We start from the raw sequence: 106,659 nt of genomic DNA on the forward strand, positions 1-106,659 counted from the left end.
GATCCGTTCCAGCGATAGAGGTATAGATCAAAGTCGGTTCCATTGGGGCCTTGTAGGCTTGCTTTTATATTGCCTCCAGAATACTGAAACCAATTTCCATCTGGTTGAATATCGGCATCATTGGCACCGGATAAATTGCCTGTGTAGGTTTCGCCGTTTCCGCCACCTCCACCATTGCCATAAATGGCTGCAGCTGCTGCAATGTCACCCGAAGATAATACTGAGGTATTACCCATGGCGTTGGTATCTACACCACTGCGTGTTGGCCAAATGGTTACTGCGCCATTAATGCCAAAGGCTCTCGTGCCATAGTGCATGATAGAGTAGTAGTCGTACTGGCCATGATTGGTGCCGTCGCTGCTGCTGATCTTGTTAAAATTAAACGCCATACCACTCTGAATATTATTCCAGTAGATAGTGACGTAACTATCACGATCTGTTCGTGTTTGCTCGTGGAAAAAACCAACGGCATGCCCAAGCTCATGAACTGCTGCGCCTCTGCCGCATCCGTCTGCGAGAGTCACGGCTTGCGAGCCACCTTGTCGACCTACATAGGAGCTGCAACCTCCGCCGCCTTGAATCGTTAGGTAGTCCCTTTGACTCGTTCGACGCACAAAACGAACATTAGTTTTGCTATGCCAGTGGTTAAAAGCGTATTCCATATCTTGTCTGGCACGGCTACCCAAATTAGAAGCGAACACATAAGGCACGACACCATTCGGCCATTTGTATCCAGACGATGGATAACGAATTGCAGCTAAAGGACCCGTCTGTGTATCTTCTGAAAACTCTTGACCAGAGACGATGTTTAATCCGTATTTTTTCAAGTCTTCTGTTTTACCAAGAATCATATCGCCAGAATAAGCTAAACCATCGACATCAACGACCTGAATAATATCTCCGGTACTTGTCATTATATCTACCAATTCTCGTCCTTCACTACTGTAACCCCAGATAGGCTCGTTGGACTTTGACCTGTCTGGGGTTAAATTGTTGGCATAGTTGGACGACGGATAGAAAACAATGATAAGTATTAGAGAGAGTATTAATTTCGTATTCATAAAACCTCCAAATTGATACAAGTTATCATTTTTAATACGTCTTTTTTGTGTTAAAAAAGTAACACTAAGATTTAATAGAACTAAGTTAAGACAAATGCAATCTGCACTTTGGCAATACCTGAGATAGAAAGAATTATTTTTCTATCTCATTGGTTTTGCCGACAAGCTTACTTAACAAGAATTATCTTGGAGATATAAAGTCTTTTAAGGATGGTGGTTTTTTATCGGAATATGAATGCTGATATCGAATCTTATAAGAAGACGTTTAATGGTTTTCTGATAGATAAGTTGATGCTAAGGCAACGCTATCTGGATGACAATCATAAATAGCTTCATCAACAACCGTTTTTGGTAGTCCTGTTAACTCATGAAGTAACTTCAATAGATCGAAGCGGCATACGGAGCAGTGTGATAGCTCATAAAGTTGTATGAGTAAAACTTTTGAATCAGTATAGGCTTTTCTTTTTAGTACTTTAACCACGTCCGATATAAATCGGTGGGTTTCGTCTTCGTCATCTAAAAAGGGAATAATGGCTTCAAAAGTCTTTGGAGCATTTTCGACTCCATTTTGAATAAAGAGCGGTACTTTGTTTTTTAGAGTGTGAAGAGAAGCTTCCTCAAGATATTTTTTAATCTGTGGATGTTCCAATTGTGCAAGAGCTCTTATAGCAAAATGCACCATTCTTTCATTGTTATGCTCCAGTAAGGGAATCATATCTGATGGTGCTCCGGGATAGGGGGCTTTGAAAAATATTTTCAGGTAAGCCAACTGTGACTTTTCGTCCGTTTCACTTTTAAAGTCATTAGCAAGTTTTTGTAATACATCAAAAGAAAGAGACTTGCCAATACTAAGTGAGAGACTTTTACCCTGTGATAGGTGTTGGCTGATCATTTCGTAAGACCAGTTTATTAGGGCTCTTGGCTTTTGTTGTTTTTCCAGATGCTCTTTTACATTCGTTAGGTAGCGTTTTATAAATCGATCACTTTGTGCATGCCGTTCTAGATATTGCAAAGTATCTTCTTTCGTTGGTGATGTTTCGAATACAGAAATCAATGAATCATCTACCCAAAAGTCAGTATCTTGTTCGAGTAGCTGACCGAGAGTATTGGCACATATCTCTAATCCCTTTAAACCGTCGAGTATGACTAAAGCATCGGTCTCTAGAAATGAGAAGCTTGGGTCGGTAAGCGGTTTTGTGTAACGTTGATAGAGAGCATCCTTCGCGCGTTTATTACCGTTTTGGGCGAAGCAAGTGACCAGAGTAACTAACTGATGAGTATCCCAGTCGTCTTCCTGAGCCTGACTGAGCGCATCAATAACAGCTTCCTCGATAGCGTCAGAATCTTGCGCTAGCTGAATGACAGTTTTTAGATACTGACTTCTATCCGGTTCTGACTGTGGGTCATAGGCCTGATTGCTAAGACATGCCTCAAGGATGAGGTGATCAAGGTTGTGGTGGGAGTTCTTTTTGAGTATTCGAATGGCTTTGCCAGTGCCCATTTGGAGCGCACGTTCTAACGAGGGTGTATCGAACATAGATTCCTTTATGCTGTTAAAAATTGTCAGGCTGGTAGTGCCTCGTCATGAATTATATATGCAAGTTCAACTGGGTGGGAAGAAATAAAAAAGAGCGCCGTGGCGCTCTTAATTTTTGGTGGAGTAATTTCTTTTTATTATGTCCTCGGTTGGTCTGCACTCCTTGTGCGCTTTTCCGAAGTCTTTATGCACAGCTTTTGATAGACATTAGCACATCAAAAACTCACAATATCTAGTGCCGTTGTTTAGGTTTTGTGCAAAATACTGTGTTTCTAGTTGGGTTGCAAGGCATAGCCTTGTGAGTTGTCTGTGGATAACTTGTTAAATTAAAATTCATCTCAATAAGAGTCATCCACAGCTATTTTGAGTCTCTTCTTTATTATTTTTTGAGTTATTTAGGCCGTTTTTTATTCCAAAGTCCAGCCAGCTGGATATCGATAAAGTTTGAAAATGACAATAACACAAACAGGTTGATCAGTTTTACGTTACAATTATCTTCATCGAATAAGTATTAACAAAATGAGGTTTCCCGTGTCTGAATCCATTCTTATTAAACAGGCAACGTTAGTTAATGAAGGTCAGCAGAAAGTCGTCGATGTATTAATTAAAAATGGCCGCTTTGAGAAAATCGCCAGTGAAATTACGACGGGTGCCGATCGAGAAATTGATGCTGGTGGTTTGCACTTATTACCCGGCATGATTGATGATCAGGTGCATTTTCGCGAGCCGGGACTGACACATAAGGGTGACATTGCAACTGAGTCTCGCGCAGCCGTGGCCGGTGGTATCACCAGTTATATGGAAATGCCTAATGTAAACCCTGCTACCTTGACGCACGAAGCGCTGGAAGACAAATATACCCGCGCCTCAGGCAAGTCTTTAGCTAACTTCGCTTTTTATCTAGGTGCCAGTAACGACAATCTGGAGCAAATCAAATCTTTAGATCCTAATGCAGCCTGTGGCGTCAAAGTATTTATGGGTGCTTCAACAGGCAACATGCTGGTAGATGATACTCAGGTACTGGAAGGTATCTTTAGCTCTTCACCAGTACTCATTGCGACTCATTGTGAAGATACACCTATGATAGCAGAGAACGAAGAGAAAGCGCGCCAGCAATATGGTGAAGAGGTGCCTATTGGGATGCACCCCGATATTCGCTCACGAGAAGCTTGCTACAAATCTTCTGCTTTAGCCGTTGAACTAGCGCGTAAGTTCGGTACTCAATTGCATGTTTTGCACATCACAACGGCAGAAGAGCTGGACCATTTTACTAAGGGTGACTTAGAAGGCAAAAGCATTACTGGTGAGGCCTGTGTGCACCATCTGTTCTTTAACTCTGATGATTATGAACAGAGAGGTACGCTGATCAAGTGTAACCCATCTGTAAAACTGGCTAGTGACCAGCAAGCTATCTTGCAGGCCGTAAACGATGGTCGTATCGATATCATTGCTACGGATCACGCTCCTCATACCTGGGAAGAAAAACAGAATACTTATTTTAAAGCACCTGCGGGATTGCCGTTGGTTCAAGATGCTTTATTGAGTTTGTTAGAACATTATCATAACGAGACATTCTCTTTAGAGCTTATCGTTGCTAAAACGTCACACAATGTGGCACGTCGATATCAAGTCGCTGAGCGTGGTTATGTGCGCGAAGGTTATTGGGCTGACTGTGTTTTGGTAGACCTTAACGCCAAAACATTAGCAACCAAAGAACGTGTGATGTCGAAGTGCGGTTGGACGCCCTTCGAAGGCTATGAGTTCCGCTCTACCATCACTCACACTGTTATCAACGGTAACTTGATGTATGAAAAAGGTCAGATCATTACTGACATTAAAGGACAGCGTTTAGGCTTTAATCGCCGCTAGAATTTGTTGCTATTAATCTTTAGGGCTGCGTTTGCAGCCCTTTTAGTTGTAGTGTAATTAAAACTAAGGAAAAGGTGATGTACGATTTAGTTGAAGGAATTCAACACAAAGACAGTGGGAAGGTATTTCGAAAGCATTTAAAAAAGCTTATGCTAATTATTGTAGGGCTTGTCATAGTGATTCTTTTTCAGTTGGGGTTTTCTGATAATGAAGATGGCCTACAAGATGTTTTTGTGACTGCGGGCGCTCTCATCTTATTGTGGTGTGCAGATTTAATGAGGGGGCTTTGCGAATTGTCTGATATGGAAGCCGCCAAATCAAAAAAAGAAGAATAAAAACAGCCCCAAAGGCGAACCTTTGAGGCTGTAAGAGCGAGGGCTCGCTCCACCAAAAAGAGGTTATTTCTGACGTCTTTTGGTATGTCTTAACTCATAGTTGACGCCGCCCATCACTTGGCCTTTCTCATCGAATTGAGCGATTCCAACATGGAACTCCTGTTCAGGAACTTTAGGAGCACGGAAGTCCAGGTTGACTTTAAATTCCTCGCCTTTTTTGAAGAAGAGATTGAAGAGTCTGGCATCCGGTTGCAAGATCTGGAAGGCTCGCGTGCGTCGATCAAAACGTACGCCTTCGGCTTTTGAACCGCCTTGCATCCAGCGCTCTAATAACTCATCGGGTAAGCGTAAAGTGATTTCACCTTCTTCAACGAAAGGATGCCTCAAGCTGCGATCAAACACGGCAATGCCCAGTCGAGTATCGAGGTCGGAAATATTGCGCACGATCACCTGATTCGAAACACCATCGGGTAGCATCACAAGGTCGACTACGTTCATATTGCGCCAAACAATATTGTTGTTATTGCGTGTGTTAGTACCGATTGCCCAGGTACCAAAAACTTCTGGGAAGGTCATGGGATCTTGGTCTGATACCCAACGAGCGACAATACAATAGTGTCCTGTACCTGGTGGATTGAAAGGAGTGTTGTAAATAGCCGTTGATGAGGCAGCCTGATTAACTACTGGAATTTGAGCAAACTCGGTCCATTGCGAATCCCAGTCGAGTCCTGTAGAAGCATTGGCGTAATACAAATGAATACGTCCATTGGCCGGATTTGATGCTGCACCTGGGCCTGTATTTGCTAGTCTCACTCGCATAGTGTTAACTTGCCCAAATTCAGGGTTTTCATGGACTGTACAGTTATTGGTGTTGGTACAGACCCAAACGTCTGGGCTCAACCAGATATCGCCAGGAACAGGGTCCGGCTCTAGACCCACATCGGTTGTAAAGTCGCGCATGTAAGCGTCGGTCGCAGGCAAAGTCGGCGCGTTGCAGCCTGGGTATTCGTAAGAACCGATACGAAGCCCCCAGTTGGAACCACCTGCACCAGTAATATTTTTTGCATAGATACCAATGTACCAGAAGGTTTCACCATCGGGGTCAACGGTCATTCCCGTGTAGTCACCCCAGCGGTTCATGGCGAACGAATTGTAGGTTGCCTGTCCAGCCATCAAAGTGGTTTCTGCCTGCAAAGTATTGGCGGGATCACTAGACTCTCGGCCTGTGACAAAAGTGCCAGGAAAAGTTGAGGCGCTACCACGAGAATAACCCACACTCATATCGTCGCAGTGATTAACGGCGAGATCAGGATGGAAACGAAACTCTCCATTACTGCCGAAGGTACCTGAACCAGCTGGGCCTAAAGTAATGGTATTTAAATCAATTTGTGCCCAACGCACACAGTTAACAGTTCCCGTGCCTGGGTTACAAGCGACGGTATAGGTTGTCCAACCAAAACCATTACGATACTCAAAATCGAGTGGACGAGAATCTTGTAGATTGCCAAAATTGCCGCCACCACTTTGTGGTACTGAACCAGGCAAACCGACGGGGGCTAAGCTAAGAGAACCTTCGTTAGTAAAGGTGTTAGCACCGAAAGGATCGTCCCAGGAAAACACCGTGAGTGTGGTACTCAATGTGTTATTAGAAACCAAAATGTAGTGAGGATCGTTACTTGGCCAGGTACCCTGATTAAAGCCATGTAAGTTAATGGGCTGTGGTGTGAAGAATCCGGCCATAGGTCGTGAAACCATATTGGCGGGTAAGCCAGAGTACATTAAGATTTTGTTAAACGCCCAGACTCGACCGCCAACAAAACCGCCACCGCCAAACATGTTACCGCCCATATAGATAGCATCATCACCGATACCTGCATGTGGGTAATCCATAAAGGCGCCGCCAGCGAAGGTGTTGAATTCATATAAGAACCAGTTGCCTGTTGGATCATTGGTTTCGGATACGGCGACACAGTAATTTGAGATGGTTGAGAAGTTCGACTGATCGATACCAATGACAAAACGATCATGCTCTTCGTCATACAACACATTAGGATCAAAGTCGGTGGCGCCTGGACCGCAAGCCGTGCCATTAAAGAAAGTATTAAAACTGATGGGGCCGACGAGGGAAGTGCCTGTTTTATTGTAAATTTCTATGGAGACATTGGCGACGGCAATCAAATGATTAGGGCCTGCCGCCAGTTCGGGATCCGGTGGTGTAAATCCTCCGGTTTCATTTGCATCCATACTGTCAAAGTTAACCCCTGCATTGGGAGCAAAAGGCTGAGTTTTTTGATTGGCTTGTTGTACTGTCGGATCTGGCGGTAGATTTAAAGCTTGCTTGCGTAGCTGTGCCCGTTCTTGATCGGTGAGCATGTCGTCATCGAGGATGCGATCACCTTTTTTTCTGGGCTTTACCAGTGGGCTGTAGGGAGAGAGCTCACCTTTTTTGCGAGGTTTTAGTTGGCTCGCATTGATTTTTACGGGTTTGTAAAAACGACTAGAATCAAATTTGAATTCTGGATCGTAGGGCAAAGGCTGTTCGTTGCCAGCCGTTAGACCCGCTGGCATTTGGGAGGGCGGTGTTGACTCTGGTGCTAACGAACAGGCACAAAGCCCGAGAGTCAACAGCGCACTGACCGCTGTTTTCAGATAGACCATTTTCCTTTCTCCTTTAAGGATATGCATAAAGCTAAGTGATACTTCTGATGACAATGACATCTTTGGGGGCGATCTCACTGTGTTTGTTTCACGCCAATGGCACTACAGGATGGACTCTGGTAAAGCCTGGCTAAGTAAAGATGTTAACGAGATAGGCTCTTTATATTGATAAAATATGGGGGTACAAATAGGGACGCTATAGCAGAACAGGGATAAACTTTATTGGAGTTATAAATATCTTTTATAAAAACTGTGAGTTAAATAATTTTATCTCTTAGATTATTTCTGTTTGCATTTTTATTGTTTGAGTTTTCAGTTGCGATGGAGTAGTAGGAAATTCGCTCGAAGAAAGCAGAGATAATACTTGTGATGGAAAAGTGGAGTAAAAAGAATGAATCGATGGGGCTGATGAAAAAGTTAATAACTTATGATTCCAATGAGTCTATTGACTTTTTAAAAACTAACTCTCATACTCTCGGTTCATCTCATTACTTAATCGAGGATAGACCCATGAACAATTTGGATATTGTTGAGCATCACAAGGGCAGTGGTACTTCTTCGGTTATGACTTTCTTTACTCTCTCATAATTAAGAATACGACCAGAGCTTCTGGGTAATTCAACTCTCTTTCAAATAGTTTTTTTAGAAATTTTTGCAATTAAGTAACATCTATATTTCTGCCGTTAGTCGGTTGTTGGCTAGTTTCGTGTATTAAACGTGCCTTCAAGAGACATCGGAGATGTTCATATTGCGCCAAAGGAATAGAAACAAAATGACGACAAAGGTTAATGAACAAAAAGTTTCATGGTGGAAGCTTTTTAAACAAGCGGTATCGGGTAAGGGCCAACCGGACTATACAAAAGGGTCTATTGGACAGGCTGCTTTTCTATTGGCTGTGCCAATGGTGCTTGAGATGGCACTGGAATCGGTGTTTGCCGTTACCGATATTTTTTGGGTCTCTGGTTTAGGTGCTCATGCGGTATCTGTTGTTGGCTTAACAGAAGCCGTAATGACATTACTCTACGCCATTGCTATTGGTCTGAGCATGGGAACAACCGCCATGATTGCTCGGCGCATCGGTGAGAAAAATATCGTCGCTGCCAATCAGGTGGTCGCTCAGGCAATGTGGATAAGCGCCATGCTTTCCGTTGTGATTGCTGTACTCGGGATCATTTATGCCGAATCAATTTTGAGATTGATGGGGGCTGATGAAGCGGTTATCAAAGATGGAACTTTGTTTACTTCCATCATGTTAGGCGGATCGGCAACGATCGTATTCCTCTTTATCAATAACGCGATTTTTCGTGGAGCAGGGGATGCCAGTGTGGCAATGCGAGCATTGTGGCTCGCCAATGGTATTAATATTGTGTTAGACCCCTTATTGATATATGGCGTTGGACCTTTTCCAGAAATGGGCGTCACCGGAGCTGCGGTTGCGACCACCATTGGCCGAGGTATCGGTGTGATCTATCAGCTTTATCATTTGCAAAGCGTCAAGGGGCGAGTGCGTTTAGCCTTAGCTTACGCTCGTCCGGTTTGGCATTTAATGAAGCGCTTGTTGGTAGTGTCGGGAGGCGGCATTTTGCAGTTTCTTATTGCCACTGCCAGCTGGGTTGTGTTGGTGCGAATTGTCTCACTATACGGCAGCGAAGCGGTTGCGGGATACACCATTGGTATTCGCCTGATTATGTTTGCCATCTTGCCTGCCTGGGGAATGAGTAATGCGGTGGCGACTTTAGTCGGACAAAATCTGGGAGCAGGTCATCCAGACAGAGCAGAACAATCGGTTTGGACCATTGCCCGTTACAACGTGAGCTTTATGTTGCTGGTGGCCATTACCTTTATTGCTTTGGCTGAGCCTATCATTCGACTTTTCTCGAGTGACCCCATGGTGGTTCAATACGGTGTCGATTGCTTGCGTTATATTAGCTACGGTTATGGATTTTATGCCATTGGTATGATTATGGTGCAAGCGTTTAATGGCGCTGGCGACACCGTAACGCCAACCAAAATTAATTTCTTCTGTTATTGGTTGTTTCAACTACCTTTGGCTTACTTGTTAGCTCAGTGGATGCAACTGGGGCCAGAAGGCGTTTTCTTATCAGTTATGATTGCTGAATCGGTATTAGCGTTGGTAGGCGTTTGGGTATTCCGTAAAGGACACTGGAAACATCAATCCATTTAACGTTAAAAAAATATGACCTCAGATCTGTATTAGCGTGAGTTGAAAGTGAGCGTTATGATGCAGACTGAGGTTGTTTATTTTGGAATCTCTGCACGGAAGATAATCCCAAAGGGTAAGTTTTCCATTTGAGACTCTTCTTTTTCTAACCAAAAAATTATTTATTTCAATGAGCTGTGATGGGTAACGCATGGCTGCACTCATTTGTGCCATAAGCCATAATGTTATAGGCTGATAATACTGTTTTTCCAGGGAGAGCTTCTGTGATTTCTAATCGGTTTAAGTTTCTTATTATATGGGTGTTATTGATCTCGAGCCCTCTGTATGCAAAAGACGGTTTTTTTGATTCTAAAGGAACGAACATTCACTACGTTGATGAAGGCGCGGGGACACCCATTGTGCTTATTCATGGTTTTTCTATGGATCTGAAAATGTGGTATGACACGGGCATTATTCAAAAGCTTGCCAAAAATCATCGAGTGATAGCTCTGGACTGCCGAGGGCATGGAAAGAGCGACAAGCCTCAAAACCCAAGTGACTATGGACCTAAAGTGGGTGAAGATGTTGTACGTCTTCTTGATCATTTAAAAATAGAAAAAACTCACTTGGTGGGGTATTCGATGGGGGCATTTGTCGTTGGTCGATTGCTCGTATCTCACCCAGAGCGAGTGATGACTGCAACTCTAGGTTCTGGCTACTTTCCTGTTAAAAACAAGGAAGAAGAAGCTTATGCCGAAGAGATGGCTTTGACTATGGAAGAGCGAGCTCAAAAGAAAAATGAGCGCACAGAGTTGCTTGCATTAGCGGCCGTTGCTCGCGGTTGGAAGTATGATGCTGTGACAGACCAACAAGTTGCTGCGATAACAGTGCCTGTGCAAGCAGTGTTTGGTAGTGAAGAACGTAATGATTTTTTTGAGTCACAAAAGGCGCGTTTAGAATTACCAAAATCGTCGTTGCCGATTATTATTGTTGAGGGAGCCGATCACGATAGCGAAAAAGCGGCGGTTTTACGGCCAGAGTTTTTGCAAGCAGTAAAAAACATAATTCGACTCAAGGAATCATCAAAATAGAAAGAGTCGAAAAGCACTTAGTATTAGAAATTTGCCTCACCTACAGAGAGGGGAAGTGTTTTAGGTGAAATTTAAGTTTGATATTGAACAAGACCAGCTCAAGCGACCAGAGCCTGTCTGATTTGTTGGATTCTTTCTTTGGCTATGTCGACGAACTCAAAGCTTTGACTTGGGCCGACTTCTCCCAGAGATAATTTATGAAAAGCTGGGATCTCATTAATTCGTGGTAAGGTTTTCATTGCCGAAGTGCCGATATAACTGTGCAAACGAGCGAGCGTGATGAGGTCTGCCAGATCGGCCTCTCCTTCATGTACTCGCATCCAGTCTTCTCGACTACGTGCAACTTCTTGAATGTGTTTTCCTAACCCCCAGTGATGCAAGATGGCGACGCCAACCGTGGCAGAGTATTTGGCGATTAACCATTTTACCGCTTCATCATCTTTTAACAATTCAGGATACTTACTGGCTTTTTCTATAAGAGGCAGGGCGCCGATATCTTGAAACAGTGCGGCCATTAACGCTTCTTCGGTATCTAGATGAGAGCAACGCTCGGCCATGATGTGGGCCAAAGCGGCGGTCATGATGGTTTGCTTCCAGAGTTGTTCTAGCCAGCGTGCCATAAATCGATTTCTTGCGCTAAAAACGCTTCTTACGGCGTAGGTCATGGCGAGGTTTCGAGTTGTTTCCATACCAAGACGCCCAAGGGCCTGACCGACATTGCTGAGTGCGGAGGTGCGTCGATATAATGGGGAGTTGGCTATTCTGATGAGGTAACCGCAAAAAGCAGGGTCGACTTGAACAATTTGGCTGAGGCTTTCGATATCTTGGTCAGGATCGGCGGCGGCTTCTTTAACTTTTAGAGACACTCTTGGGAGTGCAGGTAATTGAACATTACCTGCAACCAAATCTCTATGTATTTGCAAAAGAAGCGTTTGTTTACTCATTCTAAAGCAGCTGACTCCTGTTCGGTGTCTTCGAATAAAACCACATGATCCGCATCCAGTCGAATGCCAACTTGATCACCCACCTCATGATCATGGTGACTTGGAAAGATCGATTTAATGGGGCTGCCATCGACCAGTTCCAGTGTGTAGAGAGTGACGGCGCCTTTAAAAGCTTTGTTTCGTACTGTGCCTTTTAGGCGGCTGCTTTGATCCGGGATAATATCATCGGGTCTTAGCAGAACTTGAACTTTATCTCCGCTGTTAAACTGGGCGCTTCGCGAACAGAAAAGATCGCCAGCTGCAGTGTGAACAAAACCACCATTGCCTACGGTGCCTGCAATAAACTTCCCCTCACCAATAAACTTTGCCACCGTTTTATTTTTGGGCTCGTGATACAGCGTGTAAGGTTGATCCCATTGACGCAAAACACCATCAGTCATTACGCCCACTGAATCACACATGGCGAAGGCTTCATCTTGATCATGAGTAACCAGCAACGCCGCCATATTTTGCGACTTTAATAATGAACGTACGTCCATGCCCAATTGCCGACGCAATTCGATATCTAAGCTGGAGAAGGGCTCATCCATCAGTAATAAGTCTGGTTTGGGAGCTAAGGCCCGAGCCAAAGATACTCGCTGTTGTTGCCCGCCTGATAATTCATGGGGGTATCGTTTAGCGTAGTCGGAAAGATTGATCATCTCCAGTTGGCGTTTTACTTCTTGATCGGCATGTTTATCAAGACCAAACGCAATGTTTTGCTCGACCGTTAAGTGAGGAAACAGCGCGTAATCTTGAAACACCATTCCAATGCGTCTTTTTTCGGGAGCCAGAATATGTTGAGGGCGAGAGATAATGCGATTGTGAAGCGTTATCTGGCCTTGAGAAATTGACTGAAACCCGGCTATGGCTCTGAGTGTTGTGGTTTTTCCACATCCACTTGGCCCCAGTAGGCAGCCGATTTCTCCTGCCTGAATCGAAAAACTTAAGTTAGAAACCACTGTTTGGTGGTTATGCTGGCATTCAATATTTTCAACGTTAAGTAAAGGATTCATACTTCTTAGGTAGTTATTTGGGCAGTTTGTCGGAAGTCGATACGGTCATTTTATGGCGAATGGTATTAATAAAGCTAGTTGTCATTGTACTATTTTAGTAAATTTATCGACGACTGGATTAACGGAACGTGTTAAATCTTAATAAGGAAAGCAGTTAAATATGAACATCAAGGTTTTGAGTTTGGTCATGATGGCATGGTGTTCGTCGTGCCTGGCTGGGGAGTTATATCAGTGGCGTGATGAGCAGGGGCGTCTGCATTATAGTGATAAGCCGCCACTAAATAAGAAAGTTCAAAAGGTTGAAGTCAAAGAAGTTCAAACCATGAACTGGAAGTCTTCGCCCGAATTAGAAAAATTGCCACGACAAAAAGCGGCTAAGGGGAAGTCTCAACGAACTAAAAAGAAGGTGCGTTGTGACCGATTAAAAAAGAAGACAGATTACTATGAGCGTAAGTCACGTCAAAATCTGGATTCTGATTATTACCGAAAGAAAAAGCGAGAATATCGTTGGCAAAAACAGAAAAGTTGCTAGAGTTAAAAAATCGAATGCATTAAAAAAGGCCCTTCAGGGCCTTTTTTAATCAGTGTACCAAGAATTAAGCGAAGTTTTTCGCAGCAAATTCCCAGTTAACCAACTTCCAGAATGCTTCCAGATACGCTGGACGTGCATTGCGGTAGTCGATGTAGTAAGCGTGTTCCCAAACATCAACAGTCATTAATGGCGTTAAGCCTTCTGTTAATGGGCAACCAGCATTGCTAGTGTTGAAGATTTCTAGCTTGCCGTCTTTGTTTTTAACTAACCAAGTCCAGCCTGAACCGAAGTTAGTCGCTGCAGATTGAGCAAACTGAGTTTTGAACTCTTCGAAGCTACCAAATGCTTCATTGATGGCACTTGCCAAATCGCCTGTTGGCTCGCCGCCGCCATTTGGACTCATGCTGTTCCAGTAGAAAGTATGGTTCCAAATCTGTGCTGCATTGTTAAACATGCCGCCAGAAGACTTCATTACCACTTCTTCAAGAGACATATCTGCAAATTCAGTCCCTTCGACAAGCTTGTTTAAGTTAACCACGTAGGTGTTGTGGTGTTTTCCGTAGTGGAACTCTAGCGTCTCTTCTGAGATGGTCGGTGCTAAAGCGTCTTTCGCATAAGGAAGTGGAGGTAATTCAAATGCCATGTGAGCAACTCCTTGTTATGAGTCGTAATGGATTAATAATTGAGCTGCTGACGAAGTGTGTGGGTTGCCAGCGCCAATGGTCGATCTTTCAGGGCCATTATTTTAGACACTCTTAGTGATTATTGTCAGTACTTTTTCGATATTAAGGCGCCATATTCATTAATCTTATGAGATAAAATGCCCTGCCTGTATAGAGTTTAGCCGTTATTTGTCAAAAATTGTCCAGCTAAAGCTGTTGCATTATCACCCTTTGGTCTGAATTAATAACATAAATGGCTGGCCTTAGTGGTATGGCTGTTTTAAGATCGGTGCCAATGTAGTTATATCGGTATTCAACAGAGGTTACTATGGAAACCATTGATCGTATTAAGCAGCAAATTAGCGAAAATGACATTTTAATTTATATGAAGGGCTCACCTAAATTGCCTATGTGTGGCTTTTCTGCACAGGCTGTTCAGGCTCTGATGTCTTGTGGTGAAGAGTTTGCTTATGTTGATATTTTGGAAAATCCAGACATCCGTTCTGAGTTACCAAAATACGCACAGTGGCCTACTTTCCCTCAGCTTTGGGTAAAAGGCGAGCTGATTGGTGGTTGTGACATTATTTTAGAAATGTTCCAGAAAGGCGAGTTACAGTCTTTGATCAAAGAATCTAAGGCGGAAGGTGCTGCTGAGTAAATCGCAGACTCCTAAAAAACAAAAAAAAGAGCGAAAAGGTGACTTTTCGCTCTTTTTTTGTGAGTGCTTTTCTTATGATTCGTGGCTGGCCATCGATTGTTGATAGTTTTGCAGACCAATCTTATCAATCAGTGACAATTGGGTTTCTAGCCAGTCAACATGCTCTTCTTCACTTTCTAGAATTCTTTCGAGTAGCTCGCGGCTCACATAATCACGAACCTTTTCACAATACTCGATACCGTCCCTCAGGTCAGGAATGGCATCTAACTCAAGTGCCAGATCACATTCCAGCATTTCTTTGGTGTTTTCACCGATTCTGAGTTTGCCGAGATCTTGTAAGTTCGGAAGGCCTTCGAGAAAAAGAATGCGTTCAGTGAGGTCATCAGCGTGCTTCATTTCGTCAATAGACTCGTGATACTCCTTTTCCGCCAGTTCTTTTAGACCCCAGTCTTTGAACATTTTCGCGTGAAGAAAATATTGGTTAATGGCAATCAGCTCATTACCCAATGCCTTATTGAGATATTGAATTACCTTTGGGTCACCTTTCATAGGATAGTCTCCGACTATGCTCGCAAGAATCTATCCATTGTAGGCGCAGGTAGGGGGACAATCAAGTCTAAGTGGTTGTTTTTATTGAGGAAGTGAGAACCTAGATAATAATGATTCTGATTCTCTAAGCGGCGTTAGTGACCGTTACGGTTTGAAGCGTTTGCTTAAGCAAGCTGCGAGCTTCTTTGCCACATTTTCCGCATTGGCTGGCGACACCCAACTCTTGATTTAGAGAGCGCATGCATCCTGCTCGTCCTTCAGAAACGGCTGTTTTAATTTGTGAATCTGTTACGCCACGGCACAAACAAACATACATAAACTTCTAAAGCTCCAACTGCGAAAAGAGTGTAACGATGAATTATTAGCCTATTATATGTGAATGATAATGATTGTCAATAACGTTATCGTATAAAAAGTTGAGATTAGGAACAAAAAGTTTCGCAATCCTAAATCGTTGTTGATTATAATTATCGCTCTAAAATAACATCCTCATATTGGAGAACAAAATGGGTGTATTAGTTGGACGTAAAGCTCCTGATTTCACAGCGGCTGCTGTATTAGGCAATGGCGAAATCGTTGATGGGTTTAATTTGGCAGAAGCGATTAACGGTAAGCCTGCTGTTATCTTCTTCTATCCTTTGGACTTCACTTTTGTATGTCCTTCTGAGCTGATCGCTTTTGATCACCGTCTAGAAGAATTCAAAAAGCGTGGCGTTGAAGTTATCGGTGTATCTATCGATTCTCAGTTCACTCACAATGCATGGCGTGAAACCCCTGTAGAGAAAGGCGGCATTGGTCCTGTTGGCTACACTTTGGTTGCTGACGTTAAGCACGAAATCTGCCAGGCTTATGATGTTGAGCATCCTGAAGCTGGTGTTGCTTTCCGTGGTTCATTCTTAATCGACAAAGATGGATTGGTTCGTCACCAGGTTGTTAACGATCTTCCATTAGGTCGTAACATCGACGAAATGTTGCGTATGGTTGATGCACTTCAGTTCAACGAAGAGCACGGCGAAGTTTGCCCAGCGGGTTGGACTCAAGGCGCTAAAGGTATGAATGCTTCTCCTGAAGGTGTTGCTGAGTACCTATCTGCTGAAGCTGACAAGCTGTAAGCTGCTTTATGTAAGTGCTGGTGCAAACCAGCACTTATTCCTTTCTATTGTTGTTTCAGAGTCTTGTTAAAGCTCAATTAACTCACTCTTCCTTTTGCTCTTCTTCGGTTTTTTCTTCTGCTTTTTCTTCAGGCAATGGCCAGCCACCGAGCTGCTGATATTTATTGATAATTTTGCAAAATAACTGAGCTGTTTGCTCCGTATCATAAAGTGCTGAGTGGGCCTTCTCATTTTCGAAAGGTTGTTTCGCTGCTTCGCACGCTTTTGCCAGCACTGTTTGCCCGAGTGCCATCGCACTCAAGGTAACTGTGTCAAAGGTTGAGAAGGGGTGCAGAGGGTTGCGTTTGATCTGACAGCGTTCTACTGCTGCGTTGATGAAGTTCAAATCAAAAGAAGCATTATGCCCGACCAAAATAGAGCGTTGGCATCCGGCTTTCTTTTGTGCTTTACGAATACCTTTAAAGAGTTCTGTCAGGGCTTCTCGTTCTGTAACGGCTTCACGGAACGGATGGAAGGGATCAATGCCAGTAATTTCTAACGCGGCAGCTTCGATATTTGCACCTTCAAATGGCTGAACATGAAAATGGAACGTTTCATCCATTGCAAGTAAGCCTTCGTCGTCCATTTTAAGGGTTATCGCTGCGACCTCCAGTAGCGCGTCGGTGTTGTGGTTAAACCCACCTGTTTCTACATCAATGACTACCGGAAAAAAACCTCGAAATCGCTTTGCAAGCATAAAACCCTACTTTAGATCATGGACACAAGCACGCATTATAAGGATAAATAGCTAAGGCCGACTAGCGATATTTCGGTTCTTGGCTGCCATTCTTTATAACTTGAGAGTGGGGCGGGGCTAATGGCTTTGCCCGTGTAAGTGCTAAATCCAGTGAAATTTGCTTAAGTCGGCTGTTTTGGCGCCGATATCAAAAAGAGTAGATAACAGGAAAGCGAGTTATGAAGTCTTTAATTTACAGTTTATTACTGGGGTGCCTTTGTATCAGCAGCAGTCGTGCTGATTTTAGAGCCTATGAGGCTGAGGTTGATGAATCGGTCTGGGATTATTCCGGGAATCCGGTTCGCTGTGAGTTAAAGCATAAAATTCCATTATTTGGTGAGGCGATATTTTACTCCAGTGCGGGTCGCTTACCTAATATGACCTTTATTCTTGATGGTAGTCGCAATCGAGTTGCCACAGATAAACCCATTCATATTCGTAGTTTGGCGCCAGATTGGTTGCCTGGTAAACGAGGCAACGAAATTGGCAAAGTGATGACCTTGCCGGGCGAAAAGACGCTTAATATTTTTGACGATGTTGCCTGGAAGTTATTAATCGCATTGGAGTCCGGCCGCATTCCTACCTTCTTTTATCGTGATTTATTAGATAACTCTGATCAGGTTTCTGTTGCCTTATCAAATATTCAATTTCGGAATGTCTACACCGACTTTTTGCAATGTGTTGATGATTTACTGCCCTATGGTTTTCGAGAGATCGAATACTCATTGGTGCATTTTCGATTTAATAGTTCGCGTTTAGGTGATGACGCCAAGAAAAAGCTGGATTGGCTCGCGGCGTATCTAAAATATGATGAACGTTATGATTCTGTGGTTATTGAAGGGCATACCGACAGTATTGCATTTCGTCGTTACAACAAAGCCCTGGGATTAAAGCGCGCCAAAATGGTTCGTGAATACCTGGTTAAACAGGGCGTTGACCGTAGCAAGGTTCGCGTGATTTCTCGCGGCGAGCGAAGACCTTTAGAAAGCAATGCAACGGAAGAAGGTCGTGCACTGAACCGCCGAGTGTTTATTACGGTAAGAGACTCATCATAAAGAAAGCCATCATAAAGAGACTATCAGTGAAAAATAACGAGCTCTAGACGCCGGCTTTTTTCAAATGCTTTTTGATGGCTTTGATGTAAACGGAGTCGGAGACTGGTCGTTGTTGTTTCTGACTTTGCCAGAGCATTTCTACTAGCACATCCATCATAAAATGTTCGGCTTCTTTTAAATCTCCTGACCAGGCTAATGCTTTTTCGTAAAGTGTGCGAATACCTTTAGGGCGATTAAGAGAAACTTGCTCGCGAAGCGTTAAATGAAGCGACATGTGTAAAAACGGATTGACTTGACCAAATTCAGGTAAATAGTCTTTATCAAGGTAGTTATCGGGATCGTTTAATAGTCCATGGTATTCTTTATGCTCAACAATCACCGCCGCTAACTCTTTTTCAAAAGGGTTGAGTGTTTGTTGTGTCGAGAGCTTTTGCCAGACGTCAAAATATTGTTGTCTTAACTCTGTGCGATCTTGATTGAACATTCAGGGCCTGTTGATTTTTCGTTGATGGTCATTCACTGCCAAAGTTCACCTTTTGTTTGGCAAGGTAGAATGAGTGATGGGTATTCACAAGCGACACTCTAACCTTGCAGAACAAAACATAGAACAGACTCTAGTCACTGGTTTTTTCTTTGAACTCACATAAGTCTTCGATAATACAGGCCCCACAGCGAGGTTTTCTGGCAACACAAGTGTAGCGACCATGAAGAATCAACCAATGGTGTGCATCTTTTAAATATTCCTTTGGAATAAATCGTACTAACTTATCTTCAACTTCTCTTACATCTTTGCCTGGCGCAATTTTGGTTCGATTCGATACTCGAAAAATATGGGTATCGACCGCCATGGTTAAGTGACCAAAAGCGGTATTGAGTACTACATTCGCCGTTTTTCTACCGACGCCAGGAAGCTTTTCTAATGCTTCGCGATTTTCTGGTACTTCAGAGCCATGTTGTTCAATAAGTATCTGGCAGGTTTTGATGACGTTCTTGGCTTTTGAATTAAATAATCCGATGGTTTTTATATATTCTTTTAGCCCTTCTTCACCTAAAGCAAAAATGGCTTCTGGCGTATTGGCAACCGGATACAGTTTGCGTGTGGCTTTATTAACGCCCACATCGGTTGCCTGAGCCGATAGAATCACCGCAATCAGCAGCTCGAAGGGGGTAGAGTATTCCAACTCTGTCGTTGGATTAGGATTATCTTCTTGCAGGCGCTGAAAAATTTCGCCTCGTTTGGTCTTGTTCATAACGACTAATCTTTTTTTATTGAGTGGCAAGCCATAGATTCGCAAGCTATGGCCTGATATTTATACCCAAAGTATTTCAAGGTGCAGGTAGGTTGCCAGCAAGCGAATCCCCTGAGCTTAGTTTTACTAAGTGACTGGGGTGAGTGCGCGCAGCGCTGCAACTTAAACAACATCGCTGCACCTTGAAAGGCGGCAGGTATATAAGGTTAGCGCGCTCGTTCCATCACGGTAACGCCATTTTTAACAACACCTACGCAAGGGTTTTGGCCGAAAGCGTAACTGAGTTCTGCTGGAGACTCTATGTCCCAAAACGCAAAGTCAGCAACTTTTCCGACTTCTAATGAACCATGTGTATCGGCAATACCGAGCGCTTTTGCTGCGTTAATGGTAATGCCTCTTAAGGCTTCTTCTGGTGTCATGCGGAAGAGTGTGCACGCCATATTGAGCATTAATAACAGGGATGTCCCTGGTGAGCTGCCGGGGTTAGCATCGGTAGCCAGGACCATGGGTACATCGTGTTGACGGAATAAGTCGATAGGTGGCAGCTGAGTTTCACGTAAGTAATAAAAAGCGCCCGGCAGCAATACCGCTGCAGTAGAACCTGCCGCTAATGCTTTGACACCTGCTTCGGTTACAAATTCCAGATGATCCGCTGATAAAGCGCCGAATTCCGCCGCTAACTCGGCACCTCGTTGATCAGAGAGTTGTTCTGCATGCAGCTTGACGTTGAGTCCTGCTTTTTCAGCATGTTGAAACAGCTTTTTAACCTGGCCATAGTTAAAACCAATGTTTTCGCAAAAGGCATCCACACAGCTGGCTAATCCTGATTCGGCGACGGCAGGCAACATCTCTTGGCAAATATGATCGATGTAGTCATCGGCGCGGCCAGCAAATTCGGGTGGAAGTGCATGAGCACCCAAAAAGGTTTTATGGATATTGGCTGGTACTGTTTGAGCAATGGTATCGGCAACCTGAAGCATTTTTAATTCGCTTTCAGTGGATAGACCATAGCCTGATTTGATCTCTAGCGTAGTGACACCCTCATCCAGCAGTGATTGCACACGCTTCATCGAAGAGTTAAGTAGCTGATCATGGCTGGCCGCACGGGTCGCTCTTACGGTGGATAAAATACCGCCGCCTTGTCGTGCAATTTCTTCGTAACTCACACCGGTTAAGCGTTGTTCGAATTCATTGGCGCGATTACCACCAAATACAATATGCGTATGACAGTCAATCAGTCCTGGTGTGATCCACCGTTGATTCATATCAGTATGGGCAACTTCGGCGGGCAGCTCATCTTTGGCCAGTTCGCCAATATAAGAGATGCGACCGTCTTTGACGGCGATGGCAGCGTTATTGATGACACCATAAGGGCCCGCTGATGAAAGAGTAACCAGGTTGGCGTTGTGCCAGATATGGTCAGCTGAATTAAGAGCAGTTTGGTCCGTGGGTTGTTGATTCATATTTCGTCTAAATGGATGCTTGCCAATTATTAGGTTAGGCATTATGTTAGCGCGACAGAAAAGCTGGGGAAAGACTGATATGAAATATTATGCTCAAGAAGCCTTATTAGCGGAAGGTTGGACCGCTGATGTAACAATCACTATTGCAGATGGAAAAGTGACAGCCATTACGCCTGGAAAAGAGGCGGGTGCGGTTGAGCTTAACGGGCCTCTTGTTCCTGGTATGACCAATTTACATTCCCATGCTTTTCAAAAAGCCTTTGCAGGACTCACGGAATATCGTGCTAATCCAGAAGATTCGTTCTGGAGCTGGCGCGATTCGATGTATCGTTTGTTACCTCAACTCACACCAGATGATATGCAGATCATTGCTCGCTACCTCTACATCGAGATGTTGCGTAGTGGTTATACGTCGGTGGTTGAATTTCATTATCTACACCATCAGCCTGATGGACAGCACTATGACGATGCGGCGGCTACATCCTGTGCTGTGATCGATGCGGCCCGTACCGTTGGACTCGCGACCACCCATTGCCCGGTGTTTTATTCTTACGCCAATTTTGGTGAGAAGCCCGCTGCTGGCGCACAAAAAGCCTTCTTCCATACGCCTGAGCAGTTTGTTCAACTCCTTGATAAGCTCCATCAGCAGTATGCTGATGACTCGTCGGTGAAGCTAGGTATTGCGCCGCATTCCTTGCGAGCTGTTTCTCAGGCTCAATTGAATGAGTTGGTGCCTTGGTGGCAACAACACGAAGCGCAGGGGCCATTTCATATTCATATTGCTGAACAGATGAAAGAGGTGAATGAATGCGTCGACTTTTACGGAGCCCGCCCTGTTGAGTGGCTCTATGATCAGGTTGATGTGAACGAACGTTGGTGTCTGGTTCACGCGACGCATTTGTCTGATCAAGAAGTTAAAACAATGGCTTTATCGAAAGCCATTGCCGGGATTTGTGCGACTACCGAAGCCAATCTGGGTGATGGTGTGTTCCGCGGTGTTGATTATCTTTCTTATGGCGGACGCTGGGGCATTGGCTCCGATAGCCACATTAGCGTTAATGCCTTTGAGGAGCTACGTCTTTACGAATACGGGCAACGCTATACTCATCAAAAACGTAACTTACTCTGTGATGAGCAGCGCCCTCATGTTGGTGACTATCTATGGACAGAGGCGGTTGCTGGTGGCGCCCAGGTGGCTAATCGAGGCCAAGGCTCTATTGCTGTAGGTGAAGATGCAAACTGGGTTGTACTGGACCGAGATGTGGCAGAGCTGAGTGCAGTGGCCAAGGAGTCGCTACTGGACGCCGCTATTTTTGCGGCTAACGAAAACCTTGTGCGTGATGTCATGGTGAATGGTACATGGCGTATCGAAAACAAACACCATGCAGAATGGGAACAAGCGCAAGAGGACTATCGCCAAATGCTCAAGCGTTTGGCTGCGAATGCCTAGGCTTATCGGCTTTACTTAAGAAAGATACAGGGCGACTTTTTTCCACAAGAGATTACGATTAACGGGCTTGGATAAATAGTCATCCATGCCCGCGTTGATGCAGCGTTCTCTATCATGGGAGAGCGCATTCGCAGTTAGCGCAATAATCGGAATGTGGGTCTGGCTTTCTTTTTCGTATTCTCGAATGTGTTGAGTGCACTCAAACCCATTCATCTCAGGCATCTGGCAATCCATGATGATGAGGTTGTAGTGGCCATTAATGTATTTCTCGACGGCGATTTTCCCATTAATGGCCGTATCAACTTCGATACCGACTTTGCTTAACAATCCTTGAGTGACCATCTGGTTTACGGGATTATCTTCGACTAACAATACACGGCCAGACATGGTTGTTGGAACTTCTTCGGTTTCGATGGCTTCTTTTTGTTGTGCTGTGCGTTGACGATAATCAAACTTGAAACTTAGATTAAACTGACTGCCTTTGCCCGGTTTACTGTGCACTTCAATGCGCCCACCCATTAACTCCGTGAGCTGTTTGCTGATGGCCAGGCCTAGGCCTGTTCCGCCAAACTTAATGTGAATTTTTTGATCCGCTTGCGAGAAAGAATCAAAGATATGCTGCAAATGGGATGATTCGATGCCAATGCCCGTATCGGATATAGCAATGTCGAAGCTTAATTGATCAGAGTCTTCGATCAATGACCAGCTGGCATTGATATCGATAAAACCTTCTTCAGTAAATTTGACGGCATTCGCTATTAAATTCAGCAAAACCTGACGTAGACGAGTCGAGTCAGTTTCGATCTCTATGTTTTCCGGCGAGCCATTAATAATCGTGTTGATTTCAATATTTTTTGTCATGCACTCGGCGATAAAAGGTGCGGTACAACGACGGATCAAACGGCTGGGGTCAAAGAAGGTTTTTTCGAGTTCTATTTTTCCATATTCGACTTTTGAGTAATCCAAAATATCGTTAATCAATTTTAATAAGTGTTCGGTAGAAGCTATGGCATTTTCGACATAATCCTGTTGTTCTGGGGTGAGTCGTGTTTCGTCCAACAGTTGAAGCATGCCGAGGCTGCCGTTCATGGGAGTGCGCAGCTCATGGCTCATATTGGCTAAAAAGTCGCTTTTGGCGCGACTGGCTGACTCTGCTTGAACTCGAGCTTGTTCTAACGCCATCGCATGCTCCAGTTCTTTACGCTTCGCTTGCTCAAGCGTTTTGGCCATGGCATTTAAGTTGGACTCCAGAATACCTAGCTCACCGCCAGACAGCTCTTTTACCCGTGAAGATAGGTGGCCACTTTTAAAACGTTTTACGGTTTTTGAAAGTGCTTTTATGGGGCGAGAAATACTGCCAGAAATAAAAAATGCTAACAACATTGAGCAAATCAAACCCGCTAGAGCGATTAGCATGCCGCCGATCAGTGCAGACTGTTGTGCCTCTTTAACATGAACGTCTGACAATCCTACTGTGATGGTGCCAATCGGCATGTTGGCTGACTCAGTGTCGGCCATTTGATCTAAAGTTAACTCGGGATCCGAATCGTCCAGCTCAGGACTGGGTGGCGAAATATTTGACGAGAAGATTTGGATATTGCCGATGCTTTTTCCATCCTGATAGTTACTTTTATTTTTTCGGAACAGCAATAATTCGTTATCGTTATCACGGACTTCGATAAAAGCTAAATCTTCTTGTTGCAGTAGTGGGGTCACAACGGTTTCAAGAGTTGTTGCGCTTTTTATATAGACTCCGTATTCCAGCGCGGGGGGGAGCTGACGAACCAGCAAGTTACCTTTGTCTGAGAGTTGTGTTTGCAGTTCTTCTAATTTATCGTGCAAAAAATAGGCTGTTAAAGTAAAAAACATTAACAATGAAGGCGCGATACCTAAGACCAGGGTTCGGGTTGTGATGGACCACTTATTCATACAGTTTATCCGCCCCTATAGAAAGTTCTAATCTCTGAATGGAGTTTGCAATTTGCTGATCGTTTTTAATCGACAGATTGAGCGAACGCGCGACATCATAGTTAATACTAACGGCAAAATCTTCAGTAAAAAAAGGCGCGTGCAGCTGTTGGTGCTCATTGAAGTAGCTCAATTCTTTGGTAATCTCGCTGAGCAGCTGGCTCATAGTGGTATAACTGCTGGCGACACTACCGGCTTTTACAAACTGGCGGTTAGAGCCAATTAAAAATTTTTGGTTGCGATAGAGAGACAGCAAAATAGATTTAATGGTTTGGCGATTATAAATCTGTGGATTATGTGTCGCGATAATGACATCGCTTTTATTAAGCAATCGCAACAAAGAGCGTGATAGCTTAGAGACATCTTCTACAATTTCGTACTCTAGAATAAGCTTCTGCTTTGTCGCTTGTGGTCGCAATAGGTTGAGCAGGTATTTTTCTTCTGGTGTGATAAGTAAACCAATACGCTGGCCTTTGGGCTGAACCTCTTTATAGAGCAGCATTTGGCGAATAATGGGGGAGTCATGGAAAATAGCACCCAGACGAATGGATTTGAGTGTTGGATATTCGCTCAGCAGTTGGCGGTACTCATAGTGAGTAATCAAAGCGGCAAGGATGGCTTCTCCTTCGCGAGGCTTTTTTAACACGGCTTCTAGAGAATCTCTGCCCAGTGTGATGGTGAGGGATGCGCGAGGACGTTTTTCGGTAAAGGCAATGGTGTTTACCTGACTGCCAGGAAAGGAGTCATCAATTTTTTGTTTTAGATACTGAGCAAAGCTTTTTGTGAGCTTTTTCTTTGCATCGGTGATGAGAGTGACGTTGAGTTTTTGTTCGGAATGACTATCCGGCTCGGCCGCCAAAGCAACGAAGCTAAGAAAAAACAGAAATACGCAGCTAAATGTTCTGACCATGAATAATCGCAATCATTGCCTTCCTGAGCATTCCCTCATCAAAGCCCTGAGGCTGACGAGACATTAATTTGAGCCAACCAGATAGTAGAATTAAAGTTAGTCTAACACATTGATACGCATCTGGCTGATTTCAAATTGAGTTGTCTTTATTGTGGGATCTGCCAATCAATTTCACTTTGATTATTGTTTTTAAGGGCCTGATTTGCAAGAGAAAAGTGCTTGCAGCCGAAAAAACCTCGATGAGCGGAGAGTGGTGAAGGATGAGGGGCCTTCAAAACCGTATGCTGTTGCTGATTAATCAGTGCGGATTTTTTCTGGGCGTGTGAACCCCAAAGCAAAAAGACCAGATGCTGAGGAGCGTTAGAAAGCTGTTCTATCACCTTGTCGGTAAATATCTCCCAGCCTTTACCTTGATGTGAGTTGGCCTGAGCGGCTTCTACGGTTAAAGCGCTGTTGAGCAGAATCACTCCCTGTTTCGCCCAATGGGTCAGATCGCCATGTTCTGGCATGGGGACTGCTAAGTCTTCGGCGACTTCTTTATAGATATTACGCAGAGATGGCGGCAGGCGAATGCCTTTGTTGACACTAAACGCCAGACCGTTCGCCTGATTTGGGCCATGGTAAGGATCTTGGCCCAAAATGACGACTTTTACATCAGAGTACTCGGTCCATTTGAGTGCCGAAAATATCTGGTTTTGCGGTGGATAAATGGTTTTGCCAAGGCTTCGCTCAGACTTTACAAATTCCATTATGTTGACAAAGTAGTCTTTGCTTTTTTCTTCGGCGAGTACGTCTGCCCATGAAAGAGGGCTTGGAGAATTCATTGCGATAGGTACTGGGTAGTTTTATTTGGGCGAAAATACTACCGTCAGAGCGTTGGCTACGCAATCTTTTATTTGGGGACAGTATAAGCTGAGATTTTTATTGATTGACGACTCGCGGCATTTCACTGGTCAAGTAATCATTAAATAACTCATCAGGATGTAGATCTTGCCGATCTGTTTCGAATGGACCTGACCAGTCTTCTGGAGGTGCCATTTCTACCGGGCCAAAAGAGTGCCAGGTATTGGTAGCGAGTTTTTCTATTTCGCCATCATAATGTTGAAACTCGACCAGATCGTCTTCTTCGTTAACGGCTATGACTTCAACTAACTCGCCGCGTTGATGTATTTTGTACCAGTGGCCTACTTCTATCGTATTCATAATGAACTTCCAGAGATTCCGTCCGTGTTATTTTGATGGGGTAAGATTATACCCAAAGCATTTCGAGGTGCAGGTAGGCGGCCAGCAAACGAATCCCCTGAGCTTAGATACACTAAGTGATTGGGATGAGTGCGCGCAGCCAACACCGCTGCATCTTGAAAGGCGACGGGTATATTAAAGCTATACCCTCTATTAATTATATAAGTTGTCCTTAAACTTGATCAGAACGTTCTTTTTTAAATAAATCGCTTCTTATAAGCTTGAGTAATCATGAGTTTGCCCCCAGATTGTGTGGGTTCAAAACATTTTGAGAAAGAATATGACTTTAAAAACTGGTGTAGCATTTATTTTGGCAGGATTGTCTGCCTGGGCGTACGGCGCAGACACGCGTTTTTCGGGTGTTGTGGGCGCTGAAGCTCGTATTTTTACTGAAAGTGCTTTACAGGGACAGAATGACTTTTCAGGTTCATTGATGATTGAGCCTGAGTGGTACGTGAGCTGGGATAATCAATCGTTTACTTTCAAGCCTTTTGCGCGTGTCGATTCCGAAGACGATGAGCGCAGCCATTTTGATATCCGTGAGCTTTACTGGCAGCACGTGAGTGATGCTGGGGAGTTGACCGTTGGTATTAACAAAGTTTATTGGGGCGTTGCAGAAACGCAGCATCTTGTGGATATCATCAATCAAACGGATCTGGTCGAAAACATTGATGGTGAAGATAAACTCGGTCAGCCGATGATACAGTGGTCGATGGAACGGGATTGGGGCCTTCTTGATTTATTTGTGCTTCCAGGTTTTCGTGAGCGAACTTTCCCTGGTGAAGATGGGCGCTTAAGATTGCTCGTTGATGTTGATAATGACAATGCGCTTTATGAATCTGATGATGGTGATAGTCATATCGATTTTGCTGCTCGTTGGTCGCAAACTCTGGGGGATTGGGATATCGGCTTGAGTTATTTTGATGGTACCAGCCGTGAGCCTCAATTTGTCACTCAAGTAAATAATAATGTGCCGGTGTTAGTTCCTTATTATCCGCAGATCTCTCAAATCGGTCTGGATCTTCAGGCAACGCTAGAAGATTGGTTATGGAAACTTGAAGTCATTGGCCGCGAAGGATTTGGTGAAGATTATATCGCTGCCGTTGGTGGGTTCGAATATTCTACTTATGGCGTATTTGATAGCGTTATGGATATTGGCTGGATCATTGAATATCAGTTTGATGACCGAGATGCTATCCCTGCCGGATTTGGGCAGATTGAAGTCAGCGATATCGTTTCTTTTGGTGCTCGCTTGGCATTTAATGATGAACAGTCCACTGAGTTTTTGTTGGGACTGGGTGTAGAAGTCGACAACGATGCTCAGTTTTTCTCAGTAGAAGGAAACCGACGTATTGGCGACGATATGAAGTTGAGTATTGAAGGACGCATCTTTACGGGCATTGATGATAACGATCCGCTGTCTACTTTCTTCTACTCTTATCGCAAAGATGACTTTATTCAGATCACTTTTGAAAAGTTCTATTAAAAGCTAAGGCCTGTACCAAAGTACTTCAAAAAAAATACCGTTGCCTTTTTGGGGAACGGTATTTTTTCTTTTCCTGTTCAAGGCGATTGTTTAGGCTCGGCGTTGCCAATGGTGCTGCCAACGATTTGCTTAAACAAATTGTCGTCAGATCCTAAAATTCTGGTATATATCTGCTGATAAGCGAGCACATTCTTTATGTAAGCTCGGGTTTCATGATAGGGAATGGTTTCAATCCACACATCCGTTGGGATTTCTTGATCAAGGGCAATCCACTTTTTGACGCGATGCTTACCTGCATTATAGGAGGCCGTTGCCAAAATATTGTTGCCTTCATGTTCGTCCAACAGTCGCTTTAAGTAACTTGTTCCCAGCTTAATATTTAACTCTGGGTTTAGTAACTGCCGTGTAGAGTGGAGTTTTACGCGCTCTTTTTTAGCAACATATCGAGCTGTTTGAGGCATCAGTTGCATCAATCCCAATGCACCCACCCGTGAGCGGGCATCAGGCATGAAGGCGCTCTCTCTGCGCGCAATCGCCAGACTCCAGGACATATCCAGCTGCTTTTGCTTAGAGGCATTTTTCATCAATTCTTGATAGGCAATTGGAAAGCGCATATCGACCGCATCAAACAATCGGGTTTCAGCCAGACTGATAATGGCTTGATTATGCCATCCCCATTCATGAGCGATGACGGCTAGATGCTTTTGCTCTTCAAATGAACGTTGGCGTTTAAATCGATACCATTCTCGGCGGGCATCAATTTTTCTATCGATCAAGTATAACTCTTTGGCTCTTTGTAATCCTTCGGATTGCTTTAGTGCAGTTAACAACAAAGGTTCAAAGTGAAATGTTTTGGATTCAAGGCTTGGTGCCTGATCAATGTGGGCGCTAGCCAGAAATCCATAATAGTTGCGCTTACGTGATAGTTGGTCAAAGGTGTTTTGTGTTAGCTGATTTTGTCCTAGTTGGGACTCGGAACGTCCGCGCCAATAAAGCCAGCTGGATTCATCGTCTTTAGGTGCTGGTGTGCGTTTTACCCAGTTATTAACCTGTTGCCAGTCGAGTTGACGCAGATCGTTAACTAACTTCCAACGAATAAGCTTGTCATCTTGTTCATGTGGGGGAATATTCTCAAGCCATTCTCCCGCTCTTTGATGGCCTGATGTGGCTAGTGAAAGAGCAAAGTGTCGCGCGATTATCTTTTTTTGCTCGTAAGTAAATTGAATTTTGCTTGATATTTTGTCGAGCAGCTTTAGCGCTCTGTCTTTGTCGCGCCATACCAGTTTGCTGAGGGTACTTGCAGCAATTTGTCCCATGTCTTCGGTTGGGATATTGCTTTTATGCAAATTGGTTAAATGTTCTGGGCGACGGACAGATTTAAGCAGATGGCTGCCTGAGTTCTGACGCTCTTTGCTGAGCAGTGAGGTTAAATATCGAATCAATCCTGATTGTCGTGCTTTGGCCGCAAGTATCATGCGTTGCCACACCAGGTCATCATTCAATTCTTTGTTATCGATAAGTGCTTTGAATACCGGATCACAAGATTTTGGTCGCGATTTACCATGCAGCCACAAACGTTTGGCTTGAGTAAAAATATCGTTGCGCTGCTCGTTGGTTTTTAAGCGAAAGTTTAGCCAGTGACACTGTAAGTTGATGTCACTGGTAGGCTGATAATAGGTTAAGAATAAAGCGGTTTGTTTTTTACGCGCTAGCATGCGCAAAAAACGGAAGCGTATTGGTACTGTGACTGCTGCGTTTTTATAGGTATCTAAAAACTCTTTGATTTCGAGCCTGTGTTTTAAATTAATTCGCTTTAGCAAGTAAGATTGTTGCAAATAAGGGTGTAGCACATAGTCTTCAAGCTGCGACTGATGGCGTCGAAACGATTTTATCTGACCTTTCTTTAACGCTTTTAAAGCTTGTTTAAACTGTGCCCGTTGCGCTTTTAGTTTATCGCTTTGTTGAGATGCAATAGGGGTAGGTAAAAGGGAGGGCACGGGTGCAGCTGTTGGATCTGCTGCAACACCTGAAGACAACGACGCGCATAATAGTAGCGCGAACAGCGAAGGTGTATATTTTCTCATTAACAGAACTACTTATGTTGTGATTTTGTTTTGACACCAGCGTTTTTTACGAGTTCCAGTCATTTGGCTGGATTCCCGGTTTTTCGTGCAGCGCTTAACCTATATAATATAGCGCATTTTTCTGGTGCTTAACGGCTTAACCATCTCTATAGAAGCATTTTGATGGGATATTTGTTGAATAAATAGCCGTTTCAACATTAGTTATACCAAATATTGGGTTTGGGCGTAATAAGGAATTCGAATGAATATACTTCGTGGAGAGCAGGTTTCTCTAAGTTTTGGCACCCACGTTTTGCTAAATGAGGTTAATTTTAACATTCAGTCTGGTGATCGTATTGCCGTTGTCGGACGAAACGGCGCGGGTAAGTCATCCTTACTAAAGTTAATTGCCCAAGTACATGAGCCCGACAGTGGCGGTCTGCAAAGAACAAAAGGCTTGCGTGTTCGTTACCTGGATCAAAGCTTACCTTTAGCCACGGAACAGACGGTGTTTGAACGCGTGTCAGAAGGACTGGCTGATGTACGCGAAGCCGAAAGGCGTTTTCAGGAACTTTCCGAGCAGGGTAAGGAGTCAGCAGAGTTAACACAGCTTCATGACTTTTTAGATAAAACGAATGGATGGTCATGGCAGCAGCAAGTTGAGCGCGTTTTAACACGACTGTCATTGGATGGTTCTCAACAGATGAATGCTTTATCTGGTGGATGGCGACGTCGAGTCTCTTTGGCAGAATGCCTTGCCGCAGAGCCTGATTTATTAATTCTGGATGAGCCAACAAACCATTTGGATGTAGCAACCATTGAATGGTTGGAAGAAACGCTCAAGCAATATCAGGGCGCTTTATTGTTTGTCTCTCACGATCGTGAGTTTATCGATCATTTGGCTGCTAGCACCTGGGAAGTTGACCGAGGTGTGTTGACCGAATTTCCTGCGCCTTATTCTGCTTATGTCGAAGCCAAAGAAAAGCAATTACAAGATGAAGAACAAGCGAATGCATTGTTCGATAAAAAATTAGCTCAAGAAGAAGTATGGATCCGTCAGGGGATTAAGGCTCGCCGTACTCGTAATGAAGGGCGTGTTCGCGCGTTGAAAAAAATGCGTGACGAACGCAGCCAGCGACGCCAACGACAGACCACTGCGCAACTTCATGTTAAAAGTGGTGGTCAATCGGGTAAGCGTGTTGCGGTTATTGAAAATGCGACATTACGCCGTGGCGACAAACTGTTGTTTGAAGATTTTTCAGCCACTATTTTGAAGGGCGACAAAATTGGCATTGTCGGCCCCAATGGTATTGGCAAAAGCTCGCTGATCCAGATGATATTAGGTGAGATAGAGCCGAATGAAGGAACCGTAGAGCTGGGCACCAATCTCGACATTGCTTACTTTGATCAGCTGCGCACCAGTATTAATACGGAGTTGTCAGTTTCTGAAAACATCGGCGAAGGTCGTGATTTTATCGAAGTGGGCGGAGAGAAACGCCATGTTATTAGCTATTTAGGTGATTATGGATTTGCCCCTGAACGAATGAGAACCCCCGCAAAAGCTTTGTCGGGTGGCGAAATCAGCCGTTTGACCTTAGCAAAGCTTTTTACTAAGTCAGCCAATTTATTGATACTCGATGAGCCAACCAATGACTTGGATGTAGAAACGCTGGAATTGCTTGAAAGCCAGATCGTTGATTTTAAAGGAACGGTACTGGTGATTAGCCACGATCGTCGTTTTCTAGACAATGTGTCGAGTACTTTGCTGGTTTATGATCTGCTTGAATCGGGCAAAACACAGATCATCGATATTGCCGGTGGCTATCAAGATTGGTTGAGATATAGCGAGGAGCGAGCAGCTCAACAAGCTGAAAAAGCGCCGAAAGAGGTAGCGCAGCCCAAAACTGAAACCAAACCCGTGGCAAAAAAAGCCAGTAAGAAGCTGTCTTATAAACTTCAACGTGAGTTGGAGCAGCTCCCTCAAGAGATCGATGAGCTCGAAACCTGTATTTCTGATCTGGAATCACAGATGGGGAGTGCGGACTTTCAGGCGAAAAGCCGCGCTGATATGGATGCTGTTTACCAACAACTTGCCGACCAACAAGCCCTGCTAGAAGAAAAGTTTTTACGCTGGGAAGAGCTAGAAGCATTAAAAAATGAAGCTTAAGTGTTAACGGAAAGTTAAGAAGTATTATTAATATTTTCAGTCAGTTAGTGACTTCGGTAGTCGTGCTCTTGAGGCCTGCCTTAGTCACTGGTCGGATTAGAGCTTTTGATATTGACACGTTTTTTTTCATTTTTATTGCTGTGAAAAACTTGTCAACTTAAGGGCTGGGGCTGGATAATATAGGTCTAAATGAAAAAATAACCGAAATGCACAGACCTCCTGAAGACTTATAGATGTCTGGGGAGCGCACCCCACGAACGCCTTGTTTCGACTAGGACGGTTCAATATGACTGATTAATCTGGTGCAGCAAATTAGGTTATTTTTGTTAAGGCAGTCGACTATAAAACTAGCAGAGCGTCTGACTGCCTGAATATTATGAGGTTACCGATGGGTAAGAGCAGCAAATACGTCGCCCGTAAGGCGGATGAAAACGGTTTTATTCATTACACAGACGAAGAGCATCAGATCTGGAGCGAGCTATATGAGCGTCAGATCAAACTGATTGATGGCAAAGCCTGCGATGAATACATGGAAGGTTTGGATATTTTAAATCTGCCTAAAGATCGTATTCCTCAGCTTGAAGAAGTGTCTTCGATACTTCGCAAGAAAACAGGCTGGGAAGTTGCCTGGGTCCCTGCGTTAATTTCGTTCGAAAAATTCTTCGCTTTATTGGCCGATAAGAAATTTCCTTGTGCGACTTTTATTCGTACTCGAGAAGAAATGAACTACTTGCAAGAGCCAGATGTTTTTCACGAAATTTTTGGTCACTGTGCCATGTTAACCAATCCTTACTTTGCTGAGTTTACTCACACTTATGGGCGTTTAGGTGCTAATGCCGATAAGCAATATCATGTATGGTTGGCGCGACTGTATTGGTTTACGGTTGAGTTCGGTTTAATTAAAACCGGACAAGGTGATCGCATTTATGGTGGCGGAATTTTATCGTCTATCGGTGAGTCTCAGTATGCGCTCAGCGATGAGCCCGAGCATCGTCCTTTTGATATTATGAATGTTCTGCGTACGCCTTATCGTATCGATATTATGCAGCCTATTTATTTCTGCATCGAAGATATGAAGCAGTTGTTTGATATTGCTCACATGGACATTATGTCTCATGTTAAAGAAGCAAAAAGCTTAGGTTTGTTCGAGCCCACTTATCCGCCTAAAGAAGATAAAATGGCGAGTTAAGTCTGCTCTATTATGTTGAGTAAAAATGGCGCTGTTTACAGCGCCATTTTTTTATCCGAAGATGTAGGCTGAGAGTATTTTAAAATGCAAGGGCATAGTTATTTTGCCAGGGTGTGATGTGTGATCCGATTAGTTCTGACCTGTGATGATCGACTTGGACTGACTCAGGAGGTGCTTACCTGTCTGGTGGAGCATGCAATAGACTTACGCGGCATTGAACTGGCCGAGCGTAAGCTCTACTTAAAAATTAAAGCAATCGACTCTGTTCCCTTGCAAAAGTTGATGCAACAGATGCTCGTTATCGAAGGTATACACGATTGGCAACTCGTCGAATTGATGCCCGGTGAAAGAGAGCATATTGAAATTCAGGCTTTGATCACAGGCTATCCAGAAGCGGCTGCATCATTCGACTCAGAAGGTGTTTTGTTGGCAGCCAGTCCGGCTTTTTTTCGTTTATTTCAGATGGAATCAAACGCCGTTGTTGAGCCTGTTTGTCTAAAAGATATTTTTCCGCATCAGGAAGGCACTTTACTCACTTTGATCCGAGCCGGTTATGGCCAGCATACGTTAATCTTTGGCGATAAAACGTTGTTGGTTGAATTGTTTCCGTTAGAGCAACAAGAGGGCATCGAGCCTGTTGGTCGTGCGGGGGCTGTGGTTATTTTTCGTGAGCCAGTGCAGGTCGCGCAGCAAATTGAACGGTGGCAACGCAGTAAAAATATCGGGTTTGAACAGGTTGTTGCTGTGAGCGATGCGATGACCAATGTGTTGGAGCAGGCTAAACAAATTGGGCAACTGGACGCGCCTCTATTGATAGAGGGCGAGACAGGCGTTGGCAAAGAGTTGATAGCTCGTTGCTGTCATCATTTACGCTCTAAAGATAAACCCTTTATGGCGCTAAATTGTGCTGCTTTACCAGATAATGCGGCTGAACATGAACTCTTTGGATATGCCAGCGGAGCATTTGAAGGAGCAGTAGAAGGCGGCAAGCCAGGTTTGCTGGAACTCGCTCATGGCGGAACTCTGTGTTTTGACGAAATCGGCGAGATGTCGCCTTATCTACAGGTGAAGCTGCTGCGGTTCTTGGAAGAAGGCGCCTTTCGCCGAGTCGGCACCAACGATGAAGTTCGTGTGAATGTGCGTGTTGTGGCGACGACGCAAAAAGATCTGCGCTCTTTATGCGAGCAACAATTGTTTCGAGAAGATCTTTTCTATCGATTGAATGTACTTAATTTGCAAGTTCCTCCGTTGCGTCGTCGTAAAAATGATATTGAGCCTTTGGCAGAGTATTTTATTGATATGGCCTGTCAGCGTTTGCAGAAACCCTTGTGCTCATTAACGGTGCGAGCTCGGCAGGCACTAAGGCGCTACAATTGGCCTGGCAATGTGCGCGAGTTAGAAAATACGATATTTCGAGCGGTCTCTATGACAACCTCGGAACAAATTACCACACGGTTGCTGCACATGCCGATGATGCAGGTGATGGATGATGAATTAGACGATCTGGAACAGGTCACTTTGCATCAGGCCATCCATCAGTTTGAGAAGCGGTTACTAGAGCATCTATATCCTCTCTATCCCAGTAGTCGCAAGTTAGGTCAACGTTTAGGCATCTCGCATACGGCGGTCGCTAAGAAATTAAAACAATTTGGAATAAAAGACTAAACGGATGATGCTTTGGTAGCAGGTGTAAACTTTAGTTTACACCTGTTAAAGACCCATAAACTTTGAATTTTCAGGCTTTTTCTATTTCAGTGATACCTGTAAACTATTGTTTACACTTGATAAACTGTTTTTTAGATATCTTAAATTATTACATTAAAATCAAGTGTTTATATTCTCGTTAAAATCCCTATAATAGTGTACTAATTGCGACAGAGAGTTTGTGGGTTTGGTGCTTGGGCCGCCTAAGAGCAGAGCGTTAGATTCTGAGGCCACATCTCTACTTTTACACTTTTGATTTATTAACTTAAGAGAGCTGGATATGACTGACTCTACAATTAATCCTTTAGGCACAGACGGTTTTGAATTTGTTGAGTATGCTGCTCCAAACGCAGAAGGCGTTGAGAAGCTGAAAAAACTTTTTGCTTTGTTGGGCTTTACGCCTATCGGTAAACACAAGCGCAAAGACGTTACTTTATTCCGTCAAGGCGACATCAACTTTTTAGTTAACGCCGAGAGCGACAGTTATTTCCGCGAGTTTTCTAACGCTCATGGCCCTTGTGCCTGTGCGATGGCTTTCCGTGTAAAAGACGCTCAAAAAGCTTATGAGCATGCGGTAGCTAACGGTGCTAAGCCGTTCGATAAAGCTGATCTTGTTGATGGTGAGTTGAAGGTTCCTGCGGTTTACGGTATTGGCGATTCGGTTCTTTACTTTGTTGACCAGTACGGTGAAAAAACGATTTACGACAACGACTTCGAATATTTTGAAGGCGTTGATATTCATCCTGCCGGTGTTGGTTTATACGAGCTTGACCATCTTACGCACAATGTTAAGCGCGGTAATATGGATGTATGGTCTGGCTTTTATGAGCGCATCGGTAACTTCCGCGAAATCCGCTACTTCGATATCGAAGGTAAATTAACGGGTCTATTAAGCCGCGCAATGACAGCTCCTTGTGGCAAGATTCGTATTCCAATTAACGAATCATCTGACGACAAGTCTCAGATTGAAGAGTACTTACGTGAGTACAATGGTGAAGGTATTCAGCACATCGCTCTGACTGCTGAAGATATTTACGATACCGTTCGTAAGTTACGTGAAATCGGTATGGACTTTATGCCTACACCTGATACTTACTACGAGAAAATCGATACGCGTGTTCCTGGACACGAAGAAAACATCGATAACCTGCGTGAGCTACGTATTTTGGTTGATGGTGCTCCTGTTGAAGGTGATGGTATCTTATTGCAGATCTTTACTCAGACAGTGATTGGCCCAATCTTCTTTGAGATTATCCAGCGTAAAGGTAATCAGGGCTTCGGTGAAGGTAACTTTAAAGCTCTATTTGAGTCGATTGAAGAAGACCAAATCCGCCGCGGTGTTATTACCGCCGAGTAATTGATTCCATCACATAAAGGCGGCTAACTTATGTTAGTCGTTTTTATTTTGACTATTGGGAGAATTGTTTATGCGTAAATGGATCTCTTTTCCTCATAAAGAGGGGACCATTTCTCGTCAGGCTCACGCTGACTTTCCAGAAGAAGCTATCTATGAGCGTGAAGCAGGGCGCAGCGGTTTCTTTGGCCCAACGGCTCACTTCCACCATCAACGACCACCTACAAGCTGGGATAGCTGGGAAGGCCCATTGCGTCCGCGAGCATTTGATTTAAATCAAATGAATGTGACGGCACCAACGCCTTTTGAAGCACCTCTGGTATTGCATAATGCAGCCTGTAAATTCCGTTTATGGCGTTGTGAAGGCAATATGAAGTCATTGGTGCGTAACGCGGACGGCGATGATCTATTATTTGTTCATGAAGGCAGTGGTTCATTGTTCTGTGACTATGGACACATGGACATTCGTGATGGCGATTATGTGGTCATTCCGCGCGGAACTATGTGGCGTTTAGAAACCGAATCATCAATGACTCTGTTGGTGATTGAGGCAACTAACGACTCTTATCAATTACCAGAAAAAGGTTTGGTGGGACCGCAGGCGATTTTTGATCCGGCGATGTTGGATGTACCAGAAATCAACGATACGTTTAAAGCGCAGCAAACGGATGACTCTTGGACCGTTAAGATTAAACGCCTTGATGAGATCTCAACGGTAAGTTACTCCTACAGTCCTCTTGATGCATTAGGCTGGCACGGTGATTTGGCGGTTGTACGCATTAACTGGCGTGATATTCGTCCTCTGATGTCTCATCGATACCACTTACCGCCTTCTGCTCACACTACCTTTGTTGCGAGTCGTTTTGTGGTTTGTACTTTTGTACCGCGACCAATTGAGTCGGATCCTGGCGCTTTGAAAGTACCTTTTTATCACAACAACGATGATTTTGATGAAGTGCTGTTCTATCATGCGGGTGACTTCTTTAGCCGTGATAATATTGATGCGGGCATGATCACTTTCCATCCTTCTGGTTTCACTCATGGGCCTCATCCAAAGGCGTTTGAAGCTGGTCGTAATTATGCCAAAAAAGAAACCGATGAAGTGGCTGTGATGCTGGATACGCGTGATCCATTGCAGGTAGGGGAGAGTACCTCAGCCGTTGAAAATCCAGCCTATGCTGATAGCTGGAAAGCAAAAGACTAATCTGTTAGCTCATTAGTTCTGAGTTAATAAAACGAATGATAATTGAGAATGTAACCCATGAAATTAGCATCCTTAAAAAACAATACTCGTGACGGCCAGTTAGTGGTTGTTAGCCGTGACTTAACTAAAGCGGTAGCGGTTCCTCATGTGGCTGCAACTATGCAGGCGTTGCTTGATAACTGGGCTGAGCTTTCACCTAAAGCCGAAGAAGTGTATGCGGCGTTGAATAATGGTGAAGTCGACGGCGCTTTCGATTTTGATCAAACCAAGTGCGAATCACCGCTTCCTCGAGCTTATCAGTGGGCCGATGGCAGTGCTTATGTGAATCACGTTGAGCTAGTGCGTAAAGCGCGTGGCGCAGAGATGCCAGAAACTTTCTGGACTGATCCGCTGATGTATCAAGGTGGCAGCGATGCATTTTTGGGGCCTCGTGATGACATAGAAATGGCATCTGAAGACTATGGCATCGATATGGAATCTGAAGTAGCGGTTATTACTGATGATTTGCCTATGGCACCAACGATTGAAGAAGCGCGCGACTCTATCCGCTTATTAATGTTGGTTAACGATGTGTCTTTGCGTAATTTGATTCCTGGAGAATTAGCGAAAGGTTTTGGTTTCTTCCAAAGTAAGCCTTCTAGCGCGTTTTCTCCGGTCGCTGTTACACCAGATGAAATGGGCGATGCTTGGGATGGTTATAAAGTAAACTTACCATTAGTGACTCATTTGAATGACGAGCTGTTTGGTCAGCCAAACTGCGGCGTTGACATGACATTTGATTTCCCTACCATTGTGCGTCATGCTGCTAAAACACGTCCATTAGGTGCGGGAGCGATTGTTGGTTCAGGTACTATCTCTAACTATGATCGCAGCGCGGGTTCTAGCTGCTTGGCCGAAAAACGTATGCTGGAAACCATTGCCAATGGTAAGCCTGAAACTTCTTTCATGAAGTTTGGTGATAAAGTGCGCATCGAGATGTTTAATAAAGACGGTGATAACATCTTTGGTACCATTGAACAGAATGTACGTGAGTATAAGCGTTAATTGATTTCGCTTTTTATTCAACGGCCAGGAAATGTGAGTTTTCTGGCCGTTTTGGTTTTCAACCTGAGTAACCTAGGCGTTTAACTATTACCCAAAGTATTTCAAGGCGTAGGCAGCAAGTGAACTCCCTGAACTTAGATGGACTAAGTTATTGGAGAGTGCGGCGCAGCCAACACCGCAGTACCCTAAAAAGACAACGGGTATATCCTGCAACTGGATGAGAGAGGATTATTAATATGCTCAAACTATTTGGCTATTGGCGTTCTACCGCAGCTTATCGCGTTCGTATTGCATTGAACATAAAGCAAGTACCTTATGAAAATTTATCCGTTCATTTGGTTAAAGATGGCGGCGAACAGCACAAATCAGAATATCGAGCATTAAACCCGCAAGGTCTGGTGCCAACATTGGTTGACGGAGAGCTGAAGTTAAGCCAATCCATGGCGATTTTGGAGTACTTGGAAGAAAAATATCCCAGCCCTGCATTGTTGCCAGCGAACCTACAGTTACGTGCAGAAATTCGCGCCTTCTGTCAGATGATTGCCTGTGATATTCATCCGCTGAATAATTTGCGTGTTCTCAAATATCTTGCTGGACCTTTGTCGGTAGCAGATGAGCAAAAAAATCAGTGGTATGCGCACTGGATCACAGAAGGCTTTAAAGCTGTTGAATCTTTAGCCAGTCAATACTCAGACAAAGGACCATTTTGCTTTGGTCGTGAACTTTCTATGGCCGATATGTGTCTTATTCCTCAGATATATAATGCACATCGGTTTAATGTGCCACTGGATGCGTTTCCTCGGTTAGTTAGCATTAATGAGCACTGTTTGTCATTAGCTGCTTTTCGGGATGCATTGCCCGAAAGTCAACCCGATGCGGTCAGTTAACGTTATTTAGTTGAATATGTTGCTTGTACCCATAGCTCACTGATATATACTAGCTGCCGAAAATTCGGACTGAATAACAAGATTTAAAGAATCACAAGGTGTATGAATGCGAATGGTTAAATCCACCTGCGCTGTGTTGATAAGCGCTCTAACCTGTTCTGCGGTAAGTGCTGCAGAGTACTATGATGTTATTGATTTAGGTCGTTTAGGTGATGATACCCTCGCCCTCAACCAACGTGCCTCCTATACGTTTGCTTTGAATGCTAATGGTCTGGTAGCTGGATACAGCTTCGGACAATACCCGCATCCAGACGGCGAGAGTGATGCCTTGTTTGGTAATCGCCCTGTTTCTTATGCTGGAACAGCCAATACAGCTCCTGTGAGCTTATTAGCTGATGATTATTCTGGTGTTGGTGCTGCATTTGGTATGAACGACACAGGTATGCTGGTGGGTGAAGTGAGACCTCATGTTCAAGAAGACATTACTGATGATGATGGTAATGTGACTGGTACTCGCACCGTGCTTAAAGATACCCAAGCGGTTATTTTCCAAAATGGCGCAACAACATTCTTAGAGTTTGGTGATGACTATACTGCTTTTATGCGCGCCTTTGATGTCAATAATAGCGGCTGGATGGTCGGTGAAGGTCAACGCATATTGACCCGCAACGATGACAACAGTATTGCAACAAGCGGTGGTCGTGGGTTTTTGTATGACATCAATAACACAACCATCACCAACCTAGAACCCAGCAGTGGTACTGACGGTATTAATTTTTCTAATGCCACGACTATCAATAATGCAGGCTTCTTTGCTGGAGTATCAACGATTCTCAATGCTGATAATGCATCGATTCGTCGTGGATACATCGCCTCAATCAATTCTCCTGAAACGTTAACTCCTGTAGAAGCTTTGGGCGGTTACGTTCATCGTGTTAATGACATCAACGAAAGCAATGTTGTTGTTGGTATTGCGGCTTTAGAAGGGGAGAGTGGAATTAATCTCCAGTTTTCTAAGTATGCTGGCTTTATTACAGATACTGCGACTGGAGAAGTTACTAATATCGGTTATCTTGTGGATACGTTAGAACAATCTAACGCCATCGGTATCAACGATGCGGGTGTTGTTGTTGGATCTGCGCGTCTTACAAGCTCGCCAGCTTCTTATGCCGGGGTGATTTATGAGAATGGTCAGCTTGGTGATTTGAATAAGCGCATTGATTGTGATGCGGGCTGGGTTATTGGTGAGGCTAAAGCCATCAATAATGCTGGAGAGATTATCGGTTTTGGAGCTTTTTTGCAGGAACAGACTGATGGTCGTATGTTGCATGAGCCCCGCGCTTACAAGCTGGTTCCTAGAACAGAGCCTGTTAACCAAAGTTGTAACACCACAACAACACCAGATAGTGGCAGCGGATCTCTCGGATGGAGCGCTGGGTTATTATTGTTGCTTGGTTTTGCCAGAAGACGTCAAAACCAGAAATAAAAAAAGCGGCTAAAGCCGCTTTTTTTATTCTAGAATTTCGACCAGATGACGTAGCCCTATGTCTTTATAGAAGCTCTGTTCTTCTGTTACCAGATTAGCAAATAAATTAATTTGGTCCGTCGTTATCTCATGCTGATTTGCGTTTGCTTGGAGCAAATAAGCACTCTCATCCTGATTATTCGCATCTGGGGTGGTTACATCTAACATCATACCCTCCTGCTACTCAGTTTTAGTGCATCTATCGTAATAGTGATAGATTTCAATTCTATTAAAGTGATTGGTTTTGCTGCTCAGAATGCGCTAACTCATCACTAAAAATAAATTTTGCTGCTGCATTAATCTTCTCTGATATGCGAGCATCATGATTCCAGTCTTCTGGATATGAACCAATTGACTGGATATGCTCTTCCATGAGGGGTTGGCTGAGTGACTGTTGCAAGAAAATTTCAGTGCTTACTTCAAACTCTGCCATCCGGGTGTTTTCTGTACCTAAGCACAGCTGCCCGTCATTCTTTGTGTACCAATACATTACCTAAACCCCTACCGCGTGTATAAAACTTAATTACTGGGATATAGCTGATTGTTATATTTTTGTGCAGCGAGCGCCCAGTCTAATGGCTTATTATTATTATTGCAACCAAACTGTCTAAAAAATGAGCTTTTAATTGCAAACAAGTATATAGCCTATTTATTGTTATTTGCTAAGAGTCCATGGACTTTCGAAGCTACTCTAACATTAAAAAAAGGTGCATTTAGATTCTGTGACAGATATCACAAAGATAGTGTGAAATTTACCAAGCTTACGATTATTGTGAGATAAGATATTGAGGTGAGATGCTCAGAGCGGTGAAAACACAGCTCTGAGCGATAAAATTACATATTGGGATAATTTGGCCCACCAGCACCTTCAGGGGTTACCCAGGTAATATTTTGTCGCGGATCTTTGATATCGCAAGTCTTACAGTGAACACAGTTCTGCGAATTGATCTGCAATGAAGGATTATTACCATCATCATCCCGGATTATTTCATAGACGCCTGCGGGGCAGTAGCGTTGCGCTGGCTCATCGTACTCCTTTAAATTGACTTCGATAGGAATATTCGGGTCGGTCAACTGAAGGTGTACTGGCTGATCTTCTTCATGATTAGTATTCGAGATAAAGACAGAGGACAGTTTGTCGAAAGACAGCTTACCATCAGGCTTCGGATAATCAATGATTTTGCAATCAGCTGCTGGGCGCATTGCTGCGTGGTCTGCCTTAGTATCGCGAAGTGTCCAAGGTAACTTGCCACCAAAAATATTCAGGTCAATAAAGCTGTAAGCAGAACCAACCAAGTTGCCCCATTTGTGCTGAGCTGGGCCAAAATTCCGTTGCTCGTGCAGTTCTTTCCATGCCCAGCTGTTTTCGTAAGCTGAGCTGTATTCTGTTAGCTCATCACTGGCACGATCATTGGCCAGGGCTGCCGCAACGACTTCGGCTGCGATCATGCCAGACTTCATTGCAGTATGAGAGCCTTTGATTTTGGCAAAGTTGAGTGTTCCTGCGTCGTCACCAATTAATAAGCCACCTGCAAAGGTCATTTTGGGTTGAGACTGTAAACCACCTTTAACAATCGCTCGCGCACCGTAAGAAACACGCTCTCCACCCTCAAGATATTGCTTGATAACAGGATGGTGTTTGTAGCGTTGGAACTCATCAAATGGGCTGACATGTGGATTGTCATAAGATAGGTCAGTAATCAGGCCAACGGCAATCTGATTATCTTCGATGTGGTAAAGGAAACCACCACCCGCACTACCACTTTCACTGAGCGGCCAACCTGCTGAGTGTACCACCAGGCCTTCCTGGTGCTGCTCGGCAGGGACTTTCCAGAGTTCTTTGATACCGATACCGTAGTGCTGAGGATCTTTGTCTTTATCTAGCTCAAATTTTTGGATCAATTGTTTGCCAAGGTGGCCGCGACAACCTTCGGCAAATAAGGTGTATTTGGCATGAAGTTCCATGCCCGCCATAAATCCGTCTTTTTGCGAGCCGTCTTCTGCAACACCCATATCACCAGTGACGATGCCTTTTACACTACCATCGTCGTTGTATAGAATGTCTGATGCTGCAAAACCGGGGAATATTTCTACACCCATGGCTTCGGCTTGTTCTGCCAACCAGCGGCATAGATTACCCAGGCTGATAATGTAGTTGCTTTCGTTGTGCATGGTTTTGGGAACGAACAGGCCTGGGACTTTAATTGCGTTTTGTTCAGAACGCATAAAGTAGATATCGTCACCGTTTACTGCGGTATTAAGAGGAGCACCTTTTTCTTTCCAGTCTGGGATGAGCTCATTCAAAGCTGTTGGTTCAAATACAGCACCAGAAAGAATGTGAGCACCTACTTCAGAACCTTTCTCGACGACAACAATCGATATTTCTTTGCCCGTTTCTTGGGCGACTTGTGCCAACTTTATTGCTGATGAAAGCCCTGCTGGCCCTGCACCGACAATAACAACATCAAACTCCATCGATTCACGTTCTATCATGCTTGGTATCTCCTCCCGTAACTTGGATCTTTTTTATACTTATCTGGAACTTACAGCTTTCATTAATACTCTATTGGCAGGGATAGTGGTCATTTACCCCTAGTGGCCAAGCATTATAAGCGAAAGAGCAACTTTCGTTGAGTCACTTTTCCCTTCGTCTTTCAAATGACACCGGTGTTGGCTGCACTCGCTCACCCCAGTCACTTAGTTATCTAAGCTCAGGGGATTCGCTTGCTTGCCGCCTGGGTGTCATTCGAAATACTTCGGGTAATATATCGGTAATTCCAATGAATTTGGCTAGTTTTCGTGGCAAGGTAGTTGATTTTTAGTGCTGATCCCGTCAAAATCTTGCCATCATTTTCCACATTGCACCGCAATATCGCAATAAGTTCAACATTATACTTAACTCAGTAGGACAATCCATGAAAATTCTGGTAGCCGTCAAGCGCGTAATTGACTACAACGTGAAAGTTCGTGTCAAAGCTGACAATTCGGGTGTCGAGACTGCAAACGTAAAGATGTCTATGAACCCTTTCTGTGAAATCGCCGTTGAAGAAGCCGTGCGTTTAAAAGAGAAAGGCGTTGCCAGTGAGATCGTTGTTGTTTCTATCGGGCCTCAGCAGGCTCAAGAGACACTTCGCACTGCATTAGCTCTGGGAGCAGATCGAGCTGTTTTGGTTAAAACTGATGAAGAAGTTCAGCCATTAGCTGTCGCCAAGTTATTAAAAGAGGTGGTAGCAAAAGAAAGCCCCGATATGGTGATTATGGGTAAACAATCGATTGATGGAGATAACAACCAGGTTGGTCAAATGTTGTCTGCACTGATGGATTGGCCTCAAGGTACTTTCGCTTCTGAAGTTAATGTAGCTGACGGCTCTGTTAACGTAACTCGCGAAATTGACGGTGGATTACAAACCGTTGCATTGGACCTGCCTGCGGTTGTAACGACCGACTTACGTTTGAATGAACCTCGTTTTGCATCACTTCCAAACATTATGAAAGCGAAAAAGAAGCCGCTTGAAGAAATGTCTGTTGAAGATTTAGGCGTTAACATTGCTCCGCGCGTTAAAACATTAAAAGTAGAGCCACCTGCCACTCGTGAAGCAGGTATTAAAGTAGCTAGCGTTGAAGAGCTGGTTGACAAACTGAAGAATGAAGCGAAGGTGATCTAAATGACAACATTAGTGATTGCAGAACATAACAATGCTCAGCTTCAGAGTGCTACTTATAACACTATTGCTGCAGCTAAGAACCTATCTGGTGACGTTCATGTTTTAGTTGCTGGCCATAACTGTGGTGCAGCGGCTGAGCTAGCTGCCAAAGCAGATGGTGTTGCAAAAGTTTTAATGGTTAATGATGCGGCTTTTGAGCACTCATTAGCAGAATCTGTCGGTAATCTAGCAGCGAATTTAGCGGGTGATTACTCTCACATCTTGGCTCCAGCTACCACATTCGGTAAAAACTTTTTACCTCGAGTAGCGGCTAAGTTGGATGTGCAAATGATTTCTGACATTATCCGAGTTGAGTCAGACGATACTTTTGTTCGCCCTGTTTATGCGGGTAACGCGATTGCGACGGTTCAGTCGGCTGACGAAAAGAAAGTCATTACTGTTCGTGGTACTGCTTTTGACGCTGTAGCGGCAGAAGGCGGTAGTGCAGCGATTGAAGAAGTATCTGTTGGTGATGCTGCTTTCGGTAAGGCTTCTTTTGTTGGTGAAGAGCTGACTAAATCAGAGCGTCCAGAACTGACATCTGCCAACGTGATTATCTCTGGTGGTCGCGGTATGCAGAGCGGTGACAACTTCCACATGTTAGAAGAAATTGCTGACAAGTTGGGTGCAGCGGTAGGTGCATCTCGTGCAGCAGTTGACGCTGGTTTTGTTCCTAACGACTATCAGGTTGGTCAAACGGGTAAGATTGTTGCTCCAGAACTTTACATTGCTGTTGGTATCTCAGGTGCTATTCAGCACTTAGCAGGTATGAAAGACAGTAAAGTGATTGTTGCAATTAACAAAGACGAAGAAGCGCCTATTTTCCAAGTGGCTGATTATGGCTTGGTTGGTGATCTTTTCGCTGTATTGCCTGAGTTAAAAGAAGCTTTGTAATTTTTCTTTTAGCTTAATAAAAGGCGCTCTTTATAAGAGCGCCTTTTTTGTTTCTGCCATTTATTAATCGACAAACAGATCATTGTGGATGGGAGCTTCTGGATCGTTTGCGTATTTAGAAAAATCTTCTGTTCCACGAGAACGCAGTAACTCTTCATCAATTAGGCTCTGGCCTGTTAGATCGTTGCTTTGAGTTGTTAATATTTCGTAAGCGGCATCGGCCATAATGGCTGGCGTGCGACAATTTTTTAACATCTCTTTGTTGCCAACGGCGAATTCTATTGCCGCAGTCGAGATAATGGTTCTAGGCCATAACGCATTAACGGCAATGTTGCTGTCGCGTAATTCTTCCGCAAGTCCCATCGTAAATAATGTCATACCGTATTTGGTCGTTGTATAAGGGATATGAGCTTTCATCCATTTAGGACTAAAGTTCAGTGGTGGTGACAAACTTAAAATATGTGGGTTTGCTGATTGCTTTAAATAAGGGATAGCGTAATGAGCCGTTACAAACACGGCTCTTGCATTGATGGCATGCATTAAGTCGTAATGTTTAGGGCTGGTGTGCTCTAAAGGTGTAAGGCCAATAAAGCCTGCATTATTGATAACCGCATCAATACCGCCAAAGGTTTCTGCAACATGCTCCATCATTTTTTTTACATCCAGCTCTTTACGAACATCAAGCTGAATAGGTAAGGCTTTACCACCGGCTGCTTCTACTTCTGCGGCGACGGTATGTATTGTACCTGCCAGTTTAGGGTGTGGCTCAGCAGATTTTGAAGCGATGACAATGTTGGCTCCATCTGCCGCACATTTAAGTGCGATCTCTCGACCTATACCACGGCTGCTGCCGGTAATAATAATAGTTTTGTTGCTCAAACTCATAACCACAAATCCTCTTAATTTTCTTTTAAAGTGTAAAGGTTTGGTTTACCTGATAAAACGTCTCACAAATGCGTCCCTAATAGTGCGGAGGCGGAGGCTCATTTTGAGCAGGAGTCGTTGATATTTCCTGAAGCGACTGTAGTCGAGCTGATAATTTTATTAGCTCTTTTTTTAGTTCATCAATTTGAGATTGCTGATGAATGATGACATCATTTAGAGTATCAATGGTGTCATCCTGGAAAGCTACTTTGCTTTCCAGTTCTGTTATTCTGTCTTCTGAATTCATTATATTGAAACCGTTTTAAGCCCTAGATTAAGCTAACGCGCTTTCTATATTTTTTGCGATATCCTGAGGCTTATCTTTAGGAGCAAATCGTTTAATAACCTGACCGTCTTTGCCAACCAAAAACTTAGTGAAGTTCCACTTAATGCTTTTGCTGCCCAGAATTCCTGGCGCTTCTTGCTTTAAATAATCAAATACCGGAGCTGCAGCTTCTCCGTTGACATCGACTTTGTCGAACAAAGGGAAGGTGACAGAGAAACGAGTCATACAAAAGTTTTTGATAGCTTCATTATCTCCAGGCTCTTGTTTACCAAACTGGTTACAGGGAAATGCCAGGATCTCAAAACCTTGTTCGCTGTAAGTTTCGTATAAAGCTTCCAGGCCTTCATACTGAGGAGTAAAGCCACACTCACTGGCAGTATTTACAATTAGTAACACTTTTCCTTTGTAGTCAGAAAGTGCTTTATCGGAGCCGTCATTGAGCTTGGCTGTGAAGTCATAAATACTTTTGTCCACTGTGTTCTCCCGTGTTAGTTTGATTCACCGTAAGGCGCTTTAGTTTGTTTAGGGATAGGCATGTTTAATTATTTGAGATATTTGGCTCGGATAGTTTTATTTTCATGCCTGTTTGCATCTTACAACAGTAGAAGGGTTTTGATAATCTTTAGCGTCTATTTCATTGATGACTTTTCTAATTCTTAACTTTTAAGGTTAAGTTTGCCTTTTTTGTAGGCAATATGGGCGCTTTTTCGGCTCATTTTGTGGAACTTCAACAGCATAGTCGTCAGTCGGCTGTTATGTAATGACTGGAGAATAATAATGAAAAACTTGTTAGCAGTGGTTTTGGGCGTGGTCTGTGTTTCCGGCATGGCAGCTGAGCCTCTAGTGAAGAGTGAACTGAAACATGTGCAGCAGATACGAGAAGCCGCACTGAAGAGTTCATTGGGTTACGACATTTTAGAGTCGCTGACCACAGAAGTTGGGCCGCGTATGGCAGGCACCGAAGGGGATGCCAGAGCGGTAAAATGGGCTGTCGCCAAGTTTAAGCAGCTTGGGTTTGACTCGGTTAAAAAAGAACCGGTGACTTTTCCTGTATGGAATCGAGGAATAGAAAAAGCAGAAGTCTTAGCGCCATATCCGCAACCTTTAATGATCACTGCATTAGGTAACAGTGTTGGAACCGGACCTAAAGGACTACGTGGAGAAATTGTCCACTTTGAAACTTTTAAACAGCTGACAGAAGCAGAAGCTGGCAAGGTTGAGGGCAAAATTGTTTTTATCAGTTATAAAATGAAAAAGACTCGTGATGGTTCGGATTATGGAAACGCCGTTGCTGCTCGTAGTCGAGGTGCTTCCGAGGCCGCTAAAAAGGGCGCTAAGGCCATTGTGATTCGTTCTATAGGTACTGACTCGGATCGTTTGCCTCATACCGGTATGATGCGTTATGCCGAGAACGTGACCAAGATACCTGCTGCTGCTTTGTCGAACCCCGATGCCGATCTGTTACTCAATCAATTAAAACGTGGTAAGCCTGTTGAAATTGGGCTGACAATGACCGCTGAGCAAACCGCAAAGCAGTATACGTCTTATAATGTTATTGGCGAAATCAAGGGGTATGAGAAACCTGATGAAGTGGTTGTGATCGGCGGGCATCTGGACTCATGGGATTTAGGTACGGGTGCTGTTGATGATGGTGCGGGTGTTGCGATTACCATGGCTGCTGCAAAAATTGTTAGCGAGATTAAGCGTCCTCGTCGAACTATTCGCGTAATTTTATGGGCGAATGAAGAGCAGGGACTCCATGGAGCTAAAGCTTATGCCGAAGCACATAAAGATGAATTGCGTCAGCATATTACTGGATCTGAGTCCGATTTTGGCGCCGGACCTATTTGGTCGTTCGATTGGCGAACGGATGGTAAGAGCGCTGCCTTTCTTGATCAGATGGCTTTGATGCTCAAGCCTCTGGGTGTAGAGAAAGGCTCTAATCGTGCCTGGGGTGGCCCCGATCTTAGTCCATTGAGAAGAGATGGCATGAGTGTGTTTAGTCTGCGTCAAGATGGAACTGACTATTTTGATTTACATCACACGGCCAACGATACTCTGGATAAGGTTGAACCCGAAAATATGGCTCAAAACGTTGCTGTTTATGCGGTGTTTGCCTATATGACGGCGCAAACAAAAGGTGACTTTGGCTTTAACCTAAAATAAAAGAAGGGGCTTTGACATTGCAACTGGCAGCGTCAAAGCATCAAAGATGACTGTAACAATAAATGAAAGGCTAGCTGATGAATTGCGAAGAAGTGTTAGTGTCTGAACAAGACGCGGTTGTCACTATCAAAATCAATCGCGAAGATAAAAAAAATGCGCTAACGGGAGCCATGTATTCTGCAATGGCGACAGCGCTTGTTGAGGCAGAGCAAAATGACCAGGCGCGAATGGTTCAGTTTGTGGGTGGAGCAGAAAGCTATTGTGCTGGAAACGATTTAAAAGACTTTGTTGAGCATCCTCCATTAGGTAACGACGCGCCAGTCTGGCAGTTTTTGCAGGCGCTAAGTTCGTTTTCAAAACCCATTATTGTGGGAGTTAACGGACCTGCAGTCGGGATAGGAACAACCATGTTATTGCATTGTGATTTGGTGGTTGCTTCCAGTGGAGCGGTTTTCACTACGCCATTTACATCTTTAGGTTTGTGTCCTGAAGCTGGTTCAAGCTTGCTTATGCCGATGCAAATGGGACTTAAAAAATCGGCGGAGTGGTTATTATTAGGTGACCGATTTAATGCTGAGCAGGCTTGTGAAGCGGGTGTAATCAACAAGGTAGTGGCCGATGCCGAAGCCGTAGAAGAACAGTTGGCTGCATGGCGTAAGAAGATTTTAAGATTGTCGCCAGAGGCAATAAAAGTATCTCGTCGCTTACTGCGTCAGGGAGTCACCAGCGAGCTTCAGTCTCGTATTAAAGAAGAAGGCGATCATTTTGTTGAGTTGTTGCAAAGTGATGATGCAAAAGCAGCCTTCGATGCTTTTTTAAATAAAAAGTAATTTATTACGGAAGTACTCATGCATCGTCAGGAGTACTTTCTTTCTCTTCCTGGGGCAGGCACTCTAGCGTGCTAGGCTCTTCATGCTCTACCCGATTTCTTCCTTTCGATTTTGCTTGATATAATAAACAATCGACACGTTCAGTGAGTGCTTCTGGTAATTCATTGGTTTCTACCTGAGTGACTCCAAAGCTACAGGTTGTTCGAATACCACCAACAAATTGAGACTCGGCAATTTGCTCGCGAATTTTTTCGGCCAAAGTGACCGCTCCTTTTAAATCCGTTTCTGGGCAAAGAATCATAAACTCTTCTCCTCCCCAGCGACCCACCATATCAGATTCGCGAACCCCTTGTTTTAGAAGGTTGGCTACATGCATCAATACTCGATCACCGTGAGTGTGTCCGTAGGTATCATTGATCTCTTTAAAGTGATCGATATCTAGCATGATCACCGACAGTGGACGAGTAAATCTGTTGGCGCGAGCCGTTTCTTTGATTAGGGCACTATCAAGGTTCATGCGATTATTGAGCTGAGTCAGTGAATCTGTTTTTGATAGTTGCTCAACGCGAATGGCATCGGTGATATCTTGATGAATAGATGTGAAGCCTATGAATTTATGTTTGCTGTCATAGTTAGGTTCAACATGGGCTGCGGTCCAAAATATTTTCCCCGTTTTGGACATGCTTTTTAATTGCCCTGACCAACTTTTGCCTTTTTTAATTTGATTGAGCATTTGGCGATACACGTCGGGATCTGAGTTTGGGTGATGGAGAAACTGAAAGTCTTTTCCTGTTACTTCTAGTGGGTTCTCAAACTCAGAGATTTTGCAGAAAGCTTCCGAGGCTGCTGTTATGTGTCCCGTATAGTCAGCGGTTAAAGAGATAACATGTTTATCAACGATATTAACATAGCGCTGTAGCGCATCTCGAGTTTCTTGTAACTCCAGAGTTCGTTTTCTTACAACCGCTTTAAGGCGGTAACTCACAATCATTAACAAAAGAATAATGGTCGTTAACGTGATACTGATGACTGTAAACCAACGGCCTAAGTCTTTAAACGCATTGTCCTGTAAGCTGTTGTACTCATCAATATGAAAACCTTTCAGATTTGAGTCAGCAGGGGCAAAGCCTTCTTGTCGATAAATGTCAGCAATCCATTGAAAGCGTTGAGGGTTTAAGTAGCCAATTTTTACCAGGTTTGGCATCACCATCTTTTCTGTTTCAACTGCTTCGTAGCGCAAATGATCAAGTGATTTTCCGGTAGGGTAGGCGCTAAAAATAAGTTGAACAATCTCTTCTTTGTTTTTTAACGCGTAGTCCCAGCCTTTCAGGCTAGCTCGAGTGAAACGCTTTACTAGCTCAGGATTGTTTCTGGCGATTTCTTCATGGGTGAAAATAATGTCACCGTAAAAGTCGACACCATAACTGAGCGGGTTAATGATATTGACATCAACACCACGGCTTTTATAGAAGTAAGGTTGATCGGTTACATAGGCTGACATTGCGTCAACGTGATTATTAAGTAGAACGTTATCTTCGAAAGTATGAGGAATTAAAATAAGATCTTTCTTCTTTATTCCCATGATATGAAACATGGCGGCCAAGGCAGCGTCATCATGACTCCTTTGCATCATGATTCGACGACCTTTTAATTCTAGTGGACCAATAATTTCTGAATCTTTGCGAGTTAGAAATACCGTTGGGCTATGTTGAAAAACCGCAGCGATGGCAACAACGGGATTGCCCCTGAGCCTGTGCAAAATTATGCTGGAGTCAGAGACGCCAAACTCTGCATCTCTGGCAACAATGTTATCGACGGTATTGACTTTAGGATCCCGTTGAATGATTTCTACTTCGAGACCTTCTGCAGTATAAAATCCTTTAGCTTTAGCAGCATAAAAGCCAGCAAACTGAAATTGATGAAACCATTTAAGTTGCAGTCGTACTCGTTCGAGCTTTTCGTCGGCAGTGACAGATAAAGAGGCGGATAAAAATAGAAAAGCAAAAGCCAAACATAAGAATCTACGCTGATTGACGAATGAAAGACTCATAGAAGATATGCGCTAGCCAAAAGCTGTCCTTAAATGTGAGGAAGTTGGTTGATATCTCAACATTTAAGAACATTCATACCTGTTATGCAAGGTTTTTATCGGTGGCAGAGATAAAGAGATGAGTTAGATGAGGTAGGTAAGATGATACATAAAGTTATATAAATGATTGCGTCATATAACTTTATGTATCTATATTGACTTACAGTCGATTCATGAGAAGTAGGATTATTTCTCAGAAGGTTTTTGACGACTTAAACGAGCTTCACCACAGGTGATTTGGTTAGCAGGCCCACGGCGATAGCGGCGAAATAAGAAGTCGCCACTATGATTAACCGCGAAACAGGTAGTGCCACGCTTTTGTCTTAGCATTTTAATATTCATGCTAGTCATTGTAGTGAGCTTATATGACGGCTATGTGACATCGATGATGACGTTGCATGCTATCAATCATACTCATGGCCTTATGTTATAACAGAATTAAACAGACCGTTGATATAACAGCTACTCCAATCAGATTGAGTGCTAAGCCCGTTCTGGCCATTTGTTTAATGGTGAGCTTTTCACTACCGAATACGACCGCATTGGGAGCGGTTGCCACAGGTAACATAAAAGCACAACTCGCACTCATGGCGGCGGGGATCATCAACAAAGCCGGATCAATATTGGCGGCTAATGCTGCCGCTGCCAGAATTGGCATTAACAAAGTTGTTGTAGCTGTGTTACTGGTGACTTCGGTAATAAAGGTGACCGTTAAACATAGTAGTGGAACGACAATCCACAGAGGCCATTCGGCCAGCACCGTCAGTTGCTTTCCGAGAATATCACTCAGCCCTGAGTGCTGGAAAGCTTGTGCAATGCAAATTCCTCCACCAAATAAAATCAGAACGCCCCAGGGGATCTTGTTGGCCGTTTCCCAATCTAGCAGCTTTCCACCTTTACCATTGGGAACCATAAACATTACCGCAGCCATAAGCAGGGCAACACTGGCGTCGTTGGCCGTTGTTAAGTTTAAGGCACCGCTCCAACCACCAAAAGGTTCTTTACGAGTGATCCAGAGTAGGGCGGTAATGGCAAAAATAATTAATACGCGAATTTCTTCGGTGCGCCATTGTCCTGGTTTGGGGACTTCTAGCTGATTGTTTGTGGATAAGCCCCTTTGCAGCCATAGCCAGGCAAGAGGAATGAAGACCAACACCACGGGAATGCCAATGGCCATCCACTCAGAAAATGAAATGCCCGTCTGAGTCATTTCTTCATACACGCTACGAAACATCAAGTTGGGTGGTGTGCCAATAATGGTTCCCATACCACCAATACTGGAGGCATAAGCCACACCAAGCAACAAGGCGACTGTTAAGCGTTTGTCGGTGTTCTTCTCTAACACGGCGAGGGCAACCGGAAGTAACATCAGGGTTGTAGCCGTATTCGATATCCACATACTGAGTAGCGCCGAGGCAACCATGAAGCCAGCCAGAACGCGAGGCCCTGAATGCCCACCAAAACTATGAATCATTTGTAATGCGATGCGGCGATGGGTGCCTGACTTCTCCATGGCCTTTGATAGCATGAAGCCACCCATTAATAGCAGGATTAACGGATGCCCATAAGCACCGGCTACCTGCTTGCCCGTCAAAACCCCTGTGAGTGGAAAAAGCGCCAGTGGCAGCATACTGGTTGCCGGGATTGGAATGGGCTCGGTGATCCACCAGAGAGCACACCATAAGGTAATGCCCAGAGTAATGGCTGCCATCGGGCTCATACCGCTGGTCGCAGCGACGGTGCCACTGATGGCGGCGAGTAGGGGGCCTGCGATTAAAGCGAGTTTTCGATAGAAAGAGGAGGACGAGTTAGAATGCTGCTCAGTCATATTTTTGGGGTTATACGTCAGTTGTTATTTTTAGGTGGCTTATTATGTCAGTTTATTGGTGCCCCTGCTGTATTTTTTAGTAAGAAGGGGCGTTGATTCATTGGTGCTGAGCAGCATTTTAAGTGTGCTTTAGTTAACAATGCTTGCTGCTGAATTTGCAGGTCGATTCAATAGTGTCTATTATTTGAACTGAATGTAAAAAGTACAAGATAATCAGGCGTCTGGATAGAATAGCTGATACTTTTTTGAACTTTACGGCTCGATGTTATGAATCAATAACCTTAATAAAGAAAATAGTTAACGATTATGGGTGCGAAAGTTATTGCGGTTGGACAAGCAAAGGGTGGGGTAGGTAAAAGTACTTTATGTGCCAGCCTGGCCGCTGTGCTTGCAGAAAAAGAAAACGTCTTGGTCATTGACTGTGATCCGCCTCAACATTCTCTTGTTGCGTGGCACAAAACACGCGAAGAATATTTTGAACAAACGGGTGTTGATATTTATACCGCCACTCGGCCTACCGAATTAGTAAAACTGGTCGACAAACACAAAGACGATTTTCGTTATATCTTAGTTGATGGTCCTCCCCATATTAACTCTATGACTAAGGCTATGGTGGCCATGGCCTCTGTTTTGTTAGTTCCATTAGCGCCCTCACAGGTAGAAGTTTGGTCCTTTGAAGCTATGGATGAGCTCGTTGAGTCTGCATTAAAGATAAATCCTGATCTAGCGGCACGAATATGTTGGACTCGTGTACGCAGAAGAGTGAAGTCTTCTGAGTATTTAATCAAAGAAGTGAAGAAATCGAGCTGTATCACTCCCTTTAGTTGTCAATTAACGCAACGAACAGCTTATGTTGACGCAATAGCACAAGGGCATGGAGTGTCAGAGTGGTCAGACCCGATTGCAAAAGCAGAAATATGGTCTTTGGCATCGAATGTGCAAAGGCTTTTAAAAAAAGCGCCTGATTTTGAGTCATCAATTAAAGAACGTGTTTTATCATTTTCGAAAGCATAACTATTTATTAAATATTTAATTTCTATTGAGTGCCTCTTTATATTTTTTAAGTTGTCAATTTGAGTCTTATATTTCAGCACGATATAAAAATAAAGCCCATTGCATGAATGGGCTAATAGGGGGATTGCGAGAAAATTAACACGATTGCTAAATAATCGTGTTGAAAATTATACTAGTAATAAATAGCATTTTAGTGTGTTGCCAAGTGTAAGAGTTTGTGTCGGCTCAAGACTAAAGTGATGTCGAACTCTCAAAACTAAATAATGAAATATTATATTGTTTACATTCGTTTACTATATTGTGTTGATTTCTTTTGTTTGAAATTTTTATACTCGACAAGCACCTTAAAACAATAATAGAGGGAATGTTATGCCTTTTAAGATACACGTCATGCTGGCTTTTGTTGCCGCGCTGTTGATTCAGACTGTCGCTGCTAAGCCTGCCGATATACCTGTAAAAGATTTCTTTAGAAATGCAGAGTTTACCGGTCTCCAATTATCACCGAGTGGCAAATACCTTGCCGTTATCTCTCCAATCAAAAATCGCAGAAACATCGTGGTTATGGAGACTAAAAACTTAAAGAAAATTAAAGTACTCACCGCGTTTGATAAGCAGAATGTGGGTGGCTACTTCTGGGCAAATGAGGATGAGCTTGTGTTTACCATGGATAGTGATGGTAATGAAGCTTTCAGCATTTTCAAAGTAAACCGTGAAGGTAAGCCAAAGGTTGTTGAGTTGGTAGGTTCTTCGGTTGGCAACTCTGGCATTCGTTCTGCGTCAGTTGTTCACACTTTGCCAGATGATCCCAAACACATTATCGTCCAGTTTAATGGACGCCGTGTTACCGCTCCTGACTTATATCTATTGCCTTTGGACAGTCGTTGGAGCCAAAAGCGCAGGAAAAATGCGAAGATGAAAATCATTGCTCGAAATCCTGGCGATGTTCAAGGATGGCTAGTGGATCATGATGGCGATGTTCGTGGTGCAACTTCGTTGAAAGGTTTGAAAGGCAAGTTCCACTACAAAGAGAAGGGTGAAAAAGACTTCCGCGTATTAAGAGAGTTTAATGTGCTGGAAGAAGGCATTGCTCCTTTAGGTTTTGATTTCGATAATAAAACCATGTTCGTATCTTCTAATAAAGGTCGTGACCGTGGCGCCATTTATTACTTTGACCCAAAAACTAATAAGCTAGGTGACATGATATTTGAACATGATGAAGTCGATGTCAGTGGCTTGATTATGTCTAGAAAGCGTCAAAAGCTTTTGGGTGTTTCTTACTTTGATGACTACCCTCGTTCAAAATATTTTGACGAAGAAGAAGCCAAAATGCGTAAAGGTTTAAAAGACGCATTCAAAGGCAAGATGGTAAGTATCTCGAGTGCTTCTGATGATGAGATGTTGAATATTCTTTTGGTATCTGACGATACCGATCCTGGTAGCTATTATCTGTACGATCGTAAAGAAGGAAAAGTACAGTTCTTAGTTTCTCGTATGAACTGGATCAAACCTGAGCAGATGTCACCCATGAAGCCTATTCGATATAAAAGTCGTGACGGTTTAACGATGCGTGGCTATTTGACAGTTCCTAAGGATTCTAATGGTAAAAAATTACCACTTATCGTAAATCCTCACGGTGGACCTTTTGGTGTACGTGATTTCTGGGGTTATAACCCTGAGCATCAATTCTTTGCTAGTCGTGGTTATGCAACTTTACAAGTCAACTATCGTGGTTCAGGTGGTTATGGCCGTAAGTTCCAACATGCTGGTTATGGTGGAAAATGGGGCGCAGAGATGCAAAATGACTTAACTGACGGTGTTAAGTATTTGATTGATGAAGGTATCGTTGACCCTGAGCGTGTATGTATCTACGGTGCGAGTTATGGTGGTTATGCAACGATGGCGGGTTTAACCTTTACTCCTGACTTGTACAAGTGTGGTATCAACTATGTTGGTGTGACGGATGTTGGTTTGTTATTTACATCAATGCCTAAGCACTGGGAGCCTGCAAAAGAGCTGTTGAAAATTCAGATCGGTGATCCTGAAGATAAAGAGTTAATGGCTCGCATGTCACCTCTGGCTCACGTTGATAAAATTAAAGCGCCTTTGATGATTGTTCATGGTGCCAAAGATCCTCGAGTTGTTAAACAACATGCAACGGATCTTCGTGACGCACTGGAAGACAGAAAGATAGAGCTGTCTGATGATGAGTGGATCATGAAGTTTGACGAAGGACACGGTTTCCGTAAAGAGGAAAACCGAGTAGAGCTATATGAGAAAATTGAGAAGTTCTTAGCGAAGCACTTGTAAGACTCTTTCTTCTCTAGAATAAAAAAATCCCGGATTTATCCGGGATTTTTTTTTGAGCTTTAAGTTTTTAAATATTAAAACCATCGTTTGTTTTGTTGGTAAGCTGTCAGCCGTTGTTTGATTTCTTCTGCGCTAAAATCAAGATCCTCTGCTTCGTCTAATGCATCTTCCTGATAGTCTACTGCTTTATCAAAGTCTCCCATTGCTGCATGTGCTGCTGCAAGTATTTCGTACTTTGTCACTTCATTACGATAATCTCTACGAGAAATGCTTTCGACTAATTCTATGGCTTTTTGCGGATTAGTCACCTCTGAAAAAGGTGATGTTGCAAATAGCCAAGCAAAGCGTATTTTGGATGTCGGTGTCATTTCTTTTAGCTCTTTAATGTATTGAGCCGCTTGTAGATGAGAGGCTTTGCTTTTGTTTTGAGCTGCCAACCCAGCAAGCAGCTCTTTAGCATCACTTTGATGGCTTGAAGCCGCTCTTGTTAACCAGTCAATACCTTTTTCTTTATCAGATGCACAGCCTTTACCATATATCAGGCTTTCTCCCAATTTAAATTGAGCGGTAGGCACTCCTTGGCGTGCTGCTTTTAAGTACCACTCAGTGGGATTTTCTTTCTTTTTTACATCATTCGGGAATGATTCATGAAGAAGCCCAAGTATAAGCTGGCTGTTAGGATCTCCAGAGTAAGCTTTTGTTGAAATATCTGCATAATACTCATCGCTAATTATTGAGTGATTTGAGAGATTATAGGATAGAGTGTAAGCGATATTTAACGCTTCAATAGCTTGCCCTTTTTTGTTCAGTCTTGGTTCAAAGCGCCATCTAGAAACGGCTTTCATTGTGCCTTTATTGAAGATTTTACTAGGGAAGGATTCTTTAATGCGGATATTTCTAGGGTTTCCTTTTTTATCCAGATCAAAACTTAATTTAACCCAGCCCGCAATACCTTCCATTGCTGCCTTTCTTGGATATTTGGGCTCAACGATTCGTATGGGTTTAGCTTGAAAACTGGACTTTTTAGAAGGTTCAACAAGAACTGGATACAGGCTATTAAGTAAGGCTTTTCCAGAGTACTTTGCCGCCAATGTTTGAAAGGCGGCCTCGGCAGCAGCTTTGTCTTTTACTTCCTTACTAATAGCTTTAAAGACATTCTTTTGGGTATCAGTGGCGGATTCATTCTCGGCGCCTAAACGTGCCCATGCGTAAGCCAGATTAATATCTTTGCTGACGTGTTGTCCGTGGTAATACATTACTCCCAAATTAGATTGAGAACGAGCTTCTCCAATTTCTGCCAATGGTTTAAATTCGGTAAATGCTTGAGGGTATTGCTTGTTTTCATAAGCATCAAGTGCGCTAAAAAAGTCGGCAGAGGCCATTGATGAAGTAAAAAGTAATAATCCACAACATAGGTTTTTCATTAAAATCTCCTGAAATAAGTATATTCCACTATATTAGATAGCTGTTTGACCCTATCAAAAAAGGTCACTCCATCGTATCAGTCTCAATAAGTTGGATTTTATTAAAAGGATTTTTAACCAATCTTAGAGCGCATCCATTATGCTAAACAGCCATCCTTGGGCGGTTATTCTAACATAGTTTGCTATCAGGCCCCAATAAGAGGCCTGAGATAACGTTTTAAGCTACCCAGCCTGCTGGGCGGTAAGCCGTTGGGTACTCTTGCATTCCTAATGCTCTATTAAGCCATACGGCATGAGGGGGTAATTTAGCTTTTGCCATTTGTAGGCGCTGAATGATCTGTGGGTTGATCTGAAGTGGAGGGCGGTGAGCTCCATATTTGGTGTCATATTCTTTGTCGAGGAAGTTCATTCCATACAAAATACACTCGTAGCTCTCGTGGTTCCAGAGGCCTGCTGTGTCAACGGCTGCGCGCATATCTCCACCGCACAATGCGGCAGACTGAGCTGCCTGAGATTGTCCTGGGAAGTTTTGATCTTCAAAATCCGAAGGACTTGGTGGCTTGATGCGCCAGTACTCCAGTTTGGCTTTAAGGCGATCAGTAATACGCTCTGGTTTCTGTACTTCTTTCCAGAATTCCGTATCGGTACGTCGTGTCATGCAGTAATGCATGTTAATGAAATCGAGAATTTCATAGAAGCGGTTAGAGAGGATTCGATTGTAGCGATGAGCCAGAAGTTCCATGTTGTTATTGTCGTAAGGAAAGTGTTCCGCCAGCATCACCACACCAAGGTCGCTTAAATAAAGACCTGTTGACTCCAGAGGCTCGATGAATCCTCCTGATAAGCCAATAGCGACACAGTTGCCTTCCCAGTTTTTATGGCGCCGCCCGACTTTGAAGTGAACAAAGCGGCTATTGAGATCGTCGGTTCCTTCACCTTGATAAGCGCGCATTTCTTTTTCTGCATCTTCTTCGCTGATAAAGTGGCTGGAATGCACGTAGCCAACGGACCGTTGATTTTGCATAGGGATATCCCATATCCAGCCGTTAGAAAGTGCTGTCGCTGTAGTGTAAGGGCGCACCATGCCTGGGTAAAAGCGATCATAAGGTATATGCATCGTCACTGCTCGATCACACAATAACCATTGTGAGCAGTCTTCAAATTCGACACCCAGTTTTTCTTCAATGAGTTTTGAACGAAACCCGGTGCAGTCTACAAATAGGTCTGCTTCAAGGCGATGTTCCTGATCGGTTCGAATCGCTGCAATATGCTGATTTTTGTCAGGGTTCATTTTAACGTCGGTCACATTGGCGAGTATATGTTTTACACCACGAGAAACCGAGAAGTCTCTTAGGTAGTCAGCAAATTTTTGGGCATTCATATGGTAGGCGTAACTCAAAGGTTCGCCCATATCCCATCGGGTTAACATTTGCGGTGCCAGCCCCATTTCACAAATGATAGGTTGAGTTGAGCAGGTTTCCATAAATGGAATTTTGCGGTCACTGGCTAGCCACATTAAGCCTGAGCGATCAATGGGGAGAGTTCTTAGACGGCTGAAAGGGTGGTGATAAAAAGAGTTATCGTTATTTACCCAATTTACATACTTAATAGATTGCTTAAAGGTTGCATCTGTTGCCCGCATAAACTTGAGTTCATTCAATCCGACCACTGAAAGTAGATGGCATATTGAAGGGATCGTGGCTTCCCCTACCGAGATGCGAGGAATATCTGGTGACTCGACAAGAGTGATTTCAACATTCTTCATTCGGCCTTGATAATTCAGGGCTCCATTTAAATAAGCCGCTGTCATCCAGCCTGCTGAGCCTCCTCCAACAATGAGAACTCTTTTTTTCGACGTCATGGTTTTCTCCTTACGTCATGAACTTCGTTATGAAAGCTCATGACTTACGGTCATTTTATTATTGTTAATTATGAGTCGTACTTTCTGGTTGTTTTTTTGCAGAGTGTCTATTCGTAGCCTAGCATCTTGCGTAATCCTGGAGCTGCGTAGTTAACCATCTGCTTTTGCATTTCTGGTAATTCGTTGGGTATATCAAATTTTTTGCCCGATAAATTTTCTCGCGCAGTACCACTTTGTTTGCGATCAGATCCTGTGAGGATGCGCTGCTTCCAATCTTCGGGGAAAGTTTCAAATCCACACACTGATAACAAATCTTCAAAGTAATCTTGAGCAGCACCTTTATCGATATTCTTTAAGTGATGAATCAAATCTTCATAGCGTACGAGGTGAGTATCTTGTCCTAACCATGCCACTGCGTTGTGGGTAAAGATTTCATGCATCGTTGGCGCTTTTTGATAGATACCAAAGATCATCATGTTTAATACTTGTTCAATGGTGACCTTGCCGTTTTTTAAATGTTCAAGCGAGCCCTGAAATGTATCCGACAGAAAAAATCGTGCACGTGCTAATACCCAGTCATAAGGATCGCGCACGACAACTATATGTTTGACCTTATGCAGCGCGATGGCTGAGTCATCCGAAAACAGCAAATGCCCCCAACTTAGCTTTGGCGCTGTTTTAGAAAACGCGTGTAAGTTTTGTTGAAGAATGGGAATTTGAATAAAGGCATTGTGGTATTGCTGATCAACGGGAACAAACATTCGAAAGATGTTTCGAATTAGGTGGGTTCCACACTTAGGAACAGAGTTAAGGAATACCGGGTGTTTTAAAGGGGTTTGTTCAAACTGTGTATTTAGCTCATTGAGATTATCAGGTTTAGCAAGGACTCTTGGCATGACTTCCTCTTATTATTATAAGGGTTACTGCATCATTGTGAAGCAAGGTTCAATGTCTTTGATGGTATCAGTTTTTTGTTGGGATAAAAAATGAAAAAGCCGACAAATGTCGGCTTTTTCGAGAACTTCTAAAAAAGTTTTTAGAAGTCGTAGGTCAAGTTAAAGAACACTCGACGGCCTAATGGATCATACTGGCTGTAGAAAGCCGAATCACCAATTGTACTGACAGTCGGAGACTGAATAGTACTAACCTGAGGTGGGCGTTCATCAAGTGCGTTTGCAACACCAAATACCGCACTTAAGCCTGAGTCAGGTACATCGTAACGGGCTGAAAAAGTATGATAAAGAGTCGCATCGTCTTCGATAACTAGACGGACAGTTTGGCCTCGATAAGTGGCTGTATCTCCATTCTCTGCTTCAACGTTAGAGACCTTACCGAAGAAATTCCCAGTCCAGAAATAAGACCAGTTATCTCGATCTAATTGGGCTCTCAATGTTGCAACGTGCTTAGGATCACCAAAACGACCATTGGTATCAATATTGTTATCTTCAAACAGCGCACGAGAAGATTCTTTTTGGTATGTGTGCTTACTGGATAGTGTCAAAGATCCAATATCTAAGTCAGTGCGGTAAGTGATCGCTAAGTCATAGCCACGATTACGTTGACGAGAGATGTTAATGAAATCATCTCGAATTTCTACGATACGTTGATCGACTGGGTCACGATCAAAAAAGCCGCACACTGGATCGCCTGTTGCGAAAAACTCTGAGGCATAGCATGCTGGAGGAATCAAAGCCCCTAACTGAGTGACTTCTTCTTCAATTTCAAAATTGAAGTAATCCAATGAGACCTGCAAGTCAGCAAACTCCGGTTGCCATACAAAACCAATGGTTTCTGCAACGGAGGTTTCAGGTGACAGTCTACCTAAACCACCTCTTGAGACAACTGTTGCAGAAATTGCACCACCAGTGTAGTCATCTGCGATACCATCAGCCGCACAGTTGTCTGCTGTTCGCTGTGAAATATCACCGTTAGCCAAGGCTGTACCCCACCGGATACAAGGGTCTACTAGTCGCTGGCTTAAGAATGAGGTTTGGTCTGCCAGATAAAGTTCAAACAAGGCCGGAGAACGGAAAGATGTACCACGAGACATACGTACATTAAAGCCATCAACAACTTCCCAAATGGCTCCGATTTTGAAGGTGTCGGCAGTTCCAGCAGTTTTAACATCGGTGTGTCGTGCTGACACTTTCAACTCAAGTGCATTGATACCAGGTAAGTCATAGACAATGGGGATCTGTGCTTCAAAGAATAAAGCTTTGGTAGTGTCTTCACCTACAGTGATACCTGCGCTACTGGCACCCCAAATATTACCTCGTCGAGTTTCTTCCCCAGGAGTATCGCCAATTTCATCAACACGGTAGTGGAAACCACCGGCGAAGCCAACGGGACCGGCGGGAACTTCAAATAACTCATCAATTGAGATACTGCCTTCCAGAGTTTGTTGGTCGTAGATAGTGACACCTGTATCTGTACCAAATAAGTAATTGCGCATTTCTGGCGAAATGTTACCGGCCAGGAACTGAGGGTCTAGCCAAGGAATATCTATACAGTCAACACCTCGTACTGAAGTGGTTGTTCCAACACAAGAGCCTGATGCGAAGTTTTGATCAACAATGGCATCGTTATAGATAATCGCTGTGGTGTATTCACCTTCAGAACGAGAAATCTGATACGACAGATCCCAATACCAATCGCCAACGTCGCCCGTTAAACCTGCGACTACGCGAGAGTAGTCAACACTGATGTTGGAGAAGCTGTGATCAGTAATCGGGGTTGGGCTGAGCCATTGAGAGCCTGTCCAGCCTGCGCTTAGCGGGTTACCGCCAAAGAAGTTTTCATTCAAGATGAAACCCCAGAACTGACGATAGCTGTTAGTATCTGTGGTGCGACGGTTAAGTAAGACTTCGGCATAACCTTGAATATCATCAGTAATGTCGTATTCACCTTGGGCGAAGATAGTCGCACGCTCTGATTCAGGAACTAAACTCTGTAAATCCTGGAATGGGTGGTCAGCGTTTGCTACCGAGTCAGAAGCACGGTCATAACTTACAGGGAACCAGCCTGGAGGGGTTACCATAAAGCCTGGATTATTCGGGTCAACTGCGAAGCCGGGAATATAGTTAGCTAGATCGCCGTCGTAATCATACTGTGCAATTGCACCTGTTGGTACGTTGCCACCAGCACCTTGATAGTCATAAATCCACACATGACCCCACAACAGGTCACTACAGTGAGCGCTGCCAGTACGTGGATCAATTGGATCAGCACGTTGTCCGGTATTTGGATCAAAGATGTAGCGCTGACCACATGCGTAGTAGTCTCGATCACCTTGAGCCAGTTCTGCTTGACGGTTAAAGTCAGCGGTTACACGGAAAGAACCACGTTCAAATGACTTACCGAAGGTTCCGCTCAGACGGGTATTCTCGCCACCTGTCTCTTCTGGAATTGAAGCGAACAAGTCGATAGTACCGCCGTCACCGGTTTTGGTGATGATATTAACAACACCTGCAACCGCATCAGAACCGTAAACCGAAGAAGCACCGTCTTTCAAAATTTCGATTCGATCAATAGCAGAAATCGGGAGTACGTTAAAATCGAAGGCTGATACACCACCACGGGTACCCGCTGGACCTGCTCGGCGACCATTAAGAAGTACCAGAGTTCTATTGGCACCTAGACCACGTAACGAAAGAGTTTCGGCACCTGTTCCACCGTTTTGTACAAACGCAGTAGAAGAGGCAGCGGTAACTTGTGGCGAGCCAGCAGCAATCGTAGAGCGACGAAGTAATTCGCCCACACTTTCGATACCTTGCGATGCAGCTTCACTAGCCGAGATAATTTCAATAGGCTCTTCGCTATTAAAGCCATCACGACGGATACGTGAACCTACGATAATTACTTTTTCGGATTTTGCTTCGTCTTCGTTACTGTCGTCATTTTCCTGCGCAGAAATATTGAAAGCCGAAAGTGCTAGTACGCAACTGACTGCGTGCGCAAGCGGCTTCATCTTCAGCTTATCTGTCTTTGGATTTTTCATAACAATGAAGTTTCCTATGCGGCAATTATTATTGACATTTATTATTGAGTGTAAGTGTTAACAGCAAGTCGACGTCTTCTTCCGACTTTCTTCGCTCTGTCACTTTCTAATGAAATTGAGTTTGCATGAAAGAAAACGCTTTTTTGCCAGCTAGAAAACTACCTCAGAGGCCTTATGAATACAAGGAGGTACAGGTCTATTTATTATTGAATTCTTGCAATTTAAATGCTTTTGAGCGACAGGGATGTTGCAGAAAAATCGATTTTTAAGCTGTATAGATAAAGTTTTGCGATACTTTAATGTTATTAATAATTTAGCGCGCACTTCTCACCTAAATGGTTCAATACAGCAAAAACAAAGTGGTGCAAAGCTGATAAAGCGTTAAAATTTTTTTTAACTAAGTAACTACTTTTTTGTTTTTATTATATTTTTTTAATTATCGCCTTTCTTTGTTGCGCTGCATTATTTATCCTTTGTGCAATTCGTTCTGCTTCTTGTTTGTGCGTAAGTCAGCGTATGATAAGTAGAGATTAGTCAGATATTTATTTTGCTATTTTATGGGGATTTTTGCGCTTTCTGCACAGTGAATGTGAAATTGTAAATGAATGTGTTTTGTACTTTTAGGCTCAACTTTATTTTTCGATAAAAGTCTTATCTTTTGCGATAAAAAGAGACAAATAAACGTTAAGCGTTTTTAATCAATCGTTGGTAAATTTATGTTGTCTATACAAGAGTTTGGTCTGACCAGATTCAGAAAGTTATAAGTAGCTGTGTTAATATAAGATTCTTATCTATTTTACTGTTTCAGGCCTTGATATGCCTTACTCCGAATTAGCCGAACTATTATTAAAAATAGAAGCTGAATTACGCCGCTTAGATATGTGGGCGCAAACGGCTCCCAGTGAAGAAGCACTGGCGAGTAAACTACCTTTTTGTATTGATACGTTACCATTTGAACACTGGTTGCAATTTGTTATGTTGCCAAAGATGACTCATCTAGTGACATCGTCGGGCAAGTTGCCCGGTATTGCTGAAGTCTCGCCAGTGGCCGAAGTGGTTTATAAAGATGATCTGGCTCGAGTGGTTGAGCTAGTTCGTTTGTTGCGCCAATTTGATGAGTTATCGAAGCAATTGGTTTAACGGGTATAAGAAAAATAACGCAATCTTTTTTAATAAAGAATGTTATGCATTAAGGACGTTGTTAATGACTGCATCCAAAGATAATCAAACGGCCAACATATATTTGAGCGACACTCATGAAGTGGTGAATCAGCCAACGCCGCTAGAAAACTATAATGCTTATAAAAGTGATGGAGTGTTAAAACACTGGGTGGCGACTTTTGATGGCCAGTGGGCTAATGACGCGATCACTGATTACGGACAAAAAGTTGGGCACGAATTGTTAAAGGCGGGTTTTTTAGCAAATAAGCATAAACCAGAGTTTCATTCTCATAATCGTTTTGGCCATCGCATTGACGAGATTGAATATCATCCTGCTTATCACCAGTTGATGCAGTCAGCCATCGAAGCGGGGCATCATTCGTTGCCTTGGTTACAGCCACAAAAGGGGGCACATGTAGCTCGAGCTGCCATTGCCTACTTACACACTCAAGCTGATCCTGGCAGTGGCTGTCCGTTGACGATGACTTTTGCTTCTGTACCTGCGATAAAACATCAAGCCGATCTGGCAGAACAATGGCTGCCCAAAATACTGGCGCAGGAATACGATCCTCGTAATGTCCCATTTTATGAGAAGCAAGGTGTTACTATCGGCATGGCCATGACCGAAAAGCAGGGCGGCTCTGACGTACGCGCCAACACCACAAAAGCTTATCCCATCAACGAAGCAGGGCCAGGCAAAGCCTATCAGTTAGTTGGACACAAATGGTTCTGTTCGGCTCCTATGTGTGATGCATTTTTGGTGCTTGCCTACAGCGAAGGCGGCTTATCCTGTTTCTTATTACCTCGATGGCGTCCCGATGGCAGCAAAAACGCCATGCATATTCAACGACTAAAAAATAAGATGGGTAATGTTTCGAATGCCTCTTCAGAAGTTGAGTTTCGTGGCGCTTTTGCCTGGATGTTAGGAGCCGAAGGCCGAGGTGTGCGAACCATCATCGAAATGGTCGCCATGACACGATTTGATTGTATGGTGGGATCATCATCCATCATGGGATTAGCGGCAGCCCAGGCGTTGCATCATACTTCTGGTCGTAGTGCTTTTGGTCGTAACTTACACCAACAACCATTAATGCAGAATGTTCTTGCTGATCTGGCCATTGAGTCGGAAGCTGCTTTAGCGATATCGATGAGGCTGGCTCATGCATTAGACCATCAACAGGATGAGCAACAGATGTTGCTTGCTCGAATTGGCTCTGCTGTTGGCAAGTACTGGATCTGCAAACGTGCCGCACAACACACTTACGAATGCATGGAATCCATCGGAGCCGTGGGATTGATTGAAGACAATGTACTGGCTCGACTTTATCGAGAAGCGCCCGTCAATGCGATCTGGGAAGGCTCTGGCAATATTCAGTGTCTTGATGTATTGCGAGCCATGCAAAAAGAATCAGGTTCGATAGAGGCATTCATTGATGAAATAGAACAAGTCAAAGGTAGTGATAAAGAACTGGATAAACGTGTTGAGCAAATAAAAGCACAACTTAGTGCCCCATCACAATGGGAATTTACTGCTCGCAGTTTAGTGGAAAGCCTGGCACTTTGTTGGCAGAGTGCAACTTTGTTACGTTGGGGAGATGATGATGTGGCGACCGCATTTTTGCAATCTCGAATTCATCGTCATGGTGGCTATCAATACGGCACTTTACCAAGTGGCATTGATTGCGCCGCCATTATTCAGCGAGCGCAACCAACGTTGGAGCTAGACTAAGAAAAGTACTGAGCTTTAATCGCCTTGGCTAACTCAAAAGTAGCTGGGCGATGAAAGCGGAAGAACAGCTCTGGCTCAATTAACTCTAGCTCCATAATAGCAAGCTCGTTGTTGTTATCTCGTACCATATCCACACGACCATACAAAGGCTTGGGATCACAAGCGGCTATGGCTTTTTCGGCAAACTCAATTTCTTCTGAAGTAGGAGAGTAGGGATACACCATTCCGCCATGATCGTCCTGCACACGGAAATCGCCAGCTTTTGCAATCTTTTGCACGGCATGAGTATAGCGGCCACCCATCACCATCAAAGATAACTCGCCTTGCTCGCAGATATTCTCCTGGAAAGGTTGCAGCATAAAATCTTCTGCGCGAATGAGCTCATCAAACTGCTGCTGAATGCTCGATACATTGTTTGAACTAATACGATAAGTATGTCGAGCCGCGCCAGAAATCGTTGGTTTCAAAATTGCCTCAGTCCAACTTTTTTCATTCATCAACTGAGCAAGATCTGCTTCTTGATTTCGTTTTAGAATATGAGTATCCACCGTATTCACACCACGCTCGATTAAATCCAGCAAATAGTGCTTATCCATATTCCAAAAAATTGTATCCCCCGCATTGATAAACTTTACCGTTTTACTGGTCGCTTCAAGCCAAGGTTTAAACTCATCAAACCGCTCAAAATAATCCCAGGTTGTACGGAAAATGGCAGCTTGTGTCGATGACCAATCGAAATCAGCATTTGACCAAGATTTTCGAGCCACCTTTAACCCTTGTGACTCCAAAGCGTCCTTCAACATTTCATCTTCTAACAAAATTTGTAAGTTATACCAGTCTAAAGTCTCTGGTGACTCATAGCGATCTTCGGTAAGAATAACGACATCGTATTGCATGATCAGTGGAATCCTTAGTTTTTTTAATATTCTATTCGGTTCTCTCGAATTTGGGTATCAGTTTATTGTTCTTTGCTTTGGCAACGAAAGCCGTCATCGTACCCGAACAGGGCATAAAGGCGAAGCTCGATTTATCGAAAGAGTAGGGAAGTAAAATACAATCTTTTAAATTAACCAATTGCTTTAAACTAAAAGCACTAACGTAATTCCACCCGCGGGTTTCGTCTTGCCGGACGAGCCTCTTTTGTAAGCCCACAAAAGAGGCGAAAAAGGGCTATGTTCCCAAGATGAGGCCTACGGCACCACTCCGTCAGCTTGAAGCCATCGACGAGGCGTTATCAACGCGCTTCCCTGCGCGGGGATAACTCTTGCTGCGTCCATGCAGCAAGCTCGTGAGTCTTCAATCTGACTCCGTTCTCATCCAGTCACAATGGAGTCGTCTGAAAATTCGGGGCAAGAAAAAGAGCAAAACAAAGAGCAAAACAAAAACACAAACTCAGAGCGAATCTTCCTTGGCACATACAAGATCAAAAAATCCATTTAGAATTAACAGACATACTCGAACTACAAAATCCCAGTTGAGCAAGTGCTAGCGCAGCGACCAAGGGCTCTTTGCTTCCTTTGCAGCTCTTGGTAAAGGAAGTCGCCGTGCAGGCGAAACCTGCATCTTAAGCAGAGTGAGTGGCGAAAGTACTCAAAATCCAAGTAAACTAAAAAATCACTCCAATACCCGATCAACCCTCAACCGTAACCCCGCCAAAGTACTATACCCAATACTCCCCCACTGCAAACGCCCCTCAGCATCCGCAACATAATAAGTGGGAAAAGCTCGAATACTATAGTCCAGCTGTTGCTGCCGCGTACCCAGCAAAACCTTAACAGGCAGCTCATGATCTCGGACAAACTCTTCTACTTCTTCTTTTGTACGCCAATCCAGAGCAATAATAAATACATCAAGGCGCCCCTGAGCGATCTCTTCTTTAAACGTATTCATATTCTCTATCGATGCGTGACAAATACTGCACCAGGGGGCAAAGAAATAAAACAACGCAGGTTTCTTGCTTGCGGCGGGTTGATAAGATTCTACACCACCAGATAAAGCCACCAGATTAAACTCGGGGGCATAAAGAGAACCATCGGTCTCAAGCAGATCTCTATGCTGCCATGCATAAATACCAACAAAAATCAGTACCAAAATAATCCACTCAAAGGAACGTTTGGCACGTGAGGATTTACCGGGGCTGTCGGCGTTTGATGTGCTTTTGCCGGACTTCATTAATTTTTCAAGCATTTGTCTCAAAGTTGTCATACCTAATGTTTATATGTATTGATGTCGATTGTGACTCATTCAAACTGCATACGGAGTTGAAACGGATTATGCCGCATTCAAAAGCGATATCACCTACAGACTTCCAAGAGTTGGCAAAGTTACTCGGTGTTGAGCATTTTAATGAAAAAACTGAAGAACCGGAGCCTCGCTGGCGCAGACTTGAGGTGCTGCGCGAGCTAAAAGAGCTGGATCAAAGCATTGGTTCTGAGTGGGATTACGACTCCTGACTTAGACTCAAGGTAGCTGAAGCTGGTGGCTGGCTAGCCAGTGTTTTATCAAGTGGCCGGATATTGACTGCGTGCGCGGACGCCGGAGTGTTTTGGCCTGAATCCTGTCAAGATAGTCTTGTGGAGAGATCCACAGCACCTCTTCCAGTTCATCATCAAAAAGCTGGGTACGCATGTGCTCAGCTTTAGCGGTAAAACCTATCATCAGCGAGCATGGGAAAGGCCAGGGCTGAGAGCCAAGGTATTGCACATCAGTGACGGGAATACCTGCTTCTTCCATGACTTCACGTTGTACTGCTTGTTCGAGCGACTCGCCTGGCTCTACAAAGCCTGCCAATACCGAATATTGGCCTTCTGCCCAATGCTTTTGTCGACCCAATAACAGCTTATCTTCAAAAGTGGTGGCAACGATAATAGCCTGATCCGTTCTGGGATATTGCATTCGCTCGCAACGACCGCATTGTCTTTCGTGCCCCCCGTTTTTTACATGGGTTGCCCCTCCGCACTGACCACAAAACTGATGAGTTTGATGCCAGTAGAGTAGTGCTTTGGCATAAGCCAGAATTGAAGCGAATGGCTCTTCTAACAATCCCAGGTTGGGCCATACTTCAAACCATTCCGCCTGTTGCTCCAATGATTGTGGAAATACATCTAACTCATATCCAAACCAGGGAGTATCTTGATAAGTACCTAAAAAAATTAAAGTATTTTCATTAAGCTCGGCGTTGTCTATATGCTCTGATAAATTAATAAAGGAAAGTGCTTCTGGTGATGAATCGGGATCTGATTTTGCGGCCAAAATACGCTGTTGCTTATCAAATGCGATGATATTGCGATCTGGATGGTTCCGCCAGCCATTAAGATGCTCTGAGGATGCTCTTAAATGTGATTGCCTATCTAATGGTGATTGTGCAAATACCCACATAACTAATTATTCCTACGTCTGTTAAATCCATAAAATCATGGCAAGAGAGCTGCTCGCCAGAATGACCCAAAGCGCCACTCCTAATATGAGCGGTCTACTGTTTAGCTGCTTAAGAACGGCTTTATCAAAACTGAGTCCAAGCAGAAAAAGGGCAAATACCAACAACTGTTTTGCCAGCCAGGCGACTGACTCAAAAATAAATGAAAATTGAGGCAACAGGCTAGCAATGACACTGGCGAGTACAAATAAGATAATAAAGACGGGAATATTAATGCGACCGCCTTGTTGATTTGATAATAAGGTAATGACCAGAGTTAACGGGATTATCCAGAGGGCGCGAGCTAACTTGGCTGTGGTCGCGGTCTCTAAAGCTTGCTTGCCATAGTCAGCGGCAGCTCCAACTACTGAGCTTGTGTCGTGAATAGCAAGGGCTGCCCAGGTACCAAATTCTTGTTGTGTGAGCTCCAACCAATGACCCAACGGCGGGAAAACAAACAAAGCCACCAAGTTGAGCAAAAACACTACAGTGACTGCAATAATAGTTTGCTCGCCGCGACTGCTAATGGCTTGGGAGACGGCGGCGATGGCACTGCCGCCGCAAATAGCTGTGCCCGAAGAGATTAATAAGCCTGTGTTTTTATCGAGTTTTAGCCATCGCGTTAGTAAGAAGCCACTGACCATGGCTATGACAATCGTTGCCAGTGTTAACCAGAATGTCTCTTTGGCTGTCAACACAACGCTTTGAATGGATAGACCAAAGCCAAGCCCAATAATGGCGACTTTGAGTGCGTGACCAGAATAGGTTCGGCAATGAGAAACAAATGGATTTCCAAGGGTTAGCGCCAGAACTAAGCCTGCTAATAGTGCCACACCGGCACTGAGCAAGCCGACAAATATGGCTATAGAAATTAATACCGCGAGGCCAATCAACGCCTTCTTTTTATCCACAGAATACCCCTGTTATCGAATGGCTGGCACATCCTACCATAGGTGTTCCTCTCTATGACAGTTTTTGTTACATACCCTGAACATTTAATAAAAGCATTAAAAATCATAAAGATAGAAAACTCTCCATGGTGTTGCGATGGCCCTGAGCTAAGAAGTGCTTGTGTTTTGCTATGGTGGTGTTATAGTTGTGTACAACACCAGTTTGGTGAGGGCAGTTGAAATGGCATCAACTGATTAGGTTTAACAAGCACAGGTGAAAATGAATGCAAGCGAGTTGGAACGACAACCAGCCCATTTACCGTCAACTTAGGGATAAGGTGATTGCGTCAATTTTAGATGGTGAGCTAGGTGATGGTGACGCATTACCGAGTGTTAGACAGGTGTCTGCGGATTTTCAATTAAATCCGATCACTGTGTCTAAGGCATATCAGGAATTGGTAGATGGCGAGATTGTAGAGAAAAAACGGGGACTAGGTATGTTTGTTAAAACAGGAGCAAGAGATACTTTGTTAACTAAGGAAAGAGAGAAGTTTTTGACCGAAGATTGGCCTGTTATTTTAGAGCGCATTGAGCGCCTGGGTCTATCGGCATCTGACTTGTTGGCCGCTGGAAAACGCCAAACGGAGGGTTCTGATGACTAGTATTGTTAAAGCACGTGGTTTAAAGAAATCCTACGGCAAATTTGAAGCCTTGCGAAGTGTTAACTTTGACGTTGAGCGTGGTCGTATTGTTGGCTTAATTGGTCCGAACGGTGCTGGCAAAACAACGATCTTAAAAGCGATTCTTGGATTGACCTCTTTTGATGGTGAGCTAGAGATTTTTGGTTTAGATCCTCAAAAAGACCGTCATAAGCTGATGCAGAAAGTTTGTTTTATTGCCGATGTTGCTGTATTGCCACGATGGATTAAAGTATCGCAGGCATTATCTTATGTAGAAGGCGTTCATCCTGGCTTTAATCGCAGCAAGGCCGAAAGCTTTCTGGCGAAGACCAAAATCCCATTAGATAAAAAGGTAGGGCATTTATCAAAAGGGATGACCACACAGCTGCACTTGTCTTTAGTATTGGCCATTGAAGCCGAGTTGTTGGTTCTGGACGAGCCCACACTAGGGCTGGATATTCTTTACCGTAAAGACTTCTATCAAGAGCTATTAACTGAGTTCTTCGATGAGAATCGCAGTATTTTGGTGACGACTCACCAAGTTGAAGAAATCGAAAATCTGTTAACCGACGTTGTTTTCATTAAAGACGGAGAGTTAGTGCTTAACGCTACCATGGATGATGTGAGTGAGCGCTTTGTTGAAGTGATGGTGGCCAAAGAAAATCTGGAACAGGCGCTTCAACATAATCCGATAAGTCGTCGTGAAGTGTTTGGTCGTACGGTGTTGCTGTTTGATGGACTTTCTATGGAAGTCGCTGAAACACTAGGTGAGATTCACCGACCTAGCATTTCAGATCTGTTTGTTGCAAAAATGAGAGGAGGGGATGAAGCATGAATGTAACAACCTTTAAAACCCTTGTTCAACGAGAGTACTGGGAAAACAAAAGCTTTTTGTGGGCACCAACGATTACTGGTGCGGTACTTTTATTCTCGGTTATTTTTGCTTTGATTACTGCCCAGCAGTTTATCTTTTCTGATACGGGCATCACCATTAATGATGGTGATATTGATCCTGAACATCTAAAGCAGATCCAGGCGGCTCCTGGGCATATTGGTAAAGCCGCTTTCGCTATGGCTCTTGGACCGATTTCATTTGTGATGTTCTTTGTTCTTTACTTTTATGTATTAGGCAGCTTGTACGATGAGCGTCGAGATCGCAGCATCTTGTTCTGGAAGTCGATGCCTGTGTCTGATTTGCAAACGGTACTGTCAAAAGTTTGCGCAGCGTTCTTGTTGATCCCTGTGATCAGCGGTGTTATCGCCATGATTACTCAGGTTGCGTTGTTATTGCTGGGTTCTATATGGGCGGCTATTAACAACATTCCTGTATGGGATGTAGTGATTGCACCGACTCCGTTGTTTACTAATTTGCTTAATACTCTGTTTTTACTGATTTATTTTTCAGTCGCTATGGCGCCACTATTAGGATGGGTATGGTTTGTATCGGCAACGGCAAAAAGAAATGCTTTCCTTGCATCCATTTTGATTCCTGGCGGTATCATATTAGTAGAGAGATTAACATTACGCAGCGGTGAGTTTGCTAACATGATTGCTGGCTGGGGCGTTGATGTCGGTGAGTCGCTAAAAGGAATTGTTGAAGATAAAGCTTATGGTGATGCCTTAAGTCAATCTTCCTTCTGGATTGGATTGTTGGTTTGTGCGGTGTTTATCGCAGCGTCGATTTATATTCGACGTTTTCGAGACGACAGTTATTAGGTCGTACTGAAAGACTGGGTCCGGTAACGGACCCGGTTGTATTTGGAGAGGAACAATGAGTGTTGTACAGGTTAAAAGTCGGGTTTCACGGATTTGCTTGGGGATTGCATTAAGCATTGGTTTGGTGGTCGCCTATTATTGGGAGCAGTCTCCGATTGCATTAAGACTTGCTGAACAGGATTCGTTACTGACGTTGGTTAAATTACTATTAGTTCCTGGTATTGTATAAAGTGTAACTAATGGCACAATAGCGCCGTCTTCTTATAAACTAAGTGACGGAGAGAGAGTCGATTGTGGCTAAAATTAGCATTGTATTAAAATCATCAGGAGAGGTTCTTGCACAAGGTCAGTTAGGCACAGAGATAAGACTGTTTGAAGGGAATTATTATGCCAAATCTTCTGCGCTTAAGAGTACTAAACTTCGTTGCAGTTATATTCCAGGGATATGTTTTTATAAATTTATTTACGTGTGGTTTCATGTTAAAGACGAACAACACAGCCAACGATGGTTAGCTTGGTTGTACATTTTGCCTAATCCTTTATTTCCTGCATTGTGGTTTCGGGTGGGGTTTGCCGGGTACGATGAGCGTTTGGAGATCCTCCGCGAAGAAGATCTTTAACTTTTTAAAAGGCTCCAAGTTGTTGAAGTTTTTCTTGAATGCCTGCGGCAAACAGTTGATACCCTTGATTATTAAGATGAATCGTATCTGATTTTAGTTCAGAATCAGAGAGTAAATCTGTCAATAAATCATCAAGCAGTGGCACATTCATCTGCTCTGCCACCTCATTAAACAAATCTGAGTCTGATAGGAATAGTGCTGGTTCGGGTACCGCCACAAGCAGAACTTGAGCGTTACTTTGCTGAATTTTTTCGATTAGGGTAATGAGGTTCTGTTGTACCGCCTCTTTATTTTTTTTGCGTAAAAAATCATTACCCCCTAAACACAAAATCACTAATGCTGGTTGATGGCGGGTCAAAGCTTCATCAATACGGCGCAAACCATCTTGAGTTTGGTCGCCTGGTATCCCTGCATTGATGACTTCAAAGCCGGTTAATTGGGCCAACTGAGATGGGTAATCGTTACCTTGAGAGGCTCCCGTGCCAGCGGTCAGGCTGTCGCCAAAAGCAAGAATAACGTCATTATGATTTAATGGAGCGAGGGATTTATCCGAACCACAGGAGGTTAAAAGCAAACAAAGTAGGCAAACGAACAATTTCACGGAAAATTTTTTAAATACTGAAGATGTAAATATCATATTTATGAACGACACAATCGTTGAATTTGAGGCCAAAGATGAGGGTAGTGATGAGCCATCTCATCCGCGTTCGCTAACATCATATCTTGATAGTCAAAGCCTGGGCTAACGGCTTCTGAAAGCAAGCCATATTCTCCTTGTTTTAATTCTGTTGCCTTCCAGTAACCACCTGGCACTATTAGTTGAAGGCTTTCACCCTTGCTGGCGTCTGGGCCCAATTGATGATGAGTCAGCTCACCTTCTGGATTAATCAGGTAATAAGTCAGGCTTTCTCCCGCGTGCCAGTAGTGCATGATATCTGACTGGTTTTTATGGAAGTGGCCAATTGGGCTGTCATCAGTCAGGAGATAATAAATAGAAGACATCAGTGGGCGTGATTGAGTTGAGGTTTTATCAAAACGCTGCTTTGACTGATAGGTGCGCTTAAAGTAACCACCTTCAATATGTGGCTCCAGATTGAGCTGCTGAATCCACTGATGTTTATTCATTGGCTTATTTTTTCTGGATTAAAACAAAGGGCGAAATGACCACTGCCCAAAATTGAGTGTCTGACTGGCAGTTTTCTTTAACCCAGTCGAGATCAGGTTGGCGAACTGTTGCGCTATCTAGCAGCTGTTGAACCATGGCTTTGTCATCATTGGCAAAATGTTTGGCGGCATCCACTAGATCAGCACCAGACTTGACTAGAATCAATTGGCCTCGAGCAAAAAACAATTCGAGTTCTTTCCAGCTCAATACGCCTGTTTCGAGATTGAGTTTTGCGGTAACAAGTTCATCGGTTGTTGGAGTTGTTTCTGACATTTCTGGGCCGTTACTTTTAGTTCATTAATTTTTGCAAAGAAAAATAAATTGAGTTTATTTTGTGTTCACTATCTTGCTCTAGCCATAGCTCACCACCATAGGCTTCTACAAGATGGCGTGTTAGGTTGATATCCAGGTTGGCATCGACGCCATCGGGCAAAGGCTGCCTCTCCTGCGAGTCAAATTCATTGCTCTCGAGCAAGTCGCCATTGGATATCCGTACAATGCAGTGATTACCGTGAGTATGTGCATGAAGGTAGATAGTACCTTCACTCACCAAGTGTGTCACATAGTTGATACTATTATAAAATATCTGTATCAATCTGTCCTGCTCGGCATAGGCCTGACTCAAAGTGTCCGTTAGATTGTTATGTATGTGAAAGCGTTGATGCTCGCCATCGCTTTGCAATATTCTTACGGCCTCGTTACTGGCATCCACCAGACTGCAAGGTTCTTTGTAAGTATTAAACTGTTGGTTTCTGACGGCTGCGAAGTCTAGCAGATTACGAATAAGTACCTGTAATCTTTGACCATTATTGTTAATCATCGTCAAACGCTTATAGTTCGATGATTGAGAGGAGTACTCCTCTCGCAGCTCTTGCGATACGTTTAATATTCCATCTAAGGGTGTGAGCAACTCATGAGAAGACTGAGTTAAAAATTGAGCCTTGAGTTCATCAAGTTGGTGTTTATGCTCAAGAAGATGGCGCTCTCGCTTCATCTTATTGCGATGAAAAATAATCAGCATGACCAGACAGAAGAGAATCAGTAAGGCGACTCCAAACCCCAGGAACATTTGGTAGGTATGACGTTCGTTCTCTAATTGCAGCGATTTAATTTGATTCTCTTGGCGCAGTATCTGAACTTCTTTATTTCGTTGCACCAGATCGCTTTTTATTTGCAGTCTGTTAATGTACTTTTGACTCTCAGCGTCACTCAGTTCATCGGTGATTTTTTTAAAAGCTTTATAATATGACAGGGCATTGTCGTATTCGCCGATGCTTTCGTAAGTGGACGATAAGGTTTGGTGGAACTCGCTGACTTTGGTCTTTTCTTCAATTTCCTGACTGAGCTCAAGGCCTTGAGTTAGATATTCAATGGCGACGGTCTTATTACCCTTTTGGGTATGCAGTTCACCAAGATGCAAAAGTGCTTTGGTGGCGATAGAGGGCATCTTGATAGTGCGGGCAATCGCCAGGCTTCGTTGCAGATTTTGTTCTGCATCGTGATACTTTTTCTGTTTTAAGTTAAGGGCGCCAATATTGGCATACGAAAATCCGATGCCTTTTTGGTTGTCGAACTCAGTCTCTATTTCCATCGACTCAACATAGTGCTTGAGTGCAGCCTGGTATTCGCCACTGGCCTCCAGCGTCATGCCTTTATTATGTAAAGGGTCGGCAAGCTCGCGGCGATTGTTCTGTTTAGTAAAATGATGAATGGACTTTTCGAAGTTGGATAATGCTTTATCGTACTGCTTTAGTTCATGATAAAGTACACCGATATTATTATGAGTCGAAGCGACGGCTTCTTTGTCATTGAGTTTTTCTTTAATACTGAGAGCTTCGAGATAGTGCTCTAAAGAACTTTGATATTCTCCAATATGGCGAAACATAATGCCCAGGTTGTTATGTGTATAGGCTAGCTCTTTGCTCATCTGGGCATCTTTGTAAATTTTTCGAGCCTGTTCTAATACATGGAGTGCGTTATACACCTTACCCTGGTACCAATAGACCTCTCCAAGACGTTCAAAGGCTTGAGCTTTGCGGTGATGCTGTTGTTGGTCACCGGCTTTATCAATGAGCTTTATTAAGATATCAATAGAGTCGTCAAAGGCTTCCAGCTCGGTATAGGCATCGGCCATAGTCAGCTTTATCTGATACTCGAGATCTTGATTGGGGTGCTCTACCAGTTTTTGGAGTGCTTGTTGACAATATTTAATGGCTTCTTTAGGTTGTTTGTAAACCAAACCCTGGGCTTTTTCGTTTAAATCATTAATATGGGTTAATCCGCCACTTTGCGCGGTGGCTGGAGGAACGGCAAAAGCCAGATGGCTGGTGCTAACGATACTGAAGGCTATGAGGATAGAAAGCAGCCGTTTAAGGCAGACGCGATGCCATTGATATCTCAAAGTGTGAATTTCGCTGTCGAGAAACCGTGTCATCATTCGTTTCGTAGCTCAAGAAAGATTCATTTTATCTTCATTTGATCATGTTGCGATCAAATGGGTAAAGAGGAAAGCTCATAGTAAATGAGAGAGTGCGTTTCCTCAAACAATTAATAACGCTAAATTCAGGTTGAAGTCAGGAGTTAAAGATGAAGCCATACATTTGCATGATCCTGGTATCGTTGATGTTCTCATCAATCGCACAGGCCACCATTAAGGCTGAATATGTTAAACCAAAAGAATATACGGACATTTACCTTTCTGGGCAACCCGCTAAGCGAGAAATTAATATGTTTATCAAGGAGATGGACAAGTTTTTTGCTAAGGAAGACAAAAAGATTTTAAAAGCAGGCCATACATTAGAGTTGCGTATTCTAGACGTTGACCGCGCTGGAGAAAGTGACATTAAGTATGCCCCTATTCATGAACCTCGACGTATTATTGAGGATGTGACTCGTGTGCGCATTGTGTTGGAGTACCGATTGCTGGATGAGTCGAATCAGGTGATTAGTCATGGAGAAGAAAAGCTTAAAGAGCTATTTACTTTAACTGGCTCACGCGCACTAAAACGACGTCAGACCAAATTGTATTTTGAGAAGCAGCTAATCCGTGGTTGGCTAAAAACTCTTTATGATGCTCACTAAGGAGTCGCAATTTACTAGAGCATTGATCCAAAAGGTAAAGGAATACCTTCGTTTTCTGCCAAATTGATAATTTACGCTGAGTTTTGCCTGTTTATCCTAAATTTATAGTCTAAATTTAAAGTAGAGCTTGATAAAAAGACAGTGTTATTGAGCAACCTGTTTTTTTATTTGTTGTTTTTGGGGAGATAAAAGGAAACCGGCTATGCCAGCAAACGATATCATCTACTTGCTACAGAGTTTTGAACAAAAGTTGGGTGAGTTGTCGATTGATGATCAACAAATTGCCAAAGAAGTTATTAACGCTCGCCAGGATATTCAAAACCTGCTTTCAAATCCAGATTCAGTACCTGAACCCGATGAATATTTTATGCAACAGCTATCGGAAGTTGCCCATCATTTTGAAGAAGACCATCCGGTGTTGACGGAGTGGGTATCAAAGCTCAGCGACTTGTTCAGTCGTATTGGGATATAACCAGTAATTATTTGTTTTCGGGGTATAGGCCATTTAATAATGGCTGTATGAGTATTTTTAATTGCCAAAATTCTGTTAATGCTCCAGCTCCCGTGCCTCCCAAAGGCGGCGGGTAGCTTCGTATTGTATTTATAAAACCCGCAGCCTCCATGAGTCTGCGGGTTTTTTTATGGGTGAAAGAAATGGGTAACAAGCAACGAGTGGTAATAAAAGTCGGTAGCCAGCTGTTTTGCCATCAAGATACAGAGGCTATTCAGCAGATCGCCAAACAGATAGCAAAACTTCAGCAGCGCGGTACTCAGGTTATTCTGGTTAGCTCAGGAGCGGTTGCCTGTGGCCAGGCTCGGTTATCTGAAACTGAGTTAAATCGAGAGCATGAAATGCATCGTCAAGTATTTGCTGCCGTTGGGCAAGATACGATTATGGGGCATTGGAAGCAGTATTTGCAGCAGCCATTAGCGCAGGTGCTCATTGATCGAGAGCATTTTGATCGACGGGAAGCTTACGTTAAAACACAGGCATTAATCGAAACCATGCTGGAGCATTCCATCATTCCTATCGTTAATGAAAACGATGCCGTTAATAAAGGCAGTAAAGTGGTTGGCAATAACGATAATTTAGCGGCTTTTATTGCGGCGATGTCGAATGCTCAGGGCTTGATCTTCATTACCAATGTTGCGGCTATTTATAAGGACTATCCTCATTGTCAGCAGGCCGTCACCGAAATGGACGCTCATGACGAAAGTTTGACTCAATGGTTATCTGCAGAATGTAGCGCCATGGGAACTGGCGGCATGAAAACAAAAGTGGAAGCCGCTCGCTCGGTTGCCCGCCGAGGTATCGGCACACTCATCACCGATGAAAAAACGGAACTCTGGTCGCGACTCAAAGGATTCCATCACACAGGAACCTTGTTAACACCAGGAAATAAAGTACTACCAGGTTATCGCTATTGGCTCTCGGAAACATCACGCAGTTTAGGAAAAGTATTTGTTGATGATGGTGCACGGCAAGCCTTAACGCAACATGGTGCATCACTATTGTTACCTGGTGTTCGTTCTTGCGAAGGTTCTTTTGGAACCGCTGATATTGTTGATGTGTGCGCACAACCATCTGGGCAAGTGATTGCTCGAGGAAAAATAAGGGTGGCCTCTAACACTTTATCGCAATGGCTGGCTTTATCAAAAACCGATCTATCGTTACAACACAATCAGAAATCACAAATTATTGTTCATAGAAACGATCTTGTTATCGTGGAGGGGAGTTAATATGCAATCGCTTAATACCTGGCTGGCTCAATCCCGAGTTGCAGCACAACAACTAAAAACACTGAGCACTTGGCAAAAAAATCGTGTTTTACGGCGTTTAGCCGATGAACTCGAAGCGCAACAAGAAGGTATTTTGACTGCTAATAAGCAAGATATAGAGAGGGCTCAAGACAGAGGTTTAAGCGCTAGTGTTATTGAGCGCCTATTACTAACACCCGCAAGAATCAAAGCGATGGCCGAAGCCGTGCGTCAGGTTGCAACACTGGATGATCCTGTTGGGCAGTTAGTGCAACAAACTAAGCGAGATGATGGTTTGCTTATCGAGCGCAGACGAGTTCCTATTGGTGTCATTTTAATGATCTATGAATCTCGGCCCAATGTAACTATCGATGCGGCGAGTTTAGGATTTAAATCTGGAAACGTAACTCTATTGCGAGGTGGCAGTGAATCAGTCGCCAGTAATCAATGTCTGTTGTCGTTATGGAGTCAAGTGCTTGCGGAGCTGGATTTAAATCCTGCCATGGTGCGTGGTGTTCCAGAACAATCCCATGAAATGGTTGCCACATTATTAAAGCAAGACCGATGGATTGATCTGGTGATCCCTCGTGGTGGAAGCAATTTAATTAAAGCCGTGTCGGAACAAAGCTGTATTCCGGTATTAAAACATGACAAAGGTGTGTGTCATTGTTATGTGGATGAGTTTGCTGATTTGAATCAGGCACTAAGTATCGTAAAAGATGGAAAGTTGTCACGTCCATCGGTGTGTAATGCGCTGGAAGGTTTAGTGGTGCACAAAGCTATTGTCAATGACTTTTTGAATTTATTAACTGAGATCTGCCAGCAGCATGACTGTGAGTTAAGGATTTATCCTCATAAGGATCTTGATAAAGGATTTAACGCAACGGCCACCCTTGATGAATTTGGTTGTGAGTATCTTGATAAAATTTTGTCCGTAAAAATCGTTGATGACGCACAGCAAGCCATTGAACATATTCGCCAATACAGCTCTTCACACACTGAAGTGGTGGTGAGTCAATCCGACTCGGTTATCAATCAATTTGTTGAGGCCATCGATAGTGCGGTGGTGATGGTCAATTGTTCATCACGCTTTTCGGACGGTGGTGAACTAGGACTTGGTGCAGAAATTGGTATCTCTACTTCCAAGTTGCATTGGTATGGCCCTATGGGACTTGAGGCTTTAACCATCCCTCGTTTTATTGTGAAAGGGCAAGGTCAGGTCCGTCATTCAGAGTCACTCAATTTGACATAAGATTGTAACAAAAGTGGCCCTTAAATAGGGTCATCACACTTTTGTCCCAAAATGTCAGTGTATTTGTTTTTTATATGGTTTATATCGGTCCATCTGGATTTCAATAATTCGAATCCTCACTTAAATCCAGCGGACCTGATGGCTTTTTATTCTGCGACCAAGGTTGATTATCAAAGCTGTCAACAAAGCCCTTGCGTGCTAAAAAATGTCGTAAAAATGCCATTTGCGCTGTGCGCGGGCTTAACTTATAGTGAGGCCAAATAAAAACAGGTAAGAGGTGTAAGGTGTGACCACTCAAGTATCGCGACGTAAACTTTTAAAAACTCTTGTGATGAGTGCCAGTGCTGTTTCTTTAACAGGGTTGACCGGTTGTTTTGATTCCGATGACGATGATTTATCGTACGTTGATGGCGCGGAGTTTTTTCCGCAAGGCTTAGCTTCAGGTGATCCTGCTGCGCAACATGTTCTCTTATGGACTCGAGTGGTTGACCCAAATGTGTCTGGTGACATGCGAGTAGTAGTGCAGGTTGCTAAAGATGAAAATTTCACTCAGGTAGTAGTTAATCAAACAGCCATTGCTGAACAAGATTTTGATGGGTGTTTAAAAGTGCGAGTGACGGGTCTTAGCCCATACACCCACTATTACTATCGATTCTTCTATGCCAAAGGCAATACACGTTATCGTTCAATCGTTGGCCGTACTAAAACTGCGCCAGCACCAGATAGCGATACCCAGGTGAAGTTTGGTTTTGTGAGCTGTCAGGACATGACAGGCCGATATTTTAATAGCTACCTGGCTTTGTTAAATGAAGATTTAGATTTCATTCTTCATCTTGGCGATTATGTTTATGAAACGACAGGCGATCCCAGCTTCCAGAATCCTAACTCCGAGCGTGCTGTGAGTTTTTCTGATGAAGCGGGCGCAATTACATTAGGCTCCGGTGATAATACCTATCACGCGGCTCAAAGCTTAAGCAACTATCGTGAACTGTACAAAACTTATCGTTCTGATTCTGTTTTACAGCAAATTCATGCTCGTTTTCCAATGATCTGTATCTGGGATGACCATGAGTTTTCTGATGATTGCTGGCAGGACAATGCGACTTATTTTGATGGACAATCTAACGAGCAGAATCAAGACCGTCGTCGCAATGCTGAGCGTGCTTATTTTGAATTTATGCCAATTGATCAAACGCGTGGCACGGGCGCTAGCCCAATTACTGTTTCTGATGAGCAATTGTTCCCACAGGCAAAAATCTATCGCGACTTTAACTTTGGTAAGAATTTGCACATCGCTTGTGCCGACTACCGCTCTTATCGTCCGGATCATTTGATTCCTGAAGATGCCTTCCCTGGTACTGTGGTTATGAACCGAGACGTTCTGACGATGGTTCTATCTCGTGTGGGTGTTTCTTATGACGATGTGAAGTCAAACTTCAGTCCTTATATTGATGTTGAGGCAGGTCCTTTCGCTGGCTATAAAGCGCCGTTAACACAGGTTGTGACTGCGGCTTATATGCAAGAAGGTCTTGATGCGGCAGCTGCTCAGGCCAAAGCCGTAGAGGTAGTACAGGGCGAGTTGGCGGTAACAGTAGTTAATACTTTCTTAACCCAGCTGAATGCGCAACTGCCTCCAGCACAGCAAATCCCTTTGATCAGTGATGCGGTTGCAGCAACTCTGGATGCGGGACTGGCGTTCTTTACTTTAGGCAAAACCAGTTTGTTCTCTGATCTGGGTTCGCGTTACTTTGTGCTTAAAGATACCTATGACTTATACGCGCGTTATCGTCGTGCTGCTGTTGATCGCAATGGTGAAAATGCGTTGGGTGACGAGCAGGTGAGCTGGCTTCATCATACCTTCTCGGTAACCAATTCTAAGTGGAAGGTGTTTGCAAACTCGGTTTCATTCACACCAATGGTGTTGGATTTAAGAAATCCTGCGTTAGGCATTCCGGCACCTTTCAATCAGCGCTTCTACTTAAATGCTGATCAGTGGGATGGTTTCCCAACCGAGAAGCAACGCATGTTGAATGATGTGTTAGGGCGTTATGACAATGTTGTGACTTTGGCTGGTGATATTCACGCTGCTTTTGCAACGGATCACGGAAATGACGTGTTTAGCTTTACAACATCGTCGGTATCATCGGCCACATTCGGTCAGCTGATCGAAGGGGTGTTAACGACGGATCCTTTATTGAGCACGCTACCTAACCGTGATGCTTTATTGGCGATGCTTAATGACTTTCTGGTGGCGGGCAGTGTACCAGATGGAGATACAACGCCTCAGAATCGTTTTGTTGATACCACTAACCATGGTGTGGCAGTGGTCACCGTTGATTCAGATAACTTCGACGTGAGCTACAAACAGATCGCACCAGCGGATGCTCTAACTTCTCACTACAGCAATACAAGCTTTGTGACTGACAGTGTAACGGAACGCAATTTCCGCATCGCAAACGGTCAATTAGCCGAAGTTTAAACATCCCAACAAGCTGCCTTTAAGGCAGCTTGTTTATTTTTGTTCCCAGTCCTATTTACTTAGCTCCATTGACTCTACCCCTTTATCCAACTTCAAGGGAATGCTCTCGCTTGTTCTAAGGATATAATCAAGTACCCTTGCTTTTGTCATTGACGTATTTGTTAACAATTGTAGAGACATTGAAACAAACACTGCTCGTAAAATGTACAAAGTGCAAAATTTTCATTAAATCTCATGGCTCAAAGCCAAGAGCGACTTGCCATCGACAAGCCGTTTGTGGTGTTATTGCTGCCTGAAAAAAATGTTTAGCTAGTTATTGCGATGCAGCATCTCTGAAAAGGAAGCCAACGTCGCTAACGTTCGCTGTTTATCAATTACAACTAAAAGAGAAAGATAAGTATGGCTGATCGTGGTCACTTTAATTCACGCTTGGGGTTTATTCTTGCGGCGGCTGGTTCGGCCATCGGACTAGGCAATATCTGGAAGTTTCCGTTTGAAGTAGGTAATGGAGGTGGTGCCGCCTTTGTTATCATGTATCTGTTATTTTGTTTTATCCTTTGTTTTCCTGTCATGGTGGCAGAGATCGCTATTGGACGTAAAACGCAACGTAACCCGGTAGGTGCTTTTAAAGCGCTTGGCTTTAAGAACTGGGCCATTATTGGTTATCTTGGAGTACTGGCGGGCGTTGTGATTCTCTCGTTCTATAACGTCGTTGCTGGTTGGGCATTTGGTTACTTCTTAGAGATGTTGAGCTCTAACTTTGGTATCGGCGCTCAGTTCTCTGATTTTATTAAAGACGTGACTAAAATCGGCCTTTATTCCATCTGCTTTATGATAGCGACAGCCTTCATTGTATCGAATGGTGTTGCAGGTGGTATTGAACGTGCCGCTAAAATTCTAATGCCAACATTACTGGTTCTCATCCTTGCCTTGTTGCTCTACGCGTTGACTTTGCCCAATGCGATAGAAGGTGTGAAGTTCTATCTGATCCCAGACTTTTCAAAAATCACCGGTAATGTGGTTTATTCTGCGTTAGGTCAGGCTTTCTTCTCTCTATCCTTAGGAATGGGTGCCCTAATTACCTATGGTAGTTATGTTGAGCGCAACCAAAATATCGTGGGTTCTGGCGCAATGATTACGCTAGCTGATGTTGGTATCGCCTTCTTAGCTGGCTTTATGATGTTTCCTTTTGTATTCAGTCAGGGGCTTGAGCCTAATGGCGGAGCGGGTTTGATCTTCGTGACTTTACCTGGCGTATTTGAGTCATTAGGTGGAACCATTGGTACCGTTGTGGGTTCTGTGTTCTTCTTGCTGCTGTCTTTTGCTGCTTTAACTTCGACAGTATCATTACTTGAGGTGCCTACCTCATTTGCTGTTGATGAGTTTGGTACAGAGCGTAAAAAGACGGTATGGGTTGTAGCTCTGGTTGTCTTCTTGGTAGGCATTCCTTCCATGTTATCTAATGGTTCTGTTGAGTGGTTATCGTCCTTTGTAACCTTGCCAGGACATGACAGTGCGATCAGCTTTATGGATTTGATGGAAGATCTGGCCAGTGATACTTTCTTGCCTATTGGTGGATTCTTAATCTCAGTGTTTGCTGCCTACGTATGGCGTACCGAAAACCTGAATGAAGAGTTGGCTGCCAGTGATGCGTCTATCAAAGACAGCTTCTTACTGAAGTACATTAATTTTGCATTACGTTTTATCTGCCCAGCTATCTTGGGTGTGATTGCACTGGTAACGGTCCTTGATCGTTTCTTCGGTGTGAGCCTTATTGGCTAATCAGAAGTAAAGCAGAGCATCAAAGCTCTGCTTTTTTGTTTATAGACATCTTGAGGTTTTATGAGCGAATCACAGTATAAATCGCCCAGTATTATTGATGCGCTGATCCCTGTGTTGGCACTGGTTGCTATGTTGGGAACATCTGTTTGGCTATATGGCGCGGATTCATCCTATGGAGCTAATCAGATCGCATTGATTATCGCTGCGGGTATTGCGGCTTTAATTGGTATTAAAAACGGTCATGATTGGAAGGGGATAGAAGAGGGGATCGTAAAAGGTATCTCTACGGCTTTAGGCGCTATATTAATTCTTCTCGCTGTAGGCTCACTTATCGGTTCGTGGATTCTTTCTGGTACTGTGCCAACCATGATTTATTTTGGATTGCAGATACTGAATCCAACATTTTTCTATGTAGCGGCCTGTATTATATGTGCGTTAGTTTCTATCAGTATTGGTAGCTCCTGGACGACGGCGGGTACTATTGGTGTTGCCCTGATGGGGATTGCCTCTGGATTAGGGTTGTCGCCAGAGATTACAGCCGGTGCGATTATTTCTGGTGCTTATTTTGGCGATAAGATGTCGCCTTTGTCAGATACAACCAACCTTGCGCCTGCAGTTGCCGGAACGGATCTCTTTACTCATATTCGTCACATGGCGTGGACAACGGTTCCCAGTATTATCCTGGCGATCATTATTTTTTTGGTGATTGGTATTGTTCAGACAACACCGACTTTTGATACGGATCTGAGTTCAACGTTAGGCGTTCTTGATAAGCACTTTAATATTTCTATCTGGTCATTGATTCCCTTATTTGTGGTGTTAGGGTTAGCCATAAAGAAGTTTCCTGCTTTTCCGACTATTATGATTGGTGCTTTGGTGGGGTGTGTGTTTGCCTTCTTATTGCAACCAGAAGGTATGTTGGTGTTTGCAGGCGAGTCAGATCACGGACGCTTTGTTACTCAGCTTAATGCAGCTTGGACGTCTCTATTTAATGGTTTTAAAATCACTACCGAAAATGAAGCGGTTAATGACTTATTAAGCCGTGGCGGTATGAGCAGCATGCTGAACACCGTATGGTTGATTTTGTGTGCCTTGACCTTTGGCGCTGTGCTAGAAAAAACCGAGTTGTTACAGCGTCTAGTGATTTCTGCTCTGGCTCTGGTACATAGCACTGGTTCTCTGATTGTTACCGTTATTTGTACTTGTATCGGAACGAACGTTGTTGCTGGTGATCAGTACATTGCCATAGTATTGCCTGGACGCATGTATAAATCGGAGTTCAAACGACGTCAATTAGATCCTAAAAACCTCTCGCGAGTGTTAGAAGATTCTGCAACCATTACGTCGCCCTTGATTCCATGGAATACGTGTGGCGCTTATATGGCTGGTACTTTAGGCGTTGCTACACTGGCTTATTTACCTTTCTGTTTCTTTAACCTGATTAACCCAGTGATTTCTATTATCTACGGCTTATACAATTTTAAGATTGAAAAGCTAGAAGATATTCAGGATATGGAAAACACTCAGAAATTGGCGACATCAGAAGCCTAATCATTATTGGGCGTAACTGAGTTACGCCCACTTCACGTTTTAACTCATTCATTATTAAAGTGGTACTGGACGGCCTGAGGCTCGATGGTGCAAACTGATTTTATTCTGTATTGATAATAGAGGGACCAGTCTATGTCAAAGCAATTGTTTTCTGTAATAGGTAACTCACAAAAGTTAGATGGCGGGGCGATGTTTGGTAATGTGCCAAAAGCCATGTGGGAAAAATGGGTGCAGGTTGATGAGCTTAACCGTATTGATCTTGGTTGCCGCGCGTTACTGATAAAAGACGGTTCAAAAAATATCTTACTTGAAACTGGTATTGGTGCTTTCTTCGAGCCCAAGCTAAAACAGCGTTTTGGTGTTGTTGAACAAGAGCATGTATTGCTTGATTCGTTGCAGCAAATTGGATTAAGCCACGAAGATATCGATATCGTTATTCTTTCGCATTTGCATTTTGATCATGCGGGTGGGCTACTCAGTGCATGGCAAGAAGGTAAAGAGCCGGAGTTGTTGTTTCCGAATGCTCAATTTATTACGGGTCGCGAACATTGGGAAAGGGCCCAGGCGCCACATTTTCGTGATCGTGCGTCTTTTTTACCTGCGCTTAACAAGCTGTTGGAACAGAGTGGTCGCCTTCATTTAGTGGATGGACGTCATTGCGATATCTTAACTGAAGATTATTCTTTCTCGATCAGCGAAGGACACACTCCTGGAATGCTGTTAACGGAAGTGAAGCTACAAGACGCTTCTGTGACTTTTGCTGCGGATTTGATTCCTGGAGTGCCCTGGGTGCATTTGCCCGTCACTATGGGATACGATCGTTTTCCGGAGCATCTGATTGAAGAAAAGCAAAATTTGCTACAACAGCTGCATGAACAACAGAATTGGTTGTTTTTTACTCATGATATTCATACGGCGATGGCGCAAATTGGCCGTGACGAGAAGGGACGTTTTGTTGCTCAACAAGAACAGAAAGAACTGCAAGCTTTTGTTTCATAAGAGAATTTTAAATAATTGGAGATTTTTTGATAAGTCGAGGAACTTTTGGCCATAGCGCCGCTCAAAGTAAGTAACCATTCAATAGTTCCTCTGGTTGATGGGTGTAAGACTATAGCTCCCTGAAGTTAAGGCTATACCTTTATTCTCTTAGTTATCATATTGCCGCTTACTGAGTTAAGCGGCTTTTTTTTGTCTGCGGCTTACTGACATGTACCAATAAACAGCGATCCTGAATCAGGCGAAAAGCATTTAGGTCAGACTGCGTTGTTCAATGGATGAAAAATGAATTGCTCTAGCTCTATCGGCTTTTTGGGCAATAAAACTTGCGCTATCAGCCCTATTGTGTAAATTTAGTTTGGGAGTAATAAAATAAATGGCTCATTTTTATCACATATCTCGTTTTGCTCTTTAGCAGAGTGCTTTCTCTATAGTAACGATGAGAAGGTGGCAAAATAATACCAGCCAATCTTATTACAGCGCACTTTTCATTCACTTTTTATGAGGGCTGCATGCATGTTTAAAGACATTGATTTCCGTGACGGTTTGGAAAATTTGTCTGAGCAAATTGTATTTGAAGAAATTAATGATGTCATTGAATCTGGAGAGCCTGAGTTTAACGTGACGGATATTGCTATCCAAGATATTGCTGCGATTGCTTTAAATAATATGCCCCCCAAATATGTCTGCAACATTCTGGAGAAACAAAATCCAGGGCCGACATTAATGGAAGAAGTGAAAGACTTAAAAAAATATGCCAGAAGACAAGTTCTCAAAGCCATCAAACGGGTTAAAGACAACCCCCACGATTAAGCCTGTTAAACGTTATTCTTTATCTCTATGCGGCGTTGAGTGTGCCATCGAGGAACACGGCAACGCCAATGGAGAGCCTTTGGTGTTTCTGCATGGTTGGTTAGATAATCTGGCCAGCTTTTATCCGCTTGTTCCTCATCTTCAGCAACATCGATTAATCTTGCTCGATTTCCCTGGGCATGGTTTATCCCACCATCTACCAGCAGGCATGGCTTATCATTTTTTAGATCTGGTGTTTGTGGTTCAAGATCTGGTTGCGGAGTTGAAGCTTAAGGACTTTGTATTAGTGGGACACTCTATGGGGGGGGCTGCGGCAACAACCTATACATCCTCCCAGCAAGGCAAAGTGCGTCAGCTAATTTTGATAGAGGCTTTAGGGCCGTTGACGCTACCGGCCAGCAAATCGCTTAAACAAATGCGCGATTCAATTGCTGATCGCAGTGCGCTGCTGGGTAAGCAAAAGCCTGTTTATCCGTCTTACCAATTGGCACTGACCCATCGGGCTAAAGTTTCCCAAATGGAACCCGAAGTGATTGAGCCCATCGTTAAGCGTGGCCTCAATGATGTGAATGAAGGGGTTACCTGGCGTAGTGATCCGCGTTTAAGAGTGTCCAGTGTCTCGCGTTTGACAGAAGAACAACTGACGCCCTTATTGGAGGCCATCGAATGCCCGGTATTATTGCTGGAAGCAGAGCAGGGGATGTTTACAGAAAACGCCATTATTCAAGCGCGCAAAGAGAAAGTATCTCACCTGACAACCAGCGCATTGTCTGGCGGGCATCATGTACACATGGAGCAGCCTCAAGCGGTGGCATTAGCAATAGAGCAGTTTATAAGCCAGAAATAACGACCCGACTATTTCATAATTTGCATGAGTAGCTGTTTTACATGATCAGACTCGAAGGGCTTATCACAGATCGCAGATACGCCAACTTGTTCAATATTATTTAAAACAGCACGACTCTGTTCACTGGTTACCATTAACACTGGCACATGCAGGTGGGTTTCGCTGGAGCGGATAAACTCAACCAAAGCTTTGCCATCCACTTCGGGCATATTGTAGTCGGTGACAATGAGGTCAAAATAGCTATCTTTTAGAATGTCGATGGCTGTATCACCGCCGTCGGCTTGCGTGATGTGTTGGATCCCCATATCGGTAAGCGTTCGACAGATAAACTTTCTGGCCATTCGACTGTCATCAACCACCAATACTCGGATTTCGGTGGCGTCGTAGTTTTCAAGCTCCAGCTCATCAGGCTCCAGAAAGTTAATTGTATTATCGAGGGCGCGTTTTAAATCGGCGGCTTCAAAGGGTTTGGGCAGAACTGCCACCACTCCCGCCTGGCGAACTGGGTCGATCATGCCAAAACGTGTTTCGCTGGAAACTAACATAAAAGGGACAGAGGATAGTTCTGGTTTTTCGCGCATAGAGTGAATGAGCTTTGCGGCGTCCATATCTTCGAAGTACATGGCGCTAATGACTAGGTCAGGGACGAATTTTTCTAGTTCTTCCAAGGCTCGTTGCCCGCTTTCGACACCGTCCACTTTATCGACACCGGCGGTCTCGAGATTATTAATAATGATTTTTCGCTGAGTTGACGAGGGTTCAACCAGTAAGATGGTCAAATCATGAATTTTTAGCACTGATGCTCCCAAACCATTCTTTTTACTCTAAATTCTATTAAGTCTAGGAGATCGGCGTAAATCCGCCACTTTTTACCCTTTTGGTCGAAAATTGGACGAAATCGAATTTTCCTAGATGAATTGGTCGGACAAGTGCTTTTCTAAAGGCTTCTCTGCTGTTAGCATTGATGGGATAATTCGATTAAAACAAAAATTTAAAAAAGTTCTGGAGTTGAGGATGGAGAAAGTTTGGTTGAACAGTTATCCAGAAGGGGTGCCCCACACGGTTAGCCCGACTGAGAGCTCTATTGTTGATATTTTTGAGGGAAGCGTCAAAAAATTCCCTGAGCGCCCAGCATTTTCTAATATGGGCGTGTCCATGAGCTTCGCAGAGCTGGATAAGCTGTCGCGCGACTTCGCTGCCTATTTGCAAAATGAACTGGGGTTAAAGCGTGGCGCTCGTGTAGCGATTATGATGCCTAATCTGCTTCAATATCCTATTGCCATCTTTGGTATTTTGCGCGCTGGGATGACCGTTATTAATGTTAACCCTCTTTATACTCCTCGTGAACTGAAGCATCAGCTGAACGACGCGAAAGCTGACGCCATCGTTATTGTTGAGAACTTTGCCAACACCTTGCAGGAAGTGATTAAAGAAACGCCAGTTAAGCATGTGATATTGACTTCGATTGGCGATCGCTTCCCAACCATTAAGCGCTGGCTCGTGAACGCCGTCATCAAGCATGTTAAAAAGATGGTGCCTGCCTATCAGTTAGACAATGTCCTTTGGTTTAATGATGTGTTAGACAAAGGTAAAAATCAGTCTTTCGAACGCCAGGAAGTTTCTGGCGAAGATATCGCCTTTTTGCAATACACGGGTGGTACAACCGGGGTTTCTAAAGGCGCCGTTTTGTCACATCGCAACATGATTGCCAATATCTCACAAGCCTCAACCTGGCTAGAAGCACAGTTGAGTGTTGGAGAAGAAGTGGTTATCACCGCGTTGCCTCTTTACCATATCTTCTCACTAACGGCTAACTGCATGGTCTTTATGAAGTATGGTGGTCACAATGTTCTTATCACTAATCCTCGAGACATGCCTGGATTTGTAAAAGAGATTAAGAATATTGGTTTTACTGCACTAACGGGCGTGAATACTTTATTTAACGGCTTGTTAAATACTCCTGGATTTGATCAGGTTGACTTCTCTCGTCTTAAACTTTCTCTTGGTGGTGGTATGGCCGTTCAAGAAGCCGTTGCCATGCGCTGGCAAGAAGTGACTCAGAGTCCTTTGCTTGAAGCTTACGGCATGACCGAGACTGCACCTGCGGTTACCATGAATCCAATGAACCTGAAATCTTACAACGGCACCATTGGTTTACCGCTCCCTTCAACTGAAGTCTGTATTCGAGATGATGACGGTAACGAACTTGGCTTTCATGAAGCTGGCGAACTTTGGGTTAAAGGCCCACAGGTGATGGAAGGCTATTTAGGTCGTCCTGAAGAAACGGCTAAAGTGATGGAAGGCGACTGGTTTAAAACTGGTGATATTGCAACCATCAACGAAGAAGGCTTTGTGAAATTGGTTGATCGCAAAAAAGACATGATTCTGGTTTCTGGATTTAATGTTTATCCTAACGAGATTGAAGATGTCTTGGCTGCGCATCCCGATATTGTTGAAGTCGCTGCGGTTGGTGTTCCTAATGAAGGCAGTGGCGAAGTAGTGAAAGTCTTTATCGTCAAAAAGAATCCAGAGTTAACGGATGCAGACGTTATTGCCTTTAGTAAGAAAAACTTAACGGGGTACAAAGTACCGAAGGAAGTTGAGTTTCGTGATGAATTACCAAAAACCAATGTTGGGAAGATATTGCGTCGAGAATTGCGTGACAACTAGTGCAATCAAGTTATTATCCCTCTTATCACTGGGTGACCAGCACTGAGCAATTGAGTGTGCTGATCGCCCAGTGGCATCAAACGCCCATTCTTTATATCGATACTGAGTTTTTACGCGAAAAAACCTTTTATCCTCAGCTCGCCTTATTGCAGATTTTTACGGGGGAAGCCGTCTATTTGGTTGAACCCGATACCGTTGAGCAAAATCCGCTATTTGCTGCTTTGCTAGAAGATGAGCAGGTAACCAAAGTTTTTCATTCTGCTTCAGAAGATTGTGAAGTTTTGTTTCGGGTTTGCGGTGCAACGATTAAAGGACTTTGGGACACTCAGGTTGCTACGCACTTTTTGGGCGAAGGCAGCCATATTGGCTATGCAGCTTTGGTTGACGCAGTCTGCCAGCATCAGCTGGATAAAAGTGAAGGGCGTTCAGATTGGACTCAACGTCCATTAAGCGAACAGCAGATTCAATATGCTCTGGCTGATGTGGTCTACCTGAAACCGATATTTGAGTATCAACAGAATGCGTTGCAGAAGACTGAAAAACTAAAGAGCACTGACAAACTCAGTTGGTTTAAGCAGGATTGCCAGCAGTTAGCTAACCGGGTCGAAGAGTTAGACCGTTTTGATAACTACTATCTCAATATTAAAAATGCCTGGCGTTTAAAGCCCCTGGAGCTCCAACGACTATCGTCATTGGCGGTATGGCGTGAGCAGGCCGCCCGTAAACATAACTTACCGCGCAACTTTATCGTAAATGATGAAACCCTCTGGGTCATTGCTCGAGCCAAGCTGGATAAATCCTGGTCATTGCCTTTTATCAAAAGTTGGCATCCTGTTGCTCGGCGCAAGTATCAAAACGAATTGCTCTCTTTTTTAAAGCAGCAGTCCGGTGAAGACTTAGAGCTTACCGAAACCCCTCTGGGCCCAAGGTTCTGGCAGTCAATCACCCCTCAAATGCAGGCAGCCAGAGAGAAGGTGGTTTCGATTGCCGAGTCTCATCAGATTGAGCCCGATCTGCTATGCAGTAAAAAAATGATGCAGGGAATGGTGCGTTTTTGGCTAAAAAAGCGGTTTGAGCCGCCTCGTACCTGGACTTGCTGGCGCGAAAAGATGCTAACCGACGCAATTAAACCCATTTTTGTTGGCGAATCCTGAGCTTATCCTTTCTGAAGCAGCCGTTATGCGCTGCTTTTTCTATTCTTCATTTTTGTTACGCTCCTGTTTTTGCGATAATAGCGGAATTAGGTTGGTCGTATCGATTTATTAAGAGTTTTAGCTATGTTATGCAGCATATATCGAAGTAGTAAAAAAGATGAAATGTACTTGTACATTACTGAGCGAGACGATTTCTCGTCTGTACCCGAGGCTCTAATGAAGGTTTTTGGTGAACCGTCGTTTGTCATGCTGATTAATTTGGCTAAGCGAGACAAACTAGCACGAGAAAACATCGAAGACGTTAAAGAAGCTTTGAATACTCAGGGATTCTATTTACAGATGCCTCCTGTGGTTGAAGCTAACCAGGTTGCCGCCCAAAACTCAAAAGCCAGCCTGTAACTATGGCGCTTTCTGATAGTGAAGTGTCTGGTGGTTACCGTCACCTTGATACGCAAGGGGAAGCGTTAGCCCTGCCTGTCGGTAAAGTCGTCTGTGTCGGGCGAAACTATGTCGCCCACGCCCAGGAGCTCGGTAATCCCATTCCTAAGCGTCCATTACTGTTTATAAAACCCGCTACATCGGTGTCTCATTGGTCAGAGCAGGTGGCTATTCCACAACATCTGGGAGAAGTTCATCACGAGCTGGAACTGGCGGTATTGATTGATAAGCCTTTATGCAGAGTGTCGCAGGAGGCTGCTGTAGAAGGTATTGGGGCGGTTACTCTCGCTCTGGATCTGACGCTCAGAGAAATGCAGTCCGAATTAAAAGCACAAGGACATCCATGGGAGCTGGCAAAAGCGTTTGATGGGGCATGTCCGATAGCACCCTGGCATCCTTTGCCAAGTAGTGAATGGTTAAAACATGCTGAATTTTCGATGCATAAAAATCAGCAGCTACAACAGGCTGGCGATACCGGTCTAATGATGTGGTCGGTAGCAGAGCTGGTGGCATCCATCTCGCAGTACTTTACTTTAATGCCGGGCGATGTCGTATTAACGGGCACACCTGCGGGTGTTGGACCTATAGCCGTTGGTGACACGCTTCAGGCACAGCTGGGCGATTTAGTCCGTTTGAATTCAGAGGTAGTAGGCGCTTGAAAACAAAACCTTTTTGGCTGACCACTGAGTTAGAAGATATGACCACAGAACAGTGGGAGTCTTTGTGCGATGGGTGTGGTAAGTGCTGCGTCTATAAAATAGAAGACGACGAAGACGTCTTGTATCAAACCGATGTCGCCTGCCGCTATTTTGATCACAATAGCTGCCGCTGCAGTCAATATGAGCAACGGTTTGTGTTGGTTCCTGATTGTATTCAGGTAACTCCCGCGGCAGCGCGAAAATACGAATGGTTGCCAAATACCTGTGCCTACAAACTGTTAGCTCAGGGACATGACATACCCGACTGGCACCCTCTTAAAACCGGTGATCCCGAATCCGTCCATAAGGCCAATCGCTCAGCTCGCAACAAAGTAATCTGTGAAACTCAAGCCGGAGAGCTGGACGATCATATCATTGCCATCCTTATTCCTGACGATCCCGAGTCAGATCCCCTTAGCGAAATTGAAAGTGAATAGTTTATTTTGAGAGAAAGTTAAAGGAACTTCTTGAAAAATAAGCTAAACTTCTGATAGAAGCGCTCGTGGAGCTGTTCTTCTATCAGATGTTGAGAACTACAATCGCTCTCTATCACGATGTCTTCTGTTTGAATACCCATGAAGGTGAGCAAGGCGCTGATCTGAGATTTGGGCAAGCTAATATGGAGCAAACTCAATCATGGTCGTGCGGCGATTAACACAGAATCACCCCAATAAAAATAAACTGGTGAGGTCTATATGAACAGAAAGTGGTTACTTCTGTTACTGGTAAGCGTTATGTGTTTACCTTTTTCTGCTATTGCGGCAGATAAACCCAGTGATCAAAAACGGTCTGATGTTCGATTGATTATCGATATATCGGGCAGTATGAAGAAGAATGACCCTAATAATCTTCGTATTCCTGCGTTACGGCTGGTGACTAATCTGATGCCAAAAGAGTCGGATTCGGGAGTATGGACCTTTGGTCGTTACGTCAATATGTTGGTGCCGCTTAAGCGTGTCGATGCAAAGTGGCAAGAGCAGGCCAATGCTGCCGCAGGCAAAGTGAACTCGGCCGGATTATTCACCAATATTGGTGATGCCATGACAAAATCGACCTGGGACTGGAATCGTCCCGATCCAGCTGAGTCTCGCAGCATGATTTTATTAACCGATGGTATGGTCGATATATCAAAAGATCCAAAGAAAAACGCGGCCGAGAGAGAGCGCATTTTAACCAAGGTGTTACCTAAGTTAAAAAATGCTGGCGTAACCATTCATACCATTGCGCTATCGCAAGAAGCAGATGCAGAGTTACTGTCTACCTTATCGAATGAAACCGACGGTTGGTTTCGGCAGGTAAACAGTGCTGATGAACTTCAGCGAATATTTTTAAAAATCTTTGAACAGGCAACGCCCAGAGACAGCTTGCCACTCGAAAACAATCAGTTCAAAGTCGATGCCAGCATCGAAGAAATGACGCTGCTGATTTTTCGCAAAGCAGACAGTGCTCCGGCAAAGTTAACGACACCGTCAAACCAATCGATTGATGCATCGTCAAAAGATAAAAACGTTCGTTGGTTTGCCAGTAAAGCTTATGATCTGGTTACGATTACGCAGCCAGAAGTAGGGGATTGGCAGATTAATGCTGCGGTAGATCCTGATAACCGGGTTATGGTGGTGAGTAATCTGGGATTGTCGATTGATGAGTTGCCAAATAATGTATTGGCTAATGAACAAATTCGCTATCGCTTAAGTTTGCTGGAAGAAGGCGAGGTGATTAAAAAGCCTGACTTCTTAAAACTGATTGATGCTAAGTTGCAATTAAAGTCCAATCAGTTGAACAGCATGTCTCCGCTATTGTTGGATTCAGGGTCTGGGCTTTTCCAACAAATATTTTTTGCGGGCCAGGAAGATGGCGTACTGAACATTCAACTGGTAGTAAAAAGTCCAACTTTTGAACGTAGTCGTAGTCATGCTATTAATGTTTACGGCAGTCCGGTAAAGGCTTTGTTCGTACCATCGATGATTGAGGGAGAAGAGCACAGCGTCGAAGTAGACGTGGCCGAAGAAGTGCTGGATCTGGCTACTTTATCAGTGACGGGTAAAGTAACCTTTCCTGATGGGACAACTCAGTTTGTTGTGATGGAAGAGTGGGATAAAGAACGCTCTTTTGGCGTCAAACAGTTTCCTACGGGGGGCTTCTATAAAATTGAATTGAAAGCACAAGGCAAATCACCAACCGGGCGCGAGTTTTCTAGTGAGTTACCTGTTTTAGAATTTGATGCGGAGCCATTGGCCAGTGCTCAGGTAACAGAGCCTGAACCGGAGCCAGAAGTGACTGAGCCCGAGGTCACAGAGCCTGAGCCCGAACCGAAAAAAGAAGAACCCAAACAAGAAGAGCCTGTTGAAGAAGTCGTCGATGAAGCTGTCGATGAAGAGATTATCGAAGATGAGCCAGAAGTGATAGATGAACCTCAAGAAGAGGTTGCAGAAGAGTCAACGGGGGAACCTTTTAACTGGACCCTATGGTTGTCTATCGGTGTGGTTGGAAATATTATATTGATAGTTGCAGGTTGGTTTGGCTGGCGTATGATTCGAGGCAAAAATAAGAACTCAGTTGATGCTATGGCACAAGAGCTGTTTGATGATGAAGATATTGATAAAGAGCTGGAGGAAGAGTCAGAATGAATGATTCATTACTGTCTTGGATACTCATATTAGAAATTGTCTTACCGTTTCTAATACTTTCTATTGTATTGATCGTGATGTTGATGAAAGGATCATCGCGATACAAAGAGGCCATGCGCGAGTTAATCATTAATGTTAAAGATAATGAAGACTCTCAGAAACAATCACTATCAAAGTTTTTGAAAGAAAACCTGGGGCTTTCAGAAGAAGACGCAGACACGCATATCAAAGAGTTAATCAAAGAGAGAAAGTTTTTTTTCCGCTCGTTTGTCAGTAGTATTTTGAACAAAGATGTAGAAAGCTTATCCTTGATGGATGAAGAGTTGTCTCGTCTCACCGAAAAATATCACAAGATCACTCCCGGTAACGTTAGCGCTGGTGTCGAAGAAGACATCGAAGACAATAGCGATGACTTGCAAAGTGAAATTGAGCGTAAGAATACACAAATCGAAGAGTTAAAGTCTGAGAGCAAAAGCTTGAAGCAAGAAGTACACGTTACTCTGACGACTTTGAATAATATTTTTGCTGAATACTCGTCGATGTTTGGCGAAGAAGTCGAACAGAAAAATCTATCGGTCGAACAAATTTTAACGGCTATGGAGTCCTTTGCTGGAAAATCAGCATCATCTGCAGATGATGCTGAAGAACCAGTCGAGGCATCTGTTGATGAAGCGCCTGCCGATGAGGCGCCTGTTGATGCTGATGAGGAGATCGAAGCCGATATGGCGGTTGCCGAAGATCCTGACTCTCCCGATGATCTGGAGTTATCAGATGAGCCTGAGGATGAAAGCTCATTGCTCGACGATATGCCGTTAGAAAGTACGGATGATGATGAACCCAGCTGGGACGAAGCATTTGCAGAAATGGATGATGATAATAAAGATTCTTAAAGGCAGCCTTCGCTGCCTTTTTTGTTTATTCCTACACCGATAAAAGACCCATATTGGTTGATTAAAAGCCTCTTCTGAATAAGGACTGAGCAAGGGGCAAAAAAGTGATATTTTTTTCGAATCTCGAGTTGACACCACCCTGGTGCATCAGTATTATAGCGCCCACCTCGCAAGGGGTGACCAACTTAGCGGAGCAGTAGTTCAGTTGGTTAGAATACCGGCCTGTCACGCCGGGGGTCGCGGGTTCGAGTCCCGTCTGCTCCGCCATTATTTCTTCTCTATTCTCCTTAATATCCAAAGATCTTATTCAAGCTAATCCTTCATTTCCTTAGCTCTTCGTTTTCAGTTTATTCTTAAGCGTTGTAGAAGCCGTTATTGTCTAATAAGACGGATACTCAAGACTTTTTAAAAAGACTACAATGGTGGCTTAACAGGTTTCTGGAATACTTAAAGGTTACTATGGAATTTGAAGATGCATTGAATAACCGTCGGAGCATTCGCTCGTTTTCTGATAAACCTGTCGAGGATGAGTTAATCAACGAGATTCTATCACTAGCTATTGAGTCACCTTCTAGTTCAAACACTCAACCTTACAAACTCGCCGTTGCTACCGGGCAGATCAATAAGGCCATCGCAACCGAACTGACAGAAAAGTATTACACTGCGAACCAATTAATGGCCAAGCCCTTACCACTTAGAGCGTTAGGCGCTTTTGCTCGTGGTGTTTTGCCTGATGGTGATTTTAAACCTATGGTTGGTAAGTATCCCTCTATATTCCAAGAAAGACGTGTCGCCACAGGGAAGGGATTATATGAAATTCTGGGCATAGAAAGATCCGACCGCGCCGCCAGAGATGAGCAAATGGCGAAGAATTTCAGTTTTTTTAATGCTCCAGTAGCCATCTTCTTTTTTATTCATCCAGGCATGACTTACACCGCATTGGTTGATTTAGGTATTTTTATGCAATCATTAATGTTGGCCGCTACCAATAAAGGATTGGGTACTTGCGCGCAAGCTGCTTTGGGTATGTGGAAGTCTCCTATCGCAAAGCATTTTGAAATTCCTAAAAGTTACAAGCTTGTTTGCGGTTTAGCGCTAGGCTATCCCGACGATCACAAAGTAAATCACTATCGGCCAGGTAAAGTGTCATTGGATGAGTTGCTTATCCGCTCGAAACCCGTGTGACTTCTTAAAGACATCTTAACTATGCCAGCAAGGTCTCAGTTAGGGCTTCTGAGGGTTGAGCAAGTATTGTTGTCGAGTGTTTTTTAACCATTGATGACAGAATATTTCGTCCTTTCTTTTAAGCGTAAGCATAGCGACATTATTTCTTAATTTTTCTGACTTTTGATGTTGACACCACCCAGGTGCATCAGTATTATAGCGCCCACCTCGCAAGGGGTGACCAACTTAGCGGAGCAGTAGTTCAGTTGGTTAGAATACCGGCCTGTCACGCCGGGGGTCGCGGGTTCGAGTCCCGTCTGCTCCGCCATTTTTCTCTTCTTCAAATTATCCTTCTGAATCTCAAAAAGCATCTCTTGTTTACAATCTTTTGTCTGTCGATGACTATTTTGTAACTACTTATAAGCAACCCATTCATTTATAACGTTTTTTTCTACTTTGAGATATATTTGACAGCACTTAGTGAACGCTGAGGTGTAGGCTATGGTAGCTCGGTAGGTGATTTATTGTTCCAATTCAAGGTATTTTTTTTTATTAACTCCTTGATATTATGCAGCTTTTGGGCGACTATCCTATTACTTTGATCCATGTCCTAAAGATAATAAGTGAGGGGAGCATGAAGCGAATTGCCATAGCGATTATCCACGGTATGAGTACGGAAGAGCAGTTTTATTCTGTGGAGTTAAAACACCGTATTATAGAAGAGTATATAGCAGGTGGTGACGGCAGACTCGAAGATGATTTGATGTTTCATGAGATCTACTGGGCGGATGCGATTAAAGAAGAGCTGAGTAGTTTTTACGGCAAAATCAACTATAAAGGTGATCTTGCTTATGATGGTTTGCGCCAGATGTTCATTGATTATCTGGGATCAGGTTTAGCATACCACGATGGCTCTCGCCTCTATACGCAGGTTCAAAATCGTGTTGCAGATAGCTTGAAGAAGTTTGCCGGTCATCGTCGCGTAAAAGAAGAAAAAACACCTTTGGTCGTGCTTGCTCATTCATTTGGGTCAATCATCATTCAGGATTATATCCGTAATATGAGAGATGCCGAGAGCCACGGTGTTTCTCCTTTTGAAGCCATGGAAACCTTGGCGGGTTTTGTAACTTTCGGTAGTCCGTTAGCTATTTATGCTCGTCATAATGAGGATTTGCACTCGCCAATTAAAGTAGCGGGCGATGCATTACCTGATGACTTTAAAAAGCGTACTCGCTGGTTAAATTTCTACGATAAGGATGATGTTGTTGCCTATCCTTTGAAAGGAATGAACGAAGAGTACAATGAAGCCGTTCATGGCGACTATGAAATTAATGTAGGAAGTGCAGCGACTTCCTGGAATCCGGCATGTCATAACGGATACTGGGAAGATAAAGACTTTTATAAGCCAGTTGCACGATTGCTAGGAGACTTGCTCCAGCCTCATGACATCTGGAAGTAGTTCAGTATCTGAACCAAGCAGTTCTCTAGCATTATAAAAACTGTAAACGCCTGTTTTGAAATCTATCAAAACAGGCGTTTTGTATTGAGAGAATGTGACTTATCGTGTCTAGTGAATCATTATTTAAACAATTAAAAGGATGTTTAACCAAGGATGCAGGCAAACTCATTAGTTTGCGCAAAAAGATTAAACAAAGAGAACAACAAAAACAGCCTGTGGATCGTATGGAGCAATCACTGCAATCCTTGTTAGAAGAATCTACGGCTCAAGTTGTACAACGTCGAGAAAAAATACCCGAACTGATTTTTCCAGAAAATTTACCCGTTAGCGAAGCCGTTGATGAAATTCAAAAAGTCATCGAAGACAATCAAGTTGTTATTCTGGCTGGTGAAACAGGTTCTGGTAAAACCACTCAGTTACCTAAAATATGCTTGCGCGCAGGTTTAGGGGCAAGAGGCTTAATTGGTCATACCCAGCCTCGTCGAGTCGCTGCTACTTCGGTGGCGAATCGTATTGCGGAAGAAGTGAACACTGAGTTGGGCCAACTGGTCGGTGTGTCCGTGCGTTTTCATGAGCGTATGTCTGAGCATACCTTGGTTAAGGTGATGACTGACGGTATGTTGCTGACCGAAATTCAACATGATCCTATGCTCAGCCGCTACGAAGTGATTATTATCGATGAGGCCCACGAGCGCAGTATCAATATTGATTTCTTGCTGGGGTATCTAAAGCAGCTATTGCCTCGCCGTAAAGATCTTAAGCTTATTATTACGTCCGCGACCATTGATGTTGAACGTTTTTCTAAGCACTTTAGCAATGCGCCAACACTCACCGTTGAAGGACGAACCTACCCCGTAGAAATGCGTTATCTCTCAACAGAAGAGATGACGTTTAATGGTGGCGATGATCCCGAAACCGCTGCAATATGCCACGCGGTGCAAGAAGCTGTTGCCGAAGGCCCTGGAGATATTCTTATCTTTTTACCTGGGGAAGGTGAGATTCGTCGAACGGCAAAACAGTTACGTCGATTAGAGCTTCGGCAAACCGAAATATTGCCACTGTATGCCCGTTTAAGCATTCAAGAGCAGCAAAAAGTATTTAAGCCTTTAGTTGGCAGAAAGATTGTACTGGCTACCAATGTTGCAGAAACATCGCTGACGGTTCCAGGTATTCGATTTGTTATTGATCCCGGTACGGCCCGTATCAGCCGTTTTAGCATGCGTAGCAAAATCCAGCGTTTGCCCGTCGAAAAAATTTCTCAAGCCAGCGCTAATCAACGAGCAGGGCGATGTGGCCGTGTCTCGGCTGGTATATGTTTCCGCTTATACAGCGAAGATGATTTTGTTGCGCGTCCTGAGTTCACACTGCCTGAAATAAAGCGCACTAACCTGGCATCGGTTATTTTGCAAATGAAGTCGATGCGTATGGGCGACTTCGATAAGTTTCCTTTTATCGAGCCGCCAGAAGAGCGTCATTGGCGCGATGGTATCAACTTGTTATTCGAGCTAGGAGCTCTGGACAAACAACAAAAACTAACAGCACTTGGCAAGCAGATAAGCCGCTTACCAGTTGATCCAAAACTGGCGGTCATGTTGGTTTCTGCAAAAAATAATGCCTTGCAAGAAGTGTTAGTCATTGCCAGCTTTTTCAGCATTCGTGATCCACGAGAGCGCCCTCATGATAAACGCCAGAAAGCGGATGAGTGCCATCAACAATGGAGTGATGATCGTTCTGATTTTATCAGTATCGTGAAGTTATGGAATGGGTTGCACAAACAACAAGATGATTTAACCAATCGAGAGTTTAAGACTTTCTGTGGTGATAACTTCATTAACTTTCCGGCCTGGCTAGAATGGCGTAATACCTATCGTCAGTTAAAACAGATGATGTTGGAGTCAGGAGCCAAGTTGAACAGCCAGGCGGCTGACTACGAAGCCATTCACAAAGCATTGTTGCCTGCCTTGTTGAGCAATGTACTTATGAAGACCACAGAGGCTCATTATCAAGGCGCAAGAAATACCAAAGTATTTGTTCATCCGGCTTCTCTTAACTTTAAAAAGAAAAGTCAGTGGTTGCTGGCATCAGAACTGGTAGAAACCGAACGTTTATACGCTCGTACAACAGCCCCCATAAACAGTGAGTGGATTGAACCTGTCGCAGAGCATGTTGCTAAGATCAATCATCTGGAACCCCATTGGCGTAAGAAGCGCGGCGAAGCCTGTGCTTATTTGCAGAAGTCTTTATTTGGCCTGATTTATGTGAGCCAGCGATTGACAGGGTACAGTGAGATTGAGCCCGAGTTAAGTCGCCGTTGGCTTATCGAAAAAGGCTTTATCGATGGTGAACTGGTGATTAACTCCAGCTTCCAACGGGACAATCAACAGTTGTTAGAAGGCTTTAAAGACGAAGAGTCTAAGCAAAGACGCACGGATATCCTTAAACCGGACGAAGAGCTTTATGATTGGTTTGAACAACGTTTGCCTCCCTCTGTTAATAACCAGAAAACTCTCATTCGTTGGATAAAAAAAGATTCTCGTAAGCATAATAGAAAGCTAACACTGAGCGAAGATGATGTACTTAATCCGACATCTGAGCTGGATCCAAACGCGTTTCCGTCACAACTTTCTATTCGTGGTAGTTCCATTACTCTGGAGTACCATTTTGATCCCGGTCATAAAGACGATGGGGTTAATGCGTGTTTACCGGTTTCTATGCTTAATCAGTTTCAGAGCAAGGATTTTGAATGGCTGGTGCCAGGGCTGCTTAGAGAAAAAATTCTTTGCAGCATAAAAGGACTGCCAAAAAAGGTGCGCAAAAACTTTATTCCTGCACCAGAGTTTGCCGATGCCTGCTTTGAACGTTTAAAAGATCAGTTTGGTGAAGGTGATTTTTTTGAGCGATTGGCAGAAGTGCTTTATCAAATATCCGGTGTTCGAGTCGAGTTTGAGTTATGGCGAGATTTAGAGTTGCCCCCGCATCTTTGCGTCAACTATAAGGTATTTGCTGATCGCAAGTCGCCCATTGCAAAAGGGCGAGATTTAACGGAGTTGCAAACGCAGTGTCAGGCTCAAGTCAAACAAGCTTTAAGCCAAACGACGAAGGCTGCAAAAGGTGAAGCGAAAAAGTCGGCGGCTGTTGAACAAAAAATTAAACAGTGGAATGCAGAGTTTTCATTCTCCATAGAACAAAAGAAGCAACATCAAAAACATGAGACGCGTTTGCTTCAGGCGTTACAAGATTATAAAGACTATGTGCAGATAACACCTTGTGAGTCACGCTTTCAGGCCGAAAATATGCATCTTCGTGGTGTTTGTCGTTTGTTGGTTTTAAGTGTTGATAAATCCGTTAAATATTTTTTCCGTTCCTGGCAAGATCGTCGTGAACTGTCAAAACTTTGTACTCAGGTTGAAAGTTATCAAGAGCTAGTTGATGACTTAGCAATGGCGCTTGCAAAACGCAGCGTGTTAAGAGCAGGTTCTGGCAATGTAGAAAACTACTTAGACTACAGAGACATTGAAAAAACGTTTTCTGATTCTTTTACTGCCGATATGAACGAGTATTTGTCGCTGTTACTGGAGTTGTTACGTTTATCAAAAAAGGTAAGTCACCAGGTTTATGATCGAGTTGAACCTCGTTATATTCGCAGTTACCAAGATATTCGTCAGCAGTTAGATTTCTTATGGAAGTCTGGTTTTTTATACGAGTATGGTGTTCATGTGTTAACGGATTACACGCGTTATTTTTCGGCACTGGAAAAACGTCTTGAACGCATGGATGTTAACTTTCCTCGCGAAGAACAGTGTTTGAGAAGTATTCGTACCTGGCAAGAAGTCGCTGATAAACTGGCTGACTCACCTCACAATAAAGAGTATACTGAAGCCAAAGTTACGTTTCTTTGGATGTTACAGGAGTTTCGAGTTTCTCTTTTTGCACAGGGTGTGAAAACTGCCTATGCGATATCGGATAAAAGACTGGAAAAACAAAGAGATATAATGAAAAAGTTGCTCTAGCTATAACCTAGGGTTCTAAATAGAATTGGTTTAATAATTTTATTGAACCAATTTTATTACTTTTTTGTAATAAATTGATACCTGCTTCTCACTTTTACCCCTTCAGAAAATCGAGATATTGTCGATAAAAATAGTGTAACGGCAATCATCACTAGACGGGGGCACTATGACTGACTTGATACGCACAAACACACTGTTCAAGTCATGGATGGCAAAACTGGCTTTTTTGTTAACTGCTTTACAAGCGGTTGCATGTTGTGCGCAAGAGTCTTCATTTACCTTTAATACTGTCGCTTCAAAAACTCAACACCTGGTCATACCACTTGGTAGCCGTCAAGGTATCGAATACATCGAAACAGAAGGTGATTTGTCATCTTACGAAATTTCTTTTTACACTGAGCGCAAAGCAAACTTTAAATCCAGCTCGTCTTACTCTCTTAAACATCATCCCGCTCAGTTTCGTGTTACTTTAAAAGGCTACAGCTTATTTGAAGCTACTCAAGATAAAGCATCTTTCTTCTCTCTGGATCGTGCGAAAGAGCGCAACATCCGCAAGCCCCAAATCATGATTTCTTTTACTAAACGTTTTTAATTCATTCTCCTCGTGGTTATTACGTTGACCCTTTGTCAACCCTCGGCCGCAAGGCCGAGTGCTTGCTTTCTCTCTAACTTTTCCTTTGACCCTTGTTCCATCATCACTAAGATTTTTCTTTTCTATTTACTCTGAACATATAGATATATTTATACTGGAAGCTTATTTGAATGCTTTCATTAGTTGATGATAAAACTGTAGTGGTCTAATAAATTCGTACAAAGAGTGCTGTTCTTATATATGATAGAAAGAAAAGGTACGAATAAGATGAAAACCAAAACATACAGTCAAGAATTTAAGATTGAAGCAGCTAACTTGTTGTTAGAACAAGGGTATACGTATGAACAAGCTTGCAAAGCTGTCGGCGTAAGCCGTTCTGCGCTAAGCTTATGGATTAGGCAATTACGAGCTGAACGTTCCGGTGAGACACCGACAACAGGTCGAGCTCTTACTCCTGAACAACAGAAAATACAAGCATTAGAAGCTCAGTTAAAGCGTGCAGAACGGGAGAAAGAGATTTTAAAAAAGGCTACCGCTCTCTTAATGTCAGACTCCATCAAATCGTCTTATTGATTGATGAATTAAGAGAGAGTTATAAGTTGTGTGAAGTGCTTTCTGCATTGAGTATTGCTCGTAGTAGTTACTCTTATCATCAACAAAAAAGACGAATACAGGATGTTGAACGAGAGCGTTTAAAAGCTAAAGTTATCGCTATTCATCAGGCAAGCCGAGGAGCGG

At 43.7% G+C, this 106,659-nt stretch carries 95 protein-coding genes and 2 tRNA genes (1 of these 97 cut by a window edge); 58 read left to right on the top strand and 39 right to left on the bottom strand.

Annotation, left to right across the window (positions count from 1 at the left end):
* Window positions 1–1,061 carry the 5' portion of a M12 family metallopeptidase gene (locus NH399_RS23105; RefSeq protein WP_253043610.1) on the bottom strand. Its footprint begins 139 nt before the window's first position, so 1,061 of the gene's 1,200 nt are visible here — the first part of the coding sequence; its start codon is at window positions 1,059–1,061; its stop codon lies beyond the left edge, outside the window.
* 265 nt (window positions 1,062–1,326) lie between these two features.
* Window positions 1,327–2,598 carry a hypothetical protein gene (locus tag NH399_RS23110; protein ID WP_253043612.1) on the bottom strand — a complete coding sequence of 424 codons (1,272 nt, stop codon included), beginning with the start codon at window positions 2,596–2,598 and terminating at the stop codon, window positions 1,327–1,329.
* Window positions 2,599–3,129: 531 nt separating this feature from the next.
* Here NH399_RS23110 and NH399_RS23115 point away from each other — a divergent pair.
* Window positions 3,130–4,467 (top strand): dihydroorotase, encoded by a 1,338-nt coding sequence (locus tag NH399_RS23115; RefSeq protein ID WP_253043614.1) that lies wholly within the window; start codon window positions 3,130–3,132, stop codon window positions 4,465–4,467.
* A 77-nt stretch (window positions 4,468–4,544) separates the two neighbouring features.
* Complete coding sequence (locus NH399_RS23120) at window positions 4,545–4,802, top strand: hypothetical protein (RefSeq protein WP_253043616.1); 258 nt, start codon at window positions 4,545–4,547, stop codon at window positions 4,800–4,802.
* A 63-nt stretch (window positions 4,803–4,865) separates the two neighbouring features.
* On the opposite strand, the gene NH399_RS23125 is transcribed toward NH399_RS23120, so the two are convergent.
* Entirely contained in the window at window positions 4,866–7,460 is a 2,595-nt protein-coding gene (locus NH399_RS23125) for a hypothetical protein (RefSeq protein ID WP_253043618.1), read from the bottom strand.
* Between the two features lie 408 nt (window positions 7,461–7,868).
* On the opposite strand from NH399_RS23125, the gene NH399_RS23130 reads away from it, so the two are divergent.
* From NH399_RS23130 to NH399_RS23140, 3 genes are all read left to right on the top strand, one after another.
* Window positions 7,869–8,048, top strand: a complete 180-nt coding sequence (locus NH399_RS23130; protein ID WP_253043619.1) for a hypothetical protein — start codon at window positions 7,869–7,871, stop codon at window positions 8,046–8,048.
* A gap of 184 nt (window positions 8,049–8,232) precedes the next feature.
* Window positions 8,233–9,645: an MATE family efflux transporter gene (locus tag NH399_RS23135; RefSeq protein ID WP_253043620.1), complete on the top strand. Its 1,413-nt coding sequence runs from the start codon at window positions 8,233–8,235 to the stop codon at window positions 9,643–9,645.
* A gap of 260 nt (window positions 9,646–9,905) precedes the next feature.
* Window positions 9,906–10,712 carry an alpha/beta fold hydrolase gene (locus NH399_RS23140; protein ID WP_253043622.1) on the top strand — a complete coding sequence of 269 codons (807 nt, stop codon included), beginning with the start codon at window positions 9,906–9,908 and terminating at the stop codon, window positions 10,710–10,712.
* 98 nt (window positions 10,713–10,810) lie between these two features.
* Here NH399_RS23140 and NH399_RS23145 read toward each other — a convergent pair whose 3' ends face one another.
* Both NH399_RS23145 and NH399_RS23150 read right to left on the bottom strand, forming a co-directional pair.
* Window positions 10,811–11,656 carry an HDOD domain-containing protein gene (locus tag NH399_RS23145; RefSeq protein WP_253043623.1) on the bottom strand — a complete coding sequence of 282 codons (846 nt, stop codon included), beginning with the start codon at window positions 11,654–11,656 and terminating at the stop codon, window positions 10,811–10,813.
* On the bottom strand, window positions 11,653–12,711 hold the full coding sequence (locus NH399_RS23150) for an ABC transporter ATP-binding protein (protein ID WP_253043624.1): 1,059 nt from the start codon (window positions 12,709–12,711) through the stop codon (window positions 11,653–11,655). Before NH399_RS23150 ends, NH399_RS23145 begins: the two co-directional genes overlap by 4 nt.
* Window positions 12,712–12,871: 160 nt before the next feature.
* Here NH399_RS23150 and NH399_RS23155 point away from each other — a divergent pair, with 160 nt between their 5' ends.
* Window positions 12,872–13,243, top strand: coding sequence for a DUF4124 domain-containing protein (locus NH399_RS23155; RefSeq protein WP_253043625.1), 372 nt, complete (start codon window positions 12,872–12,874; stop codon window positions 13,241–13,243).
* Window positions 13,244–13,307: 64 nt separating this feature from the next.
* Here the strand turns inward: NH399_RS23155 and NH399_RS23160 are convergent, their stop codons facing one another.
* Entirely contained in the window at window positions 13,308–13,886 is a 579-nt protein-coding gene (locus NH399_RS23160; protein WP_253043627.1) for a superoxide dismutase, read from the bottom strand.
* A 347-nt stretch (window positions 13,887–14,233) separates the two neighbouring features.
* Here NH399_RS23160 and grxD point away from each other — a divergent pair, with 347 nt between their 5' ends.
* Entirely contained in the window at window positions 14,234–14,563 is a 330-nt protein-coding gene (gene grxD / locus NH399_RS23165) for a Grx4 family monothiol glutaredoxin (RefSeq protein ID WP_253043628.1), read from the top strand.
* A 72-nt stretch (window positions 14,564–14,635) separates the two neighbouring features.
* Here grxD and bfr read toward each other — a convergent pair whose 3' ends face one another.
* On the bottom strand, window positions 14,636–15,112 hold the full coding sequence (gene bfr / locus NH399_RS23170) for a bacterioferritin (RefSeq protein WP_253043630.1): 477 nt from the start codon (window positions 15,110–15,112) through the stop codon (window positions 14,636–14,638).
* A 124-nt stretch (window positions 15,113–15,236) separates the two neighbouring features.
* Window positions 15,237–15,428: a (2Fe-2S)-binding protein gene (locus NH399_RS23175; protein WP_253043632.1), complete on the bottom strand. Its 192-nt coding sequence runs from the start codon at window positions 15,426–15,428 to the stop codon at window positions 15,237–15,239.
* Window positions 15,429–15,618: 190 nt separating this feature from the next.
* Between NH399_RS23175 and NH399_RS23180 the strand changes: the two genes are divergently transcribed.
* Window positions 15,619–16,224 carry a peroxiredoxin gene (locus tag NH399_RS23180; RefSeq protein ID WP_253043633.1) on the top strand — a complete coding sequence of 202 codons (606 nt, stop codon included), beginning with the start codon at window positions 15,619–15,621 and terminating at the stop codon, window positions 16,222–16,224.
* Between the two features lie 82 nt (window positions 16,225–16,306).
* Here NH399_RS23180 and rnt read toward each other — a convergent pair whose 3' ends face one another.
* Window positions 16,307–16,960 carry a ribonuclease T gene (gene rnt, locus NH399_RS23185; protein ID WP_253043634.1) on the bottom strand — a complete coding sequence of 218 codons (654 nt, stop codon included), beginning with the start codon at window positions 16,958–16,960 and terminating at the stop codon, window positions 16,307–16,309.
* A gap of 218 nt (window positions 16,961–17,178) precedes the next feature.
* Here rnt and NH399_RS23190 point away from each other — a divergent pair, with 218 nt between their 5' ends.
* On the top strand, window positions 17,179–18,054 hold the full coding sequence (locus NH399_RS23190; protein ID WP_253043636.1) for an OmpA family protein: 876 nt from the start codon (window positions 17,179–17,181) through the stop codon (window positions 18,052–18,054).
* Window positions 18,055–18,097: 43 nt separating this feature from the next.
* Here NH399_RS23190 and NH399_RS23195 read toward each other — a convergent pair whose 3' ends face one another.
* The 3 genes from NH399_RS23195 to hutI all read right to left on the bottom strand — a co-directional run bounded on the left by NH399_RS23195 (window position 18,098) and on the right by hutI (window position 20,767).
* Complete coding sequence (locus NH399_RS23195) at window positions 18,098–18,538, bottom strand: DUF1841 family protein (RefSeq protein WP_253043638.1); 441 nt, start codon at window positions 18,536–18,538, stop codon at window positions 18,098–18,100.
* Between the two features lie 130 nt (window positions 18,539–18,668).
* On the bottom strand, window positions 18,669–19,304 hold the full coding sequence (nth, locus tag NH399_RS23200; RefSeq protein WP_253043640.1) for an endonuclease III: 636 nt from the start codon (window positions 19,302–19,304) through the stop codon (window positions 18,669–18,671).
* Between the two features lie 206 nt (window positions 19,305–19,510).
* Complete coding sequence (gene hutI, locus NH399_RS23205; protein ID WP_253043642.1) at window positions 19,511–20,767, bottom strand: imidazolonepropionase; 1,257 nt, start codon at window positions 20,765–20,767, stop codon at window positions 19,511–19,513.
* A gap of 79 nt (window positions 20,768–20,846) precedes the next feature.
* Between hutI and NH399_RS23210 the strand changes: the two genes are divergently transcribed.
* On the top strand, window positions 20,847–22,217 hold the full coding sequence (locus tag NH399_RS23210; protein ID WP_253043644.1) for a formimidoylglutamate deiminase: 1,371 nt from the start codon (window positions 20,847–20,849) through the stop codon (window positions 22,215–22,217).
* 15 nt (window positions 22,218–22,232) lie between these two features.
* Here NH399_RS23210 and NH399_RS23215 read toward each other — a convergent pair whose 3' ends face one another.
* The 4 genes from NH399_RS23215 to NH399_RS23230 all read right to left on the bottom strand — a co-directional run bounded on the left by NH399_RS23215 (window position 22,233) and on the right by NH399_RS23230 (window position 26,298).
* On the bottom strand, window positions 22,233–24,146 hold the full coding sequence (locus tag NH399_RS23215) for an ATP-binding protein (RefSeq protein WP_253043646.1): 1,914 nt from the start codon (window positions 24,144–24,146) through the stop codon (window positions 22,233–22,235).
* The gene (locus tag NH399_RS23220; protein WP_253043647.1) at window positions 24,139–25,095 is read right to left on the bottom strand and encodes a hypothetical protein; all 957 of its coding nucleotides are present in this window, start codon (window positions 25,093–25,095) and stop codon (window positions 24,139–24,141) included. The genes NH399_RS23215 and NH399_RS23220 overlap by 8 nt, the downstream gene beginning before the upstream one ends.
* Before the next feature lie 146 nt (window positions 25,096–25,241).
* Window positions 25,242–25,919 carry a uracil-DNA glycosylase gene (ung, locus tag NH399_RS23225; RefSeq protein ID WP_253043649.1) on the bottom strand — a complete coding sequence of 226 codons (678 nt, stop codon included), beginning with the start codon at window positions 25,917–25,919 and terminating at the stop codon, window positions 25,242–25,244.
* Between the two features lie 97 nt (window positions 25,920–26,016).
* Window positions 26,017–26,298: a DUF6763 family protein gene (locus tag NH399_RS23230; protein ID WP_253043650.1), complete on the bottom strand. Its 282-nt coding sequence runs from the start codon at window positions 26,296–26,298 to the stop codon at window positions 26,017–26,019.
* Window positions 26,299–26,617: 319 nt separating this feature from the next.
* Here NH399_RS23230 and NH399_RS23235 point away from each other — a divergent pair, with 319 nt between their 5' ends.
* A complete protein-coding gene (locus NH399_RS23235; protein ID WP_253043652.1) occupies window positions 26,618–27,823 on the top strand; it encodes a hypothetical protein in 1,206 nt (401 codons plus the stop codon).
* 77 nt (window positions 27,824–27,900) lie between these two features.
* On the opposite strand, the gene NH399_RS23240 is transcribed toward NH399_RS23235, so the two are convergent.
* Complete coding sequence (locus tag NH399_RS23240; protein WP_253043653.1) at window positions 27,901–29,907, bottom strand: transglycosylase SLT domain-containing protein; 2,007 nt, start codon at window positions 29,905–29,907, stop codon at window positions 27,901–27,903.
* A 241-nt stretch (window positions 29,908–30,148) separates the two neighbouring features.
* Between NH399_RS23240 and NH399_RS25680 the strand changes: the two genes are divergently transcribed.
* The 8 genes from NH399_RS25680 to NH399_RS23285 all read left to right on the top strand — a co-directional run bounded on the left by NH399_RS25680 (window position 30,149) and on the right by NH399_RS23285 (window position 40,921).
* Window positions 30,149–32,053, top strand: coding sequence for an ATP-binding cassette domain-containing protein (locus NH399_RS25680; RefSeq protein ID WP_256489792.1), 1,905 nt, complete (start codon window positions 30,149–30,151; stop codon window positions 32,051–32,053).
* Window positions 32,054–32,441: 388 nt separating this feature from the next.
* Window positions 32,442–33,242 (top strand): phenylalanine 4-monooxygenase, encoded by an 801-nt coding sequence (phhA, locus tag NH399_RS23255; protein ID WP_253043655.1) that lies wholly within the window; start codon window positions 32,442–32,444, stop codon window positions 33,240–33,242.
* 120 nt (window positions 33,243–33,362) lie between these two features.
* Window positions 33,363–34,907, top strand: a complete 1,545-nt coding sequence (locus NH399_RS23260; RefSeq protein ID WP_253043657.1) for a sigma 54-interacting transcriptional regulator — start codon at window positions 33,363–33,365, stop codon at window positions 34,905–34,907.
* Window positions 34,908–35,226: 319 nt separating this feature from the next.
* Window positions 35,227–36,303 (top strand): 4-hydroxyphenylpyruvate dioxygenase, encoded by a 1,077-nt coding sequence (hppD, locus tag NH399_RS23265; protein WP_253043659.1) that lies wholly within the window; start codon window positions 35,227–35,229, stop codon window positions 36,301–36,303.
* Between the two features lie 70 nt (window positions 36,304–36,373).
* Window positions 36,374–37,504 carry a homogentisate 1,2-dioxygenase gene (locus NH399_RS23270; RefSeq protein WP_253043661.1) on the top strand — a complete coding sequence of 377 codons (1,131 nt, stop codon included), beginning with the start codon at window positions 36,374–36,376 and terminating at the stop codon, window positions 37,502–37,504.
* 57 nt (window positions 37,505–37,561) lie between these two features.
* A complete protein-coding gene (locus tag NH399_RS23275) occupies window positions 37,562–38,548 on the top strand; it encodes a fumarylacetoacetate hydrolase family protein (RefSeq protein WP_253043662.1) in 987 nt (328 codons plus the stop codon).
* A 236-nt stretch (window positions 38,549–38,784) separates the two neighbouring features.
* The gene (gene maiA, locus NH399_RS23280) at window positions 38,785–39,435 is read left to right on the top strand and encodes a maleylacetoacetate isomerase (RefSeq protein WP_253043663.1); all 651 of its coding nucleotides are present in this window, start codon (window positions 38,785–38,787) and stop codon (window positions 39,433–39,435) included.
* Between the two features lie 106 nt (window positions 39,436–39,541).
* Entirely contained in the window at window positions 39,542–40,921 is a 1,380-nt protein-coding gene (locus NH399_RS23285) for a DUF3466 family protein (protein ID WP_253043665.1), read from the top strand.
* A 24-nt stretch (window positions 40,922–40,945) separates the two neighbouring features.
* Here NH399_RS23285 and NH399_RS23290 read toward each other — a convergent pair whose 3' ends face one another.
* The 3 genes from NH399_RS23290 to NH399_RS23300 form a co-directional block, all read right to left on the bottom strand.
* Window positions 40,946–41,131 carry a hypothetical protein gene (locus NH399_RS23290; protein WP_253043667.1) on the bottom strand — a complete coding sequence of 62 codons (186 nt, stop codon included), beginning with the start codon at window positions 41,129–41,131 and terminating at the stop codon, window positions 40,946–40,948.
* Window positions 41,132–41,189: 58 nt separating this feature from the next.
* On the bottom strand, window positions 41,190–41,450 hold the full coding sequence (locus NH399_RS23295) for a hypothetical protein (protein ID WP_253043669.1): 261 nt from the start codon (window positions 41,448–41,450) through the stop codon (window positions 41,190–41,192).
* A gap of 344 nt (window positions 41,451–41,794) precedes the next feature.
* A complete protein-coding gene (locus tag NH399_RS23300) occupies window positions 41,795–43,453 on the bottom strand; it encodes an electron transfer flavoprotein-ubiquinone oxidoreductase (RefSeq protein ID WP_253043671.1) in 1,659 nt (552 codons plus the stop codon).
* Between the two features lie 422 nt (window positions 43,454–43,875).
* Between NH399_RS23300 and NH399_RS23305 the strand changes: the two genes are divergently transcribed.
* The gene (locus NH399_RS23305; RefSeq protein ID WP_253043672.1) at window positions 43,876–44,625 is read left to right on the top strand and encodes an electron transfer flavoprotein subunit beta/FixA family protein; all 750 of its coding nucleotides are present in this window, start codon (window positions 43,876–43,878) and stop codon (window positions 44,623–44,625) included.
* Window positions 44,626–45,558, top strand: a complete 933-nt coding sequence (locus NH399_RS23310) for an electron transfer flavoprotein subunit alpha/FixB family protein (RefSeq protein ID WP_253043674.1) — start codon at window positions 44,626–44,628, stop codon at window positions 45,556–45,558.
* Between the two features lie 63 nt (window positions 45,559–45,621).
* Here the strand turns inward: NH399_RS23310 and NH399_RS23315 are convergent, their stop codons facing one another.
* From NH399_RS23315 to NH399_RS23325, 3 genes are all read right to left on the bottom strand, one after another.
* The gene (locus NH399_RS23315; RefSeq protein ID WP_253043676.1) at window positions 45,622–46,443 is read right to left on the bottom strand and encodes an NAD(P)-dependent oxidoreductase; all 822 of its coding nucleotides are present in this window, start codon (window positions 46,441–46,443) and stop codon (window positions 45,622–45,624) included.
* Window positions 46,444–46,519: 76 nt separating this feature from the next.
* The gene (locus NH399_RS23320; protein WP_253043678.1) at window positions 46,520–46,729 is read right to left on the bottom strand and encodes a SlyX family protein; all 210 of its coding nucleotides are present in this window, start codon (window positions 46,727–46,729) and stop codon (window positions 46,520–46,522) included.
* Between the two features lie 27 nt (window positions 46,730–46,756).
* Window positions 46,757–47,242: a redoxin domain-containing protein gene (locus NH399_RS23325; protein ID WP_253043680.1), complete on the bottom strand. Its 486-nt coding sequence runs from the start codon at window positions 47,240–47,242 to the stop codon at window positions 46,757–46,759.
* Window positions 47,243–47,545: 303 nt separating this feature from the next.
* On the opposite strand from NH399_RS23325, the gene NH399_RS23330 reads away from it, so the two are divergent.
* Both NH399_RS23330 and NH399_RS23335 read left to right on the top strand, forming a co-directional pair.
* Window positions 47,546–48,934 carry a M20/M25/M40 family metallo-hydrolase gene (locus NH399_RS23330; protein WP_253043682.1) on the top strand — a complete coding sequence of 463 codons (1,389 nt, stop codon included), beginning with the start codon at window positions 47,546–47,548 and terminating at the stop codon, window positions 48,932–48,934.
* 77 nt (window positions 48,935–49,011) lie between these two features.
* Complete coding sequence (locus NH399_RS23335; RefSeq protein WP_253043684.1) at window positions 49,012–49,764, top strand: enoyl-CoA hydratase; 753 nt, start codon at window positions 49,012–49,014, stop codon at window positions 49,762–49,764.
* Between the two features lie 16 nt (window positions 49,765–49,780).
* On the opposite strand, the gene NH399_RS23340 is transcribed toward NH399_RS23335, so the two are convergent.
* The 3 genes from NH399_RS23340 to NH399_RS23350 form a co-directional block, all read right to left on the bottom strand.
* A complete protein-coding gene (locus NH399_RS23340; protein WP_253043685.1) occupies window positions 49,781–51,814 on the bottom strand; it encodes an ABC transporter substrate-binding protein in 2,034 nt (677 codons plus the stop codon).
* Between the two features lie 225 nt (window positions 51,815–52,039).
* The gene (locus NH399_RS23345) at window positions 52,040–52,183 is read right to left on the bottom strand and encodes a hypothetical protein (RefSeq protein ID WP_253043686.1); all 144 of its coding nucleotides are present in this window, start codon (window positions 52,181–52,183) and stop codon (window positions 52,040–52,042) included.
* Window positions 52,184–52,280: 97 nt separating this feature from the next.
* A complete protein-coding gene (locus NH399_RS23350; RefSeq protein WP_253043688.1) occupies window positions 52,281–53,681 on the bottom strand; it encodes an SLC13 family permease in 1,401 nt (466 codons plus the stop codon).
* Between the two features lie 306 nt (window positions 53,682–53,987).
* Between NH399_RS23350 and NH399_RS23355 the strand changes: the two genes are divergently transcribed.
* Together NH399_RS23355 and NH399_RS23360 are read left to right on the top strand one after the other, a co-directional pair.
* Window positions 53,988–54,695 (top strand): ParA family protein, encoded by a 708-nt coding sequence (locus NH399_RS23355; RefSeq protein ID WP_253043690.1) that lies wholly within the window; start codon window positions 53,988–53,990, stop codon window positions 54,693–54,695.
* 369 nt (window positions 54,696–55,064) lie between these two features.
* Window positions 55,065–57,002 (top strand): S9 family peptidase, encoded by a 1,938-nt coding sequence (locus tag NH399_RS23360; protein WP_253043692.1) that lies wholly within the window; start codon window positions 55,065–55,067, stop codon window positions 57,000–57,002.
* 74 nt (window positions 57,003–57,076) lie between these two features.
* On the opposite strand, the gene NH399_RS23365 is transcribed toward NH399_RS23360, so the two are convergent.
* The 4 genes from NH399_RS23365 to NH399_RS23380 form a co-directional block, all read right to left on the bottom strand.
* Entirely contained in the window at window positions 57,077–58,426 is a 1,350-nt protein-coding gene (locus NH399_RS23365) for a TonB family protein (RefSeq protein WP_253043694.1), read from the bottom strand.
* A gap of 217 nt (window positions 58,427–58,643) precedes the next feature.
* Window positions 58,644–60,287 (bottom strand): tryptophan halogenase family protein, encoded by a 1,644-nt coding sequence (locus tag NH399_RS23370; protein WP_253043695.1) that lies wholly within the window; start codon window positions 60,285–60,287, stop codon window positions 58,644–58,646.
* 107 nt (window positions 60,288–60,394) lie between these two features.
* Window positions 60,395–61,183, bottom strand: a complete 789-nt coding sequence (locus NH399_RS23375) for a sulfotransferase domain-containing protein (protein WP_253043697.1) — start codon at window positions 61,181–61,183, stop codon at window positions 60,395–60,397.
* A gap of 140 nt (window positions 61,184–61,323) precedes the next feature.
* A complete protein-coding gene (locus NH399_RS23380) occupies window positions 61,324–64,284 on the bottom strand; it encodes a TonB-dependent receptor domain-containing protein (RefSeq protein ID WP_253043698.1) in 2,961 nt (986 codons plus the stop codon).
* A gap of 816 nt (window positions 64,285–65,100) precedes the next feature.
* On the opposite strand from NH399_RS23380, the gene NH399_RS23385 reads away from it, so the two are divergent.
* Together NH399_RS23385 and NH399_RS23390 are read left to right on the top strand one after the other, a co-directional pair.
* Window positions 65,101–65,424 (top strand): YqcC family protein, encoded by a 324-nt coding sequence (locus NH399_RS23385; RefSeq protein WP_253043699.1) that lies wholly within the window; start codon window positions 65,101–65,103, stop codon window positions 65,422–65,424.
* A gap of 64 nt (window positions 65,425–65,488) precedes the next feature.
* Entirely contained in the window at window positions 65,489–67,174 is a 1,686-nt protein-coding gene (locus NH399_RS23390) for an acyl-CoA dehydrogenase family protein (RefSeq protein WP_253043701.1), read from the top strand.
* Here NH399_RS23390 and NH399_RS23395 read toward each other — a convergent pair.
* Together NH399_RS23395 and NH399_RS23400 are read right to left on the bottom strand one after the other, a co-directional pair.
* Window positions 67,171–68,070, bottom strand: a complete 900-nt coding sequence (locus NH399_RS23395) for a RimK family alpha-L-glutamate ligase (RefSeq protein ID WP_253043702.1) — start codon at window positions 68,068–68,070, stop codon at window positions 67,171–67,173. The genes NH399_RS23390 and NH399_RS23395 overlap by 4 nt on opposite strands.
* Window positions 68,071–68,788: 718 nt before the next feature.
* A complete protein-coding gene (locus tag NH399_RS23400) occupies window positions 68,789–69,346 on the bottom strand; it encodes a TlpA disulfide reductase family protein (protein WP_253043703.1) in 558 nt (185 codons plus the stop codon).
* 101 nt (window positions 69,347–69,447) lie between these two features.
* On the opposite strand from NH399_RS23400, the gene NH399_RS23405 reads away from it, so the two are divergent.
* Complete coding sequence (locus tag NH399_RS23405; RefSeq protein ID WP_253043705.1) at window positions 69,448–69,627, top strand: hypothetical protein; 180 nt, start codon at window positions 69,448–69,450, stop codon at window positions 69,625–69,627.
* A 7-nt stretch (window positions 69,628–69,634) separates the two neighbouring features.
* Here NH399_RS23405 and nudC read toward each other — a convergent pair whose 3' ends face one another.
* Both nudC and NH399_RS23415 read right to left on the bottom strand, forming a co-directional pair.
* Entirely contained in the window at window positions 69,635–70,552 is a 918-nt protein-coding gene (nudC, locus tag NH399_RS23410; RefSeq protein WP_253043706.1) for an NAD(+) diphosphatase, read from the bottom strand.
* 21 nt (window positions 70,553–70,573) lie between these two features.
* A complete protein-coding gene (locus NH399_RS23415) occupies window positions 70,574–71,500 on the bottom strand; it encodes a putative sulfate exporter family transporter (protein WP_253043707.1) in 927 nt (308 codons plus the stop codon).
* Between the two features lie 263 nt (window positions 71,501–71,763).
* Here NH399_RS23415 and NH399_RS23420 point away from each other — a divergent pair, with 263 nt between their 5' ends.
* The 5 genes from NH399_RS23420 (at window position 71,764) to NH399_RS23440 (ending at window position 74,495) form a co-directional block, all read left to right on the top strand.
* The gene (locus tag NH399_RS23420) at window positions 71,764–72,141 is read left to right on the top strand and encodes a GntR family transcriptional regulator (RefSeq protein WP_253043709.1); all 378 of its coding nucleotides are present in this window, start codon (window positions 71,764–71,766) and stop codon (window positions 72,139–72,141) included.
* Window positions 72,134–72,994: an ABC transporter ATP-binding protein gene (locus NH399_RS23425; RefSeq protein WP_253043710.1), complete on the top strand. Its 861-nt coding sequence runs from the start codon at window positions 72,134–72,136 to the stop codon at window positions 72,992–72,994. Before NH399_RS23420 ends, NH399_RS23425 begins: the two co-directional genes overlap by 8 nt.
* Complete coding sequence (locus NH399_RS23430) at window positions 72,991–73,875, top strand: hypothetical protein (protein WP_253043712.1); 885 nt, start codon at window positions 72,991–72,993, stop codon at window positions 73,873–73,875. The genes NH399_RS23425 and NH399_RS23430 overlap by 4 nt, the downstream gene beginning before the upstream one ends.
* A gap of 55 nt (window positions 73,876–73,930) precedes the next feature.
* Window positions 73,931–74,104 carry a hypothetical protein gene (locus NH399_RS23435; protein ID WP_253043713.1) on the top strand — a complete coding sequence of 58 codons (174 nt, stop codon included), beginning with the start codon at window positions 73,931–73,933 and terminating at the stop codon, window positions 74,102–74,104.
* Window positions 74,105–74,168: 64 nt separating this feature from the next.
* Window positions 74,169–74,495: a hypothetical protein gene (locus tag NH399_RS23440; RefSeq protein ID WP_253043714.1), complete on the top strand. Its 327-nt coding sequence runs from the start codon at window positions 74,169–74,171 to the stop codon at window positions 74,493–74,495.
* A gap of 4 nt (window positions 74,496–74,499) precedes the next feature.
* Here NH399_RS23440 and NH399_RS23445 read toward each other — a convergent pair whose 3' ends face one another.
* Genes NH399_RS23445 through NH399_RS23460 form a run of 4 tightly spaced genes read right to left on the bottom strand, consistent with a single transcriptional unit; the run spans window position 74,500 to window position 78,097 of the window.
* Window positions 74,500–75,132: a GDSL-type esterase/lipase family protein gene (locus NH399_RS23445; RefSeq protein ID WP_253043716.1), complete on the bottom strand. Its 633-nt coding sequence runs from the start codon at window positions 75,130–75,132 to the stop codon at window positions 74,500–74,502.
* Window positions 75,133–75,134: 2 nt separating this feature from the next.
* Window positions 75,135–75,620: a cupin domain-containing protein gene (locus tag NH399_RS23450; RefSeq protein WP_253043717.1), complete on the bottom strand. Its 486-nt coding sequence runs from the start codon at window positions 75,618–75,620 to the stop codon at window positions 75,135–75,137.
* Window positions 75,621–75,624: 4 nt separating this feature from the next.
* Window positions 75,625–75,933, bottom strand: coding sequence for a DUF2288 family protein (locus NH399_RS23455; RefSeq protein WP_253043719.1), 309 nt, complete (start codon window positions 75,931–75,933; stop codon window positions 75,625–75,627).
* A gap of 16 nt (window positions 75,934–75,949) precedes the next feature.
* Window positions 75,950–78,097: a tetratricopeptide repeat-containing sensor histidine kinase gene (locus NH399_RS23460; RefSeq protein ID WP_253043721.1), complete on the bottom strand. Its 2,148-nt coding sequence runs from the start codon at window positions 78,095–78,097 to the stop codon at window positions 75,950–75,952.
* A 149-nt stretch (window positions 78,098–78,246) separates the two neighbouring features.
* Between NH399_RS23460 and NH399_RS23465 the strand changes: the two genes are divergently transcribed.
* From NH399_RS23465 to NH399_RS23510, 10 genes are all read left to right on the top strand, one after another.
* Window positions 78,247–78,741: a DUF3016 domain-containing protein gene (locus NH399_RS23465; RefSeq protein ID WP_253043723.1), complete on the top strand. Its 495-nt coding sequence runs from the start codon at window positions 78,247–78,249 to the stop codon at window positions 78,739–78,741.
* A gap of 202 nt (window positions 78,742–78,943) precedes the next feature.
* A complete protein-coding gene (locus NH399_RS23470) occupies window positions 78,944–79,213 on the top strand; it encodes a DUF4404 family protein (protein ID WP_253043725.1) in 270 nt (89 codons plus the stop codon).
* A 182-nt stretch (window positions 79,214–79,395) separates the two neighbouring features.
* The gene (gene proB, locus NH399_RS23475; RefSeq protein ID WP_253043727.1) at window positions 79,396–80,481 is read left to right on the top strand and encodes a glutamate 5-kinase; all 1,086 of its coding nucleotides are present in this window, start codon (window positions 79,396–79,398) and stop codon (window positions 80,479–80,481) included.
* A gap of 1 nt (window position 80,482) precedes the next feature.
* Window positions 80,483–81,751 carry a glutamate-5-semialdehyde dehydrogenase gene (locus NH399_RS23480; RefSeq protein ID WP_253043729.1) on the top strand — a complete coding sequence of 423 codons (1,269 nt, stop codon included), beginning with the start codon at window positions 80,483–80,485 and terminating at the stop codon, window positions 81,749–81,751.
* A 286-nt stretch (window positions 81,752–82,037) separates the two neighbouring features.
* Entirely contained in the window at window positions 82,038–84,230 is a 2,193-nt protein-coding gene (locus NH399_RS23485; RefSeq protein WP_253043730.1) for an alkaline phosphatase D family protein, read from the top strand.
* 399 nt (window positions 84,231–84,629) lie between these two features.
* The gene (locus NH399_RS23490) at window positions 84,630–86,012 is read left to right on the top strand and encodes a sodium-dependent transporter (RefSeq protein ID WP_253043731.1); all 1,383 of its coding nucleotides are present in this window, start codon (window positions 84,630–84,632) and stop codon (window positions 86,010–86,012) included.
* Between the two features lie 60 nt (window positions 86,013–86,072).
* Window positions 86,073–87,563, top strand: a complete 1,491-nt coding sequence (gene nhaC, locus NH399_RS23495) for a Na+/H+ antiporter NhaC (RefSeq protein ID WP_253043733.1) — start codon at window positions 86,073–86,075, stop codon at window positions 87,561–87,563.
* A 132-nt stretch (window positions 87,564–87,695) separates the two neighbouring features.
* Complete coding sequence (locus tag NH399_RS23500; protein WP_253043734.1) at window positions 87,696–88,562, top strand: MBL fold metallo-hydrolase; 867 nt, start codon at window positions 87,696–87,698, stop codon at window positions 88,560–88,562.
* Between the two features lie 513 nt (window positions 88,563–89,075).
* Window positions 89,076–89,372, top strand: coding sequence for a late competence development ComFB family protein (locus NH399_RS23505; protein ID WP_253043736.1), 297 nt, complete (start codon window positions 89,076–89,078; stop codon window positions 89,370–89,372).
* Entirely contained in the window at window positions 89,314–90,219 is a 906-nt protein-coding gene (locus tag NH399_RS23510; RefSeq protein WP_253043738.1) for an alpha/beta fold hydrolase, read from the top strand. Before NH399_RS23505 ends, NH399_RS23510 begins: the two co-directional genes overlap by 59 nt.
* Window positions 90,220–90,227: 8 nt before the next feature.
* On the opposite strand, the gene NH399_RS23515 is transcribed toward NH399_RS23510, so the two are convergent.
* Window positions 90,228–91,016, bottom strand: coding sequence for a response regulator (locus tag NH399_RS23515; RefSeq protein ID WP_253043740.1), 789 nt, complete (start codon window positions 91,014–91,016; stop codon window positions 90,228–90,230).
* Between the two features lie 217 nt (window positions 91,017–91,233).
* Here NH399_RS23515 and NH399_RS23520 point away from each other — a divergent pair, with 217 nt between their 5' ends.
* From NH399_RS23520 to NH399_RS23585, 15 genes are all read left to right on the top strand, one after another.
* Window positions 91,234–92,889 (top strand): AMP-binding protein, encoded by a 1,656-nt coding sequence (locus tag NH399_RS23520; protein ID WP_253043741.1) that lies wholly within the window; start codon window positions 91,234–91,236, stop codon window positions 92,887–92,889.
* Window positions 92,889–94,043 (top strand): HRDC domain-containing protein, encoded by a 1,155-nt coding sequence (locus NH399_RS26035; protein ID WP_253043743.1) that lies wholly within the window; start codon window positions 92,889–92,891, stop codon window positions 94,041–94,043. The genes NH399_RS23520 and NH399_RS26035 overlap by 1 nt, the downstream gene beginning before the upstream one ends.
* A 123-nt stretch (window positions 94,044–94,166) precedes the next feature.
* The gene (locus tag NH399_RS23530) at window positions 94,167–94,442 is read left to right on the top strand and encodes a YcgL domain-containing protein (protein ID WP_253043745.1); all 276 of its coding nucleotides are present in this window, start codon (window positions 94,167–94,169) and stop codon (window positions 94,440–94,442) included.
* A 2-nt stretch (window positions 94,443–94,444) separates the two neighbouring features.
* Window positions 94,445–95,140: a fumarylacetoacetate hydrolase family protein gene (locus NH399_RS23535; RefSeq protein WP_253043746.1), complete on the top strand. Its 696-nt coding sequence runs from the start codon at window positions 94,445–94,447 to the stop codon at window positions 95,138–95,140.
* Complete coding sequence (locus tag NH399_RS23540) at window positions 95,137–95,616, top strand: YcgN family cysteine cluster protein (protein ID WP_253043748.1); 480 nt, start codon at window positions 95,137–95,139, stop codon at window positions 95,614–95,616. The genes NH399_RS23535 and NH399_RS23540 overlap by 4 nt, the downstream gene beginning before the upstream one ends.
* 86 nt (window positions 95,617–95,702) lie before the next feature.
* On the top strand, window positions 95,703–95,834 hold the full coding sequence (locus NH399_RS25695) for a hypothetical protein (RefSeq protein WP_256489795.1): 132 nt from the start codon (window positions 95,703–95,705) through the stop codon (window positions 95,832–95,834).
* A gap of 40 nt (window positions 95,835–95,874) precedes the next feature.
* Complete coding sequence (locus NH399_RS23545) at window positions 95,875–97,806, top strand: vWA domain-containing protein (RefSeq protein ID WP_253043750.1); 1,932 nt, start codon at window positions 95,875–95,877, stop codon at window positions 97,804–97,806.
* On the top strand, window positions 97,803–98,696 hold the full coding sequence (locus NH399_RS23550; RefSeq protein WP_253043751.1) for a hypothetical protein: 894 nt from the start codon (window positions 97,803–97,805) through the stop codon (window positions 98,694–98,696). Before NH399_RS23545 ends, NH399_RS23550 begins: the two co-directional genes overlap by 4 nt.
* 190 nt (window positions 98,697–98,886) lie before the next feature.
* A tRNA-Asp gene (locus NH399_RS23555) sits at window positions 98,887–98,963 on the top strand.
* A gap of 192 nt (window positions 98,964–99,155) precedes the next feature.
* A complete protein-coding gene (locus NH399_RS23560; RefSeq protein ID WP_253043752.1) occupies window positions 99,156–99,881 on the top strand; it encodes a nitroreductase in 726 nt (241 codons plus the stop codon).
* Between the two features lie 230 nt (window positions 99,882–100,111).
* A tRNA-Asp gene (locus tag NH399_RS23565) sits at window positions 100,112–100,188 on the top strand.
* 306 nt (window positions 100,189–100,494) lie between these two features.
* Window positions 100,495–101,319, top strand: a complete 825-nt coding sequence (locus NH399_RS23570) for an alpha/beta hydrolase (protein ID WP_253043754.1) — start codon at window positions 100,495–100,497, stop codon at window positions 101,317–101,319.
* 104 nt (window positions 101,320–101,423) lie between these two features.
* Complete coding sequence (gene hrpA, locus NH399_RS23575) at window positions 101,424–105,329, top strand: ATP-dependent RNA helicase HrpA (RefSeq protein WP_253043755.1); 3,906 nt, start codon at window positions 101,424–101,426, stop codon at window positions 105,327–105,329.
* A 166-nt stretch (window positions 105,330–105,495) separates the two neighbouring features.
* On the top strand, window positions 105,496–105,921 hold the full coding sequence (locus NH399_RS23580; protein ID WP_253043756.1) for a hypothetical protein: 426 nt from the start codon (window positions 105,496–105,498) through the stop codon (window positions 105,919–105,921).
* A 267-nt stretch (window positions 105,922–106,188) separates the two neighbouring features.
* Window positions 106,189–106,494: a transposase gene (locus NH399_RS23585; RefSeq protein ID WP_253043757.1), complete on the top strand. Its 306-nt coding sequence runs from the start codon at window positions 106,189–106,191 to the stop codon at window positions 106,492–106,494.
* Window positions 106,495–106,659: the final 165 nt, after the last annotated feature.

It is taken from the genome of Pleionea sp. CnH1-48, assembly GCF_024124665.1.
Lineage (GTDB): Bacteria > Pseudomonadota > Gammaproteobacteria > Enterobacterales > Kangiellaceae > JAMXSB01.

Bases quoted from the DNA above. Each gene is read 5' to 3' on its own strand.
- NH399_RS23110 (WP_253043612.1), bottom strand. From the start codon at position 2,598: ATGTTCGATACACCCTCGTTAGAACGTGCGCTCCAAATGGGCACTGGC.
- NH399_RS23120 (WP_253043616.1), top strand. From the start codon at position 4,545: ATGTACGATTTAGTTGAAGGAATTCAACACAAAGACAGTGGGAAGGTA.
- NH399_RS23125 (WP_253043618.1), bottom strand. From the start codon at position 7,460: ATGGTCTATCTGAAAACAGCGGTCAGTGCGCTGTTGACTCTCGGGCTT.
- NH399_RS23130 (WP_253043619.1), top strand. From the start codon at position 7,869: ATGAAAAAGTTAATAACTTATGATTCCAATGAGTCTATTGACTTTTTA.
- NH399_RS23135 (WP_253043620.1), top strand. From the start codon at position 8,233: ATGACGACAAAGGTTAATGAACAAAAAGTTTCATGGTGGAAGCTTTTT.
- NH399_RS23145 (WP_253043623.1), bottom strand. From the start codon at position 11,656: ATGAGTAAACAAACGCTTCTTTTGCAAATACATAGAGATTTGGTTGCA.
- NH399_RS23150 (WP_253043624.1), bottom strand. From the start codon at position 12,711: ATGAATCCTTTACTTAACGTTGAAAATATTGAATGCCAGCATAACCAC.
- NH399_RS23155 (WP_253043625.1), top strand. From the start codon at position 12,872: ATGAACATCAAGGTTTTGAGTTTGGTCATGATGGCATGGTGTTCGTCG.
- NH399_RS23160 (WP_253043627.1), bottom strand. From the start codon at position 13,886: ATGGCATTTGAATTACCTCCACTTCCTTATGCGAAAGACGCTTTAGCA.
- grxD (WP_253043628.1), top strand. From the start codon at position 14,234: ATGGAAACCATTGATCGTATTAAGCAGCAAATTAGCGAAAATGACATT.
- bfr (WP_253043630.1), bottom strand. From the start codon at position 15,112: ATGAAAGGTGACCCAAAGGTAATTCAATATCTCAATAAGGCATTGGGT.
- NH399_RS23175 (WP_253043632.1), bottom strand. From the start codon at position 15,428: ATGTATGTTTGTTTGTGCCGTGGCGTAACAGATTCACAAATTAAAACA.
- NH399_RS23180 (WP_253043633.1), top strand. From the start codon at position 15,619: ATGGGTGTATTAGTTGGACGTAAAGCTCCTGATTTCACAGCGGCTGCT.
- rnt (WP_253043634.1), bottom strand. From the start codon at position 16,960: ATGCTTGCAAAGCGATTTCGAGGTTTTTTTCCGGTAGTCATTGATGTA.
- NH399_RS23190 (WP_253043636.1), top strand. From the start codon at position 17,179: ATGAAGTCTTTAATTTACAGTTTATTACTGGGGTGCCTTTGTATCAGC.
- NH399_RS23195 (WP_253043638.1), bottom strand. From the start codon at position 18,538: ATGTTCAATCAAGATCGCACAGAGTTAAGACAACAATATTTTGACGTC.
- nth (WP_253043640.1), bottom strand. From the start codon at position 19,304: ATGAACAAGACCAAACGAGGCGAAATTTTTCAGCGCCTGCAAGAAGAT.
- hutI (WP_253043642.1), bottom strand. From the start codon at position 20,767: ATGAATCAACAACCCACGGACCAAACTGCTCTTAATTCAGCTGACCAT.
- NH399_RS23210 (WP_253043644.1), top strand. From the start codon at position 20,847: ATGAAATATTATGCTCAAGAAGCCTTATTAGCGGAAGGTTGGACCGCT.
- NH399_RS23215 (WP_253043646.1), bottom strand. From the start codon at position 24,146: ATGAATAAGTGGTCCATCACAACCCGAACCCTGGTCTTAGGTATCGCG.
- NH399_RS23220 (WP_253043647.1), bottom strand. From the start codon at position 25,095: ATGGTCAGAACATTTAGCTGCGTATTTCTGTTTTTTCTTAGCTTCGTT.
- ung (WP_253043649.1), bottom strand. From the start codon at position 25,919: ATGAATTCTCCAAGCCCTCTTTCATGGGCAGACGTACTCGCCGAAGAA.
- NH399_RS23230 (WP_253043650.1), bottom strand. From the start codon at position 26,298: ATGAATACGATAGAAGTAGGCCACTGGTACAAAATACATCAACGCGGC.
- NH399_RS23235 (WP_253043652.1), top strand. From the start codon at position 26,618: ATGACTTTAAAAACTGGTGTAGCATTTATTTTGGCAGGATTGTCTGCC.
- NH399_RS23240 (WP_253043653.1), bottom strand. From the start codon at position 29,907: ATGAGAAAATATACACCTTCGCTGTTCGCGCTACTATTATGCGCGTCG.
- NH399_RS25680 (WP_256489792.1), top strand. From the start codon at position 30,149: ATGAATATACTTCGTGGAGAGCAGGTTTCTCTAAGTTTTGGCACCCAC.
- phhA (WP_253043655.1), top strand. From the start codon at position 32,442: ATGGGTAAGAGCAGCAAATACGTCGCCCGTAAGGCGGATGAAAACGGT.
- hppD (WP_253043659.1), top strand. From the start codon at position 35,227: ATGACTGACTCTACAATTAATCCTTTAGGCACAGACGGTTTTGAATTT.
- NH399_RS23270 (WP_253043661.1), top strand. From the start codon at position 36,374: ATGCGTAAATGGATCTCTTTTCCTCATAAAGAGGGGACCATTTCTCGT.
- NH399_RS23275 (WP_253043662.1), top strand. From the start codon at position 37,562: ATGAAATTAGCATCCTTAAAAAACAATACTCGTGACGGCCAGTTAGTG.
- maiA (WP_253043663.1), top strand. From the start codon at position 38,785: ATGCTCAAACTATTTGGCTATTGGCGTTCTACCGCAGCTTATCGCGTT.
- NH399_RS23285 (WP_253043665.1), top strand. From the start codon at position 39,542: ATGCGAATGGTTAAATCCACCTGCGCTGTGTTGATAAGCGCTCTAACC.
- NH399_RS23290 (WP_253043667.1), bottom strand. From the start codon at position 41,131: ATGATGTTAGATGTAACCACCCCAGATGCGAATAATCAGGATGAGAGT.
- NH399_RS23295 (WP_253043669.1), bottom strand. From the start codon at position 41,450: ATGTATTGGTACACAAAGAATGACGGGCAGCTGTGCTTAGGTACAGAA.
- NH399_RS23300 (WP_253043671.1), bottom strand. From the start codon at position 43,453: ATGATAGAACGTGAATCGATGGAGTTTGATGTTGTTATTGTCGGTGCA.
- NH399_RS23305 (WP_253043672.1), top strand. From the start codon at position 43,876: ATGAAAATTCTGGTAGCCGTCAAGCGCGTAATTGACTACAACGTGAAA.
- NH399_RS23310 (WP_253043674.1), top strand. From the start codon at position 44,626: ATGACAACATTAGTGATTGCAGAACATAACAATGCTCAGCTTCAGAGT.
- NH399_RS23315 (WP_253043676.1), bottom strand. From the start codon at position 46,443: ATGAGTTTGAGCAACAAAACTATTATTATTACCGGCAGCAGCCGTGGT.
- NH399_RS23320 (WP_253043678.1), bottom strand. From the start codon at position 46,729: ATGAATTCAGAAGACAGAATAACAGAACTGGAAAGCAAAGTAGCTTTC.
- NH399_RS23330 (WP_253043682.1), top strand. From the start codon at position 47,546: ATGAAAAACTTGTTAGCAGTGGTTTTGGGCGTGGTCTGTGTTTCCGGC.
- NH399_RS23335 (WP_253043684.1), top strand. From the start codon at position 49,012: ATGAATTGCGAAGAAGTGTTAGTGTCTGAACAAGACGCGGTTGTCACT.
- NH399_RS23340 (WP_253043685.1), bottom strand. From the start codon at position 51,814: ATGAGTCTTTCATTCGTCAATCAGCGTAGATTCTTATGTTTGGCTTTT.
- NH399_RS23345 (WP_253043686.1), bottom strand. From the start codon at position 52,183: ATGCTAAGACAAAAGCGTGGCACTACCTGTTTCGCGGTTAATCATAGT.
- NH399_RS23350 (WP_253043688.1), bottom strand. From the start codon at position 53,681: ATGACTGAGCAGCATTCTAACTCGTCCTCCTCTTTCTATCGAAAACTC.
- NH399_RS23355 (WP_253043690.1), top strand. From the start codon at position 53,988: ATGGGTGCGAAAGTTATTGCGGTTGGACAAGCAAAGGGTGGGGTAGGT.
- NH399_RS23360 (WP_253043692.1), top strand. From the start codon at position 55,065: ATGCCTTTTAAGATACACGTCATGCTGGCTTTTGTTGCCGCGCTGTTG.
- NH399_RS23365 (WP_253043694.1), bottom strand. From the start codon at position 58,426: ATGAAAAACCTATGTTGTGGATTATTACTTTTTACTTCATCAATGGCC.
- NH399_RS23370 (WP_253043695.1), bottom strand. From the start codon at position 60,287: ATGACGTCGAAAAAAAGAGTTCTCATTGTTGGAGGAGGCTCAGCAGGC.
- NH399_RS23375 (WP_253043697.1), bottom strand. From the start codon at position 61,183: ATGCCAAGAGTCCTTGCTAAACCTGATAATCTCAATGAGCTAAATACA.
- NH399_RS23380 (WP_253043698.1), bottom strand. From the start codon at position 64,284: ATGAAAAATCCAAAGACAGATAAGCTGAAGATGAAGCCGCTTGCGCAC.
- NH399_RS23385 (WP_253043699.1), top strand. From the start codon at position 65,101: ATGCCTTACTCCGAATTAGCCGAACTATTATTAAAAATAGAAGCTGAA.
- NH399_RS23390 (WP_253043701.1), top strand. From the start codon at position 65,489: ATGACTGCATCCAAAGATAATCAAACGGCCAACATATATTTGAGCGAC.
- NH399_RS23395 (WP_253043702.1), bottom strand. From the start codon at position 68,070: ATGCAATACGATGTCGTTATTCTTACCGAAGATCGCTATGAGTCACCA.
- NH399_RS23400 (WP_253043703.1), bottom strand. From the start codon at position 69,346: ATGAAGTCCGGCAAAAGCACATCAAACGCCGACAGCCCCGGTAAATCC.
- NH399_RS23405 (WP_253043705.1), top strand. From the start codon at position 69,448: ATGCCGCATTCAAAAGCGATATCACCTACAGACTTCCAAGAGTTGGCA.
- nudC (WP_253043706.1), bottom strand. From the start codon at position 70,552: ATGTGGGTATTTGCACAATCACCATTAGATAGGCAATCACATTTAAGA.
- NH399_RS23420 (WP_253043709.1), top strand. From the start codon at position 71,764: ATGCAAGCGAGTTGGAACGACAACCAGCCCATTTACCGTCAACTTAGG.
- NH399_RS23425 (WP_253043710.1), top strand. From the start codon at position 72,134: ATGACTAGTATTGTTAAAGCACGTGGTTTAAAGAAATCCTACGGCAAA.
- NH399_RS23430 (WP_253043712.1), top strand. From the start codon at position 72,991: ATGAATGTAACAACCTTTAAAACCCTTGTTCAACGAGAGTACTGGGAA.
- NH399_RS23435 (WP_253043713.1), top strand. From the start codon at position 73,931: ATGAGTGTTGTACAGGTTAAAAGTCGGGTTTCACGGATTTGCTTGGGG.
- NH399_RS23445 (WP_253043716.1), bottom strand. From the start codon at position 75,132: ATGATATTTACATCTTCAGTATTTAAAAAATTTTCCGTGAAATTGTTC.
- NH399_RS23450 (WP_253043717.1), bottom strand. From the start codon at position 75,620: ATGAATAAACATCAGTGGATTCAGCAGCTCAATCTGGAGCCACATATT.
- NH399_RS23455 (WP_253043719.1), bottom strand. From the start codon at position 75,933: ATGTCAGAAACAACTCCAACAACCGATGAACTTGTTACCGCAAAACTC.
- NH399_RS23460 (WP_253043721.1), bottom strand. From the start codon at position 78,097: ATGATGACACGGTTTCTCGACAGCGAAATTCACACTTTGAGATATCAA.
- NH399_RS23465 (WP_253043723.1), top strand. From the start codon at position 78,247: ATGAAGCCATACATTTGCATGATCCTGGTATCGTTGATGTTCTCATCA.
- NH399_RS23470 (WP_253043725.1), top strand. From the start codon at position 78,944: ATGCCAGCAAACGATATCATCTACTTGCTACAGAGTTTTGAACAAAAG.
- proB (WP_253043727.1), top strand. From the start codon at position 79,396: ATGGGTAACAAGCAACGAGTGGTAATAAAAGTCGGTAGCCAGCTGTTT.
- NH399_RS23480 (WP_253043729.1), top strand. From the start codon at position 80,483: ATGCAATCGCTTAATACCTGGCTGGCTCAATCCCGAGTTGCAGCACAA.
- NH399_RS23490 (WP_253043731.1), top strand. From the start codon at position 84,630: ATGGCTGATCGTGGTCACTTTAATTCACGCTTGGGGTTTATTCTTGCG.
- nhaC (WP_253043733.1), top strand. From the start codon at position 86,073: ATGAGCGAATCACAGTATAAATCGCCCAGTATTATTGATGCGCTGATC.
- NH399_RS23500 (WP_253043734.1), top strand. From the start codon at position 87,696: ATGTCAAAGCAATTGTTTTCTGTAATAGGTAACTCACAAAAGTTAGAT.
- NH399_RS23505 (WP_253043736.1), top strand. From the start codon at position 89,076: ATGTTTAAAGACATTGATTTCCGTGACGGTTTGGAAAATTTGTCTGAG.
- NH399_RS23510 (WP_253043738.1), top strand. From the start codon at position 89,314: ATGCCAGAAGACAAGTTCTCAAAGCCATCAAACGGGTTAAAGACAACC.
- NH399_RS23520 (WP_253043741.1), top strand. From the start codon at position 91,234: ATGGAGAAAGTTTGGTTGAACAGTTATCCAGAAGGGGTGCCCCACACG.
- NH399_RS23530 (WP_253043745.1), top strand. From the start codon at position 94,167: ATGTTATGCAGCATATATCGAAGTAGTAAAAAAGATGAAATGTACTTG.
- NH399_RS23535 (WP_253043746.1), top strand. From the start codon at position 94,445: ATGGCGCTTTCTGATAGTGAAGTGTCTGGTGGTTACCGTCACCTTGAT.
- NH399_RS25695 (WP_256489795.1), top strand. From the start codon at position 95,703: ATGTTGAGAACTACAATCGCTCTCTATCACGATGTCTTCTGTTTGAAT.
- NH399_RS23545 (WP_253043750.1), top strand. From the start codon at position 95,875: ATGAACAGAAAGTGGTTACTTCTGTTACTGGTAAGCGTTATGTGTTTA.
- NH399_RS23550 (WP_253043751.1), top strand. From the start codon at position 97,803: ATGAATGATTCATTACTGTCTTGGATACTCATATTAGAAATTGTCTTA.
- NH399_RS23560 (WP_253043752.1), top strand. From the start codon at position 99,156: ATGGAATTTGAAGATGCATTGAATAACCGTCGGAGCATTCGCTCGTTT.
- NH399_RS23570 (WP_253043754.1), top strand. From the start codon at position 100,495: ATGAAGCGAATTGCCATAGCGATTATCCACGGTATGAGTACGGAAGAG.
- NH399_RS23580 (WP_253043756.1), top strand. From the start codon at position 105,496: ATGACTGACTTGATACGCACAAACACACTGTTCAAGTCATGGATGGCA.
- NH399_RS23585 (WP_253043757.1), top strand. From the start codon at position 106,189: ATGAAAACCAAAACATACAGTCAAGAATTTAAGATTGAAGCAGCTAAC.